The organism is Amycolatopsis plumensis, from assembly GCF_042652605.1.
Taxonomy (GTDB): domain Bacteria; phylum Actinomycetota; class Actinomycetes; order Mycobacteriales; family Pseudonocardiaceae; genus Amycolatopsis; species Amycolatopsis plumensis.
Genome location: NZ_JBHSJY010000001.1, coordinates 6,971,746 through 7,082,990 on the forward strand (window position 1 = coordinate 6,971,746; position 111,245 = coordinate 7,082,990).

Here is a 111,245-nt window from a genome sequence, read left to right on the forward strand (position 1 = left end):
GTCGCGGGGACCGGCGAAGTGGACTGCTGAGATACCCGCGTACTGGCCTGCTTCAAGGGTCCACCGCGGTCCTACCCTCGGACTCGTCACCCCCTGTTCTCCTTGTGGAAAGGCCTCGTCGTGTCCGAGCAGCAGCCCACCCCCTCCAGCGGCACCGTCCAGTCCGTCACCGGCACCGCCAAGGTGAAGCGCGGCATGGCCGAGATGCTCAAGGGCGGCGTGATCATGGACGTGGTCACCGCCGAGCAGGCCAAGATCGCCGAAGACGCCGGCGCGGTCGCGGTGATGGCCCTAGAGCGCGTGCCCGCCGACATCCGCGCCCAGGGCGGCGTCGCCCGGATGAGCGACCCCGACCTGATCGACGGCATCATCGAGGCCGTCTCGATCCCGGTGATGGCCAAGGCCCGCATCGGCCACTTCGTCGAGGCGCAGGTCCTGCAGTCCCTCGGCGTCGACTACGTGGACGAGTCCGAGGTCCTCACCCCCGCCGACTACGCCAACCACATCGACAAGTGGGCGTTCACCGTTCCCTTCGTCTGCGGCGCGACCAACCTCGGCGAGGCGCTGCGCCGGATCACCGAGGGCGCGGCGATGATCCGCTCCAAGGGTGAGGCCGGCACCGGTGACGTCTCCAACGCGACCACGCACATGCGCAAGATCCGGCAGGAGATCCGTCGCCTGCAGAACCTGCCCGAGGACGAGCTGTTCGTCGCGGCGAAGGAGCTGCAGGCGCCGTACGAGCTGGTGAAGGAGGTCGCCGAGGCCGGAAAGCTGCCGGTGGTGCTGTTCACCGCGGGCGGCATCGCCACCCCGGCCGACGCGGCGATGATGATGCAGCTCGGCGCCGAGGGCGTGTTCGTCGGCTCGGGCATCTTCAAGTCCGGCAACCCGGCCCAGCGCGCCGAGGCGATCGTCAAGGCGACGACGTTCTACGACGACCCGGACGTCCTGGCCAAGGTCTCGCGCGGCCTCGGCGAGGCGATGGTCGGCATCAACGTCGAAGAACTGCCGGAGCCGCACCGCCTCGCCGAGCGCGGCTGGTGACGTTCTAGCCCTCGGGGTAGAAGAGGAACAGCGTGCAGCCGGTGGCACTGGCGGGCACGTGCCAGGAGCCGGCCGGGGCGTGCAGGAACGTTCCGGCCGGATGGCTCCGGGCACCGTCGTCGAAGGTGCCGGCGACGACGTAGACCTCTTCCGGGCCGGGCTCGTGCACGTCCCGGTGCGGCCAGGACGTGCCGGGGTCCATTTCCAGGACGCCGGCGTGGGCGCCGTTCGCGCCCGTCCACAGTGGACGAAGCCGGACACCGGGGAACAGCTCGCGCACGGGAGCGTCGGCGACGGACACGGACGTGTAGCCCTCCTGGGCGAGGATTTCCGGATGCATGGCACCACCGTGCCGGGCGCCGCCGCGGCGGGACAGCGTCCGGAACGACACCGTGGGATACTTTCCTGCCATGCATCGCGTGGTGGCCCTCGTGCGGCCGGTGCAGTCGACGTTCGAGCTCGGCGTCGCCGCCGAGGTGTTCGCGACCCCGCGGGCCGGGATTCCCGGGCACTACGAGTTCGCGGTGTGCGCCGAGACGCCGGGGCCGGTCGCGACGACGGCCGGGTACGCGATGGCCGTCCCGCACGGCCTCGAGGCGCTGGAGACCGCGGACACCGTGCTCGTCCCGGGCTGGGCGCCGGTGGAGGCGCCGCTGCCGGTCGGCGTGCGGCGGGCGCTCCTCGCGGCGCACGCGCGCGGCGCCCGGCTCGTCACGATCTGCTCGGGGGTGTTCGCGCTCGCCCGCACGGGACTGCTGGACGGCCGTTCGGCGACGACGCACTGGGCGCGGGCCGACCAGCTGCGGCGGGAGTTCCCGAAGGTCAGCGTGGAACCGGACGTCCTCTACGTCGACCACGGCGACGTCGCCACGAGCGCCGGGGCGGGCGCCGGCTTCGACCTGTGCCTGCACCTGGTCCGGAAAGACCACGGAGCCGCGTACGCGGCCCTGCTCGCGCGGCACATGGTGCTGCCGCCGCACCGCGAAGGCGGCCAGGCGCAGTACGCGCCGCCGCCCGATCCGGACGACGGCGAACTGGACGGCCTGCTGGAGTGGGCCGGTGCGCGCCTCGGCACGCCGTTGTCGGTGGGGGAGCTGGCCGCGCACTTGAACGTTTCCCCGCGGACGCTGGCCCGGCGCTTCGCCGACCGGCTCGGGACGAGCCCGGGCGCGTGGCTGCTGGCCCGCCGGGTGGCGGCGGCGCGCACGCTGCTCGAGGAGACGGACCTGCCGGTGGAGGCGATCGCGGCCCGCGTCGGCCTGGCCTCGGCGGTCAACCTGCGGCGCCGGTTCCGCGAGCGCGTCGGCACCACGCCGGGTGCTTACCGGCGGGCGTTCCGGGCGCCGTAGACGTCGTTCCGGCCGGCGGGCCCCGTGGACGGCCCGTCCACGGGGCCGGTCCGGCTTCAGGGAATGAGCACGATCTTGCCGCGCGAGTGGCGGCGCATCAGGTCGCGGTAGGCCGCGCGGACCTCGGCGAGCGGGTAGGTGGCGGCGATCGGGACCTCGAGTTCGCCCGCCTCCACCAGCTTGACGAGCTCGCCCAGCACCTCGACGGTCGCGGACCCGGCCATGCCGCCGGCCTGGACGCCGGTGCGCGCCGCGCCGGCGAAGTCGATGATCGTGGTGATCCGGTCCTTCGCCACGCCGAGCTCCAACGCCAGGTCGAGGTAGCCGTCGCCGAAGTTGTCGATGAACGCGTCGACGCCGTCCGGTGCGGCCGCGCGGATCCGGTCCCGCACGCCGTCGCCGTAGGTCACCGGCAGCACGCCGTGCGCCCGCAGCCAGGCGTGGTTGGCCTCGCCCGCCAGGCCGATGACGGTGGCGCCGGCGTGGCGCAGCAACTGCACGGTCAGCGAACCGACCCCGCCCGCGGCGCCCGCGACGACGACCGTGTCGCCCGGCCCGGCCCCGACGGCCCGCACGTTCGCGTGCGCCGTGGTGCCCGCGACGAACAGCGAACCGCCGACCTCCCACGGCACCGAAGGCGGACGCGGCACGAGGTGCGCTGCCGGGACCACGACCAGCTCGGCGTGGCTGCCGCGGGTGTCCACCCAGCCGATCACCTCGTCGCCGGGGGACCACGTGGGGACCGCCGAGCCGGCCTCCTCGACCACGCCGGCCAGGTCGCTGCCCTCGCCGGAGGGGAACGTCGCCGGCCAGCGCTCGTGGAGCGCGCCGATCCGGATCGTGTTCTCGCCCGGGTTGATCCCGGCGGCCCGCACGCGCACCAGCACCTCGCCGGCCGATGGCGACGGCCGGGGCACGTCCCGCACCTCGAGGACGTCGATGTCGCCGTAGTTGTCGAACCGCACTGCCTGGGGCATCTCGCCCCTCCTTCCGGATTCCTGGTTACTGGACACAGGAAACCCGAGCCGGAAGTCATGATCCATGCTGGATTCGCGCGAAAAAATATGCGATCGTCTCAGGGCGTGGACGTCCTCACAGACCTGCTGCAGCGCTCGAGGGCCCGCGGCGCCGCGTTCTCGCACTCGACGGCGCGCGGTGACTGGGGCATCGAGTTCCCTACCGGCGCCAAGCTCGCGATCCACGGCATCCTCGGCGGTGAGGCGTTCGCGTGGACCGAAGACCCGGCGCGCGCCCGCCACGTGCTGCCCGGCGACGTCGTCCTGGTCCGCGGCCCGGTGCGGCAGTTCATGGCCCACACGCCGGGCGCCGGTGTGGAGCCGTTCCTCTACCACCCCGCCGACGCGGGCGCGGGCCCGCGCCGCATGAGGTTCGGCGCGGAAGCGGGTGACCCGACCACGTTCTTCTGCGGCGCGTACACCTTCGACGGCGAGCTCTGCGCGGGGCTGCTGGCCGGGCTGCCGGACCTGACCGTGGTGCGCCCGCGGGCCGGGTCGAGCCTGCGGGCGATCCTCGACGTGTTCGCCGCCGAGATCCTCGGTGACGCGCCGGGGCAGCAGGCACTGCTGGACAGCCTGCTCGACGTCGTCCTGGTGCAGGTGCTGCGCGAACAGCTCGCCGCCGACCTGCAGACGGCGCCCGCGTGGTTCCGCGCGATGGACGACCCGGCGGTCGGGGCCGCGCTGCGCGCGGTCCACGAGGCGCCGGCCCGCGCGTGGACGGTCGCGGACCTCGCCGAAGAGGCGTCGCTCTCGCGCGCGACCTTCGCCCGGCGGTTCACCGGGCTGCTCGGCGTGGCCCCGCTGACCTACGTCGCCGACTGGCGCATGGCGCTGGCCCGCGAGCAGCTGCGCGACGGCGACGCCGGTCTCGCCGCGATCGCGCACTCGCTGGGCTACTCCTCGGAGTTCGCGTTCGCCGCGGCGTTCAAACGCCACCACGGGACGCCGCCCGGACGCTGGCGCGCGTCGAAGGCGGGCACGGTGCCTCAGATGTACTCGGAGATCTCGACGCCGTAGGTGCCCGGTTCGAGGGCTTCGAAGATGTGCGGGACGTCGCCGGGGTAGCAGATGTAGTCCCCCGGCAGGAGTTCCTCCGGGCTGTCCATGACGCCGATGCGGGCGCGGCCGGCGCACAGCACGATGTGCTCGACCACCCCGCTCATGTGCGGGTCGGAGCGCCGGGGCGTGCCCGGCTCGCCCCGCACCACATAGATGTCGCGGCGGGCGCCGGTGGGGCAGGCCGACAGCAGCGTGCACGCGTAGTCGGAGTGCTCGGCGAAGACCGTCGGCCCCTTGCCCGCGCGGACCACCCGGACCTTGGGGCGTTCCGGTTCGACGAGCCGGGAAAAGGGGACGTCGAGAGCGACGCCGAGGGCCCAGAGCGTCTCGACGCTGGGGTTGCCGGTGCCCGACTCGAGCTGCGAGAGCGTCGACTTGGCCAGGCCGGCGCGGCGCGCGACCTCGGTCAGGGAAAGCCCGGCGCGGGTCCGTTCGCGGCGCAGCGACGCCGCGATGATCTCCAGCGGCGCCCCGGCGGCTTCCTGAGACATCCTGTTCGCTCCATCGGTCGTTCTGTTCGCCTTGACGAACACGGGGGCCTGTGTTCACCATAGAACACATGCGTTCGATATGGCGAACACTCGATCGGGGCCTCGCCCGTGACATCGGCCTGGTCTGTCTCGCCGATTGTCTCGTGGGCGTCTCCTACGGCGCCATCGCGGTGAGCTCCGGCTTCCCGCTGTGGCTGCCGATGCTGATGTCGCTGCTGGTCTTCGCCGGGGCGTCCCAGTTCATGTTCATCGGGATCGTGGCCGCGGGCGGCAACCCGTTCGCCGCGGTGCTGGCCGGCCTGCTGGCGAACGCCCGCCACCTGCCGTTCGGCTTCGCGGTCGGAGACGCGGTGGGACGGCGCCGGGTGACCCGGGCGCTCGGCAGCCACCTGATGAGCGACGAGACGGTGGCGTTCGCGATGGCCCAGGACGACGCCCCGCGTCGCCGCGCGGCCTACTGGGCGTGCGGGCTGGGCATCTTCGTCTTCTGGAACACGGGCGTCCTGGTCGGCGCGTACGCCGGGACGGCGATCAGCGACACGGACGCGTTCGGCCTGGACGCGGCGTTCCCGGCGGTGCTGCTGGCGCTGGTGCTGCCCTCGCTGCGCGACAAGGCGGCCCGGTTGCCGGTGCTGATCGGGGTCCTGGTCGCCCTGGTCGCGACACCGTTCCTGCCGGCCGGGCTGCCGGTGCTGCTCGCGCTGGCCGGCGTGCTGGCCGGGGTGGCGGCCAAGGATCCCGAACTGGAGGAGGCCCGCTGATGGACGGGACGGAACTGCTGGTCGCGACCGCGGTGCTGGCGGTGGGCACGTTCGCGTTCCGGTTCGCCGGGCCGGTGCTGCGCAGCCGGGTGAAGCTGACGCCGCGGGCGGAGCGGCTGATGGCCCTGGCGGCGGTGGTGCTGCTGGCGGCGCTGGTGGCGGTGAGCGCGCTGACGGAGGGGCACGGGTTCGCGGGCATCGCCCGGCCGTCCGGGGTGCTGGTGGCCGGGGTGCTGGCGTGGCGGAAGGCCCCGTTCGCGCTGGTGGTGGTGGCCGCCGCGGCGACGGCGGCCCTGCTGAGGCTGGCCGGCGTCCCCTGACCCGGACGCAGTGAATGACTCATTCCTGACGCTGGACGCCAGGAATGAGTCATTCACTGCGGGGGAGCCGGGGGACCGGCCTGACCTGCCGGGGAGTGCTCGGGCGAGGGCGTCTAGGCTGGTGGGAAGGTCTTTCGGGAGGTGGGGTGGCGGGAGTGTCTTCGGAACCGGTCATCGGTGTGCTCGCCATGCAGGGCGCCGTGCGCGAGCACGTCGCCATGCTGGCCGAAGCGGGCGCGCGCGCCGTGCCCGTCCGCCGGGCCGCCGAACTCTCCGAAGTGGACGGTCTGGTGCTGCCCGGCGGCGAGTCCACCACCATGTCGCGGCTGCTGGAGAGCTTCGAACTCCTCGAGCCGCTGCGAGCGCGGATCGCCGAGGGGCTGCCCGCGTTCGGCTCGTGCGCCGGGATGATCCTGCTGGCGCGGCAGACCCTCGACGGGCGGCCCGACCAGCAGCAGCTCGGCGGGCTCGACGTCGTCGTCCGGCGCAACGCCTTCGGCAGGCAGGTCGACTCGTTCGAGGCCGACCTGGACTTCACGGGGATCGCCGACCGGCCCGTGCACGCGGTGTTCATCCGCGCTCCCTGGGTCGAGAAGGCCGGTGACGGCGTCGAGGTGCTGGCCACCGTCAGCGGCGTGCCCGGCGTCGACGAGGACACCGCTAGGATCGTCGCGGTCCGGCAAGGGGCGGTGCTGGCGACCGCGTTCCACCCGGAACTCACGCCCGACGTGCGGGTGCACCGGCTGTTCGTCGACCTCGTGCGAAAGGCTGCCTGAGACGCGGTGCCCGGCCGGGGTACGGAACAGATGGAGGAGAGATGAGCGGCCACTCCAAGTGGGCCACCACGAAGCACAAGAAGGCCAACCTCGACGCGAAGCGCGGCAAGCTCTTCGCGCGGTTGATCAAGAACATCGAGGTGGCCGCCCGCACGGGCACCGGTGGTGGCGACCCGGATGGCAACCCCACGCTCTACGACGCCATCCAGAAGGCGAAGAAGAACTCGGTCCCGCAGGACAACATCGAGCGCGCCCGCAAGCGCGGCGCCGGTGAAGAGGCCGGTGGCGCCGACTGGCAGACCATCACCTACGAAGGCTACGGCCCGAACGGCGTCGCCGTCCTGATCGAGTGCCTCACCGACAACCGCAACCGCGCCGCGTCGGAGGTCCGCACCGCTTTGACGCGCAACGGCGGCTCGCTCGCCGACCCCGGCTCGGTGGCCTACCTGTTCAACCGCAAGGGCGTCGTCCTGATGCCCAAGGGTGACGCGGCCGAGGACGACGTCCTCATGGCGGTCCTCGACGCGGGCGCCGAAGAGGTCAACGACCTCGGCGAGAGCTTCGAAATCGTCTCCGAGGCGACCGACCTGGTGCCGGTCCGCAAGGCGCTGCAGGACGCCGGCTTCGAATACGAGTCGGCCGACCTGACGTTCCTGCCGTCGGTCAGCGTCCCGCTCGACGCCGACGGCGCGAAGAAGGTCTTCAAGCTCATCGACGCCCTCGAAGACTGCGACGACGTACAGAACGTGTACGCGAACTTCGACGTCTCCGACGAGGTGCTCGCCGAAGTCGGCTGAGTTTTCCCTTGCGCCGTTTTCCCTTGCGCCGCAACGCTCTCATGCCCGGGCCGGAAACTTTTCCGGTCCGGGCACTGGGCTGAAGGCGGGCCGTCGGGCACAATGTGCGCCGTGACCTCGACGACCCCCGCCGCTGCCGCCGACATCACCGCCGAACTGTCCGCGGAAGAACTGCGCCTCATCGAATGGATCGAGGGGCAGGCGAAGGAACGCGGCAACGCCGTCATCAACGTCGCCGCCGACGACGAAGGGGCCGGCTACTGCTTCACCGCCTGCGCGTGGGCGCTGCACAACGTGCCGGAGGCGGTCGTGGTCGGGCTGCCCGGCCAGATGGGCCAGGTGCTGCTCGACGCCTACGTCGACCGCGCCGCCAACGGCGAGATCTTCGAGGTCGGCAAGCGCTACGACGACTTCTTCGAAGGCGTCCCGGTGGTTCTCGAGCGCGTTCACAAGGGGCACTACCCCGAGTACTTCGGCACCGCGTTCCTCATCTACCCGGACGGCGACTTCCCGGCGCTGCAGCTGATCGTCGCGACACCGGAGGGCAAGTTCCCCTGGCACCCGGACGCGCCCGAGGGCTTCGCCCGGTGGCAGCCGGTGCTGACCGGCAGCGGCGACCCGGAAAGCTGGACCCCCGGCGTCGACGGTCCCTAGAACTTCCGCAGGTCGGCGGCCGCTTCCGGATACCGCCGGGCCAGTTCCGCGGCGGGCGCGAACTCGACGCAGTCGTCGGTGTAGGGCGGCACGACGACGGTGCCCAGCAGGCTCCACGCGCCACCGGTGACGGTGGCCTGCCACGTCCCGGCGGGCACGACGACCTGCGGGCGCTGCCCGGCGGCGACGTCGGTGCCCAGCACCGGCCGCTCGACCGAGCCGTCCGGGTGCAGCAGCAGCATCTGCGCCGGCGCGCCCGCGTGGTGCGCGTAGACCTCGACCCGGTCGAGGCGGTGCGGCGCGGAGTGTTCGGGCGCGACGAGCAGGTAGTAGATCGCCGACCCGTCGGCCGAGCGCCAGCTCTGCGCCCACTGCCCGCCTTCGACCGGCAGGGGTTGAAGGCCCAGGTGGGTGACGAAATCCGCTGGCTCCGGCATGTCCTCCATCCTGCCGCAGACGCGCCCAGTAGCCTGCAACCTCGAACTGGTGTTCGCGGCGGGAAGGAATGCGGGTGCGCGTGCTCGGGGTCGACCCCGGTCTGACCAGGTGCGGCCTCGGGGTGGTCGACGGCGGCAAGGGCCGGGCCGTCCGCTGCGTCGCCGTCGACGTCGTGCGGACGCCGGCGGACGCCGACCTGGCCCACCGCCTGCTCGGCATCTCCGACGAGGTCGAGCGGTGGATGGACAAGTACAAGCCGGCCGCGGTCGCGGTCGAGCGCGTCTTCGCCCAGCACAACGTCCGCACCGCCATGGGGACCGCGCAGGCCGGCGGCGTGGTCGCGCTCGCCGCCGCCCGCCGGGGGCTGCCCGTCGTGTTCCACACCCCGAGCGAGGTCAAGGCCGCCGTCAGCGGCTCCGGCCGCGCCGACAAGGCCCAGGTCACCGCCATGGTGATGCGCCTGCTCAACCTCGAAGTCGCGCCGAAGCCCGCCGACGCCGCGGACGCCCTCGCCCTGGCCATCTGCCACCTCTGGCGGGAACCGATGCGGGCCCGGCTCGCCGAAGCCGAGGCTCGCGCGGCCGAAATGGCCCGCACGCACAAGGCCCGGCTCGCCGCGGCCGCGAAACAAGCCAAGCACCCTGGAGCAGCACGATGATCTCGTCGGTACGCGGAGAAGTCCTGTCGGTCGGTCTCGACCACGTCGTGGTCGAGGTCGGCGGGGTCGGCTTCGCCGTGCAGGCCACCCCGGCCACCCTCGCGACCTTGCGCCGCGGCGAGGAGGCCCGGCTGCACACCGCGCTCGTCGTCCGCGAGGACTCGCTGACGTTGTTCGGGTTCGCCGACGCCGACGCGCGCGAGCTGTTCGGGCTGCTGCAGACGGTGTCCGGCATCGGGCCGCGGCTGGCGCTGGCCACCCTCGCCGTGCTCGACCCGGACAAGCTGCGGGCCGCGCTGGTCGAAGGCAACATCACCGTGCTCACCTCGGTGCCCGGCATCGGCCGCAAGGGCGCCGAACGGCTCACCCTCGAACTGCGCGACAAGGTCACCGCGCTCGGCGGCGCGGGCGACGCCCCGGCCGTCACCGCCCCCGGCGCGCTCCGGGCCGAGGTCGTCGAAGCACTGGCCGGGCTCGGTTTCCCGGCGAAGCAGGCCGAGCAGGCCGTGGACAAGGTCCTCGCCGACGGTGACGGCCACACCACCTCCAGCGTGCTGCGCGCCGCGCTGGCCACCCTCGGCCGGAAGCGGTAGGCCGCGCCGTGGAGTATGAAGCGGTGGACGAGGAAGAAGCCCTGTCGGCGTGGGCCCAGACCGGCGACCGCGACGTCGAAGGCACCCTGCGGCCCCGCAAGCTGGACGAGTTCGTCGGCCAGCCCCGCGTGCGCGAGCAGCTGGAGCTGGTGCTGGAGAGCGCGCGCCGCCGCGGCGTGCCGCCCGACCACGTCCTGCTGTCCGGCCCGCCCGGGCTGGGCAAGACGTCGATGGCGATGATCGTCGCCGCCGAGCTCGGCGCGGCCATCCGGATCACCTCCGGCCCGGCCCTGGAACGGGCCGGCGACCTCGCCGCGATGCTGTCCAACCTCGCCCCCGGCGACGTCCTGTTCATCGACGAAATCCACCGGATCGCCCGCCCGGCCGAGGAGATGCTCTACCTGGCGATGGAGGACTTCCGGGTCGACGTCGTCGTCGGCAAGGGCCCGGGCGCCACCAGCATCCCCCTGGAGATCGCCCCGTTCACGCTGGTCGGCGCGACCACCCGGTCCGGCTCGCTGACCGGCCCGCTGCGCGACCGGTTCGGCTTCACCGGCCAGATGGAGTTCTACACCGACGCCGAGCTGGAGCTGGTCGTCCGCCGGGCCGCGACCATCCTCGACATCCCGATCGACCGCGACGGCTGCGCCGAGATCGCCGGCCGCTCGCGGGGCACGCCCCGGATCGCGAACCGGCTGCTGCGGCGCGTCCGCGACTACGCCGAGGTCCGCGCCGACGGCAAGGTGACCCGCGAAGTCGCGCGCGCCGCGCTGGCCGTCTACGACGTCGACGAGCTGGGGCTCGACCGCCTCGACCGGGCCGTGCTCACCGCGCTGACCAGGTCGTTCGGTGGTGGGCCGGTGGGCATCTCGACGCTGGCGGTGGCCGTGGGGGAGGAGGCGACCACCGTCGAAGAGGTGTGCGAGCCCTACCTCGTGCGCGCCGGTATGCTCGCCCGCACCCCGCGCGGCCGCGTCGCGACCGCGTCCGCGTGGGAACACCTCGGCATGGTGCCGCCCGCGGACCTCCCGGGGCGCCCCGACCAGGGCGGGCCGTCGCTGTTCGACCAGGACTGAGCGGCCCGAACCGGCGGGTGGGTGTCGGCGTCCGCGCTGGTACCTGGCACACTTGACCGGAGCACATACCCAAGAACCGGACATTTCGGCTGGGCCCGGTGTCCGTCGAACGGAGAATCATGCAAAGTCTATTGCTGCCCCTGCTGCTGGTGCTCGTCCTCGCCGTGCCGCTGGTGATGAGCACGCGGAAGCAGAAGAAGCAGCAGGCCGCGCAGCAGGAACTGCAGAGCAGCCTGGCGCCCGGTGACCGCGTGATGACCACTTCGGGTCTCTACGGCACCGTCGCCGACGCTTCCGGCGACACCACGATCGACATCGAGATCGCGCCCGGCGTCGTCACCACGTGGCTGCGGCTGGCGGTCCGCGAGAAGGTCGAGCCGGTCGTCGAGACCGAGGAGGACTCGGTCGACGAGGTCGAGGAGACCGTCGAGGAGCCGAAGGCCGTCGAGGCGACCGCCGTCAAGGCCGACGAGCCGCAGACCACCGCCCAGGTGGCGCCGCCGCTGGAGCACGGCAAGAAGTAGTCTTCCGCGGCCCTCCGGGGCAGGGGCGGGGAATACCGACGAAAGTCGGTGTGGCCTCGCACGCCGGGCTCACGCAGCACCGAGTAGTGTCTCGGTGCTGCGTGCGTGTCCGCCGTCATACCCGTGCCCGGGAGTGAATCGCACACGATCGGTGAATGCACACAGTCCCTCCCGGTAACCCTCCGGGCGGGCACCGCAACGTGGGGGTCCACCCCGTCCGAGGAGACCGAAGCACCGTGGCAGCTTCAGCCGGGCATCTCCGCCCGGGACGCTATCTCGCCCTGTTCGCCCTGATCGTGATCGTCTTGTACGCGCTGGTGTTCCTCACCGGCAACCACAAGCCGACCCCGAAGCTGGGCATCGACCTGCAGGGCGGCACCCGGGTCACGCTCACCGCCCGCACCCCCGACGGCGGCCAGCCGACCCGCGAGTCCCTGAACCAGGCGCGCCAGATCATCGAACGGCGCGTCAACGGGATCGGCGTCAGCGGCACCGAGGTCCTCCTCGACGGCAACAACGTCGTCATCACGGTCCCGGGCGAGCAGGGCGACCAGGCGAAGAACCTGGGCAAGACCGCGAAGCTGGGCTTCCGGAAGGTCGTCTCGAGCGCCACCCAGCCGGTGGTGCCGCCGCAGACGAACACCCCGCCGCCGGCCACCGGCGCCCCGGCCTCCGGCACGCCGAGTTCCGGCGCCCCGAGCAGCTCCGCGCCGCCCACCGCGTCGAGCGCGCCGCCGTCGTCCCCGGCCGCCGGTGGCGGCGGTGCCGCGGGTGCCCTCGCCCCGCAGCAGAGCAGCACGCCGGCCGCGCCGAGCAGCAGCACCCCGCCGCCGTCGTCGAGCCCGGCCCCGGCCCCGGCACCTTCGGACGGCTCCGTCGACGCGGAGACCGCGAAGGAGATCCAGGCCGCCAAGGCCCTCCGGCAGAACCCGCAGCTGATCGGCGCCGACGGCCAGCCGAACCAGGACCTCGTCTCGAAGGCGATGGCGTCGCTCACCTGCGCGCCGAACGCCAAGGACCCCCTCGAGGGCAACGACGACCCGAAGCTGCCGCTGGTTGCCTGCGGTGACCACGACACGTACAAATACCTGCTGGAGCCGGAGTTCCTCCCCGGCACCGAGATCGCCGACGCGAACTCCAGCTACAACACGCAGAACGGCCAGTGGGTGGTGAACCTCAGCTTCAAGAGCGAGGGCACCAAGATCTGGGCCGACTTCACCTCGAAGAACGTCAACCAGCAGGCGGCGTTCGTCCTCGACACGCAGGTCGTGTCCGCGCCGAACATCCAGGTGGCCATCCTCGACGGCAACACCCAGATCACCGGCAAGTTCACGCAGGCCGAGGCGAAGGACCTCTCGGACATCCTCAAGTACGGCTCGCTGCCGCTGTCGTTCGCGTCCTCGGACGCGACCACGGTGTCGGCGACCCTCGGCCTGGCTTCGCTGGAGGCCGGCCTGATCGCCGGCGGCATCGGCCTGCTGATCGTGTTCATCTACTGCCTGTTCTACTACCGGCTGCTCGGCGTGCTGACCATCCTGTCGCTGGCCCTGTCCGGCGCGCTGGTGTTCGCCGTGCTGGTGCTGCTCGGCCGCTGGATCGGCTACACGCTGGACCTCGCGGGCATCGCCGGCCTGATCATCGCCATCGGGATCACGGCGGACTCGTTCGTCATCTACTTCGAACGGCTCAAGGACGAAATCCGGGAGGGCCGGACGTTCCGGTCCGCGGTGCCGCGCGGCTGGGTCCGCGCCCGGCGCACCATCCTGGCCTCGGACGCGGTGAGCTTCCTGGCCGCGGCGATCCTGTACGTCATCGCGGTCGGCGACGTGCAGGGCTTCGCCTTCACCCTCGGTATGTCCACGGTGCTCGACCTGGTCGTCGTGTACCTCGTGACGCACCCGCTGGTGGCCATGGTGTCCACGTCCAAGAACAGTTTCCTGTCCAATCCGAGGCACCTGGGCCTCGGCGCCGTGCAGCAAGTGGGTTCGCAGCGTAAGAAGTCGACCGCGGTCGGCCGCGCGAACGTGAAGGAGGCCTGACATGGGGGTCGAAGACCTGGGCACGGACGCCGAAGGCAACGCCAAGGTGGCGGCGAAGCCCGGCAAGAAGGAAAGCGTCTTCCACCGGCTCTACGTCGGCACGGGCGCGTTCGACGTCGTCGGCAAGCGCAAGCGCTGGTACATCTTCTTCGGCGCGCTGGTGCTGGTGTGCCTCCTGTCGATGATCATCCGCGGCTTCAACCTCGGCATCGAGTTCGAGGGCGGCACGCAGATCCAGATGCCGGCCAACGGCACGCACGGCGTGATCACCGAGGAGCAGGCGAAGGAGTCGTTCCAGAAGGCGTACGGCCGCCCGGCCACGGAGGCGCAGAAGGTCGGCACCGGCAACGCGGCGACCATCCAGATCCGCACCGACACGCTGAACGCGGCCGACGTGGCGAAGGTCAAGCAGGGCCTGTTCACCGACCTCGGCCCGATCGGCAGCAACGGCCAGCCGAGCGTCCAGGCCATCAGCGACAGCGCGGTGAGCGCGTCCTGGGGTGGCGAGATTTCGCAGAAGGCGCTGATCGCGCTCGCGGTGTTCCTCGTCGCGGTGGTCATCTTCCTGGCGATCTACTTCGACGCGCGGATGGCGCTGGCGGCGCTGATCTCGCTGCTGCACGACATCTTCGTCACCGCGGGCGTGTACTCGCTGGTCGGCTTCGAGGTCACCCCGGCGACCGTCATCGGCCTGCTGACCATCCTCGGGTTCTCGCTCTACGACACGGTGGTGGTGTTCGACAAGGTCCGCGAGAACACGCGCGGCCTGCTCGGCCTGACCCGCCGCACCTACGGCGAAGCCGCGAACCTCGCGCTGAACCAGACCCTGATGCGGTCGTTCAACACGGCGTTCATCGCGCTGCTGCCGATCCTCGGCCTGCTCATCGTCGGGTACGTGCTGCTCGGCTCGGGCACGCTGCAGGACCTGGCGCTGGTGCAGCTCACCGGTACCCTCGTCGGCGTCCTGTCGTCGGTGGCACTGGCGACGCCGCTGCTGGTCGACTTCAAGATGCGCGACCCGAAGTACGCGCAGCAGGCCGAGCGGGTCCGCCAGCGCCGGGCCAGCCAGGAGCGCAAGGCGGCGGGCGAGGACTTCGACGCCTCGGACGACGACGCCCTGGCCAAGGAACTGCGCAAGGAGAAGGCGTACGCGGCCGCGTCCAGCGTCCCCGCCCGGATCCAGAAGCAGCGCCCGGCCGGGAAGCGGAAGCGCTGACGTGCAGCTCGACGACGCCCTCGGCCTGATCGCCGAGGTCCCGGACTTCCCCGAGCCCGGCGTGCTGTTCCGCGACCTGAGCCCGCTCTTCGCGGACGCGGGTGCGTTCAAAACGGTGACCGACGCGCTGGCGGGCACCCTCGACGACGGTGTCGAGGCGCTCGCCGGCGTGGAGGCCCGCGGGTTCCTCCTCGCCGCGGCCGTGGGGTACGCCCGCGGCCTCGGCGTGGTGCTGATCCGCAAGCCCGGCAAGCTGCCGCAGGTGGCGGGCCGGGTCGACTACGCACTGGAGTACGGCACGGCGACGGTCGAGCTGCCGTCCGGCGTGGTGCGCCCGGGCCAGCGGATCGCGATCCTCGACGACGTCCTGGCCACCGGCGGCACGGTCGCGGCCACCGGCAAGCTCCTGGAGGACGCGGGCGCCGTCGTCGACAGCGTCTCGGTGGTCCTCGAACTGGCCGCCCTCGGCGGCCGCGGCGTCCTGGCCAACCGCAAGATCCACGCCCTCCAGACCTGCTAGCCGGTCTGCCGCAACCCTCGTGAGTGAGAAACAGGGTTAGAACACTGTTTCTCACTCACGAGCCGCCGCGGCAGAGAACGGGCTGGTGGCGGGGCCCACATCCCCCTGAACGGGCGCACCCGACAGGGCTGCGAGGCGTAGCGGCTACCCTGGTGGTCCGAAGGCCGCACGAGCAGCAGGAGGTGCGGGTGAGCCAGGAGCTCGACGCCGCGGTGCCCGCGAAGCAGGGCGCCCAGCAGAACGGGCAGGCGGCGGCATCGCCCGCGCCACCGAAGCCGAACGGTGCGGCGCCGAACCCGTCCGCGACCCGGCGGGTCCGGGCGCGCCTGGCCCGGCGGATCACCGCGCAGCGCGCCGCCCCGGTCAAGCAGGTCCTCGAACCGCTGGCCGTCATCCACCGCGAGCTCCACCCCAACGCCGATCTCGGGCTACTCCAGCGCGCCTACGACGTCGCCGAGGAACTGCACCGCAACCAGCGGCGCAAGTCCGGCGACCCGTACATCACCCACCCGCTGGCCGTCGCCACCATCCTCGCCGAGCTGGGCATGGACACGACCACGCTGGTCGCCGCCCTGCTCCACGACACGGTGGAGGACACGGGGTACGCCGTCGAGAGCCTGAAGGCCGACTTCGGCGAGAAGGTCGCCGAGCTCGTCGACGGCGTCACGAAGCTGGACAAGGTGCAGCTCGGCTCGTCCGCGGAGGCCGAGACCATCCGCAAGATGGTCATCGCGATGGCCAAGGACCCCCGGGTGCTGGTCATCAAGCTCGCCGACCGGCTGCACAACATGCGCACCATGCGCTTCCTGCCGCCGGAGAAGCAGGCCCGCAAGGCCCGCGAGACCCTCGAAGTGCTCGCGCCGCTGGCCCACCGGCTCGGCATGGCCACGGTCAAGTGGGAGCTGGAAGACCTCGCCTTCGCCATCCTGCAGCCCAAGAAGTACGACGAGATCGTCCGCCTGGTCGCCGACCGTGCCCCCTCGCGTGACATCTACCTGCGCTCGGTCATCACGGACCTGACCAGCAACCTCGTCTCGTCGCGGATCACCGCGAAGGTCGAGGGCCGTCCGAAGCACTACTACTCGATCCACCAGAAGATGATCGTCCGCGGCCGCGACCTGGACGACATCCACGACCTGGTCGGCGTCCGGATCCTGGTCGAGGACGTCCGCGACTGCTACGCCGCCATGGGTGTCGTGCACGCGCTGTGGCAGCCGGTGCCCGGCCGCTTCAAGGACTACATCGCCCAGCCGCGCTTCGGTGTCTACCAGTCGCTGCACACGACGGTGATCGGCCCGGACGGCAAGCCGCTCGAGGTGCAGATCCGCACCTACGAGATGCACCGCACGGCCGAGTACGGCATCGCCGCGCACTGGCGCTACAAGGAAACCAAGGGCACGCACACCGGCAACGCCATGGACGTCGACGAGATGGCGTGGATGCGCCAGCTCCTCGACTGGCAGCGGGAAGCGGCGGACCCGGGCGACTTCCTCGAGTCGCTGCGCTACGAGCTGGCCGCGCGCGAGATCTTCGTGTTCACGCCCAAGGGCGACGTCATCACGCTGCCGGTCGACTCGACGCCGGTCGACTTCGCCTACGCGGTGCACACCGAGGTCGGCCACCGCTGCATCGGTGCCCGCGTCAACGGCCGCCTGGTCGCGCTCGAACGCAAGCTGGAGAACGGCGAAGTCGTCGAGATCTTCACGTCGAAGGCGGAGAACGCCGGGCCCTCGCGCGACTGGCTGCAGTTCGCCGGCTCGCCGAAGGCGCGCGCCAAGATCCGGCAGTGGTTCGCCAAGGAACGCCGCGACGAGGCGATCGAGGGCGGCAAGGAAGCCATCACCAAGGAGATCCGCAAGGTCGGCCTGCCGATCCAGCGGCTGGTCTCCGCGGAGTCCATGGGTGCGGTGGCCACCGAGCTGCGCCACGCCGACATCTCGTCGCTGTACGCGGCGGTCGGCGAGGGCCACACGAGCGCGAAGCACGTCGTGCAGCGCCTGGTGGCGCTGATCGGCGGCGTCGACGCGGCGGAGGAGGAGCTCGCCGAGCGCGCGACGCCGTCCACGGTGACCCGCCGCCGCGGCTCCAACGACGTCGGCGTGGTGGTCAAGGGCGCCAGCGACGTCTGGGCGAAGCTCGCCCGCTGCTGCACCCCGGTGCCGGGCGACGAGATCCTCGGGTTCGTGACCCGCGGCGGCGGTGTCTCGGTACACCGCACCGACTGCACCAACGCCGGTGACCTGCAGTCCCAGCCCGAGCGGCTGGTCGAGGTCGAGTGGGCGCCCTCGGCGTCCTCGGTGTTCCTGGTGGCCATCCAGGTCGAGGCGCTCGACCGGCACCGCCTCCTGTCGGACGTGACGAAGGTGCTGGCCGACGAGAAGGTCAACATCCTTTCGGCCTCGGTGACCACGTCCCGCGACCGGGTCGCGGTCAGCCGCTTCTCGTTCGAGATGGGCGACCCGAAGCACCTCGGCCACGTCCTCAAGGTGGTGCGCGGCGTGGAGGGCGTCTACGACGTCTACCGCGTGACGTCGGCGTCCTAGGAGCTCAGGAGACACCGGCGGCCGCGGCGATCCGCGCGCGTGACTCCAGCACCCGCGCGCGCAACGGCGGCAAGTCGACACCGAGCAGGCGCCCGTGCCGTTTGACCGGCTTCCCGGCGACGTAGACGCTGTCCACCAGCCCGGGGTGACCGGCGCTGACCACGGTGCGGACCGGGTCGCCGACGGGGAAGACCGAGAGGTCCTCGGCGTCCAGCAGGACGAGGTCGGCGTCCTTGCCGGGGGCGAGGCTGCCGATGGCGCGCCCGCAGATCCGGGCGCCGTTCACCGTGGCGCACTCGAGGACGGTCCGGGTCGTCAGGCCGCGGTCGGCGGCGAGCGCCGTGCGCATGGCGCCGAACAGGTCACCCCCGGCGGACAGGCAGTTGTCGACCGACAGCGACGGCCGCAGCCCGGCGGCCAGCGCGCGGGCGGTGATGAGCGGCTCGAAGCCCATCTTCAGCTCGACGTCCGGGCTGACCGACACCGAAGAACCCGCGTCGGCGAGCATCGCCAGCTGGTCGTCGGAGAGGCCGTTGCCGTGGACGACGGTCGTGCGGTCGTCGAGCAGCCCGCGGGCGTGCATCTGGGCGATCGGCCGGTCGCCCCGCGGCCAGCCACCGGTGCCGTGGACGTGGGTGCTCACCGGCAGCCCGAGTTCCCGGGCCAGCGCGACGTCCGCGGCCGTTTCGTCCATGGTGGAGATCACCGGCCCGCGCAGGCCGAGCACCATGTCGTCGCCCGGCAGCAGCTTGCGCACGCGCCGGATTTCCGGCTCGATGTCCGGGCCGTCGGCGCCGTAGCAGAAGATCGAGTGGCCGGGTGCGTCGTGCAGCCCGGCGATCGCGGCGTCGGCGTGCTCCGGGTGCCGGGCGCAGTGGAACCAGTCGAGCATGGTGGTGACACCGGAGTTGAGAGCTTCGAGGCGGCCGAGGAGGTTGCCCAGGTAGACGTCCTCGGGCCGGTAGTGCGGTTTGAGCGTGCCGTGCGCGGTGACGCGGTACTGGCCGAACGTCCAATCCGCGCCGAGGCCGCGGAACGCCGTCTGCCAGGTGTGCCGGTGCGTGTCGACGAAGCCGGGCAGCACGATCTTCCCCGTCGCGTCGACGATCTCGGCGTCGGCGGCCGCGATTTCCGGAGCGACGGCGGCGATCCGGCCGTCCTCGATGAGCAGGTCGCCGCGGGGAAGGTCCCCGAGCGCCGGATCCATGCTGACCACCATGCCGCCGCGCAGCAGTGTCTTCATCGGTGTCCTCCCAGAGTTGACGTGTCAACTCTGTAGGCTACTCCCATGTTGGAGCCGGCGGAGTGGGAGTTCTGGGACACCTGGATGCGCGCCCAGCGGCGGCTCGCCCGGGAACTCGACCGCGGGCTGCAGCGCGACTGCGGCATCTCGAAGGCCGAGTTCAGCGTGCTGATGGCGCTGACCGGGCCGATGCGCGTCGGCGAGCTCGCCGACGCGCTCGACTGGGAGAAGAGCCGCGTCGCGCACCTGCTGACCCGGATGGAGAACCGCGGCCTGGTGGCCCGCACCGAGGACGGCGCCACCGGCCGGCGCACCGGGATCGAGCTGACCGGCGAAGGCCGCCGGACCGCGGACAACGCTGTCCGAGCCCACGGTGCCACCATCCGCCGCCTCGTCCTCGACCGGCTGACGCCGGAGCAGGAAGCGGCCATCCGGACCTGGAGCGAGCAGCTGCTCGAGCAGGGTCAGAACAGGCCAGCGACCAGCGCGCCCAGTGACGGCACGGCCTGAGCCAGCGCACCGGCCCGGCCCGCCCCGCGCGGGCGGCTGAGGGCCAGCGCATCCGACACGCCGAGGGCGATCCCGGCCAGCAGCATGAACGCGCAGCCGTAGCGGACCAGCCACTGCCCGGCGTCGACGTGGCCGGTGTGCAGCAGCACCAGCCCGAGCACCGGCCCGGCGGCGAGGAAGAGGTTGTAGCAGCCGACGTTGAACGACCACAGCCGGGTGGCGGGCAGGTTCGCCGACGGGATCTTGAAGATGCCCTCGTGCACGCCCGGCCGTTCGAAGAGCACCACCTCCCAGGTGAACGCCAGCAGGTGCACCAGCACCGCCACCCCGGCGAAGAGCTGTGCGACGGCGTTCACGGCACGAGCTCGATCCCGTGCTGCCCGGCGATTCCCGGGAGCTTCTCCGGCGTCGCCCGGTCGACGTCTCGGAAGAACCGGCCCATCCCGCCGGTCAGGCACACCGCGAGGAACTGCGCCGACGGCGTGTGCACCGTGAAGGTGTTGGCGGCGCCCGCCGGGATGCTGATCGACGCGCCGGGGCCGAGGTCGTGGAGTTCGCCGTCCACGTACACCGTGATGCGCCCGTGCAGCACGTAGAAGCTCTTCGCCCAGGGCTCGGTGTGCGGCGGGACGGACGGCCCGCGCGGCGCGTCGACCTCGAACACCTCGTAGGCGCCGCCGGTGTGCTCCGCGCCGACCTTGACGGTGATCCGCGCGTCCTTGGTGTCGAGTTCCGGGCCCTCGCCCGGGGCACTGAAGTGGGTCATGACGCCGACGCTAGGAACGCCGGCCGCGGGGGACCATCCCGGAAAAGTGGGATATCCGCCGCGGGCGGTGGCGGCGCATACTGCGTCCATGTGGGACGGCCGGGCGCAGGCGGTGCGGCGGGACGTCGCCGCGCTCGCGAAGGCGGGCCTCGGCGTCGCCGAACTGCACGCCGCCGCCATCGAGCTGGTCGACCGCGTGGTGCCCGCCGAGCTGACGTGCTGGGCGTCGCTCGATCCGGACACCGCGGTGATCAGCTCGATGACCAGCGGGCGGGCCCGGATCCCCGGCGAGTACGAGCCGCTGCTGGCGGCCTACGAGTACGACGGCGCCCAGCCCCACACCTTCGCCGAGCTGGCGCGGCGGCCGGTGCCGGTGGCGCGGCTGTCCGACCTGCCCCGCCGCGCCGCCGAGCGCAGCGGCCGGCTCACCGAGGTCTGGCGGCCGCTGGGACTCGGCCACGAACTGCGCGCGGTGTTCCGGGTGGACGGCACGTCGTGGGGCGCGGCCGGCCTGGTGCGCACCGGCGAGTTCAGCGATCGCGAGGTCGAATTCCTGACGTCGGTCGCGCCCACGCTGGCCGCGGCGACGCGGGTGGCCGCCCGCACCCGCGCCGCGGGGGAGCGGGCGGAGCCGGCGATCGTGGTGGTCGGCCCGGACGGCAGGCCGCGGACGGCCACCGCCGCGGCCGCGGCGTGGCGCGCCGAACTCGACGAGATCGCCCCGGGCCGGTTCGCCGTCCTGGTGCGCGCGGTGGTGACCGGCGCCCGCGCGGCGGCCACGGGGACCTTCCGCGCTCGCGTCCGCGACGCCCGCGGCGGGTGGATCGTGCTGCACGCCGCGCGGCTGGTGGCCGGGGACGACGACGGCGAGACGGTGGTGACCGTCGACCGCGCGTCGGGCGCCGAACTCCTCGGCGTGTTGCTCGCCGCGTACGGCCTGACCGCGCGGGAACGCGACGTCTGCCGCGAGGTGCTGGCCGGACTGTCCACAACGGACATCGCTGCGCGGCTGGGGATCTCGGCGCACACGGTGCAGGACCACCTCAAGTCGGTGTTCGGCAAGGTGGATGTCCGCAGCCGTGGGGAATTGACCGCGAAGCTGATGTCCTGACGATTCCGGCGCGGCGCCGGAAAACTGTCGCAAAACGGCCCGGTATCACCGCCGGAATTACCGTCCCGCGGCGCTCGGCCGCATGATACGGTCCGCAACTTGCCGGGGAGTCAGCCTGACAAAAGGGGGGCGAATGGCCGACGACACCACGCGGTACCTGTGCGCGGCGTCCTACCTCGATCCCGCCTACGGCAAACGGGCGATCACCGAGTTCCTCGTCGAGCCCACCCGGCCGGTCCCGCCGTCGAACGGGCTCGACGCGGGTGTCGTGCTGACGGAGGCGGTGCGGGCCCGGGCGCGCCGCAAGAACTACGACGGGCTGCTGGTCGCGCTCATGGCCGTCGTCATCGCGCTGACGTGGGACAACCCGTTGCTCTACGCCTGGATCGTGGTGTCGCTGGTGCTCGCCGGCGTGCGGCTGGGCCGGAAGGCGTCCGCGCGGGAGAAGCCGGTCAACCCGAAGGCGATGATCCTGCTCGCCGCCGCGATCGTCATCGCCTGGCTGCTGCTGTCCTATTCGGACGAGCTGTTCGACTCCGGGAGCCGGTACTCCTCTTCGCGCTACCACGCCGACGTCGAATACGACGACTCGTCCGGTGGCGAGACCGCGCGGGCCGTCATCGGCATCGTGCTCGCGGTGGTCGTGTGCGTGGTGGTGACCATCGAGCGCTGGTCGCTGTGGAACCTGGTGACGGCGCGGTTCCGGCGGTTCGGCCGGCCCGCCGACGGCGGCGGCAGCCTCATCGGGCTGTTCACCGAGGACTTCCGCGGGCAGCTGGCCCGCTACCGGGGTGGCGAGGAGCCGGCCGAGCCGCCGGGGGCACCGTTGGTGGTCTACCGCGGGTACAACCCGTTCGTGGGCGCCGGGTTCCGGCGTGACGCCTGGTCCATGGCGATTCCCCTGGAGCGGGTCGAAGACGGCGAAGGACGGCCGCAGCTGACCACCGAGGCGCTGTACGACGGCATCCGCGAGGCGATCGCGAACCTGCGCCACGCGAACGCGCTCACGCCCGACAACCGGCTCGGCGCGCTGACCGTGACCGAAGCGGTCTTCACCCCGGCCGCCGCGCTCGTCGACCACCTGGGGGAACCGGACGCCGCGACCTACCTGCCGGACGTCGCCTACCCACCGCACACCCGGCTGAGCCCGGCCGCCGTCGCCCGGCTCCGCACCGAACCGAAGGAATGGGCGCGCTACTACCTGTACTTCCAGGTGGAGACCTGGGACCGCGAGCTGGTCCTCACGACGTTCCTGCACGTCGCCGTGGACGACACGACGCTGTACGTCGAGTGGACACCGTTCATGCTGCCGCCGATCCGGGCCGAGTACCGCGTGGTGGACAAGATGCGCCCGGACTCGCTGCGCCCGCTGGGCCAGGGCCTGCAGGCGTGGCTGGAGATGCCGGCGAGCCTGCCGGGCCGGATCCTGAACCTCGCCTCGTGGATCCGGCAGCCGAAGCGCGAGCCCGGCGTCCTGGATCCCGACCGCTACGGCGTCGCGCAGACCCTCCGCGAACTCGGGTCGGTCAACCTGTTCACCGACTACTTCCAGCTCGTCGACATCGAACGGTACGAAAAGATCCTCGAAAGCCGGCTGCTCCCGGCGATCGGCAAGCTCTTGGACGACGCCGGGTTCTCGACGGCGAAGTTCGAGGAGCAGGCGGCGGTCGTGATCAACAACGACATCACCATCGCCGGCGACAACAGCGGCCCGATCACCCAGACCGGGCTGCGCGGCGCGCGCCCGCGCCCACGCCCGCCGGCCGGTCCCGGCAGGCGGACCAGGACGGAGGCCTGATGGGACACCGCATCACCAACAAGGTCAGCATCGGCGGCGACAACTCCGGCCGGATCACCCAGACGGGGATCGAAGCCGGCGGCGCCGAAGCGGCGGTCTCGTCGTTGCTCCAGCTGGTCGACCGGCTGACGACCGAGGTGCGCGGCCAGGACCTCGCGAAGCAGGAGGTGCTGGAGGACACGCTCACCGACCTGGCGGCCGACCTGCGCGCGGGCGACTCCGCCGAGCCGGCGGTGGTGCGCAGCCGCTGGGAGAAGGTCAAGGGACTGCTCGGCGGGGTGGTGCAGTTCTCCGAGCTGGTCGCCAAGATCTCCGACCAGGTGCAGAAGATCTTCGGCTAGCGGAACTTGGCCGGTGTCGGGTGTCCGGGATCCGTTCCGTCCACTGTGGAGCGGTCCGGTCGTGGCGGTACACCTGCTCGCACGTTTCCCGCAACCCGCGTCACCAGGTACCGGATGGTGGCCTCCGCCATGGTCCGGACGTCCGCCGGCATGTGGTCCGGCCGGGGCTGCCCGGTCAGGCCCGAACCGAGCAGCACCAGCCGGGTGATCCGCTCCGGCGCGGCGAGGGCGGCGTCCAGCGGCACGCCCCGCCCAACGACGCACCGACCAGCGCGGCCTGCTCGATCCCCCGGGCATCGAGCAGGGCAGGCAGGTCCTCGTAGTGCGCGTGTTCGCCGGTCTCGCCGCGGGTTTCCCCGAACCCGCGGCGGTCGTAGCGGATCACCCGGTGGGTGGCGGCGAGCGCGGTGAACTGCGCGTCCCACACCCGGCGGTCGCCCAGTGCGCCTCGATCGCCGCCATGGCCCCAACCTAGCCACCCGACCGCGTCACACACCGCCGGTTTCGCTGAGGGCGAGCGTTATCGTGCGAGGCATGACCGACGGATTCGACCTGACGCGCGAAGGCGAAATCGCCCGCCTGACCCTGACCCGGCCGGAGAAGATGAACGCCATCACCTACGGCATGTGGGCGGCGATCCCGGACGTCGTCGCCGAGGTGGAGGCCGCCCCCGCGCTCAAGGCCCTGGTGATCGCCGGAGCCGGCAAGCACTTCTCCGCCGGCGCCGACATCAGCGAGTTCGGGGAGCTGCGCACCACGGCGGAAGGCGCGGCGAGCTACGACAAGGCCGTCGAAGGCGCGGTCGCCGCCCTCACCGCGATGCGCAAGCCGTCGATCGCGATGATCCAGGGCAACTGCATCGGCGGCGGCTGCCAGATCTCGGTCGCCTGCGACTTCCGGTTCGCCGCCGAAGGCGCGCGGTTCGGCATCACCCCGGCGAAGCTCGGGATCGTCTACCACTTCGACTCGACGCGCCAGCTCGTCTCGCTCGTCGGCCCCGCGCACGCCAAGTTCTTCCTGCTGTCCGGTGAGCTCATCACCGCCGCGCGCGCCCGGGAAATCGGCCTGCTCAACGACGTCTTCCCGGTCGGCGACCTCGAAGCCTCGACGCTGGGTTTCGCCGAAACGCTGTGCTCGCGCTCGCAGGCGTCGATCCGCGGGATGAACCGGATCATCGAAAAGATCGTCGCCGGCCAGGAGACCCCGGACGCCGAGGTCGAGGAGATCCGCTCGGAAGCCCTGCACGGCGAGGACTACGCCGAAGGCGTCGCCGCGTTCCTCGAGCGGCGCCCGCCGCGGTTCACCTTCCGCTGACTTCGAAGTCCAGGTAGGCGTGGAAGTGCTCGGCGACGACGTCGGTGACGCCGTCGGGGTCGAGCTTGCCGTCGATCTCGATCACCCGGATGCCGAGGTCCCGCGCGGCCCGCACGGCGTGCGCCGCGAGCATCCGGTCGCGCGTCAGCCGGGTGCGCTGCTGCGGGATCGCGGGTCCGAGCGGCCGGTGCCTCAGCTGGTGCTGGCGGAACAGCTCGGTCGGCACCAGCACCACCATGCGGCCGGGGGAGTCCACGAGCGGGGCGACGAGCTCGGGCCGCAGCCCCCGGCCCTCGGCGACGATCGGCCGGGGCGAGGTCAGCGCGCGCAGGTCGTCGACGGCGCAGCGGAAGCGGTTCCCGAACTCGGCCATCATCGCGGTCAGCTGGTCGCCGGCCGGCAGGTCGTCCGGCAGCGGGTTGCCGGGCCGGACTCGGTCGTCGTGGTGGTAGGTCGTCAGGCCGTGCCGCTCGGCCAGCAGCCGCGCGACGGTGGACTTCCCGGTCCACGGAGCGCCGCCGATCCACAGCGTCTTTCCGAGGGTGCCGAACGGATCCCAGGTCATGAGACGACTATCGCGGGCCCGGCGGCTCGATGGCCAGTGTTCCGGCGCCGGTTGATCCGTTCAGCGCAGGGTGACCCCAACGGTACGCCCCGGGGTCACGGCCGGTCGCCGTCGCCGTCGACCACCAGCACGGTGGAGGAGTCCGCGAAGTCCGGCTCCGGGCCGATCCGGAAGTGGAACCGCGAGCCGGGCCGGACGGCGGCGATCACCTGCGTTTCGGCCGTGTCGAGCACGATGATCGCGAGTTCGGTGGTCTTCGGCTCCGGGCGGAACACTACGTCGGGACGCGGCTCGGGAACGACGATCGGGAGCGGCAGGGTGCCGCTGACCGAACCGGAACCGAAGTCCTCTTCCTCCTGCGCGGGCGGTTCGAACGGGGCCGGGGGAAGCAGCTGCGGGCGGCGCCGCCACCAGAGCCCGGCGAGCAGGCCGGTCAGCAGGCCGCCGGTGCCGCTGACGGCCGAAGCCAGCCCGACGCCGACACCGGACGTCTCGGCGGCCGGAACGGGCGGTGCCGCGCGCGGGGACTGTGCCGCCGGGGTGACGGGTGGCGCTGCCGGCAGCGGGCCGAACTCCACGCCCGGCTGCGGGGCGGCGTCTTCGGGCAGCTGGAGCACCTGACCGGGCTCGATCGCCGCGGGATCGGTGAACGGCGTGCCGTCCGGCCGCGGCCGGCCCTGGTTGAGCCGGAAGATCTCGGGGAAGCGGTGCCCGTCGCCGAGGGCGCGTTCGGCGATCTTGAACAGCGTGATGTCCTCGGGATTGTCCGCGTGCGGCACGATGAAGTACTTGACCGGTGGCGGCGGATCGGCCTGCGCGAGCGCGGGACCGCCGGCGAGCACGGCGAAGAGGACACCGGCGCAGCCGGCCTGACCGGCCCGCCCGAGGACGCGGCGGACCGCGGGAACCCGGTTTTCGACCATCGTCGGCACCTCTCCCCGGCGACCCGGTGGGTCTCCGGTGTTGCCTCCTACACGGGGCGGGTGCGGACGCGGTTCAGATCTTGTCCCACGGCACGGTCTCGTACGCCGCGCCGAACAGCCGCACCGCGCGATCGGCCGCCGGCAGCACGACGTCGTCGACGGACGCGACCGCGAGCCCGGGCGTCTCGGAGTTCGTCAGGACCATCGCGTCGAAGCCGCGCAGGTCGGCGGGGCGGACTTCGCGCGTTTCCTGGGGGACGCCGAGCCGGGGCAAGGCTTCCTGCTGCAGCAGCATGGTGATCCCGGGCAGCACCGCGGCTTCCGGCCACACGACCGTGTCGCCGTCGAGGAACGCCACGTTCCAGATCGACGCTTCGCTGATCCGGCCTTCGTGGTCGACGAACAGCGCGTCGTCGAAGCCCGCCAAGCGGGCCTGCCGGGTTTCGTGGATCAGGCCGAACGTGCCGAGGTGCTTCACCTGCGGCAGATCGCGTTGGTAGCGCACGGTCCGCCGGCGCAGCGGCGCCGGATCGGGGTCGTGCGGCGGGCCGGTCCGGACCAGGATTTCCGGGGTCATCGGCTCGTCGAACGAGCGGGTGAGCACGACGACCCGGACCGAGAGCGCGGCATCGCCGTCGATCGCCTGCCGGACGTAGGACCGCACGCGCTCGACGTCCAGTTCGGTGCCGAACAGCAGCCGGGTGCTCCGGGCGAGCCGCTCGAGGTGGAACGCGAGCCCGCGGACCCGCCCGTCCCGGACCTGCATCGCGGTGAAGTGGCCGTAGGAGACCATTCCCGCGAGTGCGGCGTCCGGGCCGAGCGGATCCCCGTTCAGCTCGAAGCGGGGCGGCACTGGAACTATTCGACGGTGACGCCCGTGAACTTCACCTGCTTGGTCGGCGCTCCGGTGCCGTCCTGCGGGTTCGGGTTCGCGATGCCGGCCTTCGCGACCGCGTCGAGCACCTTGAGGCCCTCGTCGCTGATGCTGCCGAACACCGAGTAGTCCGCCGGGAGGCCGTCGGCGTTGCCGTAGACCATGAAGAACTGGCTGCCGCCGGAGTTCGGGGCCTGCGTCTTCGCCATCGCGAGGATGCCGCGGCCGTACTTGATCTCCGGGAACGCCTCGTCCGGCATCGTGTAGCCCGGGCCACCCTGACCGTCCTGGGTCGGGTCGCCGGTGGCCGCCGGGTCACCGCACTGCAGCATCTGCAGGCCCTCGGTGCCGAGCCGGTGGCACATGGTGCCGTCGTAGAAGTTCTGCTTGGCCAGGCTGACGAAGCTCTGCACCGCGCAGGGGGCGAGCGCGCGGTCGAGGGTCAGCGGGATGTCGCCCGCGGTGCTCTTGAGCGTCACGTGCACCGTGCCGGTCGACGGGACGTTCTTGCCGTCCGGCGGGTTCACCTTCTTCGGCGCCTTGCCCGTCGCGTCGGCCTTGAAGTCGCACGTCGTCGGATTGGGCAGCGGCGTCGCCCGCTTCGGCAGCGCGGTGCGCTGCGTCGGGATCTGGATCTCGGTCGGCGGCGGGGCGGCCGAGGACGACGCCGCGGTGTCCGTGCTGTCGCCGCTGTTCGCGCTCACGATCCACACCACGACACCGGCGACGACGAGGACGGCCACGCCGACCACACCAGCCCCGATCATCCGGCGTCGCTTCTGCTGCTCCAATCGGCGCTCGAGCTGCCGCTCGAGCTTGCGCTTCGCAGCTTCGCGGCGCTGCTGGTTGGTCGCCACCCCGTACCCTCCAGGTTTCCGCTCGTCTCACACGTTTGAGGTAGCGGCAGTGTATGGGCACAGCCTGTGAGGACCATGTACAGGGCCCGCTAGTCTCAACCCGATCGTGATCGGCGCCATCCGGCGCGGAAGTCCGGGGAGGCGTTCGGTGCTCGTCGTCGGGTTCGGCAGCGGCCCGCTGCAGGCCAACTGCTACCTGCTGGCGGCGGCCGCCGGCGGGCCGTGCGTGGTCGTGGACCCGGGGCAGGAGGTGGCCGCGCCGCTGGCCGCCGCGCTCGACGAGCACGGGCTGGTCCCGGCGGCCCTGCTGGCCACCCACGGGCACCCGGACCACGTCGCCTCGGCGGCCGCGCTGTCGGCCGAACACGGCGTCCCGCTGCACCTGCACCCGGCCGACGCGCCGCTGTACGAGGGCGACAGCGTGCCGTTGGAGTCCGGCGTGTTCGCCGGCCTGGACGTCGACGTCCGGCCGGTGCCGGGCCACACCCCGGGATCGGTGGTGCTGGCCCTGGAGACGCCCGAGGGCGGCCGGCTGGCCTTGACCGGCGACACGCTGTTCGCCGGGTCGGTCGGCCGCGGAGACGTGACGGCGGCGCTGCGGGACCTGCTGACGGCGTTCCCGGACGACACGGTGGTGCTGCCGGGCCACGGCCCGGCGACGACGATCGGCCGGGAACGCGCGGGCAACCCGTTCCTCGCCGGGACGGGGGTGTGACGGTGACCGAGCGCATCGCACTGTTCGAGGAGGACCCGCGCGGCCGCCGTCGCCGCGGGATCTCGGGCCTGATCGGCGTGGTGATCGTCGCCGCGGCCTTCGGCGGGATCGCCGGGCTGATCGGCGGCACGGTGACCGGCCTGGTCGTCGCGCTGGTGATCGCCCTGCCGCTGCTGTACGTGATGGCGGTCAGCATCCGCCGCCGCGTCTGGCTGGAGGGTTCGACGCTGCTCGTGCGCACCTGGGGGCTGCGCCGAGTCGACTTGACGACCGCGACCCGGCTCGACCTCGTCGTCGGCGACGTTCGCGGCAGCCGCACGGTGAGCCTGCTGGTCAACGCCGGCCAACGCGGCAAGGTGGCGAAGGTGGACCTCGCGGTGTTCTCCGGAACCGGCGGCCGCGAACTGGGCATCGTGCCGCTGCGGAAGCTCGCGAACGCGCTGATGAACAACACCGAGGCGAACGGGCTCGTGTTCGGCGAGCTGCTGGTCGCCGAGCTGAAGGCGGAGGCCCGCGGCTCCGGCGTGGCGGAGCGCCCGCTCTACCGGCTGGCGTCGGTGGCGCCGTCGGGCAAGTACGTGCAGCGCTTCACGATGGAAGCCGTCAGCCGGTTCGTGGCGACGCTGGACTGAGTTTTTCCGTGACGAGGTGGCCCGCGGGCTCGCGGGAGGCGATCAGCGCGGCCAGGACGGTGGTCACCGGGACGGCCGCGACGATGCCGACGCTGCCGGCGAGGGTCCGGATGATCTCCTGCGCGATGTCCTCGCTGCCGAGCAGCGCGCCGAGCCCGACGCCGGAGATCGACGAGTACAGCAGCACCGGCAGCGCGGCCCCGGCGTAGGCCATCACGAGCGTGTTGACCGCGGAGCCGACGTGGTCGCGGCCGATCCGCAGGCCGGAGTTGTAGAGCTCGCGCCAGGTCAGGTCCGGGTTGGCGCGGCGCAGTTCCCAGACGGCGCTGGTCTGGGTGACGGTGACGTCGTCGAGCACGCCGAGCGCCCCGATCACGACACCGGCGAGCAGCAGCCCGCGCGCGTCGATGCCGTGGCCGAGCGACCCGATCAGGGTCGACGTGCTGTCGTCGAGCCCGGTGAGCGAGGCGGCGGCGGAGAAGATCGCGGACAGCACGCCGATGAGCGCGAGACTGACGAGCGTGCCGAGCACCGCGGCGGAGGTTCGCGCCGAGAGGCCGTGGGTCAGGTAGAGCGCGATGAACATGATCGCACCGGCCCCCGCGATGGCCACGACCAGCGGATTTTCCCCGGCGAGGATGGCCGGGAGGATGAACACCGCGATGACGACGAAGGAGAGCCCGAGCGCGACGAGCGCGGCGACGCCCTGCCACCGGCCGAGCACGAGCACGGCGACGGCGAAGAGGGCGGCCAGCACGAGCAGCGGCGTGCCGCGCTGGAAGTCGACCAGCTGGAAACTGGCGGGATCGCCGGGGTTCCCGTTGTTGTAGGCGAGGACGACGGCGTCCCCGGCGGCGAAGCGCGGGGTGCTGGGTTCGATGGGGACGGTCAGCCGCAGCGGCTTCCCTTCGGCCGGGCCGTCGGTCATGGTGAGCTCGACGGTCAGGCACGGTTTCGCGTTCGGGTCCGTCTGGTCGCCCACCTGGACCTGGCCCTGGGCGAGGCAGGGGCCGGTGGCGGTGGAGCGGATGTCGGCGTGCACCGGGGTGCCCTGCGGGACGACGCTGGTGGGGGAGGCCTTGCCCCAGGGGTAGAGGACGACCATGCCGACGACGGTGGCGAGGGCCAGCGGGGCGAGCAGCCAGATCAGGAGCAGCTTGACCCGCCGGGACGCGGGGGCGGCGGGGCCGTGCCCATGGCCATGGCCGTGCCCGTGTCCGGCCGGCGCTTCGGGGACTTCGGGCGCTTTGCGCGGGCGGCGGGGACCGGCCGCGGCGGCTCGTTGTGGTCCGGTGTCGCCGCGGCGGCGGGGTGAAGCGGGTTGGTCGCTACCGGGGACCGGCTGTGGCCCGGTCTCGCCCCGGCGGGCGGCCGCGCGGTCGCTGTCGGCGGAAACCGGCTGTGGTCCGGTGTCCCCACGGCGGCGCCGCGGCTCGGCGCGCCCGTTCTCGGCCGGGACCGGCAGCGATCCGGTGTGGGCGGCCCGGTACGGACCCGCGTCGGTCCGGCGGCGGGCGGGCTCGGCCGCCCGGCGGGTGCCCTCGGGCGGCGTGCGGCGGGCGGGTTTCCGGGGCGTTCCCGGCGTTCCGGACGCGCCGCGGGCCGGGGAAGAGGACACCTCGTCCGTGATCCGGCGAATCGGGCCGGTGGCGTCGTCGTCGAGGTCGGGGCGGTCCACCCGCACATCCTGACAGCGGGATTCCGCACCCGGCGCGAGGGGCCGCCGACGGCCCGGTTCGTCCCGATGCGCCGTGCCGTCCCGCCGAGCACGCGTGTCGTCCGGTCCGGCACGGCGAAAGCCCCGTGATCAGAGGCGCATCTCGCGTGATTGAGCGCGTATCTCACGTGATTCGAGGGGCATCTCGCGTGATTGGCGGGGCATCAGGCGGGGGACTGGCGGAGGTGGACCCGGCGGTAGGCGGACGGCGGGGTGTCGAAGTGGTCGAGGAAAGCCTGGCGCAGCGTTTCCGTCGAGCCGAAGCCGCAGCGGCGGGCGATCGTGGCCAGCGGGAGGTCCGTTCCGGACAGCAGGCGGGCCGCGTGCTCCGTGCGGATCGTGCGGACGTAGCGGCCCGGGGTGGTGCCCAGGTGGGCGTCGAACAGGCGGGTCAGCTGGCGGGCGCTGATCCCCGCGCGGGCGGCCAGGGCCGGGGTGCCGAGGTCGGCGTCGAGGTGCTCGGCGATGTACGCGGTGAGGTCGCGGACTTCGCGGTGCTCCGGCGGCGGTCCGGCCAGGAACAGGCTCACCTGCGCCTGGTTCCCGGGCCGCTGCAGGTACGTGACGAGCATCCGGGCCGCCTCGCGGGCCAGCGACGGGCCGTGGTCGGCCTCCACCAGCGACAGCGTCAGGTCCAGGCCGCTCGTCACGCCCGCCGCCGTGTAGACGTTGCCGTGGCGGACGTACAGCGGCACCGGGTCGACCGTCACCGACGGGTAGTCCCGGGCCAGGCGCGCGGCGTACCGCCAGTGCGTCGTCGCGCGGCGGCCGTTGAGCAAGCCCGCCGCCGCGAGCACCTCCGCGCCCGTGCACACCGACGCCACGCGACGGCTGGTGCGGGCGAGCCGCCGGACGTGGGCCAGGACGCGTTCGTCGGCCGCCGCGGCCGTGCTGCCCCAGCCGCCCGCGACGACCAGCGTGTCGAGGTCGCCGGCGACCTGGTCGAGCCGCAGGTGCGGCTGCAGGGTCAGCCCGGAGCCGGTGGTGATGCCGCGGCCGTCGACCGACGCCAGCTGCAGCTCGTACGGCGGCCGCGCGCCGAGCCGGTTCGCGGCGTCGAACACGTCGGCGGGGCAGGCGATGTCCAGCAGCTCGGCGTCGGCGTAACCGACGATCGTGACCCGTCTGGGTGAGCCTGGCATGATCGAACGCTAGCAGCCGGACCGGCGCTCGGACGTGGTTCGCAGGAATTCGGACATCCGCGCCGCCCGCGATCCGCGCGAACGCCACCGTGAACGGCATGACCGATGACCGCAAGACCATCGCCTTCGTCGTCTACCCCGGCCTGACGCCGCTGGATCTCGTCGGCCCGCTCCAGGTGCTGAGCGCGCTCGAACAGATGGACCCGCAGTACCGGACCGTCGTCGTCGGCGCCACCAAGGACGCCGTCGGCACCGACACCCCGCTCCGGATCGCCCCGAGCCACACCTTCGACGAGGTGCCGTCCCCCTTCGCCGTGCTGGTGCCCGGCGGGAACGTCCCGACCCTGCGCGCGATGGCCGACGAACGCCTCCTCGAATGGCTGCGCCGAGCTGCGGGAAGCGCCGAGCTGGTGACGTCGGTGTGCACCGGCTCCCTCGTCCTCGGCGCGGCCGGGCTGCTCGAGGGCAGGCAGGCGACCACGCACTGGATGTTCCGCGACCTGCTCACCGGGCTCGGCGCGACCCCGGTCGCCCACCGGTGGGTCGAGGACGGCCCGGTGATCACCGCCGCGGGGGTCTCGGCGGGCATCGACCTGGCCCTGCACCTGGCGGAACGGCTGGCCGGACGCCAGGTCGCCACGAACATCCAGTTCGCCATCGAGTACGACCCCGAGCCGCCGCAGGGCGCGCTGGACTGGGCGAACCAGCCGTACGGCGACCTGACGCCCCTGCGGGAACACACGCTGCGCGAAGGGCTGAAGGAGAACCCGGAACTCCTGGCGAAACTGCTCGCGCACGCCTGAGGCGAACGTCGTCGGCCATCCGGGTGAGCCGGATTCCGCCGAGGCGCCGAACCGTTAGATTCACCTCGCTCGATCAGGTGATCTCGCGGGTGGGGTGTGGTGGCCGTGCGGTTCCAGGTCCTCGGGCCGATGACGGCGTCGGTCCCGCTGCCGTCGGCGGCCCAGCCGCGGCGGCTGCTCGCCGTCCTCCTCACCCGCGCCGGCCGGTTCGTCGGCCGCGACACCCTGGTCGACGAACTGTGGCCGGACGGCGCGCCCTCGAGCGCGGCGGCGATCGTGCAGGTCACCGTGTCGAAGCTGCGCAAGACGCTCTCACCCGGGCTCGGCGCCGCCGAAGCCGGGCAGCGGCTCCGGTCCGGACCGCGCGGCTACGCCCTCTGCGTCGAGCCGGGGGAGCTGGACGCGGACGACTTCCTGGCGCTGCTCGCCTCGGGCGCCGACGACCGGGCGCAACGCCGCCGCACGCTCGAACGGGCCCTGGCGTGCTGGCGCGGCGACGCGTTCGCCGACGTCGCCGGCGGGCCGCTGCTGGAGGCGCACAAGCTGTGGCTGGAGGACCGCCGCTCGGCCGCGCTGCTGCAGCTGGTCGAGCTGGAACTCGCCGACGGCGACGGCGGGTCCGTCGTCGAGCGGCTCGCCCCGGTGGTCGCGGCGCGGCCCGCCGACGAGCGGTTCGCCGCCCGGCTCGCCGCGGCCCTCGGCGCCGTCGGCCGCCGCGAATCGGCCCTGGAGGTGCTCCGCCGGACCCGGCGGGCGCTGTGGGACGAGGCCGGCGTGTGGCCCGGCGCCGACCTCGTCGCCGTGTACCGCCGGATCGCCGGCACCGAGTGGACGACGCCGGGACCGCCCGCCCAGCTCCCGCCCGCGGTGCCCGACTTCACCGGCCGCGCGGCCGAGCTCGCCGACGTCGTCCGCGCGCTGCGGAGCCCGGCCCCGGTCGTGCTGCACGGGGCGGCCGGAGCGGGCAAGTCCGCGCTGGCGGTCCAGGCCGCCTGGCGGGCCCGGCGCCGGTTCCCCGACGGCCAGCTGACCGCCTCCCTGCGCGCCCCGGACGGGACACCGGCCGAACCGGCGGCCGTGCTGGCCGGCTTCCTGCGGCGGCTCGGCGCGACGCCGGCCGAGCTGGCCGACCGCGCCGGGCTGGCCGGGCTCTGGCGCGGCTACACCGCCGACCGGCGGCTGCTCGTGCTGCTCGAGGACGCCGCGTCGGAGGCCCAGGTGCGCGCGCTGCTGCCGAGCGGGCCCGGCTGCGCCGCGCTGGTCACCACGCGCCGCGAGCTGCCGGGACTGTGCGGGGCACGGGCGATCCCGGTACCGCCACTGTCCACAGAGGACGCCTGGGCGCTGCTGGCGGCGATCGCGGGGGAGGCGCGGCTGCGGGAGGAACCCGAAGCGGTGCAACGGCTTCTCGGCCACTGCGCCGGGCTCGCCCTCGCCGTCCGGATCGCCGGCATCAAGCTCGCGGCCCGGCCGAACCGGCGCGTCGGCGAGCTCGCCGCGCGGCTCGCCGACGACCACCGCCGGCTCGACGAGCTGACCGCCGGCGACCTCGGCGTCCGCGCCGCGGTGACTTCGGCGCTGCGCGAGCGCTCCGCCGCCGACGTGTCCCTGCTGCGGCTGCTCGCCGCCTTCGGCGCCGCCGTCCCGGACTGGTCCGCCGCCGCGTTGCTCGACCTGCCCCTCGGCGAAGCCCACGACCGCCTCGACGACCTGGCCGCGGCGCACCTGCTGGAGCCCGCCGGGACGCGGTGGGTGGTGCCCCCGTTCGTCCGCCTGGTGCTGGCCGAAGGCCCGGCGGACGCCGACCCGGCCGCGGTGCGCCGGGCGTGCGAGGCCGCGCTGGCGCTCGCCGAACACGCGCGAGGCCGCCCGGCGCTCAGGCCGGACCCGGTGCTCGCCCGGCGGATCGCGGCCGACCCGGCGGCCTGGGCCGCCGAGGAGACGGGCCACCTCGCCGCCGCCGTCCGCCTGGCGGGCGCCCACGGCTGGCACGAGCTGACCGAGCGGCTCGCCGACGCCTGCACCGCGCTGGCGGGCACCCCGTGGCTCGGCCGCTCCGCCCGCGCCGTCGCGGTGCTCGGGCTGGCCGCCGCCCGCCGTCGCCGCGACCCGCGCGCGGAGGCCGGGAAGCTCTACAACCTCGGTGCGGTGCACTGGCAGCACGGCCACTGGCACCGGGCGCGGAGCTGCTTCGTCATGGCCGAGCACCGCTACCGCGCCCTGGACGACCCGCGGGGCACCGGCGCGGTCCTGGCCGCGCTCGCCGACGTCCACCTCGACGGAGGGGATCCCGAGACCGCCGAAGCCGAGTTGCGGGAAGCGCTCGGCCTGTTGCGCGAGTGCGGGGACCGCCGCGGGCAGGCGGCCGCGGCGGCGCAGCTGGGCTCGCTGGCCGAGGACATCGGCGACGTGCGGCGTGCGATCGAAAGCTTCGAGGCCGGCATGCTGCTCGCCCGGGAGTGCGACGACGGCCGCGGGCACGACCAGGCCGCCAAGCGCTACGCCGACGTCCTGCGCCGGCACGGTGGCCGGGACCGGGCCGCCGACCTGCTCACCGGGGCGCTCGGCGGCGCGGTCCGCACCGGCGAACGGCACTGGGAGGCGCACGTGCTGCGCAGCCTCGGCGACCTGCACACCGACGCCGGGGAAGCGGCCGACGGACAGCGCTTCCTGACCCGGTCGCTGGCGCTGTTCGAGCAGATCGGGCACCGGCACGCCGCCGCCTACACCCACCGCAGCCTCGCCGAGGCCCGCCGCCGCGCCGGCGACCCGGCGGGCGCCCGGCGGCACCTGCGGCTCGCGCTGGAGGTGTTCCGGGACCTGCGCGACCGCCGCGGCGCCGGGTACGCGCTGCTCGGCCTCGGGCGGACGGAGGCCGAGGAGGGCCGTGGCGCCGAGGCGGAACGGCTGCTGCGCACCTCGGCCGGGTTGTTCCGGGAACTCGGGTTCCCGTTGTGGGAGCTGCGCGCGCTGCGCGAACTCGACGGCGTCACCAGCGATTCCCCGGACCGGGATCGGACTCGTGAAGTCTTGACGAAGATCAGGACCTGACGGCGCCCCGTCCCGGCGGGCGGGGCCGCGAGTTTGGCGAAGTTATGGCCGTCCGGATTTGGCTCCCGGCGTTCGGAAATCGTCGGAGGGAGACAACTCATGCCGGGACAACGGATGCTGGCGCGGGTGGCACCGGTGCTGATCGCCTCGGCCGCGACGGCGGTGTTCGCCACCATCGGCACCGCGTCGGCGACCGAAACGGTCACCAAGCTCACGCAGGCGCAGGCCGCGTCGCAGCTGTCGGCGGCCGGGGTGACGCACTCGTCGAGCGGCGGCTGCACCACCCGGTCCAACTCGACGTGCACGTCCTACGAACAGATCAACCAGAGCACCGTCACCGGCGTGATCACGCTGAAGCGGGCCAGCGGCTGCGCGATCAACATCACCGGCGGGACCGAGGTCGGCCACGCGTCGGGCACCTGCAGCCACTACAACGGCTACAAGGTGGACATCTCGCACAACAGCTGCATCGACGCCTACATCAAGAACAGCTTCGGCTACGCCGGCCTGCGCGGCGACGGCTACCCGCAGTGGAAGGCCGCGTCCGGCAACCTCTACTGCGACGAGGGGAACCACTGGGACATCACGTACTACACGTGCGGCTGCTGAGCCGTCCCGCCTTGTGCAGCGAGGGAGACGAGCCGACCTCGGGGCGCTTCGCACCGTCGGAGCGCACCCCGAGTCGGATCGGCACCAGGAGCGCGGATGACCCTCGCAGTGGGCGGCGCCGGTGCTGCTGTGCGCGGCCAGTTTCATGGTGATCCTCGACGCCCAGAGCGTGATCATGGGTGTCCCGCTGATCGCCGCGGATCCTCACCGACATGTTCCCGGAAGGCCGCGAACGGAACCGGGCGCTGGCCGCGTGGTCCAGGATCGCCGCGATGGGCGCCACGATCGGCCTGCTGCTCGGCGGGGCGCTGCTCGGCTGGTTCGGCTGGCCGTCGCTGTTCTTCGTCAACGTGCCGGTCGCGGTGGTCATGCTCCTGCTGAGCCCGGTGCTGCTGCGCGAAAGCCGGGACACGTCCGTGCCCCGCACGCTCGGGGTCGCCGGTGCCGTGCTCGGCGGGAACGTGCTGACCACACTGGTGGCCTGGGCGTTGTTGCGGCGGGCTCGCCGGGGGGCACCTGACGGTGGTGCCGCGGCCGCACTGACAAACCCACGTGATCGGAGCCGGATCTCGCGTGACTGGAGCCGGATCTCGCGTGATTGCGGGCGGAACGGCTTTGATCACGCGAGTCACGGCCTGGATCACGCCGGTTACGGGCCTGATCACGCCGGGTCCGGGGCTCAGCTTTCGATGAGCAGCCAGTCGCCCGTGCCGCCGCCCGGCTGGTACGGGCTGTCGGCGCGCTTGGCGACGACACCGGGGAGGCCGTGCTGACGGGCGGCTTCGACGACGGCCTCTCCGCCGCCCGCGAAGTAGCGGGGGACCTGCCAGTGCCGGTCCTCGATCGCCAAGCCGTCCAGCAGCTCGCGGCGTTTGGTGTACGGCAGCTCAAGCGTCGGCCGGCCGTCGAGGTGCAGGACGTCGGCGGCGAAGTAGAAGACCGGGCAGGCGGTCTTGAGCCGTTTGGCGGCCGCGCCGTCGGCTCGGCGGCGCTGCTCCAGTCCGTCGGGATGCGGCTTGCCGTCCTTCATCACGACGACTTCGCCGTCCAGCAGCACTTCCGTGGACCCGAGCTCCTCGCCCAGCTTGTGCAGCTCGGGGTAGCGGTCGGTGACGTCGGCGCCGGTGCCGTCGTGGGCGGTGACGCGGCCGCCGCAGACCAGCAGCATCGTGCGCAGGCCGCCCCAGGCGAATTCGTAGGCCCACGCGTCGTCGTCCGCCGGCAGCTCGCCCGGTTCCGCCACCATCGGCTCGAGGAAGTCGGGCGCGTCTTCGTGGCCGGGCGCGGCGGGGTCGAGGCGCCGCAGGGTCCAGTCGCGGCCGTCCTCGTCGTGGCGGTTCTGGAAAAGGTACTTGCCGCGCGTGCGGGCGCCGTGGAAGACCACCTCGACCTTGTGGTCGTTCCAGTGCAGCGTTTCGTAGGTCCCGGTGTCCCACACGGTCATCCGGCCACCGCCGTACTCGCCCGCGGGGATCTCGCCGGAGAACGTGAGGTACTCCAGGGGGTGGTCTTCGGTGTGCACGGCGAGCCGGGGGACGCCGGGGGAGAGCGGCAGGCCCTTCGGCACCGCCCACGAGACCAACACGCCGTCGCGCTCGAGCCGGAAATCCCAGTGCAGCCGGGTGGCGTGGTGTTCCTGGATGACGAAGAGCTCGTCGTTCCCGGGGACGGGCGGGCCGTCTGGCCAGGGTTCGGGGGTGCGGCTGCGGCTTCGCTTGTGGCGGTATTCCTCGAGTTTGTCGGCCATGGCCGCCCCAGTACCCCTTCCGCTCGAAGAGCCCCCAGCGTACCGGTCCGGCAGTGAATGACTCATTCCTGGCGTCCGACGCCAGGAATGAGTCATTCACTGCACCGAGCCGGGCCCTCAGTCCGTCTCGGCCATCGCTTCGGCGAACTGCGCCGCGTACAGCCGTGCGTACGCCCCACCGCTGTGCAGCAGCGTTTCGTGGTCGCCCTGCTCGACGATCTGCCCGTGCTCCATCACCAGGATCACGTCCGCGTCGCGGATCGTCGAAAGGCGGTGCGCGATGACGAAGCTCGTGCGGCCGCTGCGCAGCGAGTTCATCGCCCGCTGGATGAGCACCTCGGTGCGGGTGTCGACCGAGCTCGTGGCCTCGTCGAGGATGAGGATCACCGGCTTGGCCAGGAACGCCCGCGCCACCGTGATCAGCTGCTTCTCACCCGCGCTGACCGTGCCGCCCTCGTCGTCGAGCACCGTGTCGTAGCCGTCCGGCAACGTCCGCACGAAGCGGTCCACGTACGTCGCCTGGGCCGCCTCGACGATCTCCTCGCGGCTCGGGTCGTCCGCGCCGTAGGCGATGTTCTCCGCGATCGTGCCGCCGAACAGCCACGCGTCCTGCAGCACCATGCCGGTCTGGTCGCGCAGCTCTTCGCGGTTCATCTTCGCGATGTCGACGCCGTCGAGCGTGATCCGCCCGCTGTCGAGCTCGTAGAACCGCATCAGCAGGTTGACCAGCGTCGTCTTGCCCGCGCCGGTCGGGCCGACGATCGCCACCGTCTGACCGGGTTCGACCGTGAGCGACAGGCCGTCGATCAGCGGCTTGTCCGGCAGGTAGCGGAACGAGACGTCCTGGAACTCGACGCGCCCGCGGATCACCTCGGGCCGCTCCGGGTGCTCCGGTTCCGGTGCCTGCTCCTCGGCGTCGAGCAGCGCGAACACCCGCTCCGCCGAAGCGACCCCGGACTGCAGCAGGTTCGCCATGCTGGCGATCTGCGTGACCGGCTGGCTGAACTGGCGCGAGTACTGGATGAACGCCTGCACCTCGCCCAGCGTCAGGCTGCCTGACGCGACGCGCAGCGCGCCGATCACCGCCACCAGCACGTAGCTCAGGTTGCCGATGAACATCATCGCCGGCTGGATCATCCCGGAGATGAACTGCGCCTTGAAGCTCGCCTGGTACAGCGTTTCGTTCTGCTTGTCGAAGATCGCCGCGGACTCCTCGCGGCGGCCGAACACCTTGACCAGCGAGTGCCCGGTGTACATCTCCTCGACGTGCGCGTTGAGCTTGCCGGTCGTCGACCACTGCTTGATGAAGTTCGGCTGCGCCCGCTTCCCGACCTTCGCCGCCACGACCGCCGACAGCGGCACGGTGAGCAGCGCGATCAGCGCCAGCAGCGGGGAGATCAGGAACATCATGATCAGCACGCCGATCACCGTCAGCAGCGACGAGACGATCTGCGACAGCGTCTGCTGCAGCGACATCGCCAGGTTGTCGATGTCGTTGGTGACGCGCGAAAGCACCTCGCCGCGCGGCTGGCGGTCGAAGTACTTCAGCGGCAGCCGCGCGAACTTGTCCTCGACCTCCTGGCGCAGCCGGTACACCGCCTGCTGCACCAGCGTCGTGGTCAACCGGGCCTGGATGAGCCCGAAGAACGACGCGATGACGAACAGCGCCAGCACGGTCAGCAGGATCTGGCCGACCTTGTCGAAGTCGATGCCGACGCCGGGCACGAGGTCGACCCGGCTGTAGATGTCGGCGAGCGTGCCGTCGCCGCGGGCACGCAGGCCGGCGACGATCTGCTCCTTGGTGACGCCCGGCGGCACCTGCTTGCCGAGCACGCCGGCGAGGATGGCGTCGGTGGCCTGGCCGAGGATCTTCGGCCCGGTCACGGTGAGCGTGACGCTGGCCGCGCCGAGCACGAGGACGCCGATCAGGGCCGCTCGCTGCGGTCTCAGCAGCTGCAGCAGGCGCTTGAGCGAACCCTTGAAGTCGAGGGCTTTCTCCGGCGGCGCACCGCCGCCCATGAAGCGGCCGGCCGGCCCGGCGACGGCCCCGGTGTTCCGGTGCCGTTGCGCGACGGGCCGTTCCCCGGCTTCGGTGACGGCGACCTTGGGCGATTCCGTGGTGCTCACGCCGCCTCCTGCTCGGTGAGCTGCGACAGCACGATCTCACGATAGGTTTCGTTGCTGTCGAACAGTTCGTGGTGGGTGCCGGTGCCGACGACGCGGCCCTCGTCGAGGACGATGATCCGGTCGGCGTTCCGGATGGTGCTGACCCGCTGCGCGACGATGACCACCGTCGCGTCCTTGGTCTCCGACACCAGCGCGCGGCGCAAGGCCGCGTCCGTCGCGTAGTCGAGCGCCGAGAACGAGTCGTCGAACAGGTAGATCTCCGGCTTGTGCACCAGCATCCGGGCGATCGCGAGCCGCTGCCGCTGACCGCCGGAGACGTTCGTGCCGCCCTGGGCGATCGGCGACTCGAGGCCTTCGGCCATCGCTTCGACGAAGCCTCTGCCCTGGGCCACTTCCAGCGCGTGCCACAGCTCTTCGTCGGTCGCGTCCGGGTTGCCGTAGCGCAGGTTGCTCGCCACCGTGCCGGCGAACAGGTACGGCTTCTGCGGCACCAGCCCGACCGCGCGGGCGAGCACCGCCGGATCGAGGTCGCGCACGTCGACGCCGTCGACCTTGACCGTGCCCTTCGTGGCGTCCATCAGCCGCGGGATCAGGTTCAGCAGCGTCGTCTTGCCGGTTCCGGTCGACCCGATCACGGCGGTGGTCTCACCCGGCCGCCCGATCAGCGAAATGTCGCACAGCACCGGCTTTTCCGCGCCGGGGTAGCGGAATTCGACGTTCGCGAGCTCCAGGTGCCCGTGGACCGCGCCGGGGCGGATCGGCGACACCGGCGGGCGGACGCTCGACTCGGTGTCCAGCACTTCGCTGATCCGCTCGGCGCTGACCTCCGCGCGCGGGACCATCATGAACATGAACGTGGCCATCATGACGGCCATCAGGATCTGCAGCAGGTAGGACAGGAACGCCGTCATGGCGCCGATCTGCATGCTGCCGGAGTCGATCCGCTGCCCGCCGAACCACAGCACGGCGACGCTGGAGGCGTTCATCACCAGCATCACGATCGGGAACATCAGCGCCATCAGCCGCCCGACCCGCAGCGAAACGGTGAGCAGCTCGTCGTTGGCGACGTCGAAGCGCTGCCGTTCGTGTTTGTCGCGCACGAACGCGCGGATCACCCGGATACCCATGATCTGCTCGCGCAGGATCTGGTTGATCCGGTCGACGCGCACCTGCATCAGCCGGAACGCCGGGCGCATCTTGGCGATGATCGTGCCGACGGCGACCGCCAGCACCGGCACGATGACCAGCAGCAGCGACGACAGGGGCACGTCGAGGTTCAAGGCCAGGATGATGCCGCCGACGCACATGATCGGCGCGGACACCATCAGCGTCAGCGTCATCAGGACCAGCATCTGGACCTGCTGGACGTCGTTGGTGGTGCGGGTGATCAGCGACGGCGTGCCGAACTGGCCGACCTCGCGGGCCGAGAAGTCCTGCACCCGGTGGAAGACCCCGGCGCGGATGTCCCGGCCGATCGCCATCGCCGTGCGCGCGCCGAAGTAGACCGCGCCGATCGAGCCGGCGATCTGGGCCAGCGTGACGGCCAGCATCACCGCGCCGACCCGCAGGATGTAGGGCATGTCGCCCTTGATCAGGCCCTCGTCGACGATGTCGGCGTTCAGCGTCGGCAGGTAGAGCATGGCGATCGTCTGCACGAGCTGGAGCGCGACGATCACCCACAGCGTGCCCCGGTACGGGCGCAGATGGCTGCGCAGGAGCTTGACTAGCACAACGATTCCCCCAGTGGAGTGGTGGTGTTCGGTTCGGGTTTCCGTTCGGTGCCGCCGGTCAGGGTCGGCATCCCGGCGGCCAGCTCGTCCAGTAGCCGCTCCAGCGTCGGCAGGAGCGGTTCGCCTTCGGTGAACCAGTTCACGAAGGCGACGCGGACGGCACTTTCCACCGAGGAGGCCATCAGCCGGCACAGCAGGTGGTCCACACCGCCCACCCGTTTCGCGATCGTTTCGGCCAGGACCCGCTCGACCGCCGCGTGGGCGTTGAGGAATTCGCCACGCAGCATGAGCTGGCCCATCAGCTCCCGGATACGCGCAACATACGCGCGATCCGGCTCGCCATCACGCGAATATTGCTCGAGCACCGCGTGCTTGACCGACTCCCAGAGCGGCTCGCCCTCCGGCCGGTCGAGCAGGGCCTCGCGCATCCCCTCGTGCCGGTCGACGACCACCGAGCAGACCGCCTGCTCCTTGCTGGAGAAGTAGTTGTTGAACGTGCGGGGGGAGACGCCCACCTCGGAGGCGATGTCCTCCACCCGGACGTTCTCCAGCCCCCGCTCCAGCGTGAGCCGCAGCGCGGCCTGCGCGAGCGCCCGGCGGGCTTCGCGCTTCTTCCGCTCGCGCAGGGTCAGCTTCGGTGGTTCTTCCGGCGGCATGGACGGAGTGTAGCGAAAAACTTGCGTGCCCCGCAAAAAATTGCGTGCCCCGCAAAGTTGCGACAAATCGGGCACCGTCCTGCGAATTCGCGGAGAGAGCCTGCCTCAGCTGCGGGTTCGGCGGCCGTGTGCGCTCTGTTGCGACCCGCAATTTGCAAAATTGAACCGAATGGCCTAATCCCCTGCGCTCACCAGCGGCGACGCTCCGAATTCGCGATCACCCAGGGCGATCGTGCGGGGACCCGCTGTGGACATCCCACGAACCTTTCTGCTTGCATGTCCCGCATCGCCGCCGGGGGTCGGCGCAGCACACGCTCTTCGAGCACCACAGTCGGTCACGATCACGGAAGAAGTGGGACCTACATGGCGAGCCGGGCCCGGGAAATCCTGGATCGATCACGCGTCCTGCTGGACCGCTCGCGGGTCGCCGCCGCGCAGTTCCTCACCGCGCCCCCGAAGCACCCCGGGTACGCGCCGGCGGCGGGACCGGCCTTCGTCGAGCTGACCCGGCCGGACCCGGTGGCGGCGCCGTCCGGTGACGGCGTGCTGGCCGAGATCTGCGCCAGCGTCGCCCTGCGCGACCTCAACCTCCTCGACCAGCTGCTCGCGCGGCTCGAAGAACTGGAGGCGGGGGAGGAGGACCACCGCCGCCTCGCCGAGCTCTACCAGCTGGACCACCTCGCCACGCGGCTGCGGCGCAACGCCGAAAACCTGCGCGTGCTCGCCGGGCAGGACACCGCCGACGACGCGGCCCGCTCGACCTCGGTGCTCGACCTCATGCGCGAAGCGATGTCGTCGATCAACCACTACGCCCGGATCACCATCGGCCGGGTGGTCAACCTCGGCGTCGTCGGCTTCGCCGCGGAGGACCTGGGCCGGGTGCTGGCCGAGCTGTTCGACAACGCCGCCAACCAGTCCTCGCCCAGCTCGCCGGTGCACGTCAGCGCGCACCTGACCGAGCAGGGCAGCGTGCTCGTCCGGATCGAGGACGAGGGCATCGGCATCCCCGCCGACCGCATCGGCGAGCTCAACGCGCGGCTGGCCGCGGGCGGCGACCTCGACGACGCCGCGGCGCGGCACATGGGGCTCGCCGTGGTCGCCCGCCTGGCCGCCCGGCACGACGTCACCGTGCGGCTCGACCGGCGCAGCCCGCACGGCACGGTCGCCACCGTGCTGCTGCCCACCGGGATCGTCACCGAACTCGCCGAGCACGCCTGGTCGGGCACCCGGACCGTCACCATCGAGCCGGTCAAGGCCGGGGCCGGCCGCGAGCCGGCCACCGTCGGCGGGCTGCCGCGCCGCCGCGCCGGGACGTTGCCCCGGGACACGCCGGAGGCCCCGGAAACCCCGGCGCCGCGCAGGCCCAGCCCGCGGCCGCGGCCGGTCGAGGGGACCGTCGGCGGGACCACGGCGAACGGCCTGCCGCGCCGCGTGCCCGGCAGCATCCGCGGGGCCGCACCGGAACCACCGCCACCCCCGCCCGCCCAGGACACCGCCGCGGCCGGGCACGAGCAGCTGCTCGCCGACCTCGGGGCGTTCGCCGACGGCGAGCAGGCGGCGCTCGCGGAGAACCGCACCCGCCAGGACGAGACGCCCGGAGGAACCGCCCGGTGACCGCCCCCCAGCCGGCCACGGCGAACTTCGCGTGGCTGCTCGACGACTTCGTGCGCAAGGTCCACGGCGTCAGCCACGCGCTGATCATGAGCGTGGACGGCTTCCCGCTCACCGCGTCCGACTCGGTCGGCGAGGCCGAGGCCGAACAGCTCGCCGCCATCGCCAGCGGCCTGCTCTCCCTGGCCGGCAACAGCGCGGCGCTGTTCGGGAAGGGTGCCTGCGAGCAGATCATCATCCGGCTCACCCACGGCTACTTCCTGTTCATGGGCATCGGTTCCGGTGCCGGGCTCGCGGTGCTGACCTCGGGCGAGGCGGACATGAAGGTGGTCGCCTACGAGATGACCCAGTTCATCACCAACGCCGGCCACGCGCTCACCCCCGAGGTGCGCGCGGAGCTGCGCCAGGTGCTGACCGCGCGCCGGCCCCGGATGTGACGCACGTGCCCGACCAGGATGTGATGCCGATGTCCGAAAAGGACACCCCGTTACCGCGCCGGAGCCGCCGGATCCGCGCGTACGCGCTCACCGGCGGCCGCACCGGCACGCGGTTCCAGCTGCTGGTGGAGACGCTGATCTCGGTGCCGCAGTACGACCCCGCCCTGAGCGACACGCTCATGCCCGAGTCGCGCTCGCTCTACGAACGCGCCCGGGTGCGCTGCTCGGTCGCGGAGCTGTCGGTCGGGCTGGACCTGCCGCTGGGCGTGGTCCGGGTGCTGCTCGGCGACCTCGCTGCCCAGGGCGCGGTGTTCGTCCACCCCACCGCGCACGCCTACCACCACGACACCAACGTGCTCGAGAGGATCCTTGATGGGCTCAAGCGGCTCCCCGCCTGAGGGCGATCTGCTGACGATCTCCGCGAAGATCGTCGTCGCCGGGGGCTTCGGTGTCGGGAAGACCACGTTCGTCGGCGCGGTGTCGGAAGTGCCGCCGATGAGCAACGAGGCGTGGATGACCGAGGCCGGGGAAGGCATCGACGAAATCCCGCCCGGCGGCAAGTCGACCACGACCGTGGCGATGGACTTCGGGCGGATCACGCTGCGCCCGGACCTGCTGCTGTACCTGTTCGGCACGCCGGGGCAGGCGCGGTTCTGGTTCCTCTGGGACGACCTGAGCCGCGGCGCGCTGGGTGCGGTCGTGCTCGTGGACACCAGCCGGATCGACGAGTCCTTCGCGGCGATCAACTACTTCGAGAACGACTCGGAGCTGCCGTTCATCGTCGCGGTCAACCAGTTCGAAGGCATGCCCGTGCACGACCTGGAGGAGGTGCGGGACGCCCTCGCGCTCGATCCGAGCGTGCCGCTGGTCACCTGCGACGCCCGGGACCGCGCGTCGACGATCGCCACCCTGACCGAGCTCGTCGGTCACACGTTGTCACTGGCGGTGCTCTCCGGCCCGGCGGGCCGCGAGCTGGCCGGCAGCGCCCCGCACGCCTGAGAAGGAGAACGAACTCCATGCGCAAGGTCCTGGTCGTGGGCGCCGGGCAGTCCGGCCTGCAGCTGGCCCTCGGGCTGCAGGCGAAGGACTACGACGTCACCGTGATGTCCGCGCGGACGCCGGAGGAGATCCGGAACGGGCGGGTGATGTCGACGCAGTGCATGTTCCACGACGCGCTGCAGCACGAGCGCGACCTCGGGATCAACCTGTGGGAGGCCGAGACGGTCGACGTGGAGGGCCTCGGCGTCTCGGTGGCCGCCCCGGACGGCGGCCGCGCGCTCGACTGGTTCGCCGAGCTCGACCACCCCGCCCAGTCGGTGGACCAGCGGGTGAAGATGGCCGGCTGGCTGGAGCTGTTCGAGGACCGCGGCGGCAAGCTCGTCATCCACGGCGTGATGACGTCCGAACTGGACGCGCTGGCCCGGCTCTACGACCTGGTGATCATCTCGGCCGGCAAGGGCGAGCTGGTCCAGCTGTTCGACCGGGTGCCCGAGCGGTCGCCGTACACGCGGCCGATGCGCGCGCTTTCCCTGGCCTACGCCCACGGCGTCGGCCGCCGCCCCGAGCACCCGGACAAGGTGGGGGTGCGGTTCAACATCGTCCCCGGCGTCGGCGAGCTGTTCATGATCCCGGCGTACACCCTGAGCGGGAACTGCGACATCCTCTTCTTCGAAGGCGTGCCCGGCGGGCCGCTGGACTGCTTCGACGACCACCCGGGCCCGGACGAGCACTTCCGGCGCGTGCTGGACCTGATGCGGCAGTTCGTGCCGTGGGAGTACGAGCGCTGCCGCGACGCCGAGCTGACCGACGCCAAGGCGACCCTGGCGGGCGGGTACACGCCGGTGGTCCGCCACCCGGTCGGCACCCTGCCGGGCGGGGCGATCGTGCTCGGCATGGCCGACGTCGTCGTGGCGAACGACCCGATCACCGGGCAGGGCTCGAACAACGCGAGCCACTGCGCGGCGACCTACCTCGACGCGATCGTCGCGCACGGCGACCAGCCGTTCGACGCCGGCTGGATGGAAGCGACGTTCGAGCGCTACTGGGAGTACGCGCGGCACGTGACCGAATGGACCAACGCCCTGCTCCTGCCGCCGCCCCCGCACGTGCTCCAGATCCTCGGCGTGGCGGGGCAGAACCCCGCGGTCGCCCGGCGGTTCGTCAACGGGTTCATGGACCCCTCCGACTTCCAGCACTGGTTCATGGACCCCGCACTCTGGGAGAAGTACCTGGCAGAGGTCTAGATCGGACTGTCGCCCCGGGTCGATTCGGGTTACGGTAACTACGTAGCGTGAAGGCGAAAACTCGGAGGTGCGTGGCATGCGGGCGATGTGGAAGGGCTCGGTGTCCTTCGGGCTGGTCAGCATCCCGATCCAGATGTACGCGGCCACCGAGAACAAGAACGTCTCCCTGCGCCAGGTGCACGAGGCCGACGGCGGCCGCATCCAGTACAAGCGGTTCTGCACGATCGACGGCCAGGAAGTGCCGTACGCCGAGATCGCCAAGGGCTACGAGCTGCCGGACGGCGAGATGGTGGTGATCACCGACGCGGAGATGGCCGAGCTGCCGCTGGCCACCCAGCGCACGATCGACGTGCTGGAGTTCGTGCCGCTGGAGTCGATCGACCCGATCCAGTACGACCGGACCTACTACCTGGAGCCGCAGAAGAACGCGGTGAAGCCGTACGTCGTGCTGCGGGACGCGCTGCACAAGTCGAGCCAGGTGGCCATCGCGAAGGTGGCGGTCCGGCAGCGGGAGAGCATGGCGGTGCTGCGGGTGCACGCCGACGTGCTGGTGATGACCACCATGCTGTGGCCGGACGAGGTCCGCGAGCCGGACTTCCCGTTCCTGCGCGACGACCCGCCGCAGATCCGGCCGCAGGAGCTGACCATGGCCGGGTCGCTGATCGACTCGCTGGCCGAGCCGGTGTTCGAGCCGGACAAGTACCACGACCACTACCGCGAGGCCCTCGAGGAGATGATCGAGGCCAAGGTCGCCGGCGACGAGACGACCAAACCGGCCGCGGTGACCGCCAAGGCCGACGTCGTCGACCTGATGGCGGCGCTGCAGGCCAGTGTGGACGCCGCGAAGAAGTCGAGGCAGTCCTCTTCGGAGGCGTCCGAAGAGGACGTCGAACCGGTCAAGAAGAAGCCGGCGAGCCGCAAACGGGCGCCGAAGTCCACCTGAGCCGCCCCGGACGGGTGGTCGTTCCGACACGCCGCCCGGGTGCCGTGCCGGCGGGTGACCCGGTCCTACCGTGGGAGCACGTCGTCCACGAGCGCGGAAAGGCGGCCGGTCATGGAGTGTGCTTCCTGTGACGCCGGGATCGATCACTGCCACGGCACGCTGGTGGTGCACCCCGACGGTGGGTACGCCGAGTGCACCGAACCGGCCTGTGAGGACGGTGACCGCGTGCGCCACGGGTTGATCGTCGACTGCCGGGGCGTCGGCGGCGGCTGCGGCTGTGCCGACGCGTCGCACAAGCCCTTGCTGCGGCAAGCTTCCTGAGCGTCCCGCCAGGATCAGTGAAGGCCTTCGGGGCGTTCGGAATCCGTCAAGGTGGTCACACGATCGTGTATGCAGCTGTGTACAGCGGCTTGGCGATGTGCTAACACTAACGGGGTCCTTCGGCTCTCCCTCCCCCTCGGAGCCGGAGGACCCTTTCATGCTCAGGGGTGTCCGTTGTGGATAGGTCAGCGGCGGCTGTACAGTTCACCGCATGGTGACCTGTGAGACGCGGGAGTCGGCGCTGGCCCGGATCGGCCGGGCGCTGTCCGACCCGACCCGCTGCCGGATCCTGACCGCGCTGCTCGACGGTCCGGCCTATCCGGGGCGCCTGGCCGCGGAGCTGGAGCTGAGCCGGTCCAACGTCTCGAACCACCTGTCGTGCCTGCGCGGCTGCGGGCTCGTCGTGGCCGGCTACGAGGGGCGTCAGGTGCGGTACGAGATCGCCGACGAACACCTGGCCCGCGCGCTGCGGGAACTGGTCCAGGTCGTCCTCGCGGTCGAGCCGCGGGACGCCTGCGAGGACGAGGTGGCGGCGAGGTGACGTGCGCCGACGGCGCTGATCGGCTTCGGGCTGGATTCGGTGATCGAGGTCGCGTCGGCGGTCGCGGTCGCGTGGCAGTTTTCCGGTCCTGACCCGGAAGCACGGGAACGGAAGGCGTTGCGGGTGATCGCGATTTCCTTCTTCGCGCTCGCGATTTACGTGACCGGCGAAGCGCTCGGTTTGTTTTTCACCGGCGAGGCGCCGGAAAGTTCGCGAACCGGAATCGTACTCGCGGCCATTTCCCTGGCGGTGATGCCCGCGCTGTCCGCGGCGCAGCGCCGGGCCGGACGGGAGCTGGATCCGCCGGCGCCGTCACGGATTCGCGGCAGACTTTGCTCTGCGCTTACCTTTCCGCGGTGCTGGCGGCGGTGAAAGACGGCCGAACGGCCTGGCGCGGCCAGCATTGCTGCTGACGCGCCAGGCCGCGGCGGGGTCTCGGGATCAGTACCAGTGTGCGCGGCCACCGATCCGGCGGCCGGTGCCGCCCAGGATGGCCAGTGCCACGCCGGCCACCGCGAGAATGATACCGATGGTGTACAGCACCGGGATGCCCACGATGAACCCGATGACAAGGAGAATCACACCGAGAATGATCACTTGACACACTCCTTCGCATGAGACCCGGCCCGGCTCCGTGCCGTCCGGGCGGATGCGCTCTCGCCGGGAGGATGGCCAGTTTTCGGATAAACCAAACTACGGCGAATGGAGCAATCTTGGATCAGTACCGATAGTGATCGAGCTTGTACGGCCCTTCGACGTCGACGCCGATGTACTCGGCCTGCGCCTTCGTCAGCTTGGTGAGCTTCACCCCGAGCGCGTCCAGGTGCAGGCGGGCCACCTTCTCGTCGAGGTGCTTCGGCAGCCGGTGGACGTCGGTGGCGTACTCGCCGGGCTTGGTGAACAGCTCGATCTGCGCGATCGCCTGGTTGGTGAACGAGTTCGACATCACGAAGGACGGGTGGCCGGTCGCGTTGCCGAGGTTCATCAGGCGGCCCTCGGAGAGCACGATGATCGCGTGGCCGTCCGGGAACGTCCACTCGTGCACCTGCGGCTTGATCTCCTTCTTCGCGACCCCGGGCAGCTTCGCCAGCCCGGCCATGTCGATCTCGTTGTCGAAGTGCCCGACGTTGGCGACGATGGCGTTGTGCTTCATCCGGCTCATCTGCTCCGCCGAGATGATGCCGAAGTTGCCGGTGGTGGTGATGAAGATGTCGGCCTGCTCGACGACGTCGTCCAGCTCGACGACGTCGAGCCCGTCCATCGCCGCCTGCAGCGCGCAGATCGGGTCGATCTCGGTGACCGCGACCCGGGCACCCTGCCCGCGCAGCGCCTCGACCGCGCCCTTGCCGACGTCGCCGTAACCGCAGACGACCACGCGCTTGCCGCCGATCATGACGTCGGTGGCCCGGTTCAACCCGTCCACAAGGGAGTGCCGGATGCCGTACTTGTTGTCGAACTTGGACTTGGTCACCGAGTCGTTGACGTTCATCGCGGGGAAGAGCAGCTCGCCGTCCTTGGCGAGCTTGTAGAGCCGCTTGACGCCGTTGGTCGTCTCCTCGGTGACACCGCGGATCTCCTTGGCCATCCGGGTGAAGCGGTCACTATCGGCCGCGAGGCTCGCGCGCAGCGTCTCGAGGACGATCCGGTACTCCTCAGCGTCCTCTTCGGACGGTTGCGGCACCGCGCCCGCCGCCTCGAACTCGACGCCCTTGTGGACGAGCAGGGTGGCGTCGCCGCCGTCGTCGAGGATCATGTTGGGGGCCTGGCCGCCGGGGAAGGCGAAGAGCTGGTCGGTGCACCACCAGTACTCTTCGAGCGTCTCGCCCTTCCACGCGAACACCGAGGTGCCGGCCGGGGCTTCGACGGTGCCCTCCGGGCCGACGACGACCGCGGCGGCGGCCTCGTCCTGGGTGGAGAAGATGTTGCAGGACACCCAGCGCACCTGCGCGCCGAGGGCGACCAGGGTCTCGATGAGCACGGCGGTCTGCACGGTCATGTGCAGCGAGCCGGCGATGCGGGCGCCCTTCAGCGGCTGGGCGGCGGCGTACTCGCGGCGGATGGCCATCAGGCCGGGCATCTCGTGCTCGGCCAGCCGCAGCTGGGTGCGGCCGGCGTCGGCCAGGGACAGGTCGGCCACGGCGAAGTCGAGGCCGTTTCGGGTCTGCAGTTTGTCACTCATGCTTCGGTGCACTCCGGAGATCGTCGGGATGCGCTCGGGAGGCAGCACGGAAGTCCTTGCGGACAACGAAAAAGGCACCTCCCTCGCGGGAGGCGCCCTTGGAGTCGTGGTCTGCGGGCCGAGCGTGGCGGAAGGAATTTCCGTCGCAGCGCCTCTCGGCCCGCGACCAGGATGGCAAAGCGGCCGCGCGGCTGTCAAGCGAGCGAGCGGGCCATGAGAACGTCGTCGATGTCGGTGCCGCCGATGCGGAATTCGCCCCGCAGCACGCCTTCCACCGCGAACCCGCAGCGCTCGTAGACCCGGCGCGCACCGGTGTTGGGCCCGAGCACCCGCAGCGTCACCTTGCGGGCGCCGCGGCGGGCCGCTTCGGCCACGGCGGCCTCGACGAGCTGCCGGGCGATGCCGCGCCGCTGCCGGTCCGGGTCGACGGCGAGGCCGTCGAGCACCACCACGTGCCGGTGGGCGGGGATGCCGAACCCTTCGCCGAGCCGCACGTACCCGGCGACGACGCCGACGTGTTCGGCGACGAGCACGTCTTCGGGCCGCGTGCCGTCGCCGAAGAACGGCGTGCCGGGCGGCGGCGCCGGAGCGGGGGAGACGTCCGGGGTCCAGGTGCGCTCGTCGAGCTTCGCGAGCGCGGCTTCGTCGCCCGCGCGGGCGGGCCGGATGGTGATCACCCCGGCATCCTGGCCCAATCCGGCGCCGGGCGCGAAGGGATTCAGAGCAGGTGCGCCCGCCGCCAGATGCCCTCGGAGCGGCCGCCGATCAGGCCCGCGTCGCGCAGGAAGGGCACGATCTTCGCGGCCATCCACCGGCGCGTCTCGTGGAAGTGCGGGTTGGCCAGCGCCGCCGCCCGGCCCTCGCGCGGGTCGATGCCGACGCTGCGGTAGATCCGCGCGTCGACCATGCTGTCGATCACGCCGAACGCGACCAGTGCCGTCCGCAGCCGGTGGCGCTGCAGCGCCGCCTTCGACAGCTTCGGCGTTTCGCGCAGCACCTCCTCCTTGGCGAACCGGACGTGCCGGGCCTCCTCGACCACGTGGATGCGGTTGACCGAGCGGATCAGCGGCTGGATGCCGTCGTCGTCCATCATCGACCGCTGGAGCCGGTCGGTGGTCTCCTCGGCGACCAGCACGCTGGCGAACATCGACGGCCCGGCCGCGGTCGCCCCGAACACCTTCGCGGCGCGATGGACCACCTTCGGGACGCCGTAGCGCGGGACGCCGAGCCGGTCGGCGGTGCGGGCGAACATCACCGAGTGCCGCGTCTCGTCGCCGATCTCGGTCATCGCGTACTGCGCGTGCTCGGTGCGCGCGTCGAGGTCGAAGACGTACCGGGCCAGCAGCTGCATCAGGACGATCTCGAACCACAGGCCGACGCTCATGATGCTGGCGATCTCGTGCTTGGACAGCTCGATCCGCTGCTCCGGCGTCAGCTTCGCCCAGAGGTCGGTGCCGTAGAGGGAGACGCGCTCGAGTGGCATGTACGCCTTGCCCTCGGCGAGCGGCGCGTCCCAGTCGATGTCGACGTACGGGTCGTAGGAGTTCTTCGCGGAGCTCCTGAGCAGGCGAGCCGCGGTGACGTCCCGGTCCTGGGCCTCGACGCCCATGGCGGCCTCCAAAGTAGGGGGTACGCGGTGTACTAGTTACTTCGGCAGCGTACACCGCCCGGCGGGTGCGTGAGTAGGCTTTCGCCGTGACCAAGGTCGACGGACGGGCGACGCGCTGGGCGGGCCAGCAGGAACGGCGGCGCGCGGAGTTCGTCGACGCGGCGCTGGCGGCCATCGCCGAGCACGGCCCCGACGTCTCGACCGAGCAGATCGCCGAGCGGGCCGGTGTCGCCCGCACCCGCCTGTACCGGCACTTCGACGGCGCGGCCGACCTCCGCCGGGCGATCGCGCAGCGGGCGGCGGAGCTGGTGACGGCCGACCTGGCGCCGCTGTGGCACCCCGAGGGCTCGCCGAACGAGATGATCTCCACGGTGATCGCGACGCACCTGCGCTGGCTGACCGAGCACGCCCACCTGCACCGCTACCTCGTCCGCGGGGTCGAGGACGGTCCCGACGTCCGCGGCGCGATCGCCCGCCACCTCAGCCGGCTGTTCAGCGGCTACCTGACGGCGTTCGGGCTGGACCCGGCCCCGGCGGACACGATCGCGTTCGGCCTGGTCGGCTACGTCGAATCGGCGACGACCCGGTGGCTCGACCACCCGGGCACGCTCACCCTGCCCCAGCTGACCGCCCAGCTCACCGGGACCATCTGGGCGATGCTGGACCACACCCTGCGGGCCGGCGGCGTGGAGCTGGATCCGGACCGGCCGTTGCCGCTCCCGGACGAGGTCTCCCGCAGCCCGTCGTGAGTGGTAAGGCGGGTTCTAACCCGCCTTACCACTCACGAGGGCCGCGGCAGACCGCTCACGGCTCCTCGCGCGGGAACTCGGCCCGCACGCCCAGCAGCCGCACGGCCCGGGTGAGCTCGAACATCCCGAGCACCTCCTGTGCCGCCCGGTCCAGCTCGCCCGCGTCCGACGTCGGTTCCGGCAGCGTGATGCTGTGCGTGTGGGTCAGGAACGGCACGAACCGCACCTTGACCGCCACCCGCGCCGCCGGGCGGCCCTCGTCGAGGACGTCCTGGGCGACCCGCTTGGCCAGCGCCGTGACCTCGGCCGCCATCTCCGCCGGGTCCGTCAGGTCGCGCTGGAAGGTCGTCTCGCGGCTGCGGGAACGGGCCACCCACGGGGTCGCGCTCACCTCGGCGTCGCTGATGCCGCCGCCGAGCAGGCGCAGCCACGGGCCGGTCTTCGGGCCGAACCGGGCCGCCAGCTCCGCCGGGTCGGCGCCCGCCAGGCCGAGGACGGTGTGGATGCCCAGCTCGCCGAGCTTCTTCGCGGTCTTGCCGCCGATGCCCCACAGCGCGTCGGTCGGGCGGGCCGCCATCACGTCCCACCAGTTCTCCCGCGTCAGCCGGTAGATCCCGCCCGGTTTGCCGAACCCGGTGGCGAGCTTGGCCCGCAGCTTGTTGTCGCCGATCCCGACCGCGCACGACAGGCCCGTCTCGCGCGCCACCGCCTCCTTGATCGCGGCGGCCAGCGCCTCGGGATCGGCCGTCTCCGCGCCGACGAAGGCCTCGTCCCAGCCGAGCACCTCGACCACCACCGGCAGCTCGCGCACCGCGGCCATCACGCGCGCCGACACTTCGAGGTAGGCGTCCGGGTCACTGGGAAGGAAGACGGCGTCCGGGCAGCGCTTGGCGGCGATCCGCAGCGGCATGCCGGACTGGACGCCGAACTCGCGGGCCTCGTACGACGCCGTCGCGACGACGGCGCGCTCGGTCGGGTCGCCGTTGCCGCCGACCACGACGGGCTTCCCGCGCAGCTCCGGGTGGCGGGCGATCTCGACCGCGGCGATGAACTGGTCGAGGTCGACGTGCAGGACCCACTTCACCCGCCCAGTCTGCCTCAGATCGTCAGAGCCGGTGCCGCGCCACGTGGGTCCAGACGGTGCCGGTGAGCGCGAGGATGCCGCACAGCGTCACGCCCGGATCGGGCAGCACCAGGCCCAGGACCAGCAGCGTCACGGCGGTGATGTCGAAGAAGATCAGGAGGGTGTTGCGGAGCGCGGCCGACTTCGGGCGCCGGCCGTCGCGCAGCGCGGCAGCCAGATCCGGATCGCTGAGCTCCAGGCTGCGCTCGATCTTCTCGAGCTCGGTGCGATCGTGGTGACTGAGCATCGGGCCTCCTTCGGCGCCGAACCCGCCGTATCGCCGTAGCGAATACCCAATCGTCCTCCTGGCGAACCGCCGAACGTCTTCTGATTTCGTGCTTTTTGCTGGGCCGACCGGGTGATCCGCGCTCCGTGACCGGCTTCGGCCACGTTAAGTTGCCCTCTGAACGTGGCCGGTCACGGCCGGACGGCTGGGGGCGGCCACGTCCTGCGGTCGCGCCGGTGCCCGGTCGGAACCTTCAAGCAGCCGGAGGACCTGATGACCCTGCCCACCGAGCCGATCGGCAGCATCCCGCGTCCCGCCTACCTCGTCGACGGCCTCGGCGAGTTCGCCGCCGGCCGGATCGACGCGGCCGCGCTCGCCGAACTCGAGAGCCGGGCGCTGGCCGACACGATCCGCCGCTTCGAGGAGACCGGCTCGCCGGTGCTGACCGACGGGGAGCAGGGGAAACCGAGCTTCGCGACGTACCCGCTGGCCGGGCTCGAAGCACTGGCGCCCGACGGCGTGGTCATCCCGTTCGCCGACGGGCACACCCGGCAGCTGCCTCGGCTCACCGCGGGCCCGTTCCGCTACGCGACCCACGCGGATTCGTACCTGACGCGGGCGAAAACGCTTACCGACCGCCCGGTCAAGCAGGCGGTGATCGCCGCGTCCGCGCTCTCGCTGATCTACCCGGGCGGGGGCATCGAGGGGTACCCGCAGGAGCAGTTCGTCGCCGACCTGGTGAACGAGGCCGAGGCGGACATCCGCGGCAGCCTCGAAGCGGGCGCGGACAGCGTCCAGATCGACTTCACCGAGGGGCGGCTGTCGCTGAAGCTCGACCCGTCCGGCGGGCTGCTGCGCCAGTTCGTCGAGCTCAACAACGCCGTGCTCGACCGGTTCACCGCCGAGGAGCGCGCGAAGATCGGCGTCCACACGTGCCCGGGCGGCGACCAGGATTCCGTGCATAGCCTCGACGTCGACTACGCGGGCCTGCTGCCGGCGTTGTTCGACCTCAAGGCCGGCCGGTTCTTCGTCCAGCTGGCCAGCGAAGCCGATCCGGAGCGCGCGCTGCGGGTGATCGCCGACCACCTGAAGGCCGGCCAGCGGGTGTTCGTCGGCGTCACCGACCCGATCGACCCGCGGGTGGAAACCGCGGAAGAGATCCGGGACCGGGTGCTCACCGCGGCGAAGTACGTCCCGGCCGAGCGGCTCGGCACCTGCGACGACTGCGGGTTCTCGCCGTTCGCCGACGACACGTCGACCTCGCGCGACATCGCGTTCGCGAAGATCGCGGCCCGGGTCGAGGGCACGCGGCTGGCTTCCGAAGCGCTCGGCTGAGGCTCACGCCGTTTCGGCGGCGACCTTCAGCCCGAGGGTGACGAGCACGGTGCCCAGGACGGCGTCGAGCCCGCGGCGGACCCGGCCGGCGCTGAAGAACTTCTTCAGCGCCCCGACCACGACGGCGAGGGTGACGAACCACAGGACCGTGCCCGCGGTGGCGATCCCGGCCAGTTCGAGCGTCTGCACGGTGGCGCCGCCGGCGGGCAGGAACTGGGGGAGCAGCGCCAGGAAGTACACGGCGACCTTGGGGTTGAGCAGGTTGGTCACCAGGCCCTGGCGGAAGGCGGACCCGGCGGTGAGCTGCCGGGCCGCGGGGGTCTCCCCGAGGTCCCGGTAGCCGCCGCGGCGCACGGCCAGCCACGCCTTCACGCCGAGGAAGACGAGGTAGGCCGCGCCGGCGAGCTTGACCACGGTGAAGGCGACCGCGGAAGCGGTGAGCACGGCGGCGACCCCGAGGGCGATCGCGACCACCCAGGCGAAGACCCCGAGGGCGATCCCGGCACCGGCGGCGATCCCGGTCCGCCGCCCGCCGCTGAGCGCCGAGCGCGTCACGACCACGAAGTCGGGCCCGGGCGACATCGCCCCCAGCACGACGACCAGCAGGAACGAGGCGGCGGTGGCACCGGGGATCATGGCCCGAGAATACGACCCGCCCGCCACTGAGTTTTCGCCTCGCGTGCCGACCCTGTGCGCCGTGGCGGTAGAAGGTTCGAATTTGAACTTCGTGTAGGGTCGATCTTGTGGGTGACTCCAGGGGCGCGGGCATGACGGCCGAAGTGCGGACGCGGGTGCGGATCCCGCTGCGGCTGGGCGGCGGCGTCGCGGTCGACGCCGAAGCCGTCACCTTCCGCGGCCTGGCCGACGGCGGGGAGCACCTGGCGTTCGTCCTGGGCACGCCCGGGGAGGTGCCGCTGGTGCGGCCGCACTCGGAATGCCTGACCGGCGACGTCTTCGGCTCCGCGCGGTGCGACTGCGGCCCGCAGCTGGCCGAGGCCGTCGCGCGGATCTCCGAGGCCGGCGGATACCTGCTGTACCTGCGCCAGGAGGGCCGCGGGATCGGGCTCTACAACAAGCTCGACGCGTACGCCCTGCAGGACGGCGGCCTCGACACCTACGCCGCGAACGCCGCGCTCGGCCTGCCCGAAGACGCCCGCGATTACACCGTCGCCGCGCAGATGCTGGGCGCGCTCGGGGTGGACCGGGTGGACCTGCTCTCGAACAACCCGGACAAGGCGGCGCAGCTGCGGGCGGCCGGGATCGCGGTGCGCGACCGGGTGCCGACCGGGGTGTTCGCCACCGAGAACAACGTCCGGTACCTGCGGGCGAAGGCCGAGCTGACCGGGCACACGCTCTCCCTGCCCGGCCTCGCCAGCTGACCCGGACGGCCGCCCGGCGTGCCCGGGCGGTCGGGCTGCGTACCTGGAGGGTCGGGTTGCGTGCCTGGAGGGTCGGGTTGCGTGCCTGGAGGGTCAGGTGAGGCGCTGGGCCGCCGCGGCCGCGGGGCTCGTGGTGAGTTTCTCCAGCAGGCCGATCAGGGTGGTCCGTTCCGCCGGGGTCAGTGACGCCACCCAGGCCTGCTCGCGTTCGTTGTGCTCCTGGTAGGCGTCGGTCACCGCCGTGTGGCCCGCTTCGGTGAGCGCCAGCAGGACCGCGCGGCGGTCGCGGGGGACCGGGGTGCGCGTCACCAGGTCGTCCCGCTCCAGGGTCTTGACCAGCGCCGACACCGCCGCGCGGCTCATCCCGGCGAGCCGGGCCACGTGGCGGGACTCCAGCGGACCGGCCAGCCAGAGGACGAACAGCACCCGGAAGCCGCCCCAGCTCCAGCCGCGCGGGCGGTGGACCGTGGACTCCCAGTCGTAGACCAGCGCGCCGGCCAGCCGGTGCAGCGTCAGGCCGAGGCGCATCGCCACCGGGTCGGTCGCGGGCAGCTCGGCCTGGGTCTTCCCGATCGCGTAGTCGACGAACGAGAGGTAGTCGAGGTCGGCCGGTCGGTCGGTCATGCGGCACAGGTTAGGGGAAGAAGGGTTTCCCACGGCGGTCCGGCGGGCTAGCCTGACCCGGATAGTCAATCCTTTGACGATCAAGGAGCGCTCGCCGTGACGAAGAAAGCCTTCGCCTCTTCGGCCGACCTGGCGGAGAAAGCGCAAACCCTGGAAGTCCTCGCGGACGGCGTCTACGCCCTGACCGCCGAAGGCGACCCGAACATCGGCGCGATCGAGGGCGAGGACTTCCTCGTCTGCTTCGAGGCGCTGGCCACGCCCGTTGCCGCGGCGGAATGGCTCGCGAAACTGCGCGAGCACACCGACAAGCCGGTGCGGTACCTGGTGCTGAGCCACTACCACGCCGTGCGCGTGCTGGGCGCGTCCGCGTTCGACGCCGACGTGATCGTCGCGCACGAGAACACCCGCGCGCTGGTCGCCGAGCGCGGCAAGGAGGACTGGGAGAGCGAGTTCGGCCGGATGCCGCGGCTGGCGAAGGGCGCGGACTCGGTGCCCGGGCTGACCTGGCCGACGCTGACCTTCTCCGACCGGCTCACCATCGACCTCGGCGGCGACCGCGGCGACCTCGTGCTGCAGTACTGCGGACGCGGCCACACCGAAGGCGACATCGTGGCGTGGCTGCCGCGGCAGAAGATCCTCTTCGCCGGCGACCTCGTCGAAGCCGAAGCCGCGCTGTACACCGGCGACGCGTTCCACCGCGACTGGGCGTCGTCCACTTTGGACCGGGTGGCCGCCTTCGGCGCCGAGTCGCTGATCGGCGGCCGCGGCGGGGTGAGCCGCGGCCGCGAAGCCGTCGACGCCGCCATCGCGCAGACCCGGCACTTCCTGGCCACGATGATCCGCGAGGTCGGCGCGGTCCGCGAGACCGGTGGCACGCTCAAGGAAGCCTTCGAACGCACGCACGCGGCCCTGAACGACCGGTACGGACACTGGCCGATCTTCGAGCACTGCCTGCCGTTCGACGTCTCGCGGCTGTGGGACGAGCTGTCCGGGATCGAGCGGCCGGTGGTGTGGACGGCCGAACGCGACCGCGAAGTCTGGGACCAGCTCCAAGGATGAGGGTCGCCGTCCTGGGCAGCGGCCCGGTCGGCCAGACGGCCGCGCTGCTGCTGGCGCGCTGGGGCGTACCGGTCGTGCTCGTCGACGAGCACGAGGTGCGCGATCCCGTGGGGTCCAAGGCCATCTGCCAGCAACGGGACACTTTGGACGTCTGGGCGTCACTCGGCGCGGGCTGCCTCGCCGAAGAGGGCCTCACCTGGACGACCGCGCGGACGTTCCACCGCACCGCCGAGCTGTTCTCCCTGGAACTGCCCGACGGTGGATCGGCGCTGCCGCCGTTCGTGAACCTGTCGCAGGCCCGTGTCGAAGAGGTCCTGGACGAGCTGATCGAGCGGCAGCCGCTGATCGACGTCCGCCGCGGCCACCGCGTCACCGGACTGGCCCAGGCCGGTCTCGTCGAGATCGAGTGCGAGACGAAGAACGGGCCGCGCCGGATCGAGGCCGACTACGCGATCGCCTGCGCGGGCGCGCGCGGCGACACCGTGCGGCGTGCGCTCGGGCAGCACCTCGACGGCATCTCGTTCCGGGACCTGTTCCTGATCTGCGACATCCGCGCCGACCTGCCGGGCTGGGCCGCCGAGCGCCGGTTCTACTTCGACCCGCCGTGGAACCCCGGCCGTCAGGTGCTCATCCACCCGTGCCCGGGCTCGCAGTTCCGCATCGACTGGCAGGTGCCCGAGGACTACGACCTCACGGCGGAGGAGTCACGGGGGGCGCTCGACCACCGGATCCGGGCGATCATCGGTCCGGTGCCCTACGAAGTGGTCTGGCGGTCGGTTTACCGGTTCCACACGCGGCTCGTCGACCGGATGCGCGTCGGCCGGGTGCTGCTGGCCGGGGACTGCGCGCACCTCGTCGCGCCGTTCGGGGCGCGCGGCCTCAACTCCGGCGTGGCCGACGCCGAGAACGCGGCCTGGAAGTTGGCCGCCGTCCTCAGCGGCGAAGCGGGGGAGGAGCTACTGGAGAGCTACCACATCGAGCGGCACGCGGCGGCGGTGGAGAACGCGGCCGTCACCACCGCCACGATGGATTTCCTGGTTCCCCAGGACGACGCACGGCGCCGTCGCCGGCTCGACGTCCTCACCCGGGCGGCGCACGACCCGGCCGCCTGCGCGCAGGTCGACTCGGGCCGGCTGGCCGAACCGTTCTGGTACGCCGAATCGCCGTTGACCACGCCCGATCCGGACCGGCCGTTCGCGGGACGGCCGCCCCGGGGTGCGTTGCCGCCGCCGGGCCCGGGTGTGCTGCTGCCGGACGTAACCGTCGCAAGTGGACGGTTGCGTGACCTGGCCCGCCGAGGCTTCCTGGTCTTGACGACGCCGGGCGTGCGGGCGCCGGGGCTGCGGTCGGCCGACATCCCGGTGGGCGGGGCGCTGGGTGCGCGCCCGGGCGAAGCCTGGCTGGTCCGCCCGGACGCGTACGTCGCCGCGGTGTTACGGGTAGGAGATGAGCGGGCTCACCTGGTGCCCGGTGTTCGCGGCGTCACCCGAGTCGTTGATGACGTGGGCGATCGTGCCCACGCCACCGAGTGACACCGACACGAGGTTGTGGAACCGGACCCCGGAGTTGTTCGGCACCTCGAACGAGTGGCTGGCCACAATGGACGGGTTGGTGTTGAAGAAGCAGTAGCTGCCCAGTCCCCAGCCTTCGTGGCTGGTCACCGAGTCGGCCACCTTGTACGCCGCCCAGCCCTGCCGTCCGCCGCCGCTGGACCAGGACGCCTGGTCCGGCGGGTCGTACGGCATCTCGTTCTGGAAGAAGTACGTCCGGCCGCCGTTGCCGTTCCAGAGCACCTCGTACTGCTGGTAGTGCTCGACGAACAGGCCGTACATCGTCACGTTCGCACCGTTGACGACCAGGCCGTTGGCCGCGGTGTTGACGTTCCAGCCGACGCCGAACGAGTGGTCGCCGCGCCACAGCCACATGTGGTCGCCGATGACGTTGTTCGAGTTGACCACCAGCGTCTGCGTGGCCTTCCCGACGGCCGCGCCGCCGATCCGGAAGAACACGTCGTGCAGCGACGTCGGGTCGGCCGCGTGGTTGGCGTTCGACCCCGGCGGGCCGACCTGCACGAGCACCGGCGAGTTCACCGCGCCCGCGTCGATCAGCAGGCCCGCGATCTTCACGCCGTCCACATCGGACGTCGTGATGGCCGCGGTCCCGTTGGTGGGCATCAGGGTGGCCAGGCCGAGCCCGAGCACCACGGTGTCCGGGCGCGTGACGTTCAGCGCCTGGTCGAGGTGGTAGACGCCCGGCGTTACGAGCAGGTTCTTGCCCGCCGCCAGCGCCGCGTTGATCGTCGCGGCCGAGTCGGACGGGTGCGCGACGTAGAACTCGCTGAGCGAGATCGACTGCCCGGCCGGGGTGCCGTGGCCCCAGCTCGTGCCCTGCGAGTTCTGCCGCAGCGCCGGGACGAACACGTTGTAGCTGCCCGAGCCGTCGACGTAGAGGAACGGCTTCTCGCGGACCACCGGGGTCTGCCCGACGACCGTCTCCGGCGGGTTCGGGAAGCTGGCCGGCGGGGTGCCGGTCGAGCCGACGAACACCATGTTCCAGACGCCGCCCTGCCAGCCGCCGAGCTCGCTGTTGCGGGTCAGGAACTGCTGCTGCGACCCGGAAACGGCGACGCCGTCGATCTTGCTGTCGGCGATCAGGCCGCCGCTGGCCCAGCCGTCACCGCCGTTCCACAGCTGGATCTGGCTGCCCCGCAGGTGCATCCGCCGGTAGGGCGCGGCCTGCGCGACCGCCCAGCGTTCGACCTGCCCGGCCGGCAGGGTCACCGACAGGTTTTCCGCGGAGCGCCAGAAGTTCTGCGTCGCGTTGCCCTTGTTGTTCGGGTTGTCGCCCTGCTGCAGCCAGTCCGCCTCGACGCGGACGTGGCCGTTGAGGTTGACGTCGTCGGGCGACAGGCCCAGGCCCGCCACCTGCTCGTAGAACCCGAGGTTGACGTCGGCGTTGTAGGTGCCGGGCTTGAACAGCACGGCGTACCGCTCGTTGCCGAACTGGTTGGTGTGCTGCTGGTTCGCGATCTGCGTCAGCCGGTTCTGGATCGTCGCGGCCGGGGTCGAGGGGTCGAACACCGACACGTTCGGCCCGAGGTCCGGGTTGCGCGGGTCGGTCGGCGGGATGGTGGTCCCGCCGCCGGTGCCGTGCACGGCCACTTCCCAGAGGGAGTAGCCGTAGCCGGTGGCCCGCTGGGTGCCGTAGACCCGCAGGTAGCGCGCGGTCCCGGTGAGGGGCACGGTCTGCGTGCCGCCGGTGCCGGTGGTGGTCGAGTACGCGGTCGTCCAGGTGTTCGCGTCCGAGGACAGCTGGACGGAGAACGCTTTCGCGTACGCGGCTTCCCAGGTGAGCGCCACGTCGCAGAGCTGCTGCGCGGAGCCCAGGTCGACCTGCAGCCACTGCGGGTCGCTGAACGCGCTGGACCAGCGGGTCCCGGTGTTGCCGTCGACCGCGGCGGACGCGGGCGTCCCGCCGTTCTCGGTCGAGGACGCGGTGGCGGGGTGACCCTGCGCGAGGTTGGTGGTCCCGCACGCGGCGGCCTGGGCCGGCGCGGAGCCGACCACCGCCGCGGTGGTGGCCGCGGTGACCAAGGTGGTCGCGATGACGAGGAAACGGTGAACAGGGGAGAACGTCGGTGATCTCATCGGCCTGCCTGCTGATCGGGGGGAGGGCGTGCGAAACGGGCCGGGCGAGCCCCACAGCTCGCGTCGGCTCGGGTGGTGCGGCGGGTCCGCGTCCCGGGCACCCGCCCGGCGCCGTGAGCCGGAGGAGCGGTACCGGGTGGTGCGAGGAGCGCGAACCAGTCAGCCCGAAGGGGTGTGTTGCGGCGGAGCCGTCCCGGTTGGCGGTCACGGAACCGGTTCCGTCGGTGAGTTGGCAGTTAACAGCGCGGACTTCGGCGGCGTCAAGAGGCCGACGCGGATTCGTTCGCCCGGCCCAGTCCCTCGACCGTCCGGCGCAGTGCCGTTGACATTTTACGACTCTTTATTTATAGCTTGAAGTAAGCGTGCCGACGGCCGGGCCCACACCCGCGCCGGAGACCACGTGAGCCGGACTGCGCCGGGGCAAGGCCGCCCCGGCGCCGGTTCGCCGTGGAGGTGCCCCATGCAACGCCGCATGCCGAGGAGCCGGGTGCTCGCCGTCCTCGTCCTGACCCTGGCCGCCCTGTTCACCGCGCCGGTGGCGCAGGCCGCGCCCGTCCTGCTCTCCCAAGGCCGTCCGGTGACGGCGTCCTCGTCCGAATCCGCCGCGTTCCCGGCGTCCGCCGCCGTCGACGGCGACGCCGGGACCCGCTGGTCCAGCGGCTTCAGCGACCCGCAGTGGCTGCAGGTCGACCTCGGCTCGACTCAGCAGCTGTCCCAGGTCGTACTGAACTGGGAAGCCGCCTACGCGAAGGCCTTCACCGTCCAGGCGTCCGCCGACGGCGCCACCTGGACGTCCCTCTACTCGACCACCACCGCGACCGGTGGCACCCAGACGCTGAACGTGACCGGCAGCGGCCGGTACGTCCGGCTCACCGGCACCCAGCGCGCGACGCAGTACGGCTATTCGCTGTGGGAGTTCCAGGTCTACGGCGGGGGCGGCACCACGCAGCCCGGTGACGTCCTGCTGTCCTACGGCAAGTCCGGTCAGGCGTCCTCGTACCAGGACGACGGCAACTGCCCCGGCTGTCTCCCGGCCAAGGCGTTCGACCACGACCCGGCCACGCGCTGGGCGACCAGCGCGACGACCGGCTGGGTCGACCCGGGGTGGATCACCGTCGACCTCGGCGCGCCCGCGGCGATCCACCAGGTCGTCCTGCAGTGGGACCCGGCCTACGCCGTCGCCTACCAGATCCAGGTATCGAACGACAACGCGAACTGGACCTCGATCTACTCGACCACGAGCGGCAAGGGTTTCAAGGAGACGCTGACCGTCAACGGCTCCGGCCGGTACGTCCGGATGTACGGCACCGCCCGCTCGAACGGCTACGGCTACTCGCTGTGGGGCTTCGACGTCTATGGCACCGGCGGCAACCCGACGCAGCCGCCGCCCGCGCCGCCGGCCCCGCACTTCCCGGGCACGCTGGTCTGGAGCGACGAGTTCAACGGCGCCGCGGGCGCCAACCCCGATCCGAGCAAGTGGACCGCCGAGACCGGCCCCGGCGTCAACAACGAACTCGAGTACTACACGAACAACAACAACGCCAAGCAGGACGGCCGCGGCAACCTCGTCATCCAGGTCCGCCGGGAAGCCACCCCGGGCAGCGCCTGCCCGGTCGACCCGATCAGCGGCAGCGGCACCTGCCAGTACACCTCCGGCCGGATCAACACCGCGGGCAAGTTCAGCTTCACCTACGGGCACGTCGAGGCGAACATCAAGGTGTCCGGCACGCAGGGGCTGTGGCCCGCGTTCTGGCTGCTGGGCGCCAACTTCTTCAGCGGCACGCCGTGGCCGAACTGCGGCGAGATCGACATCATGGAGCACGTCGGGAAGTCGCCGAACCTGGCCTACTCGACCATCCACGCGCCGGCGTACAACGGCGCCGGCGGCATCGGCGCGCCCCTCGACCTCGGCCAGGACGTCGCGGCGGGCTTCCACAGGTTCGGCCTGGACTGGGACGCCAACCACATGACCTTCTACGTCGACGGCAACGCGTTCCAGACGATCAACCGCGCCACGGTGGAGTCGACGCGGGGACCGTGGGTCTTCGACCACCCGTTCTTCCTGATCCTCAACAACGCCATCGGCGGCGACTTCCCCGGCCCGCCGGGAGCCGGAACCGTCCTCCCGCAGGACATGGTGATCGACTACGTGCGGGTGTACCAGTGAAACGGTTCGCCCTCGGTGCGGCGGTGGCGGTGGGCCTGCTCACCGTCCCGCTGTTCACCGCCCAGGCCGCCCCGGCGCTGCTCTCGCAGGGGCACGCCGTGACCGCGTCCTCCACCGAGAACGCCGCCTTCCCGGCGTCGGCCGCGGTCGACGGCGACCCCGGCACCCGCTGGTCCAGCCAGGCCGCCGACCCGCAGACCCTGCAGGTCGACCTCGGCGGATCGCACACGCTCAACCAGGTCGTGCTCCAGTGGGAGTCGGCCTACGCGAAGGCCTTCACCATCCAGGCGTCGGCCGACGGCAGCCAATGGTCCACCGTGTACTCGACGACTACGGGCACCGGCGGCACGCAGACGCTGCCGGTGTCCGGCTCCGGCCGGTACGTCCGCCTGACCACGACCCAGCGCGCGACCCAGTGGGGCGTGTCGCTGTGGGAGTTCCAGGTCTACGGCGACGGCACCGCGCAGGCGTGCGGCAGCGCGAACGCGGCGCTGCGGCAACCCGCGACGGCGTCGAGCGTGCAGTCGGACGCGTTCCCGGCGAGCGCGGCGTTCGACGGCGACGGCGGGTCCCGCTGGTCGAGCCAGGCCGCGGACCCGCAGTGGCTCCAGGTCGACCTCGGCAGCTCTCGCCCGGTCTGCGGCGTGGACCTGACGTGGGAGGCGGCGTACGCGAGCGCGTACACGATCCAGCTGTCGGCCAACGGCTCGTCGTGGACGACGGCGGCAACCGTGACCGGCGCGGGCGGCACCGAGCACCCCGCGGTGGCCGGCACGGCCCGGTACGTCCGGCTGAACGCCACGGCCCGGGCGACCCAGTGGGGTGTCTCGCTGTGGGAGTTCGCGGTGCACACGAGTGACAGCGCCCCGCCGACGACCACGCCGACCAACCCGGGTGGCTGCCCGTGGGTGGGCTCGACCGCACCGGTCGCGGACCGCGTCAACCAGCTCATGGCCGTGATGACCCCGCAGCAGAAGGTGAAGGTGCTGCACGGCAACGGCGCGACCGGGCCGTACATCGGCAACACCGACGCCGTGCCGGAGCTGTGCGTCCCGGCGCTCGGCCTTCAGGACGGCCCGGCCGGGGTCGGCGACGGCCTCGACGGCGTCACCCAGTTCCCGGCCCCGGTGTCGGCCGCCGCGACCTGGGACACCGCGCTGCTGAACCGCTACGGCAGCGCGATGGGCGCCGAGTTCGCCGGCAAGGGCGTCGACATCGCCCTCGGCCCGACGATCAACCTGGTCCGCGACCCGCGCTGGGGCCGCAACTTCGAGACCTACAGCGAGGACCCGTACCTGGCCGGCGCGGCCGGGACCGCGACGATCCAGGGCATCCAGAGCCAGGGCGTGATGGCGCAGGCCAAGCACGCGGCGGCCTACAACGTCGAGGCCGGGGCGTCGCGCGGGACGCCGTCGGACAACGTCATCATCGACGACCGCACCCTGCACGAGCTGTACCTGCCGGCGTTCCAGCAGGTGGCGAGCCAGGGCCAGGTCGCGTCGATGATGTGCGCCTACAACCAGATCAACGGCGTTCCGGCGTGCCAGAACAGCGGCGTGCTCACCACGGCGATCAAGCAGGACGCCGGGTGGGGCGGGTTCGTCGGCTCCGACTGGGGTTCGGCCACCGGCGGCCCGCGGCAGCTGGCCGACGGCGGGCTCGACATGGAGATGCCCGGCGGGGCGTTCTTCGGCCAGGGCCTGCTCGACGCCGTCTCCCGCGGTGAAGTCACGCAGGCGCGCGTCGACGACATGGTCCGGCGGGTGCTGACCCAGATGTTCAAGTTCGGCGTGTTCGACCGCGCCCGGCGCGGCACTCCGCAGTCGGTCGTGACGAACGCGGCGAACGTGGCCACGGCGAGGGACGTCGCCGCGGCCGGGTCGGTGCTGCTCAAGAACACCGGTGTCCTGCCGCTGGGTCCGGCGGTGAAGTCGATCGCGCTGTCCGGCGGCGACGGGATCGACCCGCAGAACATCGGCGGCGGCAGCGCCAAGGTCAACCCGTCGCCGGCGTCGGTCAACCCGATCAACGGCATCAAGGCCCGCGCCGGGTCCGGCGTCACCGTGTCCTATGTGGACGGCGCCGGGGAGCACGTGCAGACGCCGAACATCCCGAGTGCGGTGGCGGCGGCCAAGGCGGCCGACGTTGCGATCGTGTTCGCCAGCTACGGCGAGTCCGAGACCCAGGACCTCGACAGCATCGACCTGCAGCACCAGCAGAACGACCTGATCGACGCCGTGGCCTCGGCCAACCCGCGCACGGTCGTCGTCCTCAACACCGGCTCGGCGGTGACCATGCCGTGGCTGGGCAAGGTCGCCGCGGTCATCGAGGGCTGGTACCCGGGCCAGGAGAACGGCAACGCGCTCGCGTCGCTGCTCTACGGCGACGTCAACCCCTCGGGCAAGTTGCCGATCAGCTTCCCGAAGCAGCTCGCCGACCTGCCGACGGCCAACGTCCAGCAGTTCCCGGGCGCGAACGACCGGATCGAGTACTCGGAAGGGCTGAACGTCGGCTACCGCTGGTACGACAGCCGCAACCTCGAGCCGCTGTTCCCGTTCGGCTTCGGGCTCTCGTACACGACGTTCGGGTTCTCGAACCTCGTCGTGACGCCGCAGGGGACCAACGGCACGGCGACCGTGACGGCCACGGTGACCAACACCGGCAGCCGCGCGGGTGCGGACGTCGTGCAGCTGTACGTCGGCCAGCCCGCCGCGAACGGGGAGCCGCCGAAGCAGCTGAAGGGGTTCAAGAAAGTGCAACTGAATCCCGGGCAGAGCGCTCAGGTGTCGTTCCCGCTCACACCGCGGGACCTGGCGCACTGGACCGGCTCGTGGACGGCGAACGCGGGCCAGTACCGCGTCTACGTCGGTGATTCGTCGCGCAGCGTCCCGCTGTCGGCGACACTGACCGTCTCCTGAGTCGACTCCCGGACGACCAGTTCGGTCGGGACGATCAGCGGGCCGTCCGGGGCCGGTGCGCCGGCCAGGCGGTCGAGCAGCAGCCCGGCCGCCGTCTCGCCCATCTGCCGCAGCGGCTGGCGGATCGTGGTGAGCGGCGGCTGGGTGTGCGCGGCCAGGGGGATGTCGTCGAACCCGACCACGGCGACGTCCTCCGGCACCACGCGGCCCGCCTTGCGCAGGCCGGCCAGCACGCCCGCCGCGGTGAGGTCGTTGTGCGCGAAGACCGCGTCGAACTCCGGGCCGGTTTCGAGGAGCTGGCGGATGGCCGCCTCGCCGCTTTCGCTCGTGAAGTCGCCTTCGATGATCAGCCGCGGGTCGAGGGTCAGGCCCGCGTCGAGGATGGCCTCGTTGAAGCCGTTGAGCCGGTCGGCCGTGCAGCCGAAGTCGTGCGGCCCGGTGACGGTGGCGAACCGGGTGCGGCCGGTGGCCAGGAGGTGGCGGGCCGCGGCCGCGCCGCCCTGCCGGTTGTCCGTGCCCACCGAGGGGAAGGCGGGACGGCGGCCGCGGTCGTCGATCACCACCACCGGCAGCCCGGAGTCGTGCAGCACGCGCAGGTGCCGGACCGCGTCCGGGGGTTCCACCAGCAGCAGGCCGTCGAACGCCTTCGCCGACACCTGGCGCGAGAACTCGCCGAGGGAGTCGGCGCCGCGGTTGGCGGTGGACAACAGCAGGCCGTAACCCTTCGACTCCACGACGTCGGCGACGCCCTGCAGCACCTCACCCATCCACGGCCAGGTCAGGCCCGGCACCAGCATCCCGACCGTGCGTGTCACGCCGCGGGCCAGCCCGACCGCCCCCGCGCTGGGGATGTACCCGGTCGCGGCGATCACCTCGCGCACCCGGATCGCGGTCGCGGCGTCCACGTCGGCCTTGTTGTTGAGCACCCGCGACACGGTCGTCTTGCTCACCCGGGCGCGGCGGGCGACCTCGGCGATCGTGACGCGCATCCGTCCTCCCTATCGGGCGGTGGAAAGCTCCGTGGTGCCTCCGTGGTGCCAAGGTACTCGCCCGCGGGCCCGCCGCGGGGTGTCCGAGATCGATCAAGTGCGGACCGACAGCCGCGTGAGGCTCGCTTCGCCGGGCTTCCAGCGCGTCCGGACCGCCACGTACCGGGCCGGCCCGGTGTCCGCCGTCGCGTAGGTGACGCCGTCGACGCTGGTTTCGACGGCCGCGGCGGGAACGCGGCCTCGGGTCCAGGCCAGCTCGACCGCCGAAACCTCCAGCACCGCCCCGAGATCGACGACCATCCGGCCGCCGGGGCCCGGCCGCCACGCCGTCGCCGGGTCGTCGTCGACGGCCGCGGCCGGGCTCGACATCCCCGGCGGCAGCGGCTCGGCGGGGAACGTGGTCCGCCCGAGCGCGCGATCGGCCAGCGAGTACGGGCGGACGTCACCGAAGACGACCGGTACGGTCCGGCGCGGCGGCAGCAGCACCGGCCGCGCGCGTCCGCCGTCCGGGGTCACCGTGACCAGCACCGGCAGCAGCCCGGCCGGGGCGGTGAGCTCGACCCGGCTCGCGTCGCGGACGACCGCCGTCACGCCGGCGGGGCCGGTCAGCGTGAACCGCGGCGGTTCGATGCGGCCCTCCGCGGCGGCGAGGGCGTAGGAGAACTCCGTGCCGGTCCGGGTGACGGTCTGCTCGCCGCGGTAGAGCCGGCGGGTGCCGCGGTCGGCCGGGAGGGTCGCGGTGCCGGTCACCGCGGCGCCGGAGAGGTTGAGCAGCACGAGGAAACCGTCGGTGACGGTGGCTTCGGCCGCGCCGGCCGTCACCCGGCCGCTCGCCTTCGCGGGGCCGGGGTACAGCTCGGCGACGAAGGGCGCGGGCGGGCCGTCGGAGAGCGTGACGCGGTCAGCGTTGACGGTGAGCGGGTTGGGGCCTGCCACCGTGATCCCGGCGCGGCCGTCGATGTCCAGCCGGCCTTTCGTGCTGCTGAGCGCGGGCACCGGGTAGGTCGCCGCGGTCGTCCAGGCCACGCCGTCCGGCGAGGTTTCGATGCGGTACTCCCGGCCGGCGGCCGCTTCCCAGCTCAGCCGGACGCGGTCGACCGTCCGCGGCGCGCCGAGGTCGACCGCGAGCCAGCTGTCCGCGCGCGGCCGTTCCGAAGTGGACACTGCCCAGCGGGTGGTGGCGTCGCCGTCGACGGCGTACTTCGCCTCCTTGCCCGTGCTCGCCGAAGACGCCGACGCCGTGCCGGTGCGCGCGAGGTCCGGCCCGTCGCCGTCGCGGACCTCGAAGGCCCACAGCGAATAGCCGTACTGCGGGTCGGGCCGGACACCGAGCATGCGGACGTACCGCGCGGTGACCGGGGCGAACGCGAGGTCGTCGGTCCGGACACCGGGGGTCGGGGCCTCGAGGGTGACGCTGCCTTCGACGGCGGTGTAGGTGCGGTCGCCGTCGAGGCCCGGCACCCCGGGCATGCTCAGGTTGTACACGTTCAGCACGCCTTCGCCCTCGGCGACGCCGGTGCTGGCGTACACCGCCGCGCCGGTCGGGAGCGTGGCGAAGGCGGCGTACCCGGTGTCGAAGCGGAGGACGCCGACGGTGCCGTCGAAGCCGTCGCGGACCTTCGCGTACGTCGTGGCGTGCCGTTCCCGGACCGCGAGGTTCGTCGACGGCAGCAGCATCGGGTTCGCGCCGCCGAGCACGAACAGCCAGTCGTCGTGCTGCGGCTGCCAGGCGAACTTGACGAAGCCGGGCTTGGTCACGGTGGCCGCCCAGGCGGCGGGGGAGCGGTGGGCCAGCAGGCCCGGGCCGGGGCCGAAGTCGGCGGCCCCGGCGGCGTGCGCGTCGAACTCCTGCCGGGTCACCGGGACGACCGGACCCCGCTGGGCCCGCCATTCGTGCAGCAGGTAGCTGATGGCGAGTTCGGCGCGGGCCTCCGGCTCGTACTTCGGTTCGCCGGAGAACTTCGTGATCCGGTCGGCGGGCGCGTAGGCCTGGTAGGGCTCGAGGCGGGCGGCGAGGTCGGCCTCGGCGCGGGCGGCGTGGCGGTCGCCGAGCACCTGGGCGCGGAAGGCCAGCGGGATGACGTCACGCCCGTAGAGGTGCTCGCGGTCGGCGACCATCGGCATCAGCGGCTCGCCGGCGTCGCTGGTCATCAGCAGCATGGTGCGCCAGAGCAGTTCGCCGTTCGGCTGCGCGGTGAGCACCTCCGGCAGCGGCGTGCCGGCGGCGAGGAAGTGCATCGCGTTGCGGCCGGACGTCCGCCAGAGTTCCTCCTGGTAGTGCGGGCCGAACGACCCGTGGTTCTCGACGAGGAAACTGTCGTAGAGGTTCGTGGCGGTGTTTTCGCTGATCGGACGGCCGTCGACGAGCCGCGGGTTGGTCAGGTCGGCGGCGGGCAGCCCGGCCTCGTTGCGGCTCCAAGCGCCGAAGGCGGCCCGCCACCCGTCCGCCCGCGGGTCGGTCGGGGCCCAAGCGAGCGCGGGGGCCAGCGACTGGGCGTAGACGCCCATCTCTTCGAGCTTCGTGTCGCCGACGTGCCCGCCGAGCAGGCCGTTCGGGGTCCAACTGCCCGAGTCCGGGTCGTCGCCGGTGCCGAGCGCGGTGGTGTAGGCGGCCTGCCCGGCGGTGATCCGCTCGACGTGCTGCCGGGTCGGGTCGTCGAGGTCTGTCCACAAGAGACGGGCGGCGAGCACGAAGTACGACTGGAAAGTGGTGTCGAAGAACAGCTTCCGGCCCCACTCGGTCCCGCCGGCCAGCCGGTTCGACGCGGCGAACCGCCGGATCGTGGCGAGGGTGTGCGTGCGGAGCGTCTCCCGGTCGACGCCGGCGATCGTGGCGTCGTAGCCGTCGCGGGTGAGCAGCACGGCGTTGCCGAGCACGACGGCGAAGGTGAAGTCCCGGGCCGGGTAGGTGCCGGCGGCGCTGTCGAACTGCTGCTCGGCCCAGCGCGTGTGCCGCAGCAGCACGCGCAGGTAGGTCGCGGCGACCGGATCGGGCGGGCCGCCACCGGCCGCCCGGGCGAGCCCCGGGAGCAGCCCCGAGGCCAGCGCGGCCGCCGCTCCGCCCGCGCCCAGCAGGCGGAGCACCTGCCGCCGGTCCAGCTCGCCCATGCTCCGGCCTCCGCTCGTTGACAACCTTGTCAGCGCGGATTTTGGGTGGTCTCCGTCGCGGCGGGCAAGCCCGCCGGGGGATTCCGTCCGGTTTCGGACAACCCCGTCGTATAACGCCCTATACCCGGCGCTCGTAGTGCGCGATCAGCACGCCCTTGGTCGTCGGGACGCAGCCGGTGAGGGCGAATTCCGTGAGCGGGCCGTCGCCGAAGAGCCGGGCTCCGGAGCCGAGGGTCAGCGGGTGCACCAGGAGGGTGTACCGGTCGACCAGGCCGGCGGCGTGCAGGGCCCGCACCAGCGAGGCGCTGCCGATGACCGACAGGTCCCGGCCGGGCCGTCCCTTCAGCTCGGCCACGGTTTCGGCGGCGTCGCCCCGCAGCAGAATCGAGTTCTCCCAGGCCTCGGCGTCGTCGAGGGTCGTCGAGGCGACGTACTTCGTGGCGGCGTTCATGTGCGTGGTGAACGGGTTCCCGTCGTCGCGCCGGCTCCAGGCGGTGGTGAAGTCCTGCCAGGTGCGGCGGCCGAACAGCAGGTCGCCGGGGCGGCTCATGCCCCGGCCCATCTCCTCGGCCATGACGTCGTCCTGGTAGCGGGTGCCCCACCCGCCGTGGCGGAAGCCGCCGCGGGTGTCCTCGTCGGGACGGCCGAGGCCCTGCACGACGCCGTCGAGGGTGACGCTCATGGTGACGGTGAGGGAACGCATGGAGGGGTCCTTCCGCATCGGGTGGGGTGTCACCGCCCATACGAACGGCGGCGGCCCGGATCGACAGCCGCGGCGGCGTGGTGAGATGACAACGTGATCATCGACCCGTGGGTGCTGCTCCTGCTCGTGCTGGCCGGCGTCGGGGCCGGCCTGACCGGGGCGACCGCCGGGCTCGCGTCGCTGGTGTCCTACCCGGCGCTGCTCGCCGCCGGGCTGCCGCCGGTGACCGCCAACGTCACCAACACCGTGGCCATGCTCGGCACCACCGTGGGCGCCGCGGCCGGCGCGCGTCCCGAACTGGCCGGGCAGCGGCGGCGGCTCGTCCCGCTGTGCGTGATCACCACGGTCGGGGGCGCGTGCGGCGGGTTCGTCCTGCTGCTGACGCCGTCCGACGCGTTCACCGCCATCGTGCCCTGGCTGATCGGCGGGGCGTCGCTGGTGCTGATGGCCGGGCCGCGGCTGCGCCGGCTGGCCGAAGGCACCGAGCACCACGGCCTCAGCCCCGCGACCGGCGTGGTCGCGTTCTTCATCGGCGTCTACGGCGGCTACTTCGGTGCCGCCGCGGGGGTGCTCATGCTCGCGCTGCTGGTCACGGTGTGGAGCCAGCCGCTGGCCCGGACGAACGCGGCGAAGAACCTGATCACCGGCTCGGCGAACCTGCTCGCCGCGATCGTCTTCTCGGTCACCGGCAAGGTCGTCTGGCCGGCCGCGCTCGCCGTCTGCCTCGGCTCGCTCGGCGGCTCGTGGCTGGGCTCGGTGCTCGTGCGCCGGCTGCCGGCGACGCCGCTGCGGATCGGGATCGGGTTGGGCGGTCTGGGCCTGGCGGTCGTGCTCGCCGTGCGGGCATGATCGGCGGGTACCGATCCGGCCGAAAGGAGGCCGCCCCCCCGGCGCGTTACGCGACCGTCGCTGCACAGCCATGCGGCCGTGGCTGTGGCCGGATCGGTACCGGTCGGCGCAGTATCGGCGAGCAGGAGACCAGATGAGCATTGTCGGGACCAGGGTGGTCCGCCGGGAGGACCGGAATCTGATCACCGCGGGCGGCACGTACGTGGACGATCTGCGGGCGGAAGCGCTTTCCGGAGCCGCGCACGCGGTCTTCGTCCGAAGTCCGATCGCGCACGCGCGGATCGGCGGCATCGACGTGAGCGCGGCGAAGGAGGCGCCGGGCGTGCTCGGCGTGTTCACCGCCGCGGACCTCGGGCTCGCCCCGCACCCGGCGGGGCCGCTGCCGGAGCCGTGGCTGGCCGGGGACGTGGTGCGCTACGTCGGCGAACCGGTCGCGCTCGTCGTCACCGAAGAGCGCTACCAGCTGGCCGACGCGGCCGAGCTGGTCGACGTCGACTACGAGCCGCTCGAAGCCGTCGCGACGATCGACGCGGCCCTGGCGGGCGAGACCCTGCTGTTCCCGGCGCACGGCAGCAACATCGTGCAGGTCCACGGCGCGGCGGAGTTCGACGACGCGATCTTCGAAGACTGCGAAGTCGTCGTCACCCAGACCATCCTCAACCAGCGCGTCGCGCCCGCACCGCTGGAAGTGCGGGGCGCGGCCTGCGTGTGGGGCGAGGACGGCAGGCTGACGGCCTGGCTGTCCACGCAGAACGCCCAGATGGCCCGCGGCCAGCTCGCGGCGAGCCTCGGCGTCGGCGAAGAGGCGGTGCGGGTGATCGCGCCGGACGTCGGCGGCGGGTTCGGCGCGAAGATCGGCGCGGACCCCGAGGCGACCGTGCTCGGCTGGGCCGCCAAGCAGCTCGGGCGGGGCGTGCGCTGGGTCGAGTCGCGCAGCGAGAACCTCACCGCGATGACGCACGGCCGGGCCCAGCAGAACACCGTGACCATCGGCGGGAAACGCGACGGCACGGTGCTGGCGTACCGCCTCGACGTCGTCCAGGACGCCGGCGCGTACCCGCGGCTGCTGATGCTGCCGACGCTGACCGAGCTGATGGCCGTCGGCGTCTACCGGTTCCCGCGCGTGGAGACCCGCAGCCGGGCGGTCGTCACGACCACGACGCCGATCGGGGCCTACCGCGGCGCCGGCCGCCCGGAGGCGACGGCCGCGGTCGAACGGGCGATGGACCGCTTCGCCGCCGAGATCGGCCTGGACCCGGCCGAGGTCCGCCGGGTCAACTTCATCCGGCCGGAGGAGTTCCCGTACCAGTCGCCGACGGGGGCGTCCTACGACACCGGGGAGTACGCGGCGGCGCTGGACAAGGCCCTCGAAGCGGCCGGGTACGCGGAGCTGCGGGCCGAGCAGCGGCGGCGGCGCGAGGCGGGCGACCCGGTCGAGCTGGGCCTGGGCATCGCCGCCTACGTCGAGATCACCGGCGGCGACGGCGCCGGTGAGAGTGGCCGCGTCGACATCGAACCGGACGGCTCGGTCGTCGCGTGGACCGGCAGTTCGCCGCACGGGCAAGGGCTCGGCACGTCACTGGCGATGCTGCTGTCGGACCAGCTCGGCGTCCCCCTCGACAAGATCACCGTCCGGCACGGCGACACCGACGAGGTGCCGAAGGCGGTCGGCACGTTCGGCTCCCGGTCGCTGCAGCTGGGCGGCTCGGCGATCCGGCAGGCCGCCGACGAGGTGCTCGCCCAGGCCCGCGAGCTGGCGGCCGACCTCCTGGAAGCGGCGCCGGAGGACCTCGAACTGGACACCGAGCGCGGCGTCTGGCAGGTCCGCGGCGCGCCGTCGAGCACCGTGCTGAGCTGGGCGCAGGTCGTCGAGACCGCGGGCGAGGGCAAGCTCTCGGCCGACGTCTGGTTCGGCGGCGGCACACCGACCTTCCCGTTCGGCGCGCACCTCGCCGTCGTCGAGGTCGACACCGAGACCGGCAAGGTCCGGCTGCGCCGGATCGTCGCCGTCGACGACGCCGGCCCGATCGTCAACCCGCTGACCTTCCGCGGCCAGCGCCACGGCGGCCTCGGCCAGGGCGCGGCCCAGGCGCTGATGGAGGTCGTCACCTACGACGACGACGCCAACCCGACGACCGCGACGCTGGCGGACTACTCGTTCGTCACCGCCGCCGAGCTGCCGGACTTCGAGCTGGTCGACATGGCCACTCCGACCGACCGGAACCTGCTCGGCGTCAAGGGGATCGGCGAAGCGGCGACGATCGGTTCGACGCCGGCCGTGCACAACGCGGTGGTGGACGCCCTTGCGGCCCGCGGCGTCCGGCACCTGGACATGCCCACGACCCCGATCCGGGTCTGGGCGGCATTGGAAGAAGCTCGGAAGGGAAGCGCGCAGTGAAGGTCTCGATCGAGGTCAACGGGCGGTCGCTGACCGAGGAGGTGCCGGACCGGACGCTGCTGGTGCACTTCCTGCGCGACACGGCCGGCCTCACCGCCACGAACGTCGGCTGCGACACGACGTCGTGCGGCGCCTGCACGGTGCTGCTCGACGGCGAGTCGGTCAAGTCGTGCACGGTGCTGGCCGCGCAGGCCGACGGGCACGCCGTCACCACCGTCGAGGGACTGTCCTCTCCGGACGGTGCGCTGCACCCGGTGCAGCGGGCGTTCCAGGAGCAGCACGGCCTGCAGTGCGGGTTCTGCACGCCGGGGATGATCATGGCGTCGGTGTCGCTGCTGGCCGACAACCCGAAGCCGACGCGCGACGAGGTCCGCGCCGGGCTCGAGGGCAACCTCTGCCGCTGCACCGGCTACCACAACATCGTCAGCGCCGTGATCGACGCGTCGGGGCAGGAGGTGGACCGGTGATCCCGGCTTCGTTCCAGTACCTGCGGGCGTCCACAGTGGATGAAGCGCTTTCGCTGCTGGCTTCGCACGGCGACGACGCGAAGGTGCTGGCGGGCGGGCATTCCCTGCTGCCGCTGATGAAGCTCCGCCTGGCCGCCCCGGAGTACGTGGTGGACATCGCCGCGCTCGACGAGCTGCGGTACGTCCGCCTGGAGGACGGCGAGGTCGTCATCGGCGCGTTGTCCCGCTACAGCTCGCTGGCGCGGGACCCGGTGCTGCTGGAGCACGCCCCGCTGCTGGCGCACGTGTCCGCCGAGGTGGGCGACCGCCAGGTCCGCCACCGCGGCACGATCGGCGGTTCCCTGGTGCACGCGGACGCAGCGGCGGACCTCCCGGCGGCGGTCCTGGCCTCGGACGCGGTCCTGGTGGCCCGTGGCCCGGAGGGCGAGCGCCGCATCCCGGCGGCGGAGTTCTTCCTCGGCCCGTTCACGACCCCGCTGGAGCCGGCGGAGCTGCTGACGGAGATCCGCCTCCCGGCCCAGACGGGGACGGGCTGGGGCTTCGAGAAGTTCACCCGCCGCGCGATCGACTGGGCGATGGTCGGCGTGACGGTCACGGGTGGCCGCGTCGGCCTGGTCAACATGGGCGGGGTCCCGCTGCGGGCCACGGCCACGGAGAAGGCACTGGCGGCGGGAGCGTCGATCGAGGACGCGGCGGCGTTGGCGGCCGAAGGGACGAACCCCCCGGACGAGCCCCACGCGACGGCGGAGTACCGGCGCCACCTCGCGCGGGTCCTGACGCGGCGGGCGCTGGCGCAGGCAGCTCGGTGATCATCCGGGGGCGGCACTTCCCCGGTGCCGCCCCCGGTGATCGCGATGGCCGATTCCCGCCAGCGGCGGGTCCCGTGTGGACGGCAGGATCGAAGGCGTGGAAACTGTTGCGCACACGGCCATCGAGCCGGGAATCCTGTATTTCGGCACACCGGTGGTGTTGATCTCCAGCACGAACGAGGACGGCTCGGCCAACCTGGCGCCGATGTCATCGGCATTCTGGCTCGGGTGGCGGGCGGTGCTCGGCCTCGGCGTCCGATCCCGGACGGCGCAGAACCTGCTGCGCACCCGGGAAGGCGTCCTGAACCTGCCATCGTCGTCGATGGCCGCCGTCGTCGACCGGCTGGCGCTGACGACCGGGTCCGATCCGGTGCCCGACGGGAAGCGGGAGCGCGGATACTTCCACGTGGCGGACAAGTTCGGGCGCGCCGGGTTGACGCCGGTGGCGTCGTCGACGGTCGGGCCGCCACGGGTCGCGGAGTGCCCGGTCGCGATGGAGGTCGTCGTCGAGGCGGTGCACCCGGTGGGGGACGACGGGGGAGTGGTGTCCTTCGAGGTCCGGGTGCAGCGTGTGTTCGTCCACGATTCGATCCGGCTGGCGGGTAGTGAAGATCGTATCGATCCGGACGCCTGGCGGCCGTTGATCATGAGTTTCCAGAAGTTTTATGGGCTGGGGGAGCAGGTGCATCCGTCTACCTTGGCCCGGATTCCTGAGCGGTTGTACCGTGGTCCGGATATCGAGCGGGCTCGGCGGGTTGCTTCCTGAGTCGCTTGTGGACATACCTGATCGAGTGATGACGTGTGTTCGAATCTCGGTAATCTTGAGGTATGTCCGACGACGCGACTGTGTGTTCTTCCGAGGCGGTGGCTCTTGCCGAGCGCATCGGTGAGTTCGTTGCGTGCATGCGGTCGGCCGAGGCGGGGCTGGGGGCGTTGCTGGTGGAGATCGAGCAGCGTGGGGTGATGGAGGTGTTCGGGTATCGCTCTGTTGCGCGGTTGTTGGAGCAGCTTGCCGATATTCCCAAGGCTGCTGCTGAACGGTTGGTGAAGCGGGCTCGTTTGCTGAACCCGGGTCTTAACCTTGATGGCAGCCCCATCCCCGCTTTGGCGCCCGCCACCGGAGCCGCCGCCCTGGCTGGGCAGTTGAGCAACCCGATGATCGATGTGATCACCGGTGTGCTCGCCGATGTTCCCTGCGAGCACCGGGAGAGCGCCGAGACCCACCTTGTTTCTTTCGCCGCCGAAGCGGGGCATAAGCAGGTCGCCGCGGTCGGCGCCCGCATCCTCGCCCATGTTGCCCCCGACGGTCAGGAACCTGCCGACACCGAACCGGTGGCGCCGACCCGGGAACTGTTCCTGCGGCGCAAAAGATCCGGATCCTGGGAGCTGAGCGGCAGATTCGATGACGAAACCGGCACCCGCGCCAGCGCCTTATTGGACGCCCTGGCCGAACGCCGCACCGGCGACGACGGCCCCGACCTCCGAACCCTGCCCCAACGATACGGCGACGCCTTCTCCGACGCAGTCGACCTGGCCCTGAACTCCCCGGATCTGCCGATGCAGGCCGGGGAACGAGCCCACGTCATGGTCGCGGTCTCCCTTGATGACCTGAAGACCGAAGTCGGGACCGCGACCCTCGGCGACACCGGCACGATCTCGGCCGCCGAAGCCCGGGTACACGCCTGCGACGCCATGATCATCCCCGCGGTCCTCGGAGCGAAGAGCGAACCCCTGAACCTCGGCCGCCTGCGCCGCCTGATCTCCGCGGGACTCCGCCGAGCCCTGTTCCTGCGCGACCGGGGCTGCGCATTCCCCGGCTGCCACCGCCCACCCCGCCACTGCCAAGGCCACCACATCCAACACTGGGCCGACGGCGGCCCCACCAACCTGAACAACCTGGTCCTGATGTGCGCCCACCACCACCGCTTGCTGCACCGCTCCGGCTGGGAAGTCCGCATCGCCGCCGACGGCCTACCGGAATTCCTCCCACCAGAGTTCATCGACAGGCGCCGAAAACCCCGACGCAACAACCTCCACGAACCGCTGCCCTTCGCGGCGTGAACATGGGACAGGCCCGCAGCCACAACGGCTACGGGCCCACACCCACGCCCACCGAAAGTCGAACCGGCGGCTTGCCGTGCACAGCGGAAGTCGGTGGCTCTGGCCGAACGGTGCCACACTGCCACGAACCCGCCCCACCGTTGCGCCGCCGTCGCGATTGCCGCCGCTGTGCCACCGCCGCGGGCCACGAGCACCGCCGCCCACCGCCATCGCGACCGCGCCGCCACCCCGATCGCCGTCGTCGCAAGCTGCCGATGCGGAATCCGCGGCAACGAGCTCCTCCCGAGCCGCACCCAAGCGGAGCGAGTAGCCGCCGACCCCAGCACCCGCACCCGAGCCGTCCCCACACAAGTCGCCCACCAGGCTGAATCCCGTCTCCCGGCCGAACAACCGCCCCGCACCTCAACCCCTCCCTGGACCAAGCCCCCTTCTCCCTCCCCGGGTTCTTGCCCGCCTGGTCCAGGGGATCGTGGTCTTTCGGGCATCCGGGTGGCGGTCCCGACGCCCACCCCCGCCGCACTGCTAATGTTCATCAAGGAACTTGCTTGAAGGTTTGACGAAAAGGATCCGGCGAGGGGAAATGGCGGAGCGGTTCGAGTTCGTCCTCGAGGTCTTCGAAGCGCTCGTCGTCGGGCGGGCTACCGGGGGCGATGTCCGGCGGTATCCGCTTCGGGCCGGGAACCTGCCCAGCGATCCCGTGCGGTTCGTGGGCCTTGCGCGGCAGGTCTACGACGCGCTCGAGGAACGGCGGCTGTCCGTCTCCGGTGAGCTGCACCCCGGCGTCCGGACCGCCTTCGAGCTGCTCGCCGAACCTCGCGTTTCGGTCGCCGTCAGCGGGATCGACGGGCTGGGGGCCGATGTGGCCGTTCTCGTCGTCAGCGACGGTGCTCAAGCGCTCGGGATCACGCAGGCTCCGGACACCGATGAACTGCTCTTCTCCCTCTTCGCCGACGAGGACCTCGTCGAGGTCGTCACCGGCGTTCTTCCGCCCGCTCCCGCCGCCAGCACCGGGCGGCACACCGTGCACCGGGCGGCCGGGCAAAAGATGTCCGCCATGACCGCGAAGCGGATCGCCGACGCCGAGTTCGACGAAGAAGAGACCGATGCTTTCGGGATGATCGAGGTCAAGGCCGTCGTGCGGCCCGGGCGGCGGCCGCCGGCTCCGAAGCCCTCCGATGTCGCCGTGCTCGAACGGGTGCTGGCCGAACCTCGGCTGGGTGGGGGGCACATCGCCGTCAGCGCTCAGGGACGGCGGGGTGAGCGGCTCGCCGGTGAGCCGCTGAGCTGGCTCGACACCGCCGATGGCCGGTACCTCGTGCACACCCGGACCGGCGAGGGCGGCGAACTCACCGCCGACTACGTGCCCGCCGGGCGGGCCGATCTCGCGCGCGCCATCCGCGACGCAATCGCGGCTGTCTACTGAACGGGGGACTGATGACGACCGAAGAGACCGCGGCGGTGGCCCAGGCTCTGCAGGCCACCCAGCAACTGCAGTCGGCCGCGGCCCCCGAGGCCAAGGCGATGGCCGCGGTGCGGGTCGGGCTCGCCGGGGCACAGCTGAAGCGGCTGGCCCAGAGCGGCGGCTTCGCCATCGACGACACCACCGGCAACCAGCTGATCGAGGCGCTCGAAGGCGTGCTCGAGTCGCTCGAGCAGCGCTGGGCGAACCTGCAGCGGCTGCACGACGCGCCGGCCATGAGCCGGACCGCCACCGGGCAGTGGGTGTCCGCCCACATGGTCAGCACCGCCGCCGACGACCACGGCCTGGTCACCCAGCTGCAGGCCGCGCGGCAGGAGTTCCCGACCTACATCGAAGCCATCAAGCTGGCCAAGAAGAACTACAAGTCCCGGGAAGAGACCACGCGCACGACGCTGACCTCGCTCCCGACCGCCGACCAGAGCTGAGGGAGACCGTGGCACCCACCGCCGAGTCCGTCTCGGACCCGTCGTCGCCGGACTACGACCCGCGCAGTCCGCTCTACGACGTGACCGCCGATTCGTCGTCGAAGTACTACGTCGGGCCGCTGACCACGGACAAGTCGCCCTCGGGCGACGAGATCCGCGAGATGGCCACGAAGCAGATCGACGACGAGATCCGGGCCGGCTGGCTCGGCCCGGTCGTCGACCCGGTGCTGCGCGACAAGAAGATCCAGGAGCTCTACCAGCAGCACCTCAACGACGCCAAGCACGGCCTCGACGAGGGCCTCACCATGCGGGAGAACGGCGGGGCGCCGCGCACCCTGTGGAACAACGCCAGCCACGAACAGATGAACGAGGCCATCACGCAGGACGCCAACCCGGCGACCGTCGCGGAGACGTCGGAAGAGTGGGTGCGGGTCGGCAACGACCTCGGCACCCACCAGAAGACGCTGGCCGACGCGATCAGCGCGAGCACGGACAACTGGCAGGGCGACGCCGGTGACGCCGTCCGCGAGCACCTCGCCGGCGTCGGGAAGTGGCTCGGCGCCACCGCGCAGGGCGCCACGCTCGCCGGCCGCCAGCAGGAGATCCACTCCCAGGCGCTCAACGAGACCCAGCGGCAGATGGCCGCGAACCCGCCGGTGCAGTTCGACCTGCAGGCGACCAACCAGCGCCTGATGTCGATGACCGACCCGATCCAGTACGCGTCGGCCGCGGGCGAAGCCATGCAGACCTACCGGGCGCAGCAGGCCGCGCGGGAGCACGCCGCGCAGATCATGACGCAGTACGACGAGACCATCGGCGGTGCGGTGGCCACCCCGCGGTTCCCGGCCCCGCCGAAGCTGCCGACCGCCACCGCGACCAGGCAGGGCGTGGCCGCCGGGGGCGGCGCCGGCGCGGGCACCGCGCAGCAGCCGCTGATGGCGCGGACCGCGGTGGACGGCGTGACCCCGCAGACCCCGATCGACGCCAACGCCGCGGCCCTGGGCGGCTTCGGCGCGGGCGGCGCCGGTGCCGGGGGCAGCGGCGCGGGCATCCCCGGCGGCGGCTCGGGCGCCGGCGGCTCCGGCTTCTCCGGCAGCGGCATCCCGGGCGACGGCAGTGGTGCGGGCGGCTCCGGGTTCTCCGGCAGCGGCATCCCGGGTACGGACGGCTCGGGCAGTGGTGGCTCGGGTAGTGGGTTCTCGGGCAGCGGTATCCCGGGCAGTGATTTCTCCGGCAGCGGGATCCCCGGCGGCGGCGCGGGCGGCGCCGGCGGCGGCGCGGGCTTCACCCCGCCGAACTTCGAGACCCCGAACGGCCCCACCGGCGGCAACTTCAGCGGTGCCGGCATCCCGGGCTCGTCGCTGCCGCACTTCGACGACTCGACGTCTTCGTCGGGCTTCACCCCGTCCGGCATCCCGGGCGGCGGCGGGGGCGCCGGCGGCAGCGGGTTCACCCCGCCGTCGATCCCGAACATCCCGGACGTCTCGGGCGGCGGCGGAAGCGTCCGCGGCGGGAGTCCGATCCCCGGCTTCACCCCGCCCGGCATCGACCCGATCACCGGGCTGCCCACCGGCACCGGCGGGCTCAACACCCCCGGCGGCGCGAAGATGCCGACCATCGGCCGCGGCGGCGGGATCAACGGCGAAAGCATCGCCAGCCGGCTGGGCGGCCTCGGCGGCGGCGGTGGGGGCGGCGGCGGTTCCCTCGGCGGGATCGGCGGCTCCGGGACCGGTGGCTCGGGAGCCGGTGGCGCCGGTGGGGCGGGCCTGCGCGGCGCGGGCAACCTCAGCGGCGGTGCCGCCTCCGGCGCGGCCGCGGAAGCCGAAGCGGCGGCCGCGCGCAACGCGATGTCGGGCCGCGGTGCGGCCGGTGCCGCGGGCGCCCCGGGCATGGGCGGCATGGGTGCCGGTGCCCGCGGTGGCAAGAAGGAAGACGACAAGGAACACAAGTCGGCCGACTACCTCGAAAGCGACGACCCGAACTTCTTCGCGGGCGAGCAGGCGGTCGCGCCGCCGGTGATCGGTGACTGGAAGAACCAGGATTGGAAGTGACGCCTGTGACGGCCCCCGGCTTCGAGGTCGAACCGGACGACCTGGTCGCGCACGCGAGTCACGTCGAGAGCCTGGTCGACCGGCTCAACACGGCGAGCTCGGCGGCCGACACGGCGATGTCGGACCACGCCTACGGGCTGCTGTGCGCCTTCCTCCCGCCGATCATCCGGCCGACGAACGAGCAGGCCAAGGAAGCCCTCGTCGCGTCCGGGGAGGGCGTGCGCGGCCTGGCGGACAACGTCACGGCGGCCGCGAAGGCCTACCGGGAAGGCGAAGAAGGCAACGCGCAGCCGTTCGAGCGTCAGCTCGCGGCATCGTCGCCGCGCGCGGTGGAAGCGAGGACGAACGCATGACCGGCCCGAACGGCCTGGGGGACCTGATGCGGGACCCCGACGAGACGATCCGCCGGATGGACGACTGGGCGGCCGGGTTCGCGGCGAAGGCCCAGCGCTACCAGGCCGCGCAGGAGCAGACCGAACGGCTGCGGCTGACCGCGACCAGCTCCGACGGCGCGGTCAGCGTCACCGTCGGCGCGGACGGCACGGTCACCGACCTCACGTTCTCGAACAAGGTGAAGTCGTTCCCGCTCGACGAGCTGTCGCGGCAGATCCTGACGACGATGCGCCGGGCGCAGGCCGGCATCGCCGAACGCGTCGCCGGGGTGATGGCCGAGCAGCTCGGCGACGAGGACCGCGAAACCCGCAGCGTGCTGCTGGACAACCTGCGCGGCCGGTTCCCGGATCCGGACGAACCGGACGAGCAGCCGCCCGTGCCGCCGGCTCCGGTGCCGCCGGCCCCGTCGGGTGGCGCGGCGACCCCGCCCGCTCCCGGCACTCCCCAGGCGTCGCCGCGGCGGCGCACCGACTCCGACGATGAGGACAACAACCCGTGGTGAACCCGTTGGTCGCCGAGACCAAGGATTCCACCAAGGCGTATTCGGGTGTTTCGCTGCTGGAGTCGGCGAACGACCTGAAGTCGGCCATCGAAAGTGGCGACTGGGCGTCGGTGGCACTCGGTGCGGTCGGGACGGCGCTGGACGCGCTGTCGATGGCGATGGACCCGTTCGGGGCGATCCTGGCGGCCGGGGTCGGGTGGCTGATCGAGCACGTCGGTCCGCTGAAGGAAGCGCTCAACGGGCTGACCGGCAACGCCGACGAGATCGCGGCGCAGTCGGAGACGTGGAAGAACATCGCGACCGAGCTGGGCAGCGTGGGTGAAGACCTGACCGGGATGGTCAAGGCCGACACCGCCTCCTGGACCGGTGCCGCGGCGGACACCTACCGGCAGCGGGCGCAGGACACCGTGACGCTGCTGGAGACCGCGCAGAAGGGCTGTGAAGGCGCTTCCAGCGGGGTGAAGACCGCCGGTGAGGTCGTCGCCGCCGTCCGGGCGCTGGTCCGCGACATCATCGCGGAACTGGTCGGACACCTGATCAGCTGGGCGCTGCAGGTCGTGTTCACCCTGGGCATCGGGATGACCTGGGTGGTGCCGCAGGTGATCAACGCGGTGGCGAAGACCGCGTCGAAGATCGCCGACCTGGTGAAGCGGCTGGTCACGGCGCTGAAGGCGCTGATCCCGCTGCTCAAGCGGGCGGGCGACCTGTTCGCGGACGCGGCCAAGGCGTTGAAGAACATCAAGCCGGGCAAGACCGCGCCGCCGCCGAAGCACGCCGACATCAAGAGCGGCCCGAAGGACATCGGCGGCCCGAAGGGCAAGGGCGGCCCGGACGCGCCGCCGCCGAAGACCGACCCGCCGCCGAAGGGCGGCGACGGCAACACGACCCCCTCGGGCGCGCACGGCGACGGCAACACCACGCCCTCCGGCGCGAAGGGCGGCCCGGACACGCCGCCGAAGACGGACCCGCCGCCCGCCTCGAAGGGACCGGACGAGACCCCGAGGTCCCCGGACCCGACGCCGCCCCCGGCGTCGAAGGGCCCGGACGGCGGCACCACGCCGTCCGGGGCGGGCAAGGGGCCGAACCCGCCGCCGAAGATCAAGGACAACAACCCGAAACCGGACGAGCACGCGACCCCCGCCGTGGACCGGTCCCTGTGCGGTGACCCGATCGACGTCGCCACCGGCGCCGTGCTGCTCGAGCAGACGGACGTCGAGCTGCCCGGCGCGCTGCCGCTGGAGTTCGCCCGGACACACCTGTCGAGCTACCGCGCCGGCCGCAGCTTCGGTCCCACGTGGACGTCTACTGTGGACGAACGGATCGAGGTGGAGCCGGACGGCCTGCACCTCGCACTGGCCGACGGGACGATCCTGCGCTACCCGGTGCCCCGCGGCATCGAGCCGGTGCTGCCCGAGCACGGCCCGTACCTGGCGCTGCGCCGGGTGCGCCACGGCTTCGTCGTCGGCGCCCCGCAGCACGACCGGATGCGTTACTTCGCCGCCAACCCGGGGGAGACCACCCTGCCGCTGCGCGCGCTCGTCGACGGCGCGGGCAACCGGGTCGTCATCCGGCACCGCGACGGCGTGCCGGTGGCGATCGAGCACTCCGGCGGGTACCACCTCGAGCTCGACTCGGCCGACGGGCTGATCACCGCCGTGCGCGTGGCGGGGGAGCCCGTCCCGCTGGCCGAATACCGCTACGACGAGCGACGGCGGCTGGTCGAGGTCACCGACGCGGCCGGGACGCCGCAACGGTTCACCTACGACGCCGACGGCCGGATCGTCCGCTGGGAGGACGTCAACGGCCGCTGGTACGGCTACTCCTACGACTCCGAAGGCCGGTGCGTGCAGGCCCGGGGCGCCGAGGGCTACCTCGACGCGACGCTGTCCTACGAGCCCGGGCTGACCACGGTCACCGACTCGCTCGGCGCCGTCACCCGCTACCGCCTCGACGAGCGGCTGCGGGTGATCGGCCGGATCGACCCGCTCGGCGGCACCACCAGCACCGAGCTGGACCGCTTCGGCCGGGAGATCGCGCGCACCGACGAGCTCGGGCACGTCACCCGCTGGGAGCGCGACGGTGCGGGCAACGTGCTCACCGTGATCCGCGCCGACGGCACCCGGATGGTCACCGAGTACGACGAGGGTGGCCGCCCCGCCTCGGTCACCGGGCCCGACGGCGCCGTCTGGCGCTACGAGCACGATGAGCGCGGCCGCCTGGTGCGCGACATCGACCCGACCGGGGCCGCGACGAGCTACACCTACGACGAGGCCACCGGCACGATGGCCACGGTGACCGACGCCCTCGGCGGCGTCACCCGGTTCGAGGCGAACGCGGCCGGCCTGCCGGTCGCGATCACCGCGCCCGACGGGGCGGTGACCCGCTACACCTACGACTCCCTCGGCCGGCTCGCGAGCGTCACCGATCCCACCGGCGCGACGACCCACACCGTCCACAACGCGGCCGGCGACCTGGTCGAGCAGGTGGACCCGGACGGCGCCGTGCACCGCTTCGGTTCGACGGCGGTGGGCCACACCGACGAGCGGACCGACCCGCGCGGCGGCGTCAGCCGGATCTCCTACGCCCAGTTCGACCTGCCGGTCAGCGAGCAGCGCCCGGACGGCGGCGTCCTGCGCTACGGCTACGACACCGAGCTGCGGCTGACGTCGGTCACCAACGAGGCCGGGCTGGTCTGGCGCTACGAGTACGACCCGGCGGGCCGGCTCGTCCGCGAGGTCGACTACAACGGCCGGTCCCTGGACTACGCCTACGACGCCGCGGGACGGCTGATCCTGCGTGGCAACGGCGCGGGGCAGACGATCGCGCTGGAGCGGGACGCCCTCGGGCGGGTGGTCCGGCGCCGCAGCGGCGACGAGGTCGCCGAGTTCGCCTACGACGCGGCCGACCGCGTCGTCCTGGCCCGCAACGCGCACAGCGAGCTCCGGTTCGCCTACGACGCACTGGGCCGGGTGGTCAGCGAGTCGGTGAACGGCCGGGCCGTGCAGTCGGCCTACGACGCGCTCGGCCGCCGGACCCACCGGCGCACACCGACCGGCGCGGAAGCGGTGTTCGCCTACGACACGCGCGGCCGCGCCACGTCGCTGGCCACCGGCGGGCGCACGCTGCAGTTCGGCTACGACGCCGCCGGCCACGAGACCGCGCGCCGGCTGGTCACCCGGTACGGCGTGGCCGCCGAGCTCCACCAGGCGTGGACGCCGGCCGGCCAGCTCGCGGTCCAGACCGTGCGGCGCGGCGAGGCCACCGTGCAGCGCCGTGAGTACGGCTACCTGCCCGACGGGTACCTGGCCACGGTCACCGACCTGATCTCCGGGCCCCGCAGCCTCGAAGTCGGTCCCGGCGGCCGGGTGCTGGCCGTCCGCGGCGCCCGCTGGCAGGAGAGCTACGGCTACGACCCGGCGGGCGCGATCACCACAGCGGATTGGCCGGGCGCGCCGGAGGCGAGCGGCCCGCGCAGTTACCGGGGCACGCTGCTCACCGCGGCCGGCGCGACCCGCTACACCCACGACGCCGAAGGCCGCGTCGTGGCGCGGGAGCGGGGCGGCCGGCGCTGGGAGTACCGCTGGAGCGCGGAAAACCGGCTCACCGCCGTCCGCACGCCCGAGGGCGCGGTCTGGCAGTACCGGTACGACGCCGTGGGCCGCCGGATCGCCAAGCAACGGCTGGACGCGACCGGCGCCGTCGCCGAGCAGGTCGAGTTCGCCTGGGACGGCACCCTGCTCGCCGAACAGGTCCACGGCGTGGCCGGCGGGCCCCTCGTGGCCACCGTCTGGGACTGGGCGCCGGACGCCGAGCGCCCGCTCGCGCAGACCGAACGCGTGCTCGGCGACGGCACCGACCGGTTCCACGCCGTGCTGACCGACCTCGTCGGCTCGCCGGCGGAACTGCTGGACGAAACCGGCGCGCTCGCCGGGCACCAGCACACGGCCCTGTGGGGTGCGCTGGTCAACACGGGCGGCCACGCGGGCACGCCGCTGCGGTTCTTGGGCCAGTACCACGACGCGGAAACCGGGCTGCACTACAACCTGCACCGCTACTACGACCCGGAGACCGGGCGGTTCGTCTCGCACGACCCGCTCGGGCTGGCCCCGGACCCGGACTCGCTGGCCTACGTCGGCAACCCGACGGCGTCGATCGACCCGCTCGGCCTCGGCAAGGTGACCCCGTGCTCCGCGTCGGGCTCGGGCGGCGGCGGTGGCGGCAAGAAGCCGAACCAGTTCCACCCGTACAGCAAGCCGAACGGAGCGCCGAACAAGGGCAAGCGCCGGGCGCACAAGTACCCGGAAGGCAGCTACGGCGACAAGGACTTCGAGCGCAAGCGGCTCGAGGACAAGTTCGGCTCCAAGATCGACGGCAACAAGACCCACCAGTCCGAGCACACCGCGGGCTTCGACGTGCTGAACGACAACGGCGCCCCCGGCAAGGTGCCCCGCAAGGACGGCCGGGACCTCGAGAACAACGCGTGGGCGTACTACGAGGAACACGGTGCCCACCGCGCCCACCCGGGCACCGGTACCAGCCACGCCACGCACGATTCGGGCTGGAACGCGCCGACCTACCGGCGTGACCAGCGGGCCGCGATCGAGAACAACGACCCGAACACCGCGGTCCAGCTCAACCAGCTCGGGTACGCGCACCAGCCGGGCTTCCAGGGCAACCACGCCGATCCGACGATCCGGAACCGGATGGACATGGCCGACGACTCGTACCACCGGATGGTGAACGACGTCCACGCCGGCGGCGAAGGGATGCGGTACAACCCGCGGCCGGGCGCGGCGGTGCCCGACGGTGGCGCGTCGGTGCCGGGGACCGGGCACGTCACGACCCGCCCGCTGAGCGACGCCGACGCCTTCGAGCTGCACGAAGCCCGCAACGCGGCACGCACCGGCAACTGGCCCGGCGACGACGCCTGGCAGCGGTACTACCCGGACCCCACGCCGGAGGACTGGGCGCGGCTGGAGCGGGGCGACTTCGATCCGCCGCAGCTGCCCCCGATCAAGCCGGGCAGCCCGATGAACCTCGACTGACCACCCGGGCGCCCGCGTCGACGATCCCCGAGCGGTCCTTTCGGGGTCTCGACAGCGGGCGCCCGTGCGGGCGACACTGGGCCGATGACCGGCCTGATCACCGGAAGCCGTGTCCGGCTGCGGCCAGCTGCCGCCCCGGACGCCGCCCGGTTCGAGGAGATCCTGTCGCACCCCGAAATCGCCCGCTGGTGGGCCGACGCCGAGGAGCCGGTGGCCGCCCAGGTGTCCTACCTGCTGGACCCCGACGAAGGCACCACGACCTACGCCATCGAACACGAAGACGTCGTGATCGGCATCGAACTGGCCTTCGAGGAGGCCGATCCGCAGTACCGCCACGCCGGGATCGACATCGCGGTGCACCCGGACTTCCAGGGGCGCGGTCTCGGCTCGGACGCGATCCGCACGCTGGCGGACCACCTGTTCACGGTGCGGGGACACCACCGCCTGGTGATCGACCCCGCGGCCGGCAACGAAGCGGCGATCCGGCTCTACTCTTCGCTCGGCTTCCGGCCGGTCGGCACGATGCGGTCCTACGAGCGCGGTCCGGACGGCAGCTGGCACGACGGGCTGCTGATGGACCTGCTCGTGGACGACCTGGTCGCTTCCTCCGACCCCGTCCTGACCGGCTCGTGAGCGGCCGCGCGGTCGCGGCCCGGCCCTTGCGGCGGGTTGCTGTGGCGAGCGCGGTGGGGACCACCATCGAGTGGTACGACTACTTCATCTACAGCACGGCGACGGCGCTGGTGTTCGGCAAGCTGTTCTTCACGACGCTGTCGCCCGCCTCCGGCACTCTCGCGGCGTTCGCGACGCTCGGCGTCGGGTTCCTGGCCCGCCCGGTCGGGGGAATCCTCTGGGGTCACTTCGGCGACCGCGTCGGCCGCAAGGCGATGCTGGTGCTGTCGCTGCTGCTGATGGGCTTCGCCACGGTCGGCGTCGGATTGCTGCCGACGTACTCCGCGATCGGGGTCTGGGCGCCGATCCTGCTGCTGGTCCTGCGGCTGCTGCAGGGGCTGAGCGCGGGTGGCGAATGGGGCGGGGCCGCGCTGATGGCGGTCGAGCACGCGCCCGAGGACCGCCGCGGCCGGTACGGCGCGTTCTCGCAGATCGGCGTCCCGGCCGGGCTGATCCTGGCGCAGCTGGTGTTCTTCGTCCTCGGCCGCACGCTGACCGACGCGCAGTTCGCCTCGTGGGGGTGGCGGGTGCCGTTCCTGGTGAGCATCGTGCTCGTCGGCGTCGGCCTGGTGATCCGGCTGCGGATCGAGGAAAGCCCGGTGTTCTCGCGGTTGCGGGAGGCGGAGCAACGCAGCAGCCGCCCGATGGTCGACGTGCTGCGCGAGCGGCCGCGGGCGCTGCTGGTGGCGTCCGGCAGCTTCATCGCCAACACCGCGATCGGCTACATCTTCCTGGCGTACCTGCTGTCCTACGGCACGTCGGTGCTCAAGATCAACCGCACCACGCTGCTGGTCGTCGTGATCGTCGGCAGCGTGACGTGGCTGGTGAGCATCCTCGCCGCGGCGGCGTGGTCGGACCGGGTGGGCCGGAAACCCGTGTACCTGGCCGGATCGGTGCTCCTGGTGGTCTGGCCGATCCCGTTCTTCCTGCTCGTCGACACGAAGGCGACGGTCTGGCTGATCGTGGCGGTGATCGTGCTCAACATCGGCCTCGGCGCCACCTACGGGCCGCAGTCGGCGTTGTTCGCGGAGCTGTTCGAGCCGCGCTACCGCTACAGCGGGGCGTCGTTCTCTTACGCCATCGGCGCGGTGCTGGGCGGCGGGTTCGCGCCGCTGATCGCGACGGCGCTGCAGACCGCCACGGGCACTTCGCTTTCGGTGTCGCTGTACCTGGTGGCCGTGGCGGTGCTGAGCCTGGTCGCGGTGCTGTTCATCCCGCGGGATCAGAGCCGGTCGAGCCGGACGGCGGCGGCCATCCGCTCGTAACCGGCGTCGCCCGGGTGGAGGTGGTCGCCGGAGTCGTAGGCCGGGAGCATGCGGAGCGGGTCGGCCGGGTCGCGGACCGCCGCGTCGAAGTCGATGACGCCGTCGAAGACCCCGCTGGTGCGGATGAAGCCGTTCACCGCCTGGCGGGTCGCTTCGAGGGTGTCGTCGTAGACGCGCCAGCCCTTGAACGGCGTCAACGTGCCGCCGAGGACCCGGATGCCGCGGGCGTGCGCCTGCGCCACCAGCTGGCGGTACGCCGAGGTGATGGCCCCCGGGTCGGTCTGGTGCGGGTCCTGCTGGATGTCGTTGATGCCCTCCAGGACGATGATCGTCCGCACGCCGCCGACGCTGAGGACGTCGCGGTCGAAGCGGGAGAGCGCGTTCTGGCCGGCGCCGGACCCGGGCACGTCGAGCAGCAGCCGGTTGGCGCTGATGCCGGCGTTGAGCACGCCGAAGCGGCCGTGCAGACGGTCGGCGAGGTAGTCGGGCCAGCGGTGGTTGGCGCCCGCGGTCGAGCCGAAGCCGTCGGTGATCGAGTCGCCGAGGGTCACGATCGAGGCTTCCGCGCCGCCCTGGACGTCGACGCCGGAGACGTAGTGCCACACCGACGTCTGCTCGGTGTAGGGGGCGCCGGACTCGCTGGCGGAGAAGTCGCCGCCCCGCGTGAAGTACGACGTCTGCGTCGCGAGCGGGTGGTAGGTCACCGGCCCGGACTTCGACGGCACGTAGGTCGTCACGAGCAGGTTGGCGTCGGCCGGGATCCGGACGGCGACCGGATCGCTCAGGGCTTCGGCCCCGGCGGGCACGACGACGCCCGGGGCGCCGCCGAAGGTCAGGGACCGCAGCGTGCCCGGCACGGCGTCCGGCCCGGTGCCCTGGACCGCGACGGTGACGTGCCCGAAGGCCAGGGGAGCGGCGCCGAAGGCGTTCGAGAGGTGCACGCGGGCGCGGGCGCCGCCGGCGCTGGTGTGCACGACGTTGCGGATCGAGTAGCCCGGGTAGCCGTCCGGGGTGTTCGGAACGGCCGACGCGGGCGCCGCGGCCCACGTGCCGACCCAGCCGCCGACGGCGTGCTGGGGCAGCGCCGGGACAGCGCTTTCCGGGTTGGCGCTCCCGGCGGTGGTGAGCAGCCCGATTCCGGCCAGGACGGCCGCGCTGACGGCCACGAAACGTCGCATCTCCCCACCCTCACCCGCGGTCGGCGGCCGGGCGACCGCTGATCAGGTGAGGAACCGGACAAGACCCGGGAGAGTGACGGGGGTGGGACGGGCCCGTCCGGGATTCTGGGGATGCCGGACGGGCCCGCGCGAGGTGGCCGTTGCCGCGACGGCCGCTCGCCGGGGTACCCGGTCCCGATCGGGCGGAGGCTGGCCCGGATCGTTGCGTCGTGGTGACCCCGGAGGGCGTGTGCGAGACGCCCTCACCCCAAGCACGTCCGCCGGCCCGCACCGGTTCAGCCCGGCCCCAGCTTTCTCACCCCTCTTTCGCACGGGAGCCCTCGTGAGTGGTAAGGCGGGTTCTAACCCGCCTTACCACTCACGAGGGCTTCGGGGGATCAGGCTGCGGCGGCGGGGAAACCGGTCAGGGCGCGGTGGCCCGCGTCGGTCAGTTCGGCGGGTGCCCACTGGCCGGGGGCGACGAGCCGGGTGGCTCTGACCAGCCCGGCGCGGGCGAGGTCGTGGGCGGTGCTTTGGTCGCAGCACGGCAGCCCGTCCACGCGGAGGTCGGGTTCGCAGCTGCAGCGGAGCTCGGCGCGCCCGTCGGCGATCGCCTTGAGCATGGCGATCGCGCGGCGGCTCAGCGCGTTCGGGTCGGTGGACATCGGTCTGGCCTTTCGTGCGGCTGGGTTCCGGGGGCGAGGGCTGCAGCTCGTCACTTAGGGATACGCGGCGAACACGAGCCCGGTTCAGCACGATCACGCCGGTTGGCCCCTTGACACAGCCGTAGGTCACCAAGCAGGCTCATTCATCGGATGAATCAGTTCCGCCAGCGACAGGTGCGTCTTCTGTGGGCGAGCTTTGTCGTAAATCCGCCGTAGTCATCCGATCCCTGGAGGTTCAGTGCCGACCTTCCCCCGCCGTCAAGCCCTCGGCATCGCGCTGGGAGGTGCCGTCGCGCTCGGCGTGGCCGGCCACACCCCGGCCGGAGCCGCCGGCCCGGTCGACGCCGCCCCCGACCGCCCGGAAACCCCGATCGTCCCGCCCCCGCCGCCCGTCCCGGTCGCCCTCGACGCCTGGTTCACCAACGATGGCATCGACAGCGCCTCGGCCCCCGGCGGCGACTTCGACGGCTCCGGTTACACCTTCCCGGCCGAGCACGTCCCCGCCGGGCAGACGGTCACCGCCGGCGGTGTCCCGTTCCGGCTCGGGTCCGCGGCCGCGGGCGCGAAGAACAACATCGCCGCCACCGGGCAGCGGATCGATCTGCCGAAGGGCCGCTACTTCGTCGCCTACTTCCTGGTCGCGGCCAGCTACGGCGCGGCGGGCGGCCCGGCGACCGTGCACTACGCCGACGGCAGCACGAGCACCGGTTCCCTCTCCGGCCCCGACTGGTACACCGGCAGCGGGGCGCTCGTCTCGCCGTTCCGCTACGCACCCGGCGGGGTCGTCGACAACAACCCGGTTTCGCTGGCCACCGGTCAGGTCTGGATCGACCCGGCGCGCGAAGCCGTCGCGCTGACCCTGCCGACCACGGCGGACCCGGCCCCGAACGTCTCCAGCCTGCACGTCTTCGCCCTCACCCTCCAGCCGGTCGCCGTGGGCCGCTCGGCGCTGGTCCTGGACGGCCGCTCGACGGCCAACCTGCTGGCCGACGGCGGCCCGCAGGCCGCCGAAGCGACCATCGTCAACGCCGGGACCGTGTGGCTCGGCGCGGGCGACCGGGTGAGCGTCACCGTCGACGTCCCCGGCGGCCGGACCACCGCGCCCGCGGCCATCCGCGCGCTGGCGCCGGGGGAGCAGGCGACGGTCCGGCTCGGCCTGGCCCCGAACGCCTCCGTGCCGCCCGGGACCGCGACGAACGGCCAGATCCGCGTCACCGCCGGCCGCGGCACCCTCGCCACCCGGCAGGTGCCGATCACCCTCGGGATCCCGGACTTCCGGCCGACCGACGCTTCGCTCTCGACGCACCGCGCGCCCTACTGGTTCGACGACGCCAAGTTCGGCATCTTCATCCACTGGGGCGTGTACGCCGTGCCCGCGTGGGCGCCGGTGGGGCAGCAGTACGCGGAGTGGTACTGGCAGAACCAGCAGGACCCGAACGGCGCGACCTACGCCTACCACCGGCAGAAGTACGGCGAGAACTTCGCCTACGACGACTTCATCCCGCAGTTCACCGCGGCGAGGTTCGACCCGCGCGGCTGGCTGAACCTGATCGCGGACGCGGGCGCGGAGTACTACGTCCTGACTTCGAAGCACCACGACGGCTTCGCGTTGTGGGACACCAGGGTCAGCGACCGCAACTCGGTCAAGCTAGGGCCGAAGCGCAACATCGTCGCCGAACTGTTCGCGGCGTCGCGGAAGTACACCCCGCAGCTGCGCAACGGCCTGTACTTCTCGCTGCCGGAATGGTTCAACCCGGACAACCCGTGGATGGGCCACGCGCCGCGCAACCCCTACACCGGCGCGCCGCTGCCCTACACCGGCTACACCGCGGGCAAGGACTTCGTCCGCGACTACCAGGCACCGCAGGTGCTGGAGCTGATCTCGGAGTTCGACCCCGACGTCCTGTGGTTCGACATCGGCGGCGTCAACGACAGCCGGGCCGTGCTCACCGAGTACTTCAACCGCGCGAAGAACCGGAAGCGCCCCAAGGACGTCACCTGCAACGACCGCGGCGGCATCCCGGACCACGACTTCACGACGCCGGAGTACACGACGTACCCGAACACCGTCGTGGCGAAGTGGGAAGCCAGCCGCGGCCTCGACCCGTTCTCCTACGGCTACAACCGCGCGACGCCCGACGAGAAGTACATGACCGCGGAGGAGGTCGTCCGGACGCTCGTCGACATCGTCTCCAAGAACGGCAACTTCCTGCTCGACATCGGCCCGGACTTCGACGGCACGATCCCGGACGTCATGCAGAAGCACCTGCGCGACGTGGGCGCGTGGCTGAAGGTCAACGGCGAAGCCATCTACGGCACCACGTACTGGTCGCGGCTGGCCCAGCTCGGCGACCTGCGGTTCACGGTCAAGCAGAACGAGGCGTTCTACGTGCACTCGCTGACCGCGCCGGGCAGCCGCGTGGTGGTCGACGCGCCGGTGCCGATCCGCGCCGGCGACCGGGTGACCCTGCTCGGGTACCCCGGCTCGCTGCACTGGACGGTCGAGAACGGCTCGCTGGTGATCGACGTCCCGGCCGCGGCTCGGCGGGCGGGCCGCTACACCTGGGTGTTCAAGATCGCCTGGAGCTGACCGGCGGCCCATCCGGGCCGGGCCTCAGAAGTCGGCGTTCTTGCCGATGTACAGCTCCGCGAACGCCGCCGCGGCCGCGGGCGAACCGAGCAAGCGGCGCATCCGGGCTTCGGCGATGCGCGCCGCGAACGGGTTCTCGCCCGCGGCCGCGGTGTGGTGGAAGATGTCCGACAGCCACAGCGAAAACTCCTGGTACTGCCACACCAGCGGCAGGCACGCCGCCGAGTAGCCGGCCAGCGGCGCCGGGTCGCCCGTGTAGTACGCCTGGAACGCGTCGGTCAGCAGGAACGCGTCGTGCAGGGCGAGGTTCATGCCCTTCGCCGCGATCGGGGCGACCAGGTGCGCCGACTCGCCCGCGAGGTGCAGCCGGCCGTGGGACATCGGCTCGACGACGTAGTTGTGCATGTCGAGGACCCGCTTTTCGAACAGCCTGCCTTCGATGATCTCGCCGCCGGGCACGGTGAGGCGCGCGTGCAGTTCCCGCCACACGCGCTCGTCGGGCCAGTCCGCCTCGGTCTCGCCCGGTGCGGTTTGCAGGTAGAACCGCGTCACCTCCGGGGTGCGCGCCATGTGCGCGGCGAACCCGCGCGGGTGGATGCCGAACAGCACGCCGTCGGCCGACGGCGGTGCCTCCGCGAGCAGGGCCAGCCAGCCGATTCCGTAGTCGTGGTGGGCTTTCACCGTCGATTCCGCCGGCAGGTACCCCTGGCAGACGCCGCGGGCGCCGTCGCAGCCGGCGACGAAGTCGCAGTCGATCCGGTGCTCCTCGCCGCCGGCCCGGAACGTGACGGCGGGGGAGTCCGACGTCAGGTCGTGGAGTTCGACGTCCGAGACCTCGAAGACCGCCTCGCCGCCGGACCCGGTGTACTGGCCGACCAGATCGGTCACCAGAAGTTGTTGCGGGTAGACGAAATGCCGCTGCCCGGTGACGTCGCCGTAGCGGAAGACGTGCCGCCGCCCGGCGAACCGGAACTCGAACTTCTCGTGCTGCGGCGCCTTCGCGACGAGCTGTTCGCCGAGTCCCCGCCGCTCGAGCCCGCGGACCGCCCACTCCTCGATGAACCCGGCCCGCGGCCGTTGTTCGATGAACGCCCGGCTCTGCGCCTCCAGCAGCACGCACGCGATCCCCGCGCGCCGCAGGAGGTTCGCCACCGTGAGTCCGGCCGGGCCCGCCCCCACCACGGCCACCGCCGTGCGCCTCGCCGCCATGAGCCCGAGGGTAGCGCGAACCGGACGAACCGTTCAGTAGTAACGCCGCAGCTGGGGCCAGGCTTCGGACCACGGCCGCGTCAGCGAGCACAGCGAGAGCACGACGCCGTTCTCGTCGTTGTCGACACCTTCGGCGTTGTGGTGCTTGGCGACCGCGCGGCACCCGGTGATCAGCCGGGCCGCGGGCGTGCCCGGCTGGATCCGCCCGACGAGCAGCACCGGGCCGACCAGCCGGTCCGGCGGCGGACCCCAGTCCGCGTACGACATGTGCGGCGAGTACGGCTGCGGCAGGCCGAGCTCGGGACCGTACCGCTCGATGGCCCCCGCTTCGCCGTAGTTGCCGGCGAGGATCACCGCGGTGTCCCGCTCGCTGTCCGGGATCCGCTGCCACGCACCCGCGACGGTGCCGGCGAACCCTGGCCAGCCGACCTGCTCGCCCGGCTCCTTGTTCATCGCCAGCAGCGGGCCGTTCAGCGCCGTCGCCGGCACGACCGGCAGCCCGACGAGGACGGACACCGCCACGCACACCGCGGCGGCCGCGCCGGTGAGCGCCCGCCGGACCGTCCCACCCCGGCCCAGCCACCGGAGCGCCGGCTCCGCGCCCAGTGCCACCAGCGGCAGCAGCAGCGGCACCGAGTAGTACGGCTTCCCGCCGAGGGCCAGGAGTTCGACGCAGACGACCGGATACGCCACGGCCAGCGCCCGCGCCCAGCGCAGGCCGGGGTCGCGCCACGGCCGCACCAGCCCGGCGATCCACACCGGCACCAGGACCGGCGAGAGGAGGAGCAGCTGCATCGGCACGAACAGGAGGCGGTTCTCCGCGCCGTCGTCCTCGCTGATCCCGCCGGCCACGGTGAGCATCGGCCAGCCGTGCGCCGCCTGCCAGAGCACCACCGGAGCGGCCAGGACGGCGGCGATCCCGACGCCGGCCGCGAGCCACCAGGTCCGCAGCACCCGGCGCGGCCCGGCCACGGCCACGCCGATGCCGAGCCCGGACAGCAGGAGCAGGACGAGCCACTTGTTCGCCAGGCCGAGCCCGGCGGCGACGCCGACGGCGAGCCACCAGCGGCCGTCGCCGGTGCGCAGCAGCCGCAGGCCGAAGAGCGCGATCAGCGACCACAGCAGCACGTCCGCGGAGTTGGTCGCCAGCATGTGCGAGACGACCAGGACGTAGGACGACAACGCGGTCGCGAGCGCGGTGAACAGCTGGACACCGCGGCCGCCGCCGAACTCGCGGGCGATCAGCGCGACGACCACGACCGTCGCCATGCCGAGCAGGGTCGCGACCACCCGCAGGCCGCTGGGTGTTTCCCCGAACACCGCCGTCGACGCGCGGGCGAGCCACGGCGTGATCGGCGGGTTGTCGACGTACCCCCAGTCCGGCCGACGGCCCGCGGCGACGAAGTACAGCTCGTCGCGGTGGAAGCCGTAGCGGCCGGACAACGCCGTCAGCACGACGGCTTGCCCGGCAACGACAATCCCGACCGGTAGCGCGGCGAACCGCGGCAGCTCTCGACCATCCCCCATGGCGGGGGATCGTACGCGGCCGATCAGGCCGCCGGGAGCGCTCCGAGAAATTCGCCGCCCGCGTCGGCGACCAGTTCGGCCAGGGTCTGGGCGCGGCGCAGCGGGACGAACTCGACGTCACCGCGCGGCGACACGGTGAAGCCGTGCACCGCCGGGCGCGGCAGCGTGTTGTACGCGTAGTGCGCGCCGAAGTAGTACGCGCCGGTGTCGTGCGCGACGACGAGGTCGCCCGGTTCCAGCAGCGGCAGCGGCCGTTCGCGGGCGAGGAGGTCGCCGGCGAAGCACAGGGGACCGGCGATGTCCTGCGGCACCTCGGGTCCGGTCTTCGGCGCGCCGGTGGCGTCGAACGCGCCGATCCGCAGCGGCCAGTGCTCCGGCTGGAGCACCGTGCGCGCCGCCACCTGGCCACCCGCGTGCGTGACGGCGATGGGCCGCCCGCCCGCGACCTTCGTGTACTCCACCGTGCTGACGAGGAAGCCGCTCTTGGCCAGCAGGGACCGGCCGAACTCGGTGACGAGCGCGTAGCGCCCTTCGGCCAAGGCGGGGACGCGGGACAGGAGCGTCGCTACATAGTCGGCGAAGCCGGGACCGGGCTCGTCGGAGGCGAAGTCCACCGGCAGCCCGCCGCCGATATCGAGGCTGGTCACCTGCCGGTACCCGGCTTCGGCGTTGATCTCCTCGGCAAGTTCGTGCATCGCGGCGACCCCGTCGGCCATCAGCTCCGGCGGGCAGCCCTGCGAGCCGACGTGGACGTGCAGCCGGGTCAGCCACGGCCGTCGCGCGAAGGCTTCGCGCAGCAGGGCGCGGTTTCCGTTGTCCCGCAACGGGATGCCGAACTTCGACGCCGCCGTGGCGGTGCTCGTGTCACCGATCCGGCCGGCCCCGACCTGCGGGTTGATCCGCAGGCCCAGCACCGACCGCGGCGGTGTCCCGCCGACCAGCGCGTCGAGCCGGGCGAGCTCCTGGAAGTTGTCGGCGTTGACCGCGGTGCCTTCGGCGAGGGCGTGCGCGAGCTCCGCGGTCGTCTTGGCGGGGGAGTCGAGCACCAGCCGCGGGCCGCGCAGACCGGCGGCCTCCGCGACCGCCGTCTCACCCGGGCTCGCGACCTCGGCGTCGATCCCGAGGTCGCCGAGGAAGCGCAGGAGCGGCGCGAGGCCGCACGCCTTGGCGGCGACCGTGTGCTGGACGCGCCCGAGCGGGGCGAACGCCTTCGTGAGGTCTTCCACGGCCTCGCGGACGGTGGCGAGGTCGACGAACCCGGCCATCGGGGCGGCGAGCCGCCGGTCCGCCGCGGCGGCCAGTGCGAGCAGCTTGCGGTCGGTGCGGGTCAGGGGCGCGCTGGTCGTGGTCACGGCTCCAGGACAGCAGCGGGCCGGGCGGCGAGTCCAAGACTTCGTCCCGATGAGGTGATAGGAACGCCTTATAATCGCTGGGTGGACCTGCGCCGATGGCACTACTTCGCCGTGCTCGCCGAGGAGATGCACTTCACCAAGGCGGCCGCCCGGCTGTTCGTGTCCCAGCCGTCGCTGAGCCAGCAGATCCGTGCCTTCGAGGCGGACCTCGGGGTCGCGCTGCTCGACCGCACGGGGCCGCGCTTCACGCTGACCGAGGCCGGCCGCGTGGCCGCTGTCGAGGCGCGTGACCTGCTCGACCGGCTGGACCGGGCCCGCGGCGCGATCACCGCGGCCGGCCGGGGCGACGCCGGTCGCCTGCGGATCGCCTACACGCGGTCGGCGCCGGGCCCGCTGGCCGGCGACCTGGTCGCGGCCTACCGCGAGCGGTACCCGGACGTCGAACTCGCCCTCGAGACGGGCTGGACGAGCCTGAACCTGGCCCGGCTGGCGGCGGGCGAGATCGACGTCGGCTTCGTGCGGCCCCCGGTCACCGCCCCGGACGTCGAGGTCGCCGTGGTCGGGTCGGAGGAGGTCCTGCTCGTGGTGCCGTCGGGCCACGCGCTCGCGCGGCGCCGGGGCCGGGTGCGGCGGGCGGCGATCGCCGCCGAGCCGGTGGTGTTCTGGCCGCGCGAGAACGGCCCCGGCCAGTACGACGCGATCAGCGGCCAGGTCTGGCCGGGCGGCCTGCCGCCGATCGTCCGCGAGGAACCGGAGGACGAGCAGCTGATGCGCGCGGTGGCCGAAGGCGCGGGTCTCGCGGCGGTCCCGGAACACCGGGCCCGCGCCCTGCGGCGCCGCGGCGTGGTCCTGCGCAGGCTCGAAGACCCGCCCCCGAGGATCGACCTGGGCCTGGCCTGGCGGGCCGGCTCGGCGTCCCCGGTGGTGCGGGCCTTCGTGGACCTCGCCTCGAGCCGACCGCCGGGTAGTGAGTGAAAAACAGTGTTCTAACCCTCTTTTTCACTCACGACCCGGGTGCGGGAGGGGGCTAGTCCAGGCCGAGGGCCGAGCGCACCGCGGTGACCACGTCCGGGTGGCCGAGCGGCAGCGGCGGGGGCACCCGGTCGTCCGGGTCTTCGCTGCTCGAGGCCACGACCCGCACCTCCGTGCCCGCCTCGCGCAGCTTGGCCACCACGTCGTCGTGCTCGGCCAGCCAGGCGTCGTTGGCCGCCGAGGCGTCGCCGGAGGCGAGGAACGCGTCCGAGGCCGGGTCGACCAGCAGCAGGTGCTTCGCCGCGCCCGGGTGGCGCTCGACCAGCTGCAGTGCCTCCGCCGCGAACGGACCGCTCGCCACCACGGCGATCTCCGGATCGCCGGGACCGGCGTCGCCGACGAGGTCGTCGGCTTCGGTCAGGGCACCGCCGGCGGGCACCCGGCACCAGAACACGGCACGTTTCTCCGTCAGCGGTCGCCAGGTCGCCGGCAGCTCGTCGTGTTTCGCGGCGCCCGCCGGGTCGAGGACGATCACCTTGGGGCCCGACGGGTCCCCGGCGGTCACCACGGACGGGCCTTCGGAGCGGACGGGGTCGGGTTCGGCGGACATGCGCGTTCCTTTCAGCGACGGGGGAGTTCCGGGCTGTCCGTGTCGAGCGGCACGGCGCCGGAGCGGACGAGTCCCAATTGGACGGTCTGGCGGCCGGTCAGCGCCTCCAGGACCCAGTCGGCGGCCGTGCGCACGCGGTTGCCCGGCATCGCCATCAGGTGGTAGCCGCGGGTGACCGCCTTGGCCGGCCGCCCGGACAGCGGGATGTGGAGCGGGTTCGCCGCGGCGGCACCGGCCCCGAGGTCGACGACGAAGCCGAGGTCGTGGTGCCGGTAGTTGCCGCGGCGGCCGTACCCGAGCGACGCGGCCACGTTGCGCCCGGCGAGCCTGCCCTGCCGCTCGGCGTGCTGCGCGGTCATCGCGGTGTACTGGCCGGGGCGGGTGAGGTCGGGCACCGCGGCCGCGTCGCCGCAGGCGAACACGTCGTCGCGGCCCGGCACGTTCAGCTGCTCGGTGACCACGAGCCTGCCCTTGGCCGTCTCGAGCCCGAGGCCGGCCACCAGCGGGTCCGGCCGCACGCCGACGCACCACACGAGGGTGCGGGTCGGCACGGCGTCGCCGTCGGTCAGTGTGACGCCCTTGGCGTCGGCGTGGTCGACCGAGGTCTTCATCAGCACCTCGACGCCCCGGGCGCGCAGCACCTCGTCGGCCGTCCGGCCGAGCCGCCCGTCGAGCTCCGGCAGCACCCGCTCGGCGACGTCGAGCAGCAGCCAGCGGATCTTCTGCCCGGCCAGCTCGGGGTGACGCGCGGCGAGCGCCGCGGTGAACGCGGGCCCCTGCGCGGCGACCTCGGTCCCGGTGTAGCCGGCGCCGACCACCACGAACGTGCAGCGGGCGTCGCGTTCGGCGGGGTCGTCGGCCGCGGCGGCCAGTTCGATCTGCCGCGTGATGTGGTCGCGCAGGTACAGCGCTTCCGGCACGCCGCGGAACCCGTGGGCGTATTCCGGGACACCGGGGATCGGCAACAGCTTGTTGACGCTGCCCGCGGCCAGCACCAGCCGGTCGTACCCGATCCGGTGCTCGTTGTCCTCGGGGTCGGTGTAGGTGACGTGTCGGGAATCGAAGTCCACGCCGGTCGCCACGCCGAGAACCAGGCGCACTCCGCGCAGCGTTTCCGGGAGGGAAACCGCGACCCGCCGCGGGTCCAGGATCCCGGCCGCCACTTCGGGCAGCAACGGCAGGTAGAGGAAGTAATCCGTGGGGTTCAGCACGACGACTTCGACGTCTTCGCCGGCTTCCTTCCGCAGGCTTTTCGCCGCGTGGTATCCGGCGAAACCACCGCCGACGATCACGACACGCATGGATCTCCTTCCGGGACGCCGATCTCCGTCCCGAACGGATTACCCGAGGTCGGAGCGGGGAAACCCGCGGGGTTGACCTCCCGGCACAGGGGCGTACGGTCAGTGGTGTTGGCTGTTGTTCAGACACGTGCTCCGGTCAGCGCCCCTGCACCGCTGAGAAAGGGAGCGCCATGTACGACTGTTTCCGCACGATCTACGAACCGTCCGGCCTCACCGTCACCACGACCGAACGACCGGGCGGGATCACCGTGCTCACCCTGGTCGGCGACATCGACGCCGCCACCGTCGGCACGTTCGACGAAGCCCTCGCCACCGGCGGGCGGCTGGTCGTCGACCTCACCCGGGTCGCCTTCCTGAGCTGCGCCGGGGTCCGGTCGCTGCTGCAGGCGAACGCCCGCACCGAGCTCGTCGTCGTGCTCGGCGGCCACGCGGTCACCCGTTCGCTGGAAGCCACCGGCGCCGACGTGGTGCTGAAAACCCACCCGGGTGTCGGGCCCGCACTCGTCGGCCTGGCCGCCGAGCCGGGCCGGGAGGTGTGACCGCGTCGCGGCCACCCCTCCCGCCGTCCACAGTGGACCACGACCCGGGGTGCGGTCAGTCGTCGCCCGGCCAGTCGCCGGTCGCCTTGCGGTAACCGACGGCGCCGGCGCGTTCGGTGGCGGCCTTGACGGCACCGAAGATCGCCCCCTGCACCGCCGCCGCGATGACCACCTGACGCCAGGTGTAGTCGCGGTCGGTGGCGTCGGGGGCGTCGTCCTCGCCCGCCACGCGGCTCCACACCTGCTTGAACACCTGACCGGCCAGGATGCCGCCCAGGGCACCCACCAGCCAGCTCAGCGGCTTGTAGAGCGTCTTGTTCACGAGTTCCTCCGGCGCAGGATCAGGCGGATCAGGATCAGCAGGCCCAGCACGCCGGCGAAGACCGGCACCGGGTTGGCCCGGACGGCGTCGGCGCCCTGGCGGAACTTGGCCGCGGTCGGCTCGTTCGTCACGTCGGCGACCTTCGCGGTCGCCTGGTCGAGTTTCTCGTCGACGTTCTCCTTGACCCTGGCCTTCACGTCGAGCTTCTGCCCGAGCGCGGCCAGGGTTTCGGTGAGCTCTTCCCGGGTGGTGTCCCGGTCGAGCCGCGCCTCCTCGGCGTTCTTCGGGAAGTCCCCGCTCATGACCGCACTCCCTGCTTCACGGTGTCCACGTCTTCGCGGACGCCGCTGATCGCCTCTTCGGGCACCGGCGGCACCCCCTGCGTCACTTCCTTCTTGCCGACCAGCGCCGCGATCCCGGCGACGACGAACAGCGCGACCGCGACGATCACCGCGGCCAGCCAGCCGGGCATGGCCAGCGCGAGCGCCAGCACCGCGGCCGCGACCAGCGTGCCGGCGCCGAGGAACGCGAACAGCCCCGCCGCGCCGAACAACCCGGCGCCGAGTCCCATCTTCTTGCCCTTGCGCTGCAGTTCGAAGACCGCGAGCCGCATCTCGTCCCGGACGAGCCGCTTGACCTCGTCGGTCAGGTCCGTCACCAGCTCGCCGACCGAACGGTCGGAAGCCGGTTTCTTGTTCACCTCTTCGATCACCGAACACCTCCTTGCCTGGCCGCCGTGTACCCGCCGCGGGTGGCGGTCAATCGCGCCGGGTTTGACGGCCACTGCACCGGGTAGCCGATTTGCACCGACCATCGACGAGGAGGAGTGCATGAGCACGATCACCGAAATCGTGGACGTGGAAGTCCCCGTTTCGACCGCGTACAACCAGTGGACGCAGTTCGAGGAATTCCCGAAGTTCATGGAAGGCGTCGAAGAAATCCGCCAGGTGGACGCCACCCACACCCACTGGGTGACGCGGTTCGGTGGCGTGACGCGCGAATTCGACGCGACGATCACCGAGCAGCACCCCGACGAGCGGGTCGCCTGGACCTCGGACTCCGGGCCGGACCACGCCGGGGTCATCACCTTCCACCGGCTGGACGACTCGCGGACCCGGGTGACCGCGCAGATGGACATCGACCCGGAGGGCTTCGCCGAGAACGTCGCCGACAAGCTCGGCGTGCTCGACCGCCGGGTGAAGGGCGACCTCAAGCGGTTCAAGGAGTTCATCGAGCAGCGCGGCCGGGAGACCGGCGGCTGGCGCGGTGACGTGGATCGCCCGGGGCAGTAACCCACGGGTCACCCGTACGGGATGAGTGATCGCGGCGGGGCGGGGAACACCCGCCCCGCCGCGTTTTCGCGTCCGGGCACCTCCACCGCGTGACGGGGGCGTTTCCCTGCGCGACCTGCCGGGTATCCCCCTGGCAAGGTCCCCCAGGAAGGAGCGTCCGGCATGACCACGAACGCGTACCTGTCGTTCCTCGCGATCGGCGTTGCGCTGGTCCTGATAGACGGGCAGATCATCTACCGCAGCGGCCGCCGTTACCTGGAGAACTCCTACGGCGATCCGGCGGCGGGCGCCTCGATGACCCGCCTGGTCACGGTGCTGTTCCACCTCGCGACGCTGGGGGTGCTGGCGCTCATCTCGACCATCGACATGGGCGGCAGCGACCTGCCCGGCGTGGTCGGGCGGATCGGCGTCCTGCTGCTGATCCTCGCCCTGGCCCACGCGATCACCCTCGGTGTGCTGGCCCGCATCCGCGGTGAGCAGGAGGTCGAGGCGGTCGTGCAGCGCGGTCCCCGGCCGCGGGTGGAGGCGGAGCAGCAGGGCACCACGGTCACCCCGGTGCCGGGCCAGGACGGCCGCTACCCGGCCGCCAGCCCGTCGCTGGAGAACCGGTCCCCGTACACGGCCCCGTAACGGCAGCACACCGGAAGCGCCACTTTCATGGGGAAAGTGGCGCTTCCGGCGTGTCAGGCCTCGGAAGCCGGCAGGTCGATTTCGGTGTGCCGGGAGGCGAGCGTCCTGGCCAGATCGGCGAGCTTGACGTTGAGGTCCTGGGACGCGCGGCGCAGCACGTCGAAGGCCTCTTCGGCGCTGATGCCGCGGCGCTGCATCAGGATGCCTTTCGCCTGGCCGATGACGTCGCGGCTGTCCACCGCCCGGCGCAGGTGCGCCGACTCCAGCTGAGCCGCGGCCACGGCCTGGGTCTGGGCCAGCGCCAGCGACGCGTGGGTCGCCAGCAGCAACGCGACGTCGACCGCCTGTGCGTCGAACGCGCCCGGCGTGCGCGAGTAGATGTTGAGCGCGCCGGACAGCCGGGGCGGCCGTGAGTCCGGGAGCAGGGCGGTGGCCAGCACCGAGTGGTAGCCGTGGCGAGCGGCGGCCGGCCCGAACACCGGCCAGCGCGGGTCCCGCCCCAGGTCCTGCGACCAGCCGACGGCCGGGCCGTCGGGGCGGGCCGATTCCACGCAGGGGCCTTCGCCGTGGTCGTACTGCACCTGGTCGAGACGTTCGGCGACCGGGTCGGTTTCGACCGGGGTGTGGAAGGTGCCGTCGGCGTCGCGCAGCGTGACGCTGACCAGGTCGGCGTCCGGGATCAGCGCGGCCGTCGCCCCGACGACGAGCTTGAGCACCCCGCCGACGGTCGGCGCCACGTCGAGCAGGGTCCGCGTGAGCTCGGCGAACTGCCGCGACAGCGGGCCCGGTGCCGGCGCACCGTCCTGCCCGAACCAGGCCCGGTCCCGGGCCCACTCCTCTTCGCCGACGCTCATGCTGCTCGCTGTCCTTCCGGATCGGTGGCCGAGAGGCCCATTCAACCCGATGCGGAAGCGCCCAGGGCGGCACGGGCCCGGTCGACGAATCCCGGTCCCGGCCACAGCTGGTCGGCCTGCGGCACCCGGTCGGCGAGGTCGGGGTGCGGCAGCGTCGCCGCCGCCTCCCGGACTTCGAGGACCTCTCTGCCCAGCTCGGCCTGCTCCTCGGCCGAGCGGGTGCGCCGGATCTCGCGCACGGCCGCGGGTCCCTCCTCGCGGACGTGCCGCCGGACGGCGCGGATCAGCCCGCCCAGCAGGCGTTCGAACCGCGTCTCCTGCGGTCCCGCGCCCTCGAGCTGCCGCATCAGGCGGTCCGCCTCGGCGAGGTCGCCGTCGCCGTCGAGGTAGGGCTCTTCGGCGACGGAGTGCCGGACCAGCTCCGCGATGAGGTGATCGGCGAGGTCCTTGCGGTTCTCCGGGCTGCCCTGGCCGAGCTCGAGCTCGGTGCAGAGCCGGTCGAGTTCGCGGTGGTCGCCGGTGAGGACGGTCGTCAGGTCGGTTGCGGGCTGGTTGCCGTTCATGCACTCTCCTGGTCCGGGTTCGTGTTCGCAGAAGGGGATACCCGCTGGCCGGGCGCCGAATCCCGTGTCGGCCGCGCGCCGCCGGGGTATCCATCAGGTGAACCGGACCCCAGGGAGGACGAACCATGGCTGCGCCGTCCGCGGTGACCGAGCGCGAACGCAAGTACGAGATCGTCGCGGGCAGCGGCGTGCCCCGCCTGATCGGCGTCGGCGGCGTCGAAACCCAGGACGATCCGGTGGAGCACGTCCTGGACGCGTCTTACTACGACACCGAGACGTTCCGCCTGGCCCGCAGCGGCATCACGCTGCGGCGGCGCGTCGGCGGCCCGGACGCCGGCTGGCACCTGAAGCTCCCGGTGTCGGCCGACGAACGGCAGGAACTGCAGCTGCCGCTGGCCGGCGACCCGCACAAGGTGCCCGGCAGGCTCCGGCGCCTGGTGCGGGCGTACACGCTGGGGGAGAAGCTGGTGCCGATCGCGCACCTGCGCACCGACCGCTTCGCCCACCGGCTGGCGGGCCCGGACGGCCGCACCATCGCGATCCTCACCGACGACCACGTGACCGGCGAAGCGGGCGGCGCGACCGCCCGGCTCGACGAGTGGCGGGAGCTGGAACTCGAGCTGGACCCCTCGGCCGAGCCGGGACTGCTCGAGGAGTTCGACCGCGCGCTGACCGACGCCGGCGCGTCTCCGTCGCCGTGGCCGTCGAAACTGCGCCGCCTCATCGGCGACCGCGTCCCGGCCGCGCCCCGGCTCGGCAAGAAGCCGTCCGCAGGCGACGTCGTGCTGACGGCCCTGCACGAGCACTACGGCCGGTTGCGCCGGGCGGACGTCGGGGTGCGGCTGGATGCCGACGACGCGGTGCACCAGATGCGGGTCGCGATCCGGAAGCTGCGGAGCACTCTGCGCACTTTCGGGTCGGTGGTCGACAAGGAAGCAACTGCGTCGCTGGCGGGCGAGCTCCAGTGGCTCGGGCGTCAGCTGTCGCCGTTTCGGGACACCGAAGTCGCCGAGGAGCGGCTCGGGGAACAGCTCGACGACTTGCCTTCGGAACTGGTTTTCGGGCCGTTGCGGCAGTTCCTCACCCGGCACTTCGCGCGTGAGGCCGAGGAAGGGCGGACTCGGGCGCTGGCCGCGTTGACCGGGAAGCGGTACCTGGCGCTGGTGCGCGCGCTGGACCGTTTGCTCGAGGAACCGCCGCTGACCGCTGCGGGGCGGAAGTCCGCGAAGGCCGGTCTGCGGAAGCCGCTGCGGAAGGTGGCCAAGAAGCTGGCTCGTGCTGAGGCGGCTTCGCGGGGGCTGGACGGGGAGGAGCTGGGGACGGCTTTGCATGACGTCCGGAAGAAGGCGAAGCGGGCTCGGTATGCCGCTGATGCTGTTAAGCCGGTGTACGGCAAAAAGCTGCGGACGTGGCGGAAGAATGTGAAAGCGGTTCAGGTGACCTTGGGGGAGCATCAGGACACCGTTGTGGGGCGGGAGATTCTGCGGCAGCTTGCCCTTTCCGGGCATGGGGAGGGGCAGAACACCTTCACCTTTGGATTGCTTTATGGGCGGGATGGGGAGCGGGCCGGGAAGCTGCGGGAGAGGTTTGGGCGGGAGTGGCGGGTGCTGCGGAAGGGGGATCGGCCCGGGTGGCTGGGGTGAGGTTTTGAGCCCCTGACGGGCTAGTCCTGCCGGATTTCCCCCGCCGGCCCGAACGCCGGATTGTTCAACGGCCGTATCGGGTCGGCAGGGGGTGTGGCCGAAGTGGGCGGGGATGGGGCGGTTGCGGCGTGGCCGACCTGCGAGCGAGGCGGCTCAGACCTCGCCGGTGAGTTTGCCGCGCAGCTGCTCCAGGGTCTGCGACAGCAACCTCGACACGTGCATCTGGGAAATGCCCACGCGGTCGGCGATCTGGGTCTGGGTCAAGCCGCCGAAGAAGCGCATTACCAGGATGGCCCGCTCGCGCTTGGGGAGTTCCTGCAGCAGTGGCTGGAGGGCCTCGTGGTTCTCCACCATGGCCATCTCGTGGTCCGGCTCGCCCATGGTGTCCGCCAGGGACAGCGCCTCGGCGTCGTCGTGGACCGGCTTGTCCACCGAGAGGGCCTGGTACGCGTTGCCCGCCAAGAGACCTTCGCGCACCTCCTCGACGTCGAGGTTCAGGTGCTCCGCCAGCTCGGTCGGGGTCGGGGCGCGGCCCAGGCGCTGGGAGAGCACCGCCGACCCCTGGCTCAGGGACAGGTGCAGCTCCTTGAGCCGGCGGGGGACGCGGACCGACCAGCCCGTGTCGCGGAAGTGGCGGCGGACCTCGCCCATGATGGTCGGCACCGCGAAGGACAGGAAGTCGTGGCCCCGGGTGGGGTCGAACCGGTCGACCGCGTTGATCAGGCCGATCCGCGCCACCTGGACCAGGTCCTCGCGGGGCTCGCCGCGGCCGGAGAAGCGGGTGGCGATGTGCTCGGCCAGGGGGAGCAGCTCGGTGACGAGTTTGCCCCGGACGACCTCCCGCCGCGGGTCGCCGGCGTCGAGGGTGCCCAGCTCCTCGAACAGCGGCTCGCAGTGGGCATATTCGTCCGGGCGGTGGAGGAGGGTTTTCCGCTCGGCGCTCACGCGCTCGTTCCCGGGTTGAGCACCAGTTCGATCGTGACGATGCCCGCACCCCCACCGGGCAGCGCATCGCAGTGGGCCGTCACCGACCGGCTAAGGGTGGTCAGGACGTGCCAGCCGAACGTGCGGTCGCTTGGCGGCCGAGGGTCACTCGACCGGGTCGAAACGATGACATGGAGGCCGTCGGGGGCCAGGCGGAAGCGGCACTGCAGCTGCGAGCCGAGCTCGGCCAGCTGGACCAGCTGCGCGCACGCCTCGTCGACCGCCATCTTGGCGTCGGCGATGGCGTCCAAACCGAAGTCCGCGCGCGAGACCACGCCGTGCGTGAGCATCCGGACCAGCGGGATCTGCTCCGCCATCGCGGGGAGCCGCAGCTCGACGAGTTCGTCGAGCAGCTCGTCGACGGTCGGCTTGCCACCGAACGAGCTGTCGCTTCGAGTTTCTTCCATACGCGAGGTACTACCCATCCGGTGTAATGCTGACACTTCGTGATCAGGGATTTCGGGTATCGTCACCGGCCCAGCGCCCGTTCGAGTTCCTTCTTGGTCATCTTGGAGCGGCCTTCGATGTTCTTCTTCTTCGCTTCGTTGTAGAGCTGGTCCTTCGTGGGGCCGCCCGGGCCCTTCCGGTTGCCGGACCGCTCACCGCCGCGCTGCTGCGGCGACTTGCCCTTCAGCGACGTCTTGCTGGCCTGCCGGGACTCACCCGATTGGGCGCGGTTCTTGTTCACCGTCCGGGCCGCGATCTCCTTGGCCCGCTTCGTGCTCGCACCGCGGTCCTCGGCCGAGTCCTTGATGTGCTCGTACTGGCGTTCGCGCTTGCCGCTCCACGACTGAGGCATGCCCGCTCCCTTCGTCTCGCGGGGTGAGTACCCGCTTGATCGCCGGGTAAACGTCCCGGTCGTGGCGGTTACCGCGCCGGGCCTCCGGGTAAGCGGAGAGCCGTGACAACCGGGGCTTCGCCCCGAGAGGAGGGACCGATGCGGATCGGCTACACCCTGATGACCGAGCAGGCGGGCCCGAACGACCTGGTCCGGTTCGCCGCCGGTGCGGAACGGGCCGGCTTCGACTTCGAAGTCATGAGCGATCACTACTCGCCCTGGCTGGACGAACAGGGGCACGCGCCCTACGCCTGGGCCGTGCTGGGCGCGGTCAGCCAGGTGACCGAGCGTGCCGAGCTGATGACCTACGTGACCTGCCCGACCATGCGCTACCACCCGGCCGTGGTGGCGCAGAAGGCGGCGACCGTGCAGGCGCTCTCCGGCGGCCGGTTCACCCTCGGTCTCGGTGCCGGCGAGAACCTCAACGAGCACGTCATCGGCCGCGGCTGGCCGCCGGCCAACGTCCGGCACGAAATGCTCGCCGAGGCCGTGGACATCATCGGCAGCCTGTTCGGCGGCGGCTACGTCGACTACGAGGGCAAGCACTTCCGCGTCGACTCGGCGAAGCTGTGGGACCTGCCCGAGAAGCGGACCCCGATCGGGGTCGCGGTGTCCGGTTCGCAGTCGGTCCGGCGGTTCGCCCCGGTGGCGGACGTGATGATCGCGGTCGAGCCGAAGGTGGAGCTGTCCCAGGAGTGGGACGCGACGAAGCTGGGTGGCGCGCCGAGCCGCAAGGTCGGGCAGCTGCCCGTCTCGTGGGG

Annotated in this window: 110 protein-coding genes, 1 pseudogene and 1 riboswitch (2 of these 112 only partly in view); of the genes and pseudogenes, 65 read left to right on the forward strand and 46 right to left on the reverse strand. The window is 72.1% G+C overall.

Features of this window, described 5'->3' with window-relative positions:
- Positions 1-30, forward strand: partial view of an ArsR/SmtB family transcription factor gene (locus ACFPLC_RS33835; RefSeq protein ID WP_378191364.1) — the 3' portion only. The gene continues 954 nt to the left of window position 1, outside the view; the window shows 30 of its 984 coding nt (coding positions 955-984); its start codon lies beyond the left edge, outside the window; the stop codon is at positions 28-30.
- A 90-nt stretch (positions 31-120) separates the two neighbouring features.
- Complete coding sequence (pdxS, locus tag ACFPLC_RS33840) at positions 121-1,044, forward strand: pyridoxal 5'-phosphate synthase lyase subunit PdxS (RefSeq protein ID WP_378191362.1); 924 nt, start codon at positions 121-123, stop codon at positions 1,042-1,044.
- A gap of 4 nt (positions 1,045-1,048) precedes the next feature.
- Here pdxS and ACFPLC_RS33845 read toward each other — a convergent pair whose 3' ends face one another.
- A complete protein-coding gene (locus ACFPLC_RS33845; RefSeq protein WP_191306787.1) occupies positions 1,049-1,384 on the reverse strand; it encodes a cupin domain-containing protein in 336 nt (111 codons plus the stop codon).
- A gap of 70 nt (positions 1,385-1,454) precedes the next feature.
- Here ACFPLC_RS33845 and ACFPLC_RS33850 point away from each other — a divergent pair, with 70 nt between their 5' ends.
- Positions 1,455-2,393 carry a helix-turn-helix domain-containing protein gene (locus tag ACFPLC_RS33850; RefSeq protein ID WP_378191360.1) on the forward strand — a complete coding sequence of 313 codons (939 nt, stop codon included), beginning with the start codon at positions 1,455-1,457 and terminating at the stop codon, positions 2,391-2,393.
- 56 nt (positions 2,394-2,449) lie between these two features.
- Here ACFPLC_RS33850 and ACFPLC_RS33855 read toward each other — a convergent pair whose 3' ends face one another.
- On the reverse strand, positions 2,450-3,370 hold the full coding sequence (locus tag ACFPLC_RS33855) for an NADP-dependent oxidoreductase (protein WP_378191358.1): 921 nt from the start codon (positions 3,368-3,370) through the stop codon (positions 2,450-2,452).
- A 105-nt stretch (positions 3,371-3,475) separates the two neighbouring features.
- On the opposite strand from ACFPLC_RS33855, the gene ACFPLC_RS33860 reads away from it, so the two are divergent.
- Positions 3,476-4,429, forward strand: a complete 954-nt coding sequence (locus tag ACFPLC_RS33860; RefSeq protein ID WP_378191356.1) for an AraC family transcriptional regulator — start codon at positions 3,476-3,478, stop codon at positions 4,427-4,429.
- Here ACFPLC_RS33860 and ACFPLC_RS33865 read toward each other — a convergent pair.
- A complete protein-coding gene (locus ACFPLC_RS33865; RefSeq protein ID WP_378191354.1) occupies positions 4,399-4,962 on the reverse strand; it encodes a helix-turn-helix domain-containing protein in 564 nt (187 codons plus the stop codon). The genes ACFPLC_RS33860 and ACFPLC_RS33865 overlap by 31 nt on opposite strands.
- A 68-nt stretch (positions 4,963-5,030) precedes the next feature.
- Here ACFPLC_RS33865 and ACFPLC_RS33870 point away from each other — a divergent pair, with 68 nt between their 5' ends.
- From ACFPLC_RS33870 to ACFPLC_RS33890, 5 genes are all read left to right on the forward strand, one after another.
- Complete coding sequence (locus ACFPLC_RS33870; protein WP_378191352.1) at positions 5,031-5,723, forward strand: AzlC family ABC transporter permease; 693 nt, start codon at positions 5,031-5,033, stop codon at positions 5,721-5,723.
- Positions 5,723-6,043, forward strand: coding sequence for an AzlD domain-containing protein (locus ACFPLC_RS33875; RefSeq protein WP_378191350.1), 321 nt, complete (start codon positions 5,723-5,725; stop codon positions 6,041-6,043). The genes ACFPLC_RS33870 and ACFPLC_RS33875 overlap by 1 nt, the downstream gene beginning before the upstream one ends.
- A 155-nt stretch (positions 6,044-6,198) precedes the next feature.
- Positions 6,199-6,819 (forward strand): pyridoxal 5'-phosphate synthase glutaminase subunit PdxT, encoded by a 621-nt coding sequence (pdxT, locus tag ACFPLC_RS33880; RefSeq protein WP_378191348.1) that lies wholly within the window; start codon positions 6,199-6,201, stop codon positions 6,817-6,819.
- Between the two features lie 41 nt (positions 6,820-6,860).
- Positions 6,861-7,616 carry a YebC/PmpR family DNA-binding transcriptional regulator gene (locus ACFPLC_RS33885; protein WP_091310751.1) on the forward strand — a complete coding sequence of 252 codons (756 nt, stop codon included), beginning with the start codon at positions 6,861-6,863 and terminating at the stop codon, positions 7,614-7,616.
- A 102-nt stretch (positions 7,617-7,718) separates the two neighbouring features.
- A complete protein-coding gene (locus ACFPLC_RS33890) occupies positions 7,719-8,270 on the forward strand; it encodes a DUF4262 domain-containing protein (protein ID WP_378191346.1) in 552 nt (183 codons plus the stop codon).
- On the opposite strand, the gene ACFPLC_RS33895 is transcribed toward ACFPLC_RS33890, so the two are convergent.
- Positions 8,267-8,707, reverse strand: a complete 441-nt coding sequence (locus ACFPLC_RS33895) for a cupin domain-containing protein (RefSeq protein WP_378191344.1) — start codon at positions 8,705-8,707, stop codon at positions 8,267-8,269. The genes ACFPLC_RS33890 and ACFPLC_RS33895 overlap by 4 nt on opposite strands.
- A gap of 74 nt (positions 8,708-8,781) precedes the next feature.
- On the opposite strand from ACFPLC_RS33895, the gene ruvC reads away from it, so the two are divergent.
- The 8 genes from ruvC (at position 8,782) to ACFPLC_RS33935 (ending at position 17,877) form a co-directional block, all read left to right on the forward strand.
- Positions 8,782-9,366 carry a crossover junction endodeoxyribonuclease RuvC gene (ruvC, locus tag ACFPLC_RS33900; protein WP_191306785.1) on the forward strand — a complete coding sequence of 195 codons (585 nt, stop codon included), beginning with the start codon at positions 8,782-8,784 and terminating at the stop codon, positions 9,364-9,366.
- Positions 9,363-9,959, forward strand: a complete 597-nt coding sequence (gene ruvA, locus ACFPLC_RS33905; RefSeq protein ID WP_191306392.1) for a Holliday junction branch migration protein RuvA — start codon at positions 9,363-9,365, stop codon at positions 9,957-9,959. Before ruvC ends, ruvA begins: the two co-directional genes overlap by 4 nt.
- A gap of 8 nt (positions 9,960-9,967) precedes the next feature.
- A complete protein-coding gene (ruvB, locus tag ACFPLC_RS33910; protein ID WP_191306391.1) occupies positions 9,968-11,035 on the forward strand; it encodes a Holliday junction branch migration DNA helicase RuvB in 1,068 nt (355 codons plus the stop codon).
- 119 nt (positions 11,036-11,154) lie between these two features.
- Entirely contained in the window at positions 11,155-11,559 is a 405-nt protein-coding gene (gene yajC / locus ACFPLC_RS33915; RefSeq protein ID WP_191306390.1) for a preprotein translocase subunit YajC, read from the forward strand.
- A 236-nt stretch (positions 11,560-11,795) separates the two neighbouring features.
- Complete coding sequence (gene secD / locus ACFPLC_RS33920) at positions 11,796-13,598, forward strand: protein translocase subunit SecD (protein ID WP_378191340.1); 1,803 nt, start codon at positions 11,796-11,798, stop codon at positions 13,596-13,598.
- 1 nt (position 13,599) lies between these two features.
- Entirely contained in the window at positions 13,600-14,814 is a 1,215-nt protein-coding gene (gene secF, locus ACFPLC_RS33925) for a protein translocase subunit SecF (protein ID WP_378191338.1), read from the forward strand.
- Between the two features lies 1 nt (position 14,815).
- Positions 14,816-15,334, forward strand: a complete 519-nt coding sequence (locus ACFPLC_RS33930; protein ID WP_378191336.1) for an adenine phosphoribosyltransferase — start codon at positions 14,816-14,818, stop codon at positions 15,332-15,334.
- Positions 15,335-15,522: 188 nt separating this feature from the next.
- Entirely contained in the window at positions 15,523-17,877 is a 2,355-nt protein-coding gene (locus tag ACFPLC_RS33935; RefSeq protein WP_191317262.1) for a RelA/SpoT family protein, read from the forward strand.
- 4 nt (positions 17,878-17,881) lie between these two features.
- On the opposite strand, the gene ACFPLC_RS33940 is transcribed toward ACFPLC_RS33935, so the two are convergent.
- A complete protein-coding gene (locus tag ACFPLC_RS33940; RefSeq protein ID WP_378191334.1) occupies positions 17,882-19,120 on the reverse strand; it encodes an amidohydrolase family protein in 1,239 nt (412 codons plus the stop codon).
- Between the two features lie 45 nt (positions 19,121-19,165).
- Between ACFPLC_RS33940 and ACFPLC_RS33945 the strand changes: the two genes are divergently transcribed.
- Positions 19,166-19,630, forward strand: coding sequence for a MarR family winged helix-turn-helix transcriptional regulator (locus tag ACFPLC_RS33945; RefSeq protein ID WP_378191332.1), 465 nt, complete (start codon positions 19,166-19,168; stop codon positions 19,628-19,630).
- Here ACFPLC_RS33945 and ACFPLC_RS33950 read toward each other — a convergent pair.
- Complete coding sequence (locus ACFPLC_RS33950) at positions 19,585-19,986, reverse strand: DUF1304 domain-containing protein (protein WP_378191330.1); 402 nt, start codon at positions 19,984-19,986, stop codon at positions 19,585-19,587. The two genes, ACFPLC_RS33945 and ACFPLC_RS33950, sit on opposite strands and share 46 nt — an antisense overlap.
- Positions 19,983-20,396, reverse strand: a complete 414-nt coding sequence (locus tag ACFPLC_RS33955) for a cupin domain-containing protein (protein ID WP_378191328.1) — start codon at positions 20,394-20,396, stop codon at positions 19,983-19,985. The genes ACFPLC_RS33950 and ACFPLC_RS33955 overlap by 4 nt, the downstream gene beginning before the upstream one ends.
- A gap of 88 nt (positions 20,397-20,484) precedes the next feature.
- Here ACFPLC_RS33955 and ACFPLC_RS33960 point away from each other — a divergent pair, with 88 nt between their 5' ends.
- The 3 genes from ACFPLC_RS33960 (at position 20,485) to ACFPLC_RS33970 (ending at position 23,646) form a co-directional block, all read left to right on the forward strand.
- Positions 20,485-21,507, forward strand: a complete 1,023-nt coding sequence (locus tag ACFPLC_RS33960; protein WP_378191325.1) for a helix-turn-helix transcriptional regulator — start codon at positions 20,485-20,487, stop codon at positions 21,505-21,507.
- 133 nt (positions 21,508-21,640) lie between these two features.
- On the forward strand, positions 21,641-23,305 hold the full coding sequence (locus ACFPLC_RS33965; protein ID WP_378191323.1) for a hypothetical protein: 1,665 nt from the start codon (positions 21,641-21,643) through the stop codon (positions 23,303-23,305).
- Entirely contained in the window at positions 23,305-23,646 is a 342-nt protein-coding gene (locus ACFPLC_RS33970) for a hypothetical protein (protein WP_378191321.1), read from the forward strand. The genes ACFPLC_RS33965 and ACFPLC_RS33970 overlap by 1 nt, the downstream gene beginning before the upstream one ends.
- Here the strand turns inward: ACFPLC_RS33970 and ACFPLC_RS33975 are convergent.
- Both ACFPLC_RS33975 and ACFPLC_RS33980 read right to left on the reverse strand, forming a co-directional pair.
- Entirely contained in the window at positions 23,643-23,891 is a 249-nt protein-coding gene (locus ACFPLC_RS33975) for a hypothetical protein (protein WP_378236019.1), read from the reverse strand. The two genes, ACFPLC_RS33970 and ACFPLC_RS33975, sit on opposite strands and share 4 nt — an antisense overlap.
- Positions 23,822-24,142: an alpha/beta fold hydrolase gene (locus tag ACFPLC_RS33980; RefSeq protein ID WP_378191319.1), complete on the reverse strand. Its 321-nt coding sequence runs from the start codon at positions 24,140-24,142 to the stop codon at positions 23,822-23,824. The genes ACFPLC_RS33975 and ACFPLC_RS33980 overlap by 70 nt, the downstream gene beginning before the upstream one ends.
- A 38-nt stretch (positions 24,143-24,180) precedes the next feature.
- On the opposite strand from ACFPLC_RS33980, the gene ACFPLC_RS33985 reads away from it, so the two are divergent.
- Positions 24,181-24,960 carry an enoyl-CoA hydratase/isomerase family protein gene (locus ACFPLC_RS33985; protein ID WP_378191317.1) on the forward strand — a complete coding sequence of 260 codons (780 nt, stop codon included), beginning with the start codon at positions 24,181-24,183 and terminating at the stop codon, positions 24,958-24,960.
- Here ACFPLC_RS33985 and ACFPLC_RS33990 read toward each other — a convergent pair.
- The 4 genes from ACFPLC_RS33990 to ACFPLC_RS34005 form a co-directional block, all read right to left on the reverse strand.
- Positions 24,947-25,525: a hypothetical protein gene (locus ACFPLC_RS33990; protein WP_378191315.1), complete on the reverse strand. Its 579-nt coding sequence runs from the start codon at positions 25,523-25,525 to the stop codon at positions 24,947-24,949. The two genes, ACFPLC_RS33985 and ACFPLC_RS33990, sit on opposite strands and share 14 nt — an antisense overlap.
- Before the next feature lie 95 nt (positions 25,526-25,620).
- A complete protein-coding gene (locus tag ACFPLC_RS33995) occupies positions 25,621-26,448 on the reverse strand; it encodes a LysM peptidoglycan-binding domain-containing protein (RefSeq protein WP_378191313.1) in 828 nt (275 codons plus the stop codon).
- 73 nt (positions 26,449-26,521) lie between these two features.
- Entirely contained in the window at positions 26,522-27,301 is a 780-nt protein-coding gene (locus ACFPLC_RS34000; RefSeq protein ID WP_378191311.1) for an aminotransferase class IV family protein, read from the reverse strand.
- A gap of 5 nt (positions 27,302-27,306) precedes the next feature.
- Entirely contained in the window at positions 27,307-28,179 is an 873-nt protein-coding gene (locus ACFPLC_RS34005) for a peptidylprolyl isomerase (protein WP_378191309.1), read from the reverse strand.
- Positions 28,180-28,327: 148 nt separating this feature from the next.
- Here ACFPLC_RS34005 and ACFPLC_RS34010 point away from each other — a divergent pair, with 148 nt between their 5' ends.
- Both ACFPLC_RS34010 and ACFPLC_RS34015 read left to right on the forward strand, forming a co-directional pair.
- Entirely contained in the window at positions 28,328-28,894 is a 567-nt protein-coding gene (locus ACFPLC_RS34010; protein WP_378236290.1) for an MBL fold metallo-hydrolase, read from the forward strand.
- A 2-nt stretch (positions 28,895-28,896) separates the two neighbouring features.
- Positions 28,897-29,526: a hypothetical protein gene (locus ACFPLC_RS34015; RefSeq protein ID WP_378191305.1), complete on the forward strand. Its 630-nt coding sequence runs from the start codon at positions 28,897-28,899 to the stop codon at positions 29,524-29,526.
- Here ACFPLC_RS34015 and ACFPLC_RS34020 read toward each other — a convergent pair.
- Positions 29,498-31,204, reverse strand: a complete 1,707-nt coding sequence (locus ACFPLC_RS34020) for a YibE/F family protein (RefSeq protein WP_378191303.1) — start codon at positions 31,202-31,204, stop codon at positions 29,498-29,500. The two genes, ACFPLC_RS34015 and ACFPLC_RS34020, sit on opposite strands and share 29 nt — an antisense overlap.
- Positions 31,205-31,407: 203 nt before the next feature.
- Positions 31,408-32,385, reverse strand: coding sequence for a GlxA family transcriptional regulator (locus ACFPLC_RS34025; RefSeq protein ID WP_378191301.1), 978 nt, complete (start codon positions 32,383-32,385; stop codon positions 31,408-31,410).
- Positions 32,386-32,483: 98 nt separating this feature from the next.
- On the opposite strand from ACFPLC_RS34025, the gene ACFPLC_RS34030 reads away from it, so the two are divergent.
- The 4 genes from ACFPLC_RS34030 (at position 32,484) to ACFPLC_RS34045 (ending at position 37,621) form a co-directional block, all read left to right on the forward strand.
- Positions 32,484-33,188: a DJ-1/PfpI family protein gene (locus ACFPLC_RS34030; protein WP_378191299.1), complete on the forward strand. Its 705-nt coding sequence runs from the start codon at positions 32,484-32,486 to the stop codon at positions 33,186-33,188.
- A gap of 105 nt (positions 33,189-33,293) precedes the next feature.
- Entirely contained in the window at positions 33,294-36,239 is a 2,946-nt protein-coding gene (locus ACFPLC_RS34035; RefSeq protein WP_378236291.1) for an AfsR/SARP family transcriptional regulator, read from the forward strand.
- Positions 36,240-36,338: 99 nt separating this feature from the next.
- Positions 36,339-36,848 carry a hypothetical protein gene (locus tag ACFPLC_RS34040; RefSeq protein WP_378191297.1) on the forward strand — a complete coding sequence of 170 codons (510 nt, stop codon included), beginning with the start codon at positions 36,339-36,341 and terminating at the stop codon, positions 36,846-36,848.
- A gap of 212 nt (positions 36,849-37,060) precedes the next feature.
- The gene (locus tag ACFPLC_RS34045) at positions 37,061-37,621 is read left to right on the forward strand and encodes an MFS transporter (RefSeq protein WP_378191294.1); all 561 of its coding nucleotides are present in this window, start codon (positions 37,061-37,063) and stop codon (positions 37,619-37,621) included.
- On the opposite strand, the gene ACFPLC_RS34050 is transcribed toward ACFPLC_RS34045, so the two are convergent.
- From ACFPLC_RS34050 to ACFPLC_RS34065, 4 genes are all read right to left on the reverse strand, one after another.
- Positions 37,528-38,595, reverse strand: a complete 1,068-nt coding sequence (locus tag ACFPLC_RS34050) for a DNA polymerase ligase N-terminal domain-containing protein (protein ID WP_378191292.1) — start codon at positions 38,593-38,595, stop codon at positions 37,528-37,530. The two genes, ACFPLC_RS34045 and ACFPLC_RS34050, sit on opposite strands and share 94 nt — an antisense overlap.
- Before the next feature lie 117 nt (positions 38,596-38,712).
- On the reverse strand, positions 38,713-40,722 hold the full coding sequence (locus ACFPLC_RS34055; protein ID WP_378191290.1) for an ABC transporter ATP-binding protein: 2,010 nt from the start codon (positions 40,720-40,722) through the stop codon (positions 38,713-38,715).
- Entirely contained in the window at positions 40,719-42,452 is a 1,734-nt protein-coding gene (locus ACFPLC_RS34060) for an ABC transporter ATP-binding protein (RefSeq protein ID WP_378191288.1), read from the reverse strand. The genes ACFPLC_RS34055 and ACFPLC_RS34060 overlap by 4 nt, the downstream gene beginning before the upstream one ends.
- Positions 42,446-43,108 (reverse strand): TetR/AcrR family transcriptional regulator, encoded by a 663-nt coding sequence (locus tag ACFPLC_RS34065; RefSeq protein WP_191316606.1) that lies wholly within the window; start codon positions 43,106-43,108, stop codon positions 42,446-42,448. The genes ACFPLC_RS34060 and ACFPLC_RS34065 overlap by 7 nt, the downstream gene beginning before the upstream one ends.
- Before the next feature lie 363 nt (positions 43,109-43,471).
- On the opposite strand from ACFPLC_RS34065, the gene ACFPLC_RS34070 reads away from it, so the two are divergent.
- From ACFPLC_RS34070 to ACFPLC_RS34110, 9 genes and pseudogenes are all read left to right on the forward strand, one after another.
- Positions 43,472-44,722 (forward strand): sensor histidine kinase, encoded by a 1,251-nt coding sequence (locus ACFPLC_RS34070; protein ID WP_378191286.1) that lies wholly within the window; start codon positions 43,472-43,474, stop codon positions 44,720-44,722.
- Positions 44,719-45,156 carry a roadblock/LC7 domain-containing protein gene (locus tag ACFPLC_RS34075; RefSeq protein ID WP_043788010.1) on the forward strand — a complete coding sequence of 146 codons (438 nt, stop codon included), beginning with the start codon at positions 44,719-44,721 and terminating at the stop codon, positions 45,154-45,156. Before ACFPLC_RS34070 ends, ACFPLC_RS34075 begins: the two co-directional genes overlap by 4 nt.
- Positions 45,157-45,185: 29 nt before the next feature.
- On the forward strand, positions 45,186-45,554 hold the full coding sequence (locus tag ACFPLC_RS34080; protein ID WP_191316608.1) for a DUF742 domain-containing protein: 369 nt from the start codon (positions 45,186-45,188) through the stop codon (positions 45,552-45,554).
- Positions 45,529-46,155, forward strand: a complete 627-nt coding sequence (locus ACFPLC_RS34085; protein ID WP_191316609.1) for a GTP-binding protein — start codon at positions 45,529-45,531, stop codon at positions 46,153-46,155. The genes ACFPLC_RS34080 and ACFPLC_RS34085 overlap by 26 nt, the downstream gene beginning before the upstream one ends.
- Before the next feature lie 17 nt (positions 46,156-46,172).
- Positions 46,173-47,399: a styrene monooxygenase/indole monooxygenase family protein gene (locus ACFPLC_RS34090; protein ID WP_378191282.1), complete on the forward strand. Its 1,227-nt coding sequence runs from the start codon at positions 46,173-46,175 to the stop codon at positions 47,397-47,399.
- Between the two features lie 76 nt (positions 47,400-47,475).
- Positions 47,476-48,342: a non-homologous end joining protein Ku gene (ku, locus tag ACFPLC_RS34095; protein ID WP_378191280.1), complete on the forward strand. Its 867-nt coding sequence runs from the start codon at positions 47,476-47,478 to the stop codon at positions 48,340-48,342.
- A 111-nt stretch (positions 48,343-48,453) separates the two neighbouring features.
- The gene (locus ACFPLC_RS34100; RefSeq protein ID WP_191316612.1) at positions 48,454-48,663 is read left to right on the forward strand and encodes a hypothetical protein; all 210 of its coding nucleotides are present in this window, start codon (positions 48,454-48,456) and stop codon (positions 48,661-48,663) included.
- Between the two features lie 211 nt (positions 48,664-48,874).
- Positions 48,875-49,204 (forward strand): Cd(II)/Pb(II)-sensing metalloregulatory transcriptional regulator CmtR, encoded by a 330-nt coding sequence (gene cmtR, locus ACFPLC_RS34105; RefSeq protein WP_378191277.1) that lies wholly within the window; start codon positions 48,875-48,877, stop codon positions 49,202-49,204.
- Positions 49,205-49,213: 9 nt separating this feature from the next.
- Positions 49,214-49,617 (forward strand): annotated as a pseudogene (locus ACFPLC_RS34110) (cobalt transporter); the annotation flags it as partial.
- Between the two features lie 28 nt (positions 49,618-49,645).
- On the opposite strand, the gene ACFPLC_RS34115 reads toward ACFPLC_RS34110, so the two are convergent.
- The 4 genes from ACFPLC_RS34115 to ACFPLC_RS34130 all read right to left on the reverse strand — a co-directional run bounded on the left by ACFPLC_RS34115 (position 49,646) and on the right by ACFPLC_RS34130 (position 52,992).
- Positions 49,646-49,786, reverse strand: a complete 141-nt coding sequence (locus ACFPLC_RS34115) for a hypothetical protein (RefSeq protein WP_162472556.1) — start codon at positions 49,784-49,786, stop codon at positions 49,646-49,648.
- Between the two features lie 136 nt (positions 49,787-49,922).
- On the reverse strand, positions 49,923-51,383 hold the full coding sequence (gene ahcY, locus ACFPLC_RS34120; protein WP_378191275.1) for an adenosylhomocysteinase: 1,461 nt from the start codon (positions 51,381-51,383) through the stop codon (positions 49,923-49,925).
- 83 nt (positions 51,384-51,466) lie between these two features.
- A riboswitch (S-adenosyl-L-homocysteine riboswitch) is annotated at positions 51,467-51,546 on the reverse strand.
- A gap of 31 nt (positions 51,547-51,577) precedes the next feature.
- Positions 51,578-52,060 (reverse strand): GNAT family N-acetyltransferase, encoded by a 483-nt coding sequence (locus ACFPLC_RS34125; RefSeq protein ID WP_378191273.1) that lies wholly within the window; start codon positions 52,058-52,060, stop codon positions 51,578-51,580.
- 41 nt (positions 52,061-52,101) lie between these two features.
- Positions 52,102-52,992: an AurF N-oxygenase family protein gene (locus ACFPLC_RS34130; RefSeq protein WP_378191270.1), complete on the reverse strand. Its 891-nt coding sequence runs from the start codon at positions 52,990-52,992 to the stop codon at positions 52,102-52,104.
- 86 nt (positions 52,993-53,078) lie between these two features.
- Between ACFPLC_RS34130 and ACFPLC_RS34135 the strand changes: the two genes are divergently transcribed.
- Positions 53,079-53,741, forward strand: coding sequence for a TetR/AcrR family transcriptional regulator (locus ACFPLC_RS34135; RefSeq protein WP_378191268.1), 663 nt, complete (start codon positions 53,079-53,081; stop codon positions 53,739-53,741).
- A gap of 55 nt (positions 53,742-53,796) precedes the next feature.
- Here the strand turns inward: ACFPLC_RS34135 and ACFPLC_RS34140 are convergent, their stop codons facing one another.
- Positions 53,797-54,825, reverse strand: a complete 1,029-nt coding sequence (locus ACFPLC_RS34140) for a DNA polymerase IV (RefSeq protein WP_378191266.1) — start codon at positions 54,823-54,825, stop codon at positions 53,797-53,799.
- 22 nt (positions 54,826-54,847) lie between these two features.
- On the reverse strand, positions 54,848-55,111 hold the full coding sequence (locus tag ACFPLC_RS34145; RefSeq protein ID WP_378191264.1) for a DUF3040 domain-containing protein: 264 nt from the start codon (positions 55,109-55,111) through the stop codon (positions 54,848-54,850).
- Between the two features lie 252 nt (positions 55,112-55,363).
- Between ACFPLC_RS34145 and ACFPLC_RS34150 the strand changes: the two genes are divergently transcribed.
- The gene (locus ACFPLC_RS34150) at positions 55,364-56,425 is read left to right on the forward strand and encodes a cobalamin-independent methionine synthase II family protein (protein ID WP_378191262.1); all 1,062 of its coding nucleotides are present in this window, start codon (positions 55,364-55,366) and stop codon (positions 56,423-56,425) included.
- Between the two features lie 3 nt (positions 56,426-56,428).
- Here the strand turns inward: ACFPLC_RS34150 and ACFPLC_RS34155 are convergent, their stop codons facing one another.
- On the reverse strand, positions 56,429-57,061 hold the full coding sequence (locus ACFPLC_RS34155; RefSeq protein WP_378191260.1) for a LysE family translocator: 633 nt from the start codon (positions 57,059-57,061) through the stop codon (positions 56,429-56,431).
- A 131-nt stretch (positions 57,062-57,192) separates the two neighbouring features.
- Here ACFPLC_RS34155 and ACFPLC_RS34160 point away from each other — a divergent pair, with 131 nt between their 5' ends.
- Positions 57,193-57,804 (forward strand): GTP cyclohydrolase II, encoded by a 612-nt coding sequence (locus tag ACFPLC_RS34160; RefSeq protein ID WP_191316642.1) that lies wholly within the window; start codon positions 57,193-57,195, stop codon positions 57,802-57,804.
- Positions 57,805-57,897: 93 nt separating this feature from the next.
- On the opposite strand, the gene ACFPLC_RS34165 is transcribed toward ACFPLC_RS34160, so the two are convergent.
- Complete coding sequence (locus tag ACFPLC_RS34165) at positions 57,898-58,428, reverse strand: MarR family winged helix-turn-helix transcriptional regulator (RefSeq protein WP_378191257.1); 531 nt, start codon at positions 58,426-58,428, stop codon at positions 57,898-57,900.
- Between the two features lie 96 nt (positions 58,429-58,524).
- Between ACFPLC_RS34165 and ACFPLC_RS34170 the strand changes: the two genes are divergently transcribed.
- Together ACFPLC_RS34170 and ACFPLC_RS34175 are read left to right on the forward strand one after the other, a co-directional pair.
- Positions 58,525-59,487, forward strand: a complete 963-nt coding sequence (locus tag ACFPLC_RS34170; RefSeq protein WP_378191255.1) for an MBL fold metallo-hydrolase — start codon at positions 58,525-58,527, stop codon at positions 59,485-59,487.
- The gene (locus ACFPLC_RS34175) at positions 59,484-61,019 is read left to right on the forward strand and encodes an FAD-dependent monooxygenase (protein ID WP_378191253.1); all 1,536 of its coding nucleotides are present in this window, start codon (positions 59,484-59,486) and stop codon (positions 61,017-61,019) included. Before ACFPLC_RS34170 ends, ACFPLC_RS34175 begins: the two co-directional genes overlap by 4 nt.
- Here ACFPLC_RS34175 and ACFPLC_RS34180 read toward each other — a convergent pair.
- Positions 60,921-63,134: a discoidin domain-containing protein gene (locus tag ACFPLC_RS34180; RefSeq protein WP_378191251.1), complete on the reverse strand. Its 2,214-nt coding sequence runs from the start codon at positions 63,132-63,134 to the stop codon at positions 60,921-60,923. The genes ACFPLC_RS34175 and ACFPLC_RS34180 overlap by 99 nt on opposite strands.
- A 460-nt stretch (positions 63,135-63,594) precedes the next feature.
- On the opposite strand from ACFPLC_RS34180, the gene ACFPLC_RS34185 reads away from it, so the two are divergent.
- Entirely contained in the window at positions 63,595-65,301 is a 1,707-nt protein-coding gene (locus tag ACFPLC_RS34185) for a discoidin domain-containing protein (RefSeq protein WP_378236020.1), read from the forward strand.
- Positions 65,298-68,219 carry a glycoside hydrolase family 3 C-terminal domain-containing protein gene (locus tag ACFPLC_RS34190; protein ID WP_378191247.1) on the forward strand — a complete coding sequence of 974 codons (2,922 nt, stop codon included), beginning with the start codon at positions 65,298-65,300 and terminating at the stop codon, positions 68,217-68,219. The genes ACFPLC_RS34185 and ACFPLC_RS34190 overlap by 4 nt, the downstream gene beginning before the upstream one ends.
- Here the strand turns inward: ACFPLC_RS34190 and ACFPLC_RS34195 are convergent.
- From ACFPLC_RS34195 to ACFPLC_RS34205, 3 genes are all read right to left on the reverse strand, one after another.
- Positions 68,162-69,208 carry a LacI family DNA-binding transcriptional regulator gene (locus ACFPLC_RS34195; protein WP_378191245.1) on the reverse strand — a complete coding sequence of 349 codons (1,047 nt, stop codon included), beginning with the start codon at positions 69,206-69,208 and terminating at the stop codon, positions 68,162-68,164. The two genes, ACFPLC_RS34190 and ACFPLC_RS34195, sit on opposite strands and share 58 nt — an antisense overlap.
- A gap of 93 nt (positions 69,209-69,301) precedes the next feature.
- Positions 69,302-72,316, reverse strand: a complete 3,015-nt coding sequence (locus ACFPLC_RS34200) for a discoidin domain-containing protein (protein ID WP_378191243.1) — start codon at positions 72,314-72,316, stop codon at positions 69,302-69,304.
- Between the two features lie 118 nt (positions 72,317-72,434).
- Positions 72,435-73,019, reverse strand: coding sequence for a dihydrofolate reductase family protein (locus ACFPLC_RS34205; protein ID WP_378191241.1), 585 nt, complete (start codon positions 73,017-73,019; stop codon positions 72,435-72,437).
- Between the two features lie 93 nt (positions 73,020-73,112).
- Between ACFPLC_RS34205 and ACFPLC_RS34210 the strand changes: the two genes are divergently transcribed.
- The 14 genes from ACFPLC_RS34210 (at position 73,113) to ACFPLC_RS34275 (ending at position 91,436) form a co-directional block, all read left to right on the forward strand.
- Complete coding sequence (locus tag ACFPLC_RS34210; protein WP_378191239.1) at positions 73,113-73,868, forward strand: sulfite exporter TauE/SafE family protein; 756 nt, start codon at positions 73,113-73,115, stop codon at positions 73,866-73,868.
- Between the two features lie 133 nt (positions 73,869-74,001).
- On the forward strand, positions 74,002-76,266 hold the full coding sequence (locus tag ACFPLC_RS34215) for a xanthine dehydrogenase family protein molybdopterin-binding subunit (protein WP_378191237.1): 2,265 nt from the start codon (positions 74,002-74,004) through the stop codon (positions 76,264-76,266).
- Positions 76,263-76,733, forward strand: coding sequence for a (2Fe-2S)-binding protein (locus ACFPLC_RS34220; protein WP_378191235.1), 471 nt, complete (start codon positions 76,263-76,265; stop codon positions 76,731-76,733). The genes ACFPLC_RS34215 and ACFPLC_RS34220 overlap by 4 nt, the downstream gene beginning before the upstream one ends.
- On the forward strand, positions 76,730-77,542 hold the full coding sequence (locus ACFPLC_RS34225) for an FAD binding domain-containing protein (RefSeq protein ID WP_378191232.1): 813 nt from the start codon (positions 76,730-76,732) through the stop codon (positions 77,540-77,542). The genes ACFPLC_RS34220 and ACFPLC_RS34225 overlap by 4 nt, the downstream gene beginning before the upstream one ends.
- 97 nt (positions 77,543-77,639) lie before the next feature.
- Positions 77,640-78,308: a flavin reductase family protein gene (locus ACFPLC_RS34230; protein ID WP_191316636.1), complete on the forward strand. Its 669-nt coding sequence runs from the start codon at positions 77,640-77,642 to the stop codon at positions 78,306-78,308.
- Between the two features lie 62 nt (positions 78,309-78,370).
- Positions 78,371-79,603 carry an HNH endonuclease signature motif containing protein gene (locus ACFPLC_RS34235; protein ID WP_378191230.1) on the forward strand — a complete coding sequence of 411 codons (1,233 nt, stop codon included), beginning with the start codon at positions 78,371-78,373 and terminating at the stop codon, positions 79,601-79,603.
- Positions 79,604-80,183: 580 nt separating this feature from the next.
- Positions 80,184-81,026, forward strand: a complete 843-nt coding sequence (locus ACFPLC_RS34240) for an ESX secretion-associated protein EspG (RefSeq protein ID WP_378191228.1) — start codon at positions 80,184-80,186, stop codon at positions 81,024-81,026.
- Positions 81,027-81,037: 11 nt separating this feature from the next.
- On the forward strand, positions 81,038-81,508 hold the full coding sequence (locus tag ACFPLC_RS34245; RefSeq protein WP_191316639.1) for a hypothetical protein: 471 nt from the start codon (positions 81,038-81,040) through the stop codon (positions 81,506-81,508).
- An 8-nt stretch (positions 81,509-81,516) separates the two neighbouring features.
- Positions 81,517-83,559, forward strand: a complete 2,043-nt coding sequence (locus ACFPLC_RS34250; protein ID WP_378191225.1) for a hypothetical protein — start codon at positions 81,517-81,519, stop codon at positions 83,557-83,559.
- Between the two features lie 5 nt (positions 83,560-83,564).
- Positions 83,565-83,912 (forward strand): type VII secretion target, encoded by a 348-nt coding sequence (locus ACFPLC_RS34255; RefSeq protein WP_191317252.1) that lies wholly within the window; start codon positions 83,565-83,567, stop codon positions 83,910-83,912.
- Positions 83,909-84,454, forward strand: a complete 546-nt coding sequence (locus ACFPLC_RS34260; RefSeq protein WP_378191223.1) for a YbaB/EbfC family nucleoid-associated protein — start codon at positions 83,909-83,911, stop codon at positions 84,452-84,454. Before ACFPLC_RS34255 ends, ACFPLC_RS34260 begins: the two co-directional genes overlap by 4 nt.
- A complete protein-coding gene (locus tag ACFPLC_RS34265) occupies positions 84,448-89,499 on the forward strand; it encodes a DUF6531 domain-containing protein (protein WP_378191220.1) in 5,052 nt (1,683 codons plus the stop codon). The genes ACFPLC_RS34260 and ACFPLC_RS34265 overlap by 7 nt, the downstream gene beginning before the upstream one ends.
- An 84-nt stretch (positions 89,500-89,583) precedes the next feature.
- Positions 89,584-90,132, forward strand: coding sequence for a GNAT family N-acetyltransferase (locus ACFPLC_RS34270; RefSeq protein ID WP_378191218.1), 549 nt, complete (start codon positions 89,584-89,586; stop codon positions 90,130-90,132).
- A complete protein-coding gene (locus ACFPLC_RS34275) occupies positions 90,129-91,436 on the forward strand; it encodes an MFS transporter (protein WP_378191215.1) in 1,308 nt (435 codons plus the stop codon). Before ACFPLC_RS34270 ends, ACFPLC_RS34275 begins: the two co-directional genes overlap by 4 nt.
- On the opposite strand, the gene ACFPLC_RS34280 is transcribed toward ACFPLC_RS34275, so the two are convergent.
- Positions 91,394-92,614, reverse strand: coding sequence for an SGNH/GDSL hydrolase family protein (locus ACFPLC_RS34280; protein WP_378191213.1), 1,221 nt, complete (start codon positions 92,612-92,614; stop codon positions 91,394-91,396). The two genes, ACFPLC_RS34275 and ACFPLC_RS34280, sit on opposite strands and share 43 nt — an antisense overlap.
- Positions 92,615-92,991: 377 nt before the next feature.
- Positions 92,992-93,258, reverse strand: a complete 267-nt coding sequence (locus tag ACFPLC_RS34285; protein WP_378191211.1) for a hypothetical protein — start codon at positions 93,256-93,258, stop codon at positions 92,992-92,994.
- A 238-nt stretch (positions 93,259-93,496) separates the two neighbouring features.
- Between ACFPLC_RS34285 and ACFPLC_RS34290 the strand changes: the two genes are divergently transcribed.
- Positions 93,497-95,848 carry an alpha-L-fucosidase gene (locus tag ACFPLC_RS34290; protein ID WP_378191209.1) on the forward strand — a complete coding sequence of 784 codons (2,352 nt, stop codon included), beginning with the start codon at positions 93,497-93,499 and terminating at the stop codon, positions 95,846-95,848.
- Positions 95,849-95,872: 24 nt separating this feature from the next.
- Here the strand turns inward: ACFPLC_RS34290 and ACFPLC_RS34295 are convergent, their stop codons facing one another.
- Genes ACFPLC_RS34295 through ACFPLC_RS34305 form a run of 3 tightly spaced genes read right to left on the reverse strand, consistent with a single transcriptional unit; the run spans position 95,873 to position 99,936 of the window.
- Positions 95,873-97,057: a 4-hydroxybenzoate 3-monooxygenase gene (locus tag ACFPLC_RS34295; RefSeq protein WP_378191206.1), complete on the reverse strand. Its 1,185-nt coding sequence runs from the start codon at positions 97,055-97,057 to the stop codon at positions 95,873-95,875.
- 33 nt (positions 97,058-97,090) lie between these two features.
- Complete coding sequence (locus ACFPLC_RS34300; protein WP_378236021.1) at positions 97,091-98,584, reverse strand: ArnT family glycosyltransferase; 1,494 nt, start codon at positions 98,582-98,584, stop codon at positions 97,091-97,093.
- Between the two features lie 23 nt (positions 98,585-98,607).
- On the reverse strand, positions 98,608-99,936 hold the full coding sequence (locus ACFPLC_RS34305; RefSeq protein WP_378191201.1) for a type III PLP-dependent enzyme domain-containing protein: 1,329 nt from the start codon (positions 99,934-99,936) through the stop codon (positions 98,608-98,610).
- Between the two features lie 81 nt (positions 99,937-100,017).
- On the opposite strand from ACFPLC_RS34305, the gene ACFPLC_RS34310 reads away from it, so the two are divergent.
- Positions 100,018-100,911, forward strand: coding sequence for a LysR family transcriptional regulator (locus ACFPLC_RS34310; protein WP_378191199.1), 894 nt, complete (start codon positions 100,018-100,020; stop codon positions 100,909-100,911).
- Positions 100,912-100,963: 52 nt separating this feature from the next.
- On the opposite strand, the gene ACFPLC_RS34315 is transcribed toward ACFPLC_RS34310, so the two are convergent.
- Positions 100,964-101,518, reverse strand: a complete 555-nt coding sequence (locus tag ACFPLC_RS34315; protein ID WP_378191197.1) for a hypothetical protein — start codon at positions 101,516-101,518, stop codon at positions 100,964-100,966.
- 11 nt (positions 101,519-101,529) lie between these two features.
- A complete protein-coding gene (locus ACFPLC_RS34320) occupies positions 101,530-102,819 on the reverse strand; it encodes an NAD(P)/FAD-dependent oxidoreductase (RefSeq protein WP_378191195.1) in 1,290 nt (429 codons plus the stop codon).
- Between the two features lie 170 nt (positions 102,820-102,989).
- Here ACFPLC_RS34320 and ACFPLC_RS34325 point away from each other — a divergent pair, with 170 nt between their 5' ends.
- Positions 102,990-103,358: an STAS domain-containing protein gene (locus tag ACFPLC_RS34325; protein ID WP_378191192.1), complete on the forward strand. Its 369-nt coding sequence runs from the start codon at positions 102,990-102,992 to the stop codon at positions 103,356-103,358.
- 55 nt (positions 103,359-103,413) lie between these two features.
- Here the strand turns inward: ACFPLC_RS34325 and ACFPLC_RS34330 are convergent, their stop codons facing one another.
- From ACFPLC_RS34330 to ACFPLC_RS34340, 3 genes are read right to left on the reverse strand one after another with little or no spacing between them, the layout of a single operon-like run.
- Positions 103,414-103,680 carry a DUF4235 domain-containing protein gene (locus tag ACFPLC_RS34330; RefSeq protein WP_378191190.1) on the reverse strand — a complete coding sequence of 89 codons (267 nt, stop codon included), beginning with the start codon at positions 103,678-103,680 and terminating at the stop codon, positions 103,414-103,416.
- Positions 103,677-103,982: a DUF3618 domain-containing protein gene (locus ACFPLC_RS34335; RefSeq protein ID WP_378191188.1), complete on the reverse strand. Its 306-nt coding sequence runs from the start codon at positions 103,980-103,982 to the stop codon at positions 103,677-103,679. Before ACFPLC_RS34335 ends, ACFPLC_RS34330 begins: the two co-directional genes overlap by 4 nt.
- On the reverse strand, positions 103,979-104,392 hold the full coding sequence (locus ACFPLC_RS34340; RefSeq protein ID WP_378191186.1) for a phage holin family protein: 414 nt from the start codon (positions 104,390-104,392) through the stop codon (positions 103,979-103,981). The genes ACFPLC_RS34335 and ACFPLC_RS34340 overlap by 4 nt, the downstream gene beginning before the upstream one ends.
- Positions 104,393-104,510: 118 nt before the next feature.
- Here ACFPLC_RS34340 and ACFPLC_RS34345 point away from each other — a divergent pair, with 118 nt between their 5' ends.
- Together ACFPLC_RS34345 and ACFPLC_RS34350 are read left to right on the forward strand one after the other, a co-directional pair.
- Positions 104,511-104,972 carry an SRPBCC family protein gene (locus ACFPLC_RS34345; protein WP_378191184.1) on the forward strand — a complete coding sequence of 154 codons (462 nt, stop codon included), beginning with the start codon at positions 104,511-104,513 and terminating at the stop codon, positions 104,970-104,972.
- Between the two features lie 162 nt (positions 104,973-105,134).
- Positions 105,135-105,602: a hypothetical protein gene (locus ACFPLC_RS34350; RefSeq protein ID WP_378191182.1), complete on the forward strand. Its 468-nt coding sequence runs from the start codon at positions 105,135-105,137 to the stop codon at positions 105,600-105,602.
- 53 nt (positions 105,603-105,655) lie between these two features.
- Here ACFPLC_RS34350 and ACFPLC_RS34355 read toward each other — a convergent pair whose 3' ends face one another.
- Both ACFPLC_RS34355 and ACFPLC_RS34360 read right to left on the reverse strand, forming a co-directional pair.
- Positions 105,656-106,456, reverse strand: a complete 801-nt coding sequence (locus ACFPLC_RS34355) for a GAF and ANTAR domain-containing protein (protein ID WP_378191180.1) — start codon at positions 106,454-106,456, stop codon at positions 105,656-105,658.
- Positions 106,457-106,497: 41 nt separating this feature from the next.
- Positions 106,498-107,019, reverse strand: a complete 522-nt coding sequence (locus ACFPLC_RS34360) for a hemerythrin domain-containing protein (protein ID WP_378191177.1) — start codon at positions 107,017-107,019, stop codon at positions 106,498-106,500.
- A gap of 125 nt (positions 107,020-107,144) precedes the next feature.
- Here ACFPLC_RS34360 and ACFPLC_RS34365 point away from each other — a divergent pair, with 125 nt between their 5' ends.
- Complete coding sequence (locus ACFPLC_RS34365; protein WP_378191174.1) at positions 107,145-108,662, forward strand: CYTH and CHAD domain-containing protein; 1,518 nt, start codon at positions 107,145-107,147, stop codon at positions 108,660-108,662.
- A 153-nt stretch (positions 108,663-108,815) separates the two neighbouring features.
- On the opposite strand, the gene ACFPLC_RS34370 is transcribed toward ACFPLC_RS34365, so the two are convergent.
- From ACFPLC_RS34370 to ACFPLC_RS34380, 3 genes are all read right to left on the reverse strand, one after another.
- Positions 108,816-109,607, reverse strand: a complete 792-nt coding sequence (locus tag ACFPLC_RS34370) for a SigB/SigF/SigG family RNA polymerase sigma factor (RefSeq protein WP_378191172.1) — start codon at positions 109,605-109,607, stop codon at positions 108,816-108,818.
- On the reverse strand, positions 109,604-110,053 hold the full coding sequence (locus ACFPLC_RS34375; RefSeq protein WP_086844481.1) for an ATP-binding protein: 450 nt from the start codon (positions 110,051-110,053) through the stop codon (positions 109,604-109,606). The genes ACFPLC_RS34370 and ACFPLC_RS34375 overlap by 4 nt, the downstream gene beginning before the upstream one ends.
- Before the next feature lie 62 nt (positions 110,054-110,115).
- Entirely contained in the window at positions 110,116-110,445 is a 330-nt protein-coding gene (locus ACFPLC_RS34380; RefSeq protein WP_378191169.1) for a plasmid stabilization protein, read from the reverse strand.
- Positions 110,446-110,583: 138 nt separating this feature from the next.
- On the opposite strand from ACFPLC_RS34380, the gene ACFPLC_RS34385 reads away from it, so the two are divergent.
- Positions 110,584-111,245, forward strand: partial view of an LLM class F420-dependent oxidoreductase gene (locus ACFPLC_RS34385; RefSeq protein ID WP_378191167.1) — the 5' portion only. 304 nt of this gene lie beyond the right edge of the window; 662 of the gene's 966 nt are visible here — the first part of the coding sequence; it begins with the start codon at positions 110,584-110,586; its stop codon lies beyond the right edge, outside the window.

Coding starts and splice junctions, on each gene's coding strand:
- ACFPLC_RS33845 (WP_191306787.1), bottom strand. CDS start 1,384: ATGCATCCGGAAATCCTCGCCCAGGAGGGCTACACGTCCGTGTCCGTC.
- ACFPLC_RS33850 (WP_378191360.1), top strand. CDS start 1,455: ATGCATCGCGTGGTGGCCCTCGTGCGGCCGGTGCAGTCGACGTTCGAG.
- ACFPLC_RS33855 (WP_378191358.1), bottom strand. CDS start 3,370: ATGCCCCAGGCAGTGCGGTTCGACAACTACGGCGACATCGACGTCCTC.
- ACFPLC_RS33865 (WP_378191354.1), bottom strand. CDS start 4,962: ATGTCTCAGGAAGCCGCCGGGGCGCCGCTGGAGATCATCGCGGCGTCG.
- ACFPLC_RS33870 (WP_378191352.1), top strand. CDS start 5,031: ATGCGTTCGATATGGCGAACACTCGATCGGGGCCTCGCCCGTGACATC.
- ACFPLC_RS33875 (WP_378191350.1), top strand. CDS start 5,723: ATGGACGGGACGGAACTGCTGGTCGCGACCGCGGTGCTGGCGGTGGGC.
- ACFPLC_RS33885 (WP_091310751.1), top strand. CDS start 6,861: ATGAGCGGCCACTCCAAGTGGGCCACCACGAAGCACAAGAAGGCCAAC.
- ACFPLC_RS33890 (WP_378191346.1), top strand. CDS start 7,719: ATGTGCGCCGTGACCTCGACGACCCCCGCCGCTGCCGCCGACATCACC.
- ACFPLC_RS33895 (WP_378191344.1), bottom strand. CDS start 8,707: ATGCCGGAGCCAGCGGATTTCGTCACCCACCTGGGCCTTCAACCCCTG.
- ruvA (WP_191306392.1), top strand. CDS start 9,363: ATGATCTCGTCGGTACGCGGAGAAGTCCTGTCGGTCGGTCTCGACCAC.
- yajC (WP_191306390.1), top strand. CDS start 11,155: ATGCAAAGTCTATTGCTGCCCCTGCTGCTGGTGCTCGTCCTCGCCGTG.
- secF (WP_378191338.1), top strand. CDS start 13,600: ATGGGGGTCGAAGACCTGGGCACGGACGCCGAAGGCAACGCCAAGGTG.
- ACFPLC_RS33940 (WP_378191334.1), bottom strand. CDS start 19,120: ATGAAGACACTGCTGCGCGGCGGCATGGTGGTCAGCATGGATCCGGCG.
- ACFPLC_RS33945 (WP_378191332.1), top strand. CDS start 19,166: ATGTTGGAGCCGGCGGAGTGGGAGTTCTGGGACACCTGGATGCGCGCC.
- ACFPLC_RS33955 (WP_378191328.1), bottom strand. CDS start 20,396: ATGACCCACTTCAGTGCCCCGGGCGAGGGCCCGGAACTCGACACCAAG.
- ACFPLC_RS33960 (WP_378191325.1), top strand. CDS start 20,485: ATGTGGGACGGCCGGGCGCAGGCGGTGCGGCGGGACGTCGCCGCGCTC.
- ACFPLC_RS33965 (WP_378191323.1), top strand. CDS start 21,641: ATGGCCGACGACACCACGCGGTACCTGTGCGCGGCGTCCTACCTCGAT.
- ACFPLC_RS33970 (WP_378191321.1), top strand. CDS start 23,305: ATGGGACACCGCATCACCAACAAGGTCAGCATCGGCGGCGACAACTCC.
- ACFPLC_RS33985 (WP_378191317.1), top strand. CDS start 24,181: ATGACCGACGGATTCGACCTGACGCGCGAAGGCGAAATCGCCCGCCTG.
- ACFPLC_RS33990 (WP_378191315.1), bottom strand. CDS start 25,525: ATGACCTGGGATCCGTTCGGCACCCTCGGAAAGACGCTGTGGATCGGC.
- ACFPLC_RS33995 (WP_378191313.1), bottom strand. CDS start 26,448: ATGGTCGAAAACCGGGTTCCCGCGGTCCGCCGCGTCCTCGGGCGGGCC.
- ACFPLC_RS34025 (WP_378191301.1), bottom strand. CDS start 32,385: ATGCCAGGCTCACCCAGACGGGTCACGATCGTCGGTTACGCCGACGCC.
- ACFPLC_RS34030 (WP_378191299.1), top strand. CDS start 32,484: ATGACCGATGACCGCAAGACCATCGCCTTCGTCGTCTACCCCGGCCTG.
- ACFPLC_RS34040 (WP_378191297.1), top strand. CDS start 36,339: ATGCCGGGACAACGGATGCTGGCGCGGGTGGCACCGGTGCTGATCGCC.
- ACFPLC_RS34045 (WP_378191294.1), top strand. CDS start 37,061: ATGTTCCCGGAAGGCCGCGAACGGAACCGGGCGCTGGCCGCGTGGTCC.
- ACFPLC_RS34050 (WP_378191292.1), bottom strand. CDS start 38,595: ATGGCCGACAAACTCGAGGAATACCGCCACAAGCGAAGCCGCAGCCGC.
- ACFPLC_RS34065 (WP_191316606.1), bottom strand. CDS start 43,108: ATGCCGCCGGAAGAACCACCGAAGCTGACCCTGCGCGAGCGGAAGAAG.
- ACFPLC_RS34070 (WP_378191286.1), top strand. CDS start 43,472: ATGGCGAGCCGGGCCCGGGAAATCCTGGATCGATCACGCGTCCTGCTG.
- ACFPLC_RS34080 (WP_191316608.1), top strand. CDS start 45,186: ATGTCCGAAAAGGACACCCCGTTACCGCGCCGGAGCCGCCGGATCCGC.
- ACFPLC_RS34085 (WP_191316609.1), top strand. CDS start 45,529: ATGGGCTCAAGCGGCTCCCCGCCTGAGGGCGATCTGCTGACGATCTCC.
- ACFPLC_RS34090 (WP_378191282.1), top strand. CDS start 46,173: ATGCGCAAGGTCCTGGTCGTGGGCGCCGGGCAGTCCGGCCTGCAGCTG.
- ku (WP_378191280.1), top strand. CDS start 47,476: ATGCGGGCGATGTGGAAGGGCTCGGTGTCCTTCGGGCTGGTCAGCATC.
- ACFPLC_RS34100 (WP_191316612.1), top strand. CDS start 48,454: ATGGAGTGTGCTTCCTGTGACGCCGGGATCGATCACTGCCACGGCACG.
- cmtR (WP_378191277.1), top strand. CDS start 48,875: ATGGTGACCTGTGAGACGCGGGAGTCGGCGCTGGCCCGGATCGGCCGG.
- ahcY (WP_378191275.1), bottom strand. CDS start 51,383: ATGAGTGACAAACTGCAGACCCGAAACGGCCTCGACTTCGCCGTGGCC.
- ACFPLC_RS34130 (WP_378191270.1), bottom strand. CDS start 52,992: ATGGGCGTCGAGGCCCAGGACCGGGACGTCACCGCGGCTCGCCTGCTC.
- ACFPLC_RS34145 (WP_378191264.1), bottom strand. CDS start 55,111: ATGCTCAGTCACCACGATCGCACCGAGCTCGAGAAGATCGAGCGCAGC.
- ACFPLC_RS34150 (WP_378191262.1), top strand. CDS start 55,364: ATGACCCTGCCCACCGAGCCGATCGGCAGCATCCCGCGTCCCGCCTAC.
- ACFPLC_RS34155 (WP_378191260.1), bottom strand. CDS start 57,061: ATGATCCCCGGTGCCACCGCCGCCTCGTTCCTGCTGGTCGTCGTGCTG.
- ACFPLC_RS34160 (WP_191316642.1), top strand. CDS start 57,193: ATGACGGCCGAAGTGCGGACGCGGGTGCGGATCCCGCTGCGGCTGGGC.
- ACFPLC_RS34165 (WP_378191257.1), bottom strand. CDS start 58,428: ATGACCGACCGACCGGCCGACCTCGACTACCTCTCGTTCGTCGACTAC.
- ACFPLC_RS34175 (WP_378191253.1), top strand. CDS start 59,484: ATGAGGGTCGCCGTCCTGGGCAGCGGCCCGGTCGGCCAGACGGCCGCG.
- ACFPLC_RS34180 (WP_378191251.1), bottom strand. CDS start 63,134: ATGAGATCACCGACGTTCTCCCCTGTTCACCGTTTCCTCGTCATCGCG.
- ACFPLC_RS34185 (WP_378236020.1), top strand. CDS start 63,595: ATGCAACGCCGCATGCCGAGGAGCCGGGTGCTCGCCGTCCTCGTCCTG.
- ACFPLC_RS34195 (WP_378191245.1), bottom strand. CDS start 69,208: ATGCGCGTCACGATCGCCGAGGTCGCCCGCCGCGCCCGGGTGAGCAAG.
- ACFPLC_RS34200 (WP_378191243.1), bottom strand. CDS start 72,316: ATGGGCGAGCTGGACCGGCGGCAGGTGCTCCGCCTGCTGGGCGCGGGC.
- ACFPLC_RS34205 (WP_378191241.1), bottom strand. CDS start 73,019: ATGCGTTCCCTCACCGTCACCATGAGCGTCACCCTCGACGGCGTCGTG.
- ACFPLC_RS34215 (WP_378191237.1), top strand. CDS start 74,002: ATGAGCATTGTCGGGACCAGGGTGGTCCGCCGGGAGGACCGGAATCTG.
- ACFPLC_RS34235 (WP_378191230.1), top strand. CDS start 78,371: ATGTCCGACGACGCGACTGTGTGTTCTTCCGAGGCGGTGGCTCTTGCC.
- ACFPLC_RS34240 (WP_378191228.1), top strand. CDS start 80,184: ATGGCGGAGCGGTTCGAGTTCGTCCTCGAGGTCTTCGAAGCGCTCGTC.
- ACFPLC_RS34245 (WP_191316639.1), top strand. CDS start 81,038: ATGACGACCGAAGAGACCGCGGCGGTGGCCCAGGCTCTGCAGGCCACC.
- ACFPLC_RS34260 (WP_378191223.1), top strand. CDS start 83,909: ATGACCGGCCCGAACGGCCTGGGGGACCTGATGCGGGACCCCGACGAG.
- ACFPLC_RS34270 (WP_378191218.1), top strand. CDS start 89,584: ATGACCGGCCTGATCACCGGAAGCCGTGTCCGGCTGCGGCCAGCTGCC.
- ACFPLC_RS34280 (WP_378191213.1), bottom strand. CDS start 92,614: ATGCGACGTTTCGTGGCCGTCAGCGCGGCCGTCCTGGCCGGAATCGGG.
- ACFPLC_RS34285 (WP_378191211.1), bottom strand. CDS start 93,258: ATGTCCACCGACCCGAACGCGCTGAGCCGCCGCGCGATCGCCATGCTC.
- ACFPLC_RS34295 (WP_378191206.1), bottom strand. CDS start 97,057: ATGGCGGCGAGGCGCACGGCGGTGGCCGTGGTGGGGGCGGGCCCGGCC.
- ACFPLC_RS34300 (WP_378236021.1), bottom strand. CDS start 98,584: ATGGGGGATGGTCGAGAGCTGCCGCGGTTCGCCGCGCTACCGGTCGGG.
- ACFPLC_RS34315 (WP_378191197.1), bottom strand. CDS start 101,518: ATGTCCGCCGAACCCGACCCCGTCCGCTCCGAAGGCCCGTCCGTGGTG.
- ACFPLC_RS34320 (WP_378191195.1), bottom strand. CDS start 102,819: ATGCGTGTCGTGATCGTCGGCGGTGGTTTCGCCGGATACCACGCGGCG.
- ACFPLC_RS34325 (WP_378191192.1), top strand. CDS start 102,990: ATGTACGACTGTTTCCGCACGATCTACGAACCGTCCGGCCTCACCGTC.
- ACFPLC_RS34335 (WP_378191188.1), bottom strand. CDS start 103,982: ATGAGCGGGGACTTCCCGAAGAACGCCGAGGAGGCGCGGCTCGACCGG.
- ACFPLC_RS34345 (WP_378191184.1), top strand. CDS start 104,511: ATGAGCACGATCACCGAAATCGTGGACGTGGAAGTCCCCGTTTCGACC.
- ACFPLC_RS34350 (WP_378191182.1), top strand. CDS start 105,135: ATGACCACGAACGCGTACCTGTCGTTCCTCGCGATCGGCGTTGCGCTG.
- ACFPLC_RS34355 (WP_378191180.1), bottom strand. CDS start 106,456: ATGAGCGTCGGCGAAGAGGAGTGGGCCCGGGACCGGGCCTGGTTCGGG.
- ACFPLC_RS34360 (WP_378191177.1), bottom strand. CDS start 107,019: ATGAACGGCAACCAGCCCGCAACCGACCTGACGACCGTCCTCACCGGC.
- ACFPLC_RS34365 (WP_378191174.1), top strand. CDS start 107,145: ATGGCTGCGCCGTCCGCGGTGACCGAGCGCGAACGCAAGTACGAGATC.
- ACFPLC_RS34375 (WP_086844481.1), bottom strand. CDS start 110,053: ATGGAAGAAACTCGAAGCGACAGCTCGTTCGGTGGCAAGCCGACCGTC.
- ACFPLC_RS34380 (WP_378191169.1), bottom strand. CDS start 110,445: ATGCCTCAGTCGTGGAGCGGCAAGCGCGAACGCCAGTACGAGCACATC.